The organism is Brevundimonas bacteroides DSM 4726 (genome assembly GCF_000701445.1).
In the GTDB taxonomy this organism is placed as follows: Bacteria; Pseudomonadota; Alphaproteobacteria; order Caulobacterales; family Caulobacteraceae; genus Brevundimonas; species Brevundimonas bacteroides.
The window spans coordinates 1-95,476 of the sequence record NZ_JNIX01000003.1; the positions used below are offsets into that span (position 1 = coordinate 1).

Sequence of the window (95,476 nt, forward strand, 5' to 3'; positions counted from 1 at the left end):
CCGCCGATGTCGTACAGGACATTGGCCATCAGGGTGACCGACTCGATGTCGCCTTCCGGCGAGAAGCAGCCGCCCGTCGCCGGCGTCACATTGCACAGACCCGACGGAACATTGTTGTTGGCCCGACGAACCGTGCCCACGTCACCCGAGCGGTAACCGCCCTCGAGCTCCACACGCCAGTTCGGGTTGAAGCGATAGCCAAGACGCGCAAACGCCGCCCAGCCATTGTTCACTTCATAGTTCCAGTTCACGCCCGTCGTCGAAGACTCGGCGTTGATGTCGTCCATCTGGTGATAGCCGGCGTCAATCGCGCCATACCACCCATCCGGCTCAGCCGAAGCAGCACCAGCCGACAGGGCCAGAGCCGCCGCCGCGCTGGAAGCCAGGAACAAGGTCTTGAAACGCATGGGTGTGAGCCCTCCGCAGCCACAATTGATCTCATGGGGCGGTCCGACCGCCTTGGAGGGGTCATAACAGCGTTGCAGCACGAGGTCGATAGGGTCCCAGCAGGGCGCGAGCGTCGCGGCCGGAGCGTGGCGTTGAAGCTACAGGGGAAATCAGACAGCTGTGCCGTATCGGCCCTTTCTTCGCACGAAACAATGAGGCGCCCACGGGTTTGTCGCTGGTGCGAACGCGGCTATGGCTCACCCATGAGCCAGACCGATGCGGGTTGCGAGATCATCGCGGAAGCGGGCGTCAATCATGACGGCGACCTCGACGAAGCCCTGCGCTTGGTCGCCGCTACTGCGAGCGCGGGGGCCGATACCGTCAAGTTCCAGACGTTCGACGCCGACGAACTCGCCACGGCCACAGCCCCGACTGCCGCGTATCAGGTCGAGGCCGGCGAAGGGGCCGAGCAGGCCGCCATGCTGCGGCGGCTGGCGCTTCCCCTGTCGGCGTGGAAGCGCATCGCCCGCGAAGCCGAGGCGTGCGGTATCGCCTTCCTGTCCACGCCGTTCGATGCCGCCTCGGCGCGGTTCCTGATCGACGAAACCGGGATGAAGCGGATCAAGGTCGGCTCCGGCGAATTGACCAACCTGCCCCTGCTGCTCGATCTGGCCCGGCTCGGACGGCCGATGCTTCTGTCGACCGGCATGGCGACGATACAAGAGGTGTACGACGCCCTTGGAACCCTTGCGTTCGCGTCGCTGGCCGGGTCCAGCGAGCGACCGTCGCTCGATGGCGTTCGGCGTGCCTATGCGGCCCCGGAAGCGAAGGCCGTTCTGTGCCGGACCGTCCTGATGCAATGCGTCACCGCCTATCCGGCACCCTACGACCAGGCCAATCTGCGTGTGCTGGATACCTATGCGGCGCTGGGGGTCGTTCCCGGCTATTCGGATCACACCCTCGGCACCGATACAGCGCTGGCCGCCATCGCGCGGGGCGCGCGGGTGATCGAGAAGCACCTGACCATGGACCGGACCCGCCCCGGGCCGGATCACAAGGCGTCCCTGGAACCGGACCAGATGGCGGCGCTGGTGACCGGAGCCCGGCGCTTCGCGCAGATGCTGGGTTCGGATATCAAGGCACCGGTCGAAGCCGAGGTCGGCAATATGGCGGTGGCCCGACGCGGTCTGGTGGCCATTCGGAACATCCGGACCGGGGATACTCTCTCCACTGAAAACATAGGGCCGCGGCGTTCGGGCGGCGGCGCACCTCCGTCGGCCTTGTGGGAGCTCCTCGGCCGGACGGCCCAACGCGATTACAATGTCGGCGACTGGATCGAGCCGTGAGGCGGATCGGCGTCTTCACCGGCACGCGCGCCGAGTACGGCCTGCTCCGCCCCGTCCTGACCGTGCTGGAGGCCTCGTCGTCGCTGGAACCCCGGCTGATCGTCGGCGGGACGCATCTGTCGGCGCGACACGGGGCGACCCTGTCCGAGATCGAGGCGGACGGACGCGGTGCCGACGCCAGGATCCACCTTTCGATCGCGGGTGATGACGGCGTCTCGGTCGCGGCGGACATGGCCGCGACGCTGGCGGGCGCGGCGACGGCCTATGCCGAACTGGGACTGGACGCCGTGCTGATGCTGGGGGACCGAACCGAGGTGCTGGCGGCGGCGGCGGCAGCCGTTCCGCTTGGTCTGCCGATTCTTCATCTGGAGGGCGGGCACCGCACCGCCGGAGCCGTTGACGACGCGATCCGGCACGCCGTGACCAAGCTGGCCGCCCTGCACTTCACAGCGGCTGAACCCTATCGTCAGCGCATCCTGCAGATGGGCGAGGCCCCGGAGCGGGTCTTCACCGTGGGATCGACGGCGGTCGATACTCTGAAGGCGCTCGGCGAGGCTCGTGCGGGGGATATCGAGGCACTGGCGGGACTGGATGTCTCGGGGGGCTTCCTTCTGGCGACCTTTCACCCCGAGACGCTCGGCGAACGGTCGCCAGCCGATCAGATCGCAATGTTTCTTGACGGCCTGTCGGAGGCTTTGGATCGGCCCGTGCTGATCACGCGCCCCAATGCGGACGCCGGATCGGCCGCAGTGAGGGCGGCGCTGGACGCCTTCGCCGCCGAACGTCCACGGCAGATTCGGCTCGTCGAGTCGCTGGGGGCCGTGAACTATTTGAAGGCGCTGATCGCCTGCGACGCCGTGGTCGGCAACTCCTCCAGCGGGGTGATCGAGGCACCCGCCGCCGGAACGCCGTCGGTCAATGTCGGGGCCCGTCAGGAAGGACGGCTGAAGCCTCCGAGCGTGATCGACTGCGCGCTGGAACCTCTGGCCATCGCCCACGCCATCCGTCGGGCGACGGCCCCCGGAGCCAAGGCGGCCGCGCGGTCGCAAGCCCCCCCGTTCGGTGATGGACGCGCTGGCCGCAGGATCGTCGAGATCCTCGAGCAGACCGACTTCGGAGGCCTCGCCCGCAAGCCCTTCGTCGACCGGCCCTAGCGGCGCACGCTGTCCAGCGGGGCGGCGGCGGCGCCCCGGACGTGCGGCCACAGGGCCTCGCAGATCAGGAAGTCGAAGGCCGTGTCGACGTCCCAGCCCCTCTCCGGCGGGATGACCCAACCCAGAGTGCCGTCGCCCTGAAAGCTGCGGCGCTCGAGCAGCACTTCCGGTCGGCCCACGTAGACCGCGCCGTTGATGACCACGGGCTCGTCCGGTTCCGACGCGTTGGGGCGGAAGGTACGGTCGGGCTTCACCCGGCCATAGAAGGTCTGCGGCTTCAGGACCGGCGAAACGCCGATGACCGACGGCGCGCCGGTCTCGTGACAGAGGCGCACCGCCCCGTCGATGTCGGGACCCAGTCGCAGAGGCGAGGTGGGTTGGAGCAGGACGACATAGTCCCAGCGTTCGCCGAGCGTCGTCAGCGCATGCTCGATGGCGTCGATCACCGAGGCGTCGGGACCTGACAGGTGATCCGGCCGGCGAAACGGCGGGGCAAACCCCATGTCGGTCGCGATCCGGGCCACCGTCTCGTCGTCGGTCGAAACGACGACCTGATCCAGCACAGTCGCCTCACGACAGGCTTCCAGCGTCCAGGCGATCATCGGCCGCCCCGCCAGCATGCGCGTGTTCTTGCCCGGCAGACCCTGCGAACCGGCGCGCGCGGGCACGATCCCGAGGACACGGCCGATGCTGGCCCCCTGCCCGATCATGGTCCGCTCCGTGACGCCTAGTGCGGCCTCCTTTAGACTCTGATTCGCGCAAGGCCTCGCGCGTTCGGCGCGGCCGCGTCTGGCAGGGCGGAACCGACCGGCGATGACCGACACCTCGATCGCAGGCCCGATCCGCTCAAGCCTTGAGGGCCGCAGCGTTCTCGTGACCGGCGCGGGCGGCTTCATCGGCAGTCGACTGTGCGAACAGCTGGTCGAGGCGGGGGCATCGGTCCGCGCCTTGGTGCGCTACACCTCCGATGGCGAGGCGGGCTGGCTGGATCGCTCGCCGATCCGCAGGGACATCGATGTTCGGCGCGGCGATCTGGCAGATCGGGACAGCGTGTTCGACGCTGTGCGCGGGACCGATCTGGTGTTCCACCTCGGCGCCCTGATCGCCATTCCGTATTCCTACCTCGCGCCCGAGAGCTATGTCCGGACCAACATCCTGGGCACGCTCAATGTGCTGCAGGCGGTGCGCGAGCTGGAGATCAGCCGGCTGGTGCACACCTCGACCAGCGAGGTCTATGGCTCGGCCCAGGCCGTGCCCATGACCGAGGCGCATCCGCTGGTGGGGCAATCCCCCTACTCCGCCTCCAAGATCGCCGCGGACAAGCTGGCGGAGAGCTATCACCGGTCGTTCGCCACGCCCGTGGTGACATTGCGCCCCTTCAATACTTACGGGCCCCGCCAGAGCGCCCGGGCGGTGATCCCGACGGTGACGACCCAGCTCCTGGCTGGACGGACGATCCGGCTGGGCGACACTCGGCCGACGCGGGACTTCGTCTATGTCGATGACACGGTCGACGCCTTCCTGAGGGCGGGGACCGTGGCCGGGATCGAGGGACTGACGGTCCACACGGGCACCGGCATCGAGACGCGCGTCGGCGACCTGCCCGCCCTGATCGCCAGGGCCGCCGGATTGGACTTCACGGTGGAAGAGGACGCAAGCCGCCTGCGCCCACCCGCCAGCGAGGTCGAGCGGCTGTGCGCCGATGCCAGTCTGGCGCGCGAGCGGCTGGGCTGGGCGCCGCGCGTCCCGATCGAAGAGGGACTGGGCCGCGTTGTGGAGTTCGTGCGGGCGAACCCCGGCCTCTATCGCCCCGAGGAGTATGCGGTGTGACCGGCGGAGGCGACATCACCGGCAATCTGATCGCGCCGGACGCGCCACTGCTGGCGGCCATCGAGCGGATGGACTCGGTCCGGAAGAAGCTGCTGGTCGTGGTCGATCCGGACCGACGGCTGCTGGGCACGGTCTCGGACGGCGACATTCGCCGGGGACTGATGCGCCGACTGACGATGGACGACCGCATCGACGCGGTCATGAACGCCAAGCCGGTGGCCCTGCGGCTGGACGGGTCCGAACAGGAGGCGCTGGTTCGGCTGGCCGAGCGGGGCGTGAGCCTGGCACCGGTGCTGGATCGCAACGAACGGGTCGTGGGTCTTTATCCCGACGCGGTATCGGCGGGGGCGCGGCGGGACAATCTGGTGGTCATCATGGCCGGGGGACGCGGCGTGCGGCTGGCCCCCCTGACCCAGACCTGTCCCAAGCCCATGCTGAAGGTCGCGGGCCGGCCACTGCTGGAGACCATCATCGAGCGGTTGCAGACGCAGGGCTTTCACCGGTTCCGGCTGGCGGTGAATTATCTGGCCAAGGTCATCGAGGACCACTTCGGCGACGGGTCCGGCATGGGCGTCGAGATCCGGTACTTGCGGGAGGACCATCCGAGGGGCACGGCGGGGGCGCTGTCGCTGGTGACCGATCCGATCGACCAGCCCATGCTGGTGATGAACGGCGACGTCCTGACCCGCATGGCTTTCGGCGATCTGGTCGACTTCCATGTCGAGAACCGGGCGCTGGCGACGCTATGCGTGCGCGAGCATGCGTTCCAGGCCCCCCACGGTGTGGCCGAGGTCGACGGCGTGCGCATGACGGCGCTGCGCGAGAAGCCGACTTTCCGCTGGCTGGCCAACGCCGGCGTCTATTGCCTTGACGGCCAGGTGCTGGACCGGGTTCCAGCCGAGGGGCCGTTCGACATGCCGGAGCTGCTGGCGTCGCTGGCGGCCGAGGGTCAAATGGTCGGGGCCTATCCGATCCATGAATACTGGCTGGACATCGGCCGCCCTCCGGATTTCGAGAGCGCTCAAAGCGATTTCGGCGCCGTATTCGAACCGGCTTGAACGACCGCCACCGTCTGGCCGCTTGCGATCAGCGCGGGCGCGCGTATGTTCGCGCGCGGGTGCGTCGTCTCTTTTCAGGTCAGCCGAACCGCGAGCCACGGATCGGCCCGCCGTCGGGCCTGCATCGCGGCCGGGCACCAATGCACTGTTTCCTTCGACCCGAGTGAGCATCCCTTCGTGAGCCGCCATTTCCGGATCATCGGCGCCCTTCTGATGCGCGAGATGACCACGCGGTATGGCCGTGAGGGGCTGGGGTTCCTGTGGGTCGTGGGCGAGCCTCTGCTGTTCTGCTTCGGCGTCATCATCATGTGGACGCTGATCAAGCCGGCCTATGAGCATGGCATTCGCCTGGGTCCGCTGGTCATGACGGGCTACATGTCGCTTCTGATGTATCGCCACATGATCAGCATTAGCCTGGGAGCCATTCAGGGAAACATCGGCCTGATGCACCATCGCCAGATCGGCATCATGCACATCTTTCTGGCGCGCAACCTTATGGAGTTTGCCGGCGGCACCGCCGCGTTCGCGGTGGTCTATATCGTGCTCTTCGCCATGGGGCAGGTCGAACTTCCAGCCAACTGGCTGCTGCTCTACGCCGGTTGGATCATGGTCGGCTTTACGGGCCTGGGAGCTGCGTTGATCTTCGCCGGTCTGGCAATCCGCTTCGAGCTCATGGAGCGACTGGTACCTGTGCTGACCTACGCCATGATCCCGCTGTCCGGGGCCTTCTTCATGCTCGCCTGGATCCCGCAGCAGTATCGATACCTTCTGCTGCTGGTCCCGTTCCCCAACGCCATCGAGATGGTGCGCGACGGGGTTTTCGGCGAGTTCGTCCCGACCTATTACCACGCCGACTATGCGCTTCTGTCTGGCGCGGTCATGCTGTTCACCGGCATGATCCTGCTGTCCGGGGCCAAGAACCGGGTTGCCATCGAATGACCGAGACCAAACTCAACTACATCGGGCCGATCCCCAAGCTGCTCACGTTCGAGCGGGATCGTCCGGCCTGGTGGCGGCGCATTCCGGTCGCGGCCCTGATCGTGGTCGTCCTGCCGACGTTACTGGCGACCATCTATTTCCTGCTGATCGCCTCGCCCCGCTATGTGTCCGAGACGCAGTTCATTGTGCGCCAGGCGGGTCAGTCCACGCCATCGACGATCGGCGTCGCCCTGCAGGGCATCGGCATCGCCCCGACCCAGACCGACGCCTTCGCGGTGCATGAGTACATCAACTCGCGCGATGCCTTGCGCGAGTTGTCGCGCCGCTATGACCTGCCGGCCATCCTGGGTCCGCGAGGGGCCGACGCCTTCTCGCGCTGGCCGCGGCCGTGGGAGGACCGGTCCAACGAGGGGCTGTACGAAGGCTTCCAGCGCTTCGTGACGGTCGGCTACGATTCCACGACCGGCATCTCGACCCTGCGCGTAGAGGCTTTCCGCGCCCGCGACGCCCAGGCCCTGACCGAGGCCCTGCTGACGGGCGGCGAGCAGCTGGTCAACCGCATGAACGAGCGGTCGTCGGCCGACGCGGTCGCCCAGGCCCAGCAGGCCCGCGAGGAGGCCCGCGCGCGTCTGACGGGCGCCCAACAGCAGCTGACGGCCTTCCGCAACCGCGAGCAGATCCTCGATCCGCAGCTGGTCGCGCGAGAGAGTTCCCAGCTGATCGGCGGTCTCCAGGCCCAAGTCGCAGGCCTGCGCGCCGAACGCGCCCAGGTCGCGGCCGAGGCCCCCAACAGCCCGCAGCTGCCGACCTTCGACGCCCGCATCCGCGCCTATGAGGCCCAGATCGCCGCCGAGCGCGCCAACATGGCCGGCAACTCCGAATCCCTGGCGCCGATGATCAGTGTCTATGAGGACCTGGCGTTGGCCCGCGAGCTGGCCGACCGCGAGCTGACCCAGGCGACCGCCGCCGTCATCGCCGCCGAGCAGGAGGCGCGCCGCCAGAAGCTGTACCTGGACCGTGTCGTAGCCCCCAGCCTGCCCGACGAGCCGGCCGAGCCCAAGCGGTGGCTGGCCATCCTGACCGTGCTGGCCTCGTCGCTGCTGGTCTATGGCATCGGCTGGTTGATCTGGGCGGGCGTGCGCGAGCACCGCCAGGACTGATGGCCGCCGTGATGGAGGACATTGCCGCCTTGCCGGGTCTGCGCGTGCAGAACCTGGGCAAGACCTATTTCGGCGAGACCAAGCCCCTGTTCACGGGCCTGAACTTCGAGCTGGCCCGGGGCGGGCGCCTCGCCATCCTGGGCCGCAACGGCCAGGGCAAGTCGACCCTGATCAAGATGCTCGGCGGCGTCCTGCCTGAGACGGAGGGCCGCATCCAGTGGCTGATGAGCTCATCGTGGCCCATCGGCTTCGGCGGCGGCTTTCAGGGCAGCCTGTCGGGGCTGGACAACATCAAGTTCATTTCGCGCATCTATGACCGGCCCTATGCCGAGACGCTGGAGCGGGTCGACGACTTCGCCGAGCTGGGCTCGTCCCTGAAGCTGCCGGTGAAGCACTATTCGTCGGGCATGCGCGCGCGTCTGGCGTTCGGCCTGTCGCTGGCCATTGAGTTCGACTGCTATCTGATCGACGAACTGGTGGCGGTCGGCGACGCCCGTTTCCAGCAGAAGTGCCAGGCGGAGCTGTTCGAACGCCGCGCCCACCGCAGCTTCATGATGGCCAGCCACGACACCCACCTGATCGCGCGCCACTGCGACCGCGCCCTGATCATCGAAAGCGGCAAGGCCAAGATCTTCGAGGAAATCGACGAAGCGGTCGAGGTCTACACCTGGCTGAGGGCGGCGTAGTGGTCGCCCGCTTTGGCAATGGTCGGGCACGCTGGATCGTTCTGACGCCGTCGGCCGATGACGAGGGTTGGCGGCGTGAGATCGCTCGAGCCGGAGCCGCCGCAGGATTGAAGACCCAAGTCGAGCGGGCCTTCAGTGAGGATGCGGGAGCGGGCTACGACGATCCTCGTCGCCTGTTCATCACCGAGGATGCAGCGATCGCGCTGGCCGCCAGGCCATCGTCTGTGGTCGCCATAATGCCCGAGCCCGAGACGGCACCAGATGCCGTGGCCGAGGCCCATAATACCTACGCCCCGCATAGCGTCTGGCACGCCTCGATCCTGCTCGCTCGCGCGGCCCAGCTCGCGGAAGAGCATGCTGTCATCACCGCAAAGGATCTGGCGCGGCGACCGACGATGCTGCGGCTGTTCGGCGACATGGAAATCATCCCTCCAGCCTCGATCGCCGAGGCATCACGCCAGCCGGCCGTCGCCGCAGCCTTCGCGATCTACCGAAACGGCGATCTGGCCGACGCTTCAGCAATACCGTGGTCTGAAAAGCTCTTTGTCTACGACGAACGCGCGTCTCGTGACTGGCCCGAGTGGGGGGTAATGGATACGACGGGAAGACCCCGGATGCTGGTCTGGGGCCCTTATGTCGCCCTGCCACCGGGCGTCTGGCGCGCCGTGATGCGCTTTGGCGTCGATGAAGCCGGAGCAAGGCGCCAGTACCGCATTGACTGGGGAACCCGTACCGCCTGCGTTAGCGAGTATGTCACGCCCGGCCAGTCCGGAACCTATGAGATCACCCTCGATTGGTTGTTCGAGGAGGCGGACGCCGCCGAGATGCGCTTGATCCTGACCGAGGGCTCGTTCATGGGAACGGTCATGTTCCAGGGCATGTCGGTCCAGCGCGTGCCGCGGACCCTCATCTCAAGCGACCAGGCCGCCTGACGGCGCGCGGCCCCGCCGCGTGAAGGAGTGACCCTTAGAATGACCGGCCAGGCGACAATGTCCGATCGCTACTTCTATCTCGGCCCGGACGCCGCTCTCGTCCGACTGCAGGACGGGCATTTCCTGTTCGTGGATCCCCAAGACGAAACTGTCAGCGCACACCTGATCGGCCGGGGTTACTGGGAAGTCTGGATCCAGAAGACCCTGGCGTCCCTGCTCAAGCCCGGCCAGCGCGCGATCGAGGTCGGCGCGAATACGGGCGTCCACACCCTGACGATGGCGCGGGCAGTGGGCGAGGCAGGGCGTGTTACGACCGTGGAGGCAAATCCCCGACTGGCGAACCTTCTGGCACGTTCGATCGACTACAACGGCTACTCCGGTCGTATTGGCCTGTATCGGGGCGCAGCGAACGACACGGACGGGGAGCTGGACTTCCAGACCTCACGGCGCAATGGCGGAGGCGGACATACCTTCGTCTATGATCGGATATTCGGCGATGAAACGGTCACCGTTCGGGTGCCTGCCGCGAGGCTCGACACCATGGTCGCAGAGCCGGTCGACTTCATCCGCCTCGATGCGGAGGGGTCCGAGCCCCAGATTCTGGCCGGAGCCGTCAATCATCTGAGCAATCCCGCCATCACCATCTGCATGGAGTGGGACGTGTTTCAGATGAGCATGCGAACGAAGGTCGAACCGTTCGTTCGCGGATTGATCAAACAGGGCTTCAAGTTCTGGCGTATCGAGCACGACCTTGGCCTCACGGCCTTGCCCGGCACGGACATGGCGACGATGCCGCACTGCGAAGTCCTAATCAGCCGCGTGAAGCCGGGAGCCTGACGGGGCCCGATCAGTTCGGGACCAAAAGGGCCCCGGTCACGGCCAAATCAGAGAGGGTCTGCGCGGGCCGGACGGCCACCCGCACCTCGGTCGCCCCATCCACGACCCGCACGCGCCCTTCGAACGTGCGGTATCGATCGATCACCCGCACCGGCAGGCGCTCGGTCGCCAGTACGCGCCCCCGCCCGTCCTTCTGCGTCACCACGATTTCGGCGGACGCTTCCTCGCCGCGCGGCAGGCCCGGAGCGAACAGGCTGGCGCCGAAGCGATAGTCGCCGGGTGGCGGGGCGTCGATGGTCTGGCCCCAGTCGCGGGCGGGCAGGGTCTCGGCGCGGATGGTGCGCATGCAGGCACCGTTGGCGTTCCACGGCGGCCCGGTGACGTCCCCGAAGGTCAAGTCGGCCCCCTCCCCCTCGCTGTCCCAGGCGCGGGTCTCGCAGGCATAGTCGCCCTCGGGCACATAGGGGCCGCCGAGGTGGCTGTTGAACAGCAGGTTGCCGGACAGATAGAGCGGATCGACCGGGAAGGTGCGGATCGTCGGATCGACGGCGGAGGCGCCGTCCGGGTCCCAGGTCCCGCCCTCGGGCCGCACCAGCGTCGTCCAGGTGCGGCAGTCGACCATCGACATGGCCCGACCGTGGAACACCGCGTCATAGGTCGAGGCGGGGCAGCGGGCCTTGAGGAACTCTGGTGTCAGGCCCTCGCCCGCGCGCCAGGCCTCCCAGCGGGTCGCGCCATATTCCCGCGTGAACCAGTTGGTCTCCATCGAGCCGTAGCCCGAGGCGAAGTGGCGCACGAGCAGGGAATCGAGCCGCCGGGTCTTCGTGTCGTCGGCCGGATCGACGACATAGGCGTGGGCGGGGTGAAAGCTCCATTCGATGCGCGCCGCGCTGGTGCGGATGCGCTGCTCGCAGTTGGGGGCGAATGTCGTGGGCGAAGCGGCCTCCCCGCCCCGGAACGCGCGGTCGCTATTCGGAAACAGCCGCCAGCCGCCCAGATCGCAGTCCGGCCGCCACCAGGGCTGCCAGTAGGCGCCGGGGTCGGACGTACCGAGGAAGGCGACCCAGTCCTCGCTCGCGCCCATGATGTTGTAGCCGCCGCGCGCGGGATCCAGATGGACCTGACGCGGAAAGGCCGGGTCGAGGTCCCAGGCGTCGGTGAAGAAGTAGGTCTGGACGCCCAGGGTCCGGGCCCCGAAGTTGGACGGATCGGGATCCTCGATGGGGAAGCTGTCGCTGACCTGATATCCGCCGACATCGACCTTGTGATACGGCAAGGGCTCGCCAGGGCGGAGCTTTCGCCGGCTGTCGGGGCAGGACACCGGGTCGGCGAAGATCGGCTGGTCGCTGCCGTCCACGCAGACCATCTGGATCAGGAAGTCCGTGGGGTCCGGCGCCTGGCCCCGCGCCGGATCGGCCGCGCAGCCCGTCAGGCCGAGCGCGAGAAGGCCGATCAGGACCGCCCGCGCCGCCATCGTCATTTCCGCTCCAGCACCGTGGTGCGCAGGTATCGCCCGTAGTCGCTCTTGCCCAGCGCGGTGACGATCGACTCCATCTGGTTGCGGTCGATGAAGCCTCGGTCGAAGGCGATTTCCTCGGGGCAGGCGATCTTGAAGCCCTGGCGCTTTTCGAGCGTGCGCACGAACTCGGCGGCCTCCAGCAGGCTGTCGGGCGTACCGGTGTCCAGCCAGGCGAAGCCCCGGCCCATGATCTCGACCGACAGCTGGCCGCGGTTCAGGTATTCGCGGTTGACGTCTGTGATCTCCAGCTCACCGCGCGCCGAGGGCTTCAGGTTGGCGGCGATGTCCACCACCTGCTCGTCGTAGAAATACAGACCCGTGACCGCCCAGGGGGACTTCGGGACCGGCGGCTTCTCCTCGATCGACAGGGCGCGCATGTCACGATCGAACTCGACCACGCCGTACCGCTCCGGATCGTTGACGTGATAGGCGAAGACGGTCGCGCCGTTCGGCCGCGCCATGGCGCTGGTGAACAGGTCGGTGATGCCGTGGCCGTAGAAGATGTTGTCGCCCAGGATCAGCGACGATGGCCTACCCGCCACGAAATCCGCGCCGATGATGTAGGCCTGGGCCAGGCCGTCGGGGCTGGGCTGGACCGCGTACTGGATGTCCATGCCCCACTTCGATCCGTCGCCCAGCAGGGCCTGGAAGCTGGGCACGTCGCGCGGGGTGGAGATGATCAGAACCTCGCGGATGCCGGCCAGCATCAGGGTCGACAGCGGATAGTAGATCATCGGCTTGTCGTAGATCGGCATCAGCTGCTTGGAGGTGACCAGCGTCATCGGGTGCAGCCGCGTGCCGGACCCGCCGGCGAGGATGATGCCCTTCATCGGGTAGGCTCCGGTATCAGTTCGGCGACGATCTCGGTGACCGCGTCCTTCCAGGGACGAGGTGCGATGCCGTAGTCGCGGGTGATCTTGAAGGTGTCGAGACGCGAGTTCGAGGGGCGCCGCGCAGGCGTGGGATAGTCGGCCGTGGTGATGCCCTCGACCGTCGCCGAAGGCCCGCCGCGCGCGGCCGACAGGGCCATGATCTCGCGCGCCAGGCCGGCCCAGGTGGTCGAGCCCGCGTTGACGAAATGATAGACGCCGGTCGGGGCGTCGGGGTCGTCGATCATACGCAGCGCAAGGGTCTGAAGCGCTTCGGCGATGTCGCGGGCCGAGGTGGGGCAGCCCTCCTGATCCTCGACGACGCGCAACGCCGGACGGTCGGCGGCGAGACGCAGCATAGTCTTGAGGAAGTTGGCGCGGTGGGGGCTGAGCACCCAGGCGGTGCGCATCACCACCGAGCGCGGATTGCCGGTCGTGACCGCGACCTCGCCCGCCAGCTTGGACGCCCCATAGACCCCCAGCGGCCCGACCGGATCGGTCTCGGCGTAGTCGCGATCGCCCGCGCCGTCGAAGACATAGTCGGTCGAGACCTGGATCAGGGGGATGCCTGCCGCGCGGGTGACTTCGGCTAGGATCGCCGGACCCATGGCATTCGCGGCGAAGGCGGCGGCGACCTCGGTCTCGGCCTTATCCACGGCGGTATAGGCACCGGAGTTGATCACGGCCTTGAACGGCGTCGCGGCGAAGGCGGCGCGGACGGCGGCGGGGTCGCCCAGGTCGAGCTGGTCACGCGTCGGCAGGTGCAGTCGTACATGACTCGGCCATGCGGCGCGGGCCAGCTCCAGCCCGACTTGCCCAGCCCCGCCGGTGATCAGGATGTCGACGGCGTCGTCAGCCATTGGCCACGCCCAGCCGCTCGGTCTTGTAGCGTTTGTCGAGGATGGCCTGCCACCAGTCGCTGTTGTTCAGATACCAGTCGACGGTCTCCTCGATGCCCTGTTCGAAGGTCTTGGAGGGCTCCCAGCCCAGCTCGTCGCGGATCTTGGTCGCGTCGATGGCATAGCGGGCGTCGTGGCCAGGGCGGTCGGTTACGAAGGTGATCTGGTCGGCATACGGCTTGCCGTCGGCGCGGGGGCGCTTCCGGTCCAGGCTGGCGCAGATGGCGCGGACGACGTCGATGTTGCGGCGCTCGGCATTGCCGCCGACGTTGTAGGTCTGGCCCGGACGGCCGCGCTCGAACACCGCCTGCAGCGCGCGGGCGTGGTCGTCGACGAACAGCCAGTCGCGCACGTTCGATCCGTCGCCATAGACCGGTAGGGGTTCACCGTTCAGGGCGCGGATGATGATCAGGGGGATCAGCTTTTCGGGGAAGTGATAGGGCCCGTAGTTGTTCGAGCAGTTGGTCATCAGGACCGGCAGGCCATAGGTGTGGCCCCAGGCGCTGACCAGGTGATCCGACGCCGCCTTGGACGCCGAATAGGGGCTGCGCGGATCATAGGGCGTGGTTTCGGTGAACAGGCCGGTCTCGCCCAGCGAGCCGAACACCTCGTCGGTCGAGATGTGGTGGAAGCGGAAGCTGGCCTTGTCCTCGCCCTCCAGCCCGCGCCAGTAGCCCAGCGCCTGCTGCAGCATGACGAAGGTGCCCACCACATTGGTCTGGACGAACTCGCCCGGCCCGTCGATGGAGCGGTCGACGTGGCTCTCGGCGGCCAGGTGGGCGATGACCTGGGGGCGGAAGTCCGCAATGGCGGCGCGCACGGCCTCAGCGTCGCAGATGTCGCCTTGGACGAAGCCGTAGCGGTTGGATTTCGACGCCGGCTCCAGCGAACTGAGCAGGCCGGCATAGGTCAGCTTGTCGAACACCAGAACCTCGTGCTCGGTGTGCTCGATCAGGCGACGAACCAGGGCCGAGCCGATGAAGCCGGCCCCGCCGGTGACCAGAATGCGCATGAAGCCGTCTCTCAGTGTCGGATGCGCGACCTAGCCCAGATCGCCCGTCGCCGCCATCGGCACCCCGTCATAGGCGAAGGGGCTGTCGAAGTCCGCCAGACGCGGCAGGGCCTTGTCCTTGTCGGACAGCACGGGTCCGGACGGCGGCAAGGGCCAGTCGATGCCGATGTCGGGACAGTCCCAGGCGACGCCACCGTCGCAATCGGCGGCATAGATGTCGGACACTTTGTAGGCGACCTCGGTGTCCGGCTGGAGGGTGACGAAGGCGTGGCCAAAGCCGACCGGCACGAACAGCTGCCGGCCGTTGTCGGCGCTGAGCTTGGCGAAGGCGACCTGACCATAGGTCGGCGAGCCTTTTCGGAGGTCGACGGCGTAGTCGACGATCGCGCCGCGGACGCAGCGCACCAGCTTGGCCTGGGCATGGGGCGCGCGCTGGAAGTGGATGCCTCGAACGGTTCCGGCATGGGCAGAATAGGACTGGTTGTCCTGAACCATATCGAGGTCGATGCCCATGGCCGCGAACTTCGGACGCGACCAGGTTTCGGAGAACCAGCCCCGGTCATCTCCGAACCGGCGGGTCTCGATCAGCTGGACGGTCATGGTCATGACGGGCTCCGGATGTTGCGCCTCCGCGCCTAGCCGCCGCCGCGCGCCTTTGGCAAGGGTCGCTCGCCTCGCTCGCGACGCCCATTGGCGGGCGCGGAAAGGCTTGGTAAGCCCGCGTCGGCCTTCGGGCCAACGCCCGCCGCGAGCCCCGAGGCCGACTTGAATTTCTCCGCGATCCGCTCGTTGTTCGCCAGCCCGGAGCCCGTCGTCGAGGCCGAGCAAGTGATCGACACCTCACTGCGGGAATCCGAGGGCCGCACGCGCGGAGACACGGCGCGTGACGCGGGTTCGCCGGGCGACGCCATCGAGGGCTACGAGGCCCATCTGGCTCAGCATCCCACCGACTTCGCGATATGGGTCCAGTTGGGCCACATGCTGAAGGATAGCGGCCGTCCCCTAGAAGCCGACGAGGCCTATGGCCGCGCGCTCGAGCTCCGTCCAGGCGACGCCGACCTACTTCTGCACCACGCAAGCCTGAAGCGTGCCCTCGGGCATCGACGCGCGGCCATGGTCCTGTTCCGGCGGCTGGCAACCAGTTCGCTCTGCGCCGACGTGATCGCTCAGATGACGGCCCCGGACATGGCCAAGCATCTGAACGAGGCGGACGAAAGACGGATCGCTGCCCACATCTCGCGAGCGGTGTCGGCCTCGCTCTGCGATCTGGCCTTGATGCGCGTGTCGGGTCTGGTGCCCCATTCCGACGGCTCGATCCGGTTGGTCAACGACGATCCGCGTCTCAAGCTCGTGCCAACCACGACGTCTCCAGGCTCGACCCTTGGCGCGCTGCGCATCGAATTGGAGCAGCTGAACCCTGAGCGGCCAGTATCCGGGCAAATCTTTCTCAACTATGGCGATGGCTTCGACGCCAACGACTGCATCGTCGTGGAGCCGCGGCCCGGCGCAAGGCGGATCGATCTGACCCTGCCGATCGCAGGTCCCGCCAACCTCAAGGGGTTGCGCTGGGATCCGGACGACAAGCCCAACACCATCCGCATCCATCGGCTGACCTTCCTGCCGACCTACGACCCCGATGCCGCGATCCGGGCTGTCGTCGAGGCTTTCCCGCCCGAGATCGACCTCTCGCGCGAGGTCACGGCCGCTCGCGAAGCGCTGGCCAGGTCGGAGATGGACGCCACGACGGCGGCCTGGACAACCCTGTTCCTGACGTCCCACCTGCGCGGCCACAACCGCCACTACGAGGCGTGGAGACGCCGTTGGATCGAACCTCGCCCCCGGGACTACGACCGCATCCGCGAGATGACCGGGGCGATGGCGATCAAGCCGACCTTCTCTCTCGTCATCCCGGTCTATGACACACCTATTCCCCTGCTGACCGAGTGTCTGAATTCGATCCTGGCCCAGACTTGGCCTCACTTCGAAGTCTGCCTCGCCGACGATTGCTCGCCAAACCCGAAGGTGCTCGAAACGCTGGACGCCTATGCCCGGCGCGACAGTCGCATCAAGGTGATCCGCCGCACGTCCAATGGCCATATCTCTGCGGCCAGCAACTCGGCGCTCGCGTCCGCCACGGGGGATTTCGTCGTCCTGATGGACCACGACGACGTCATTCCGGACTACGCTCTGTTCTGCGTCGCCCATGCGATCAATCAGAACCCCAAGGCCCAGATCCTGTTCTCGGACGAGGACAAGATCACCATCGCGGGCGAGCGCTTCCAGCCCTACTTCAAGGGCGACTTCGACCCCTGGCTGCTGTTCGGCCACAACATGGTCAGCCACCTGGGTGTCTATCGCCGCGACCTGCTGGAGAAGATCGGCGGGTTCCGGCTCGGCCTGGAAGGCAGCCAGGACTACGACTTGGTGCTGCGGGCGTGGGAAGAGGCGGGTGACGAGGCCGTCGTGCACATTCCGCACGTCCTCTACCACTGGCGCGCTATCCCGGGATCGACCGCGGTGTCTGCCGACCAGAAGAGCTACGCCATCGTCGCGGCGAGGACGGCGATCTCCAGCCATTTCGCCCGAACAGACGGCCCCTTCGTCTCCGCGCCGGGCTTCGCGGCGGGGAATACAGCCCTGAAGCGGACGCGCAACTTCGACACGGCGGTCTCCATCATCATTCCGACCCGGGATGGGCTAGAGGACCTGAGGGCCTGCATCGACTCCATCCGCGCCTTTGACCACCGGGCGACCGAGATCCTGATCGTCGATAACGGCTCGGACCAGGTCGAGACGCTGGACTATCTTGCGGCGCTGGAGCGGGACGGCGTGGCGCGCGTGATCCGCGATCCCCGTCCCTTCAACTTCTCGGCCCTGAACAATGCGGCGGCTCGAGGCGCGACGGGCGAGGTCCTGTGCTTCCTCAACAACGACACCGAGGTGGTCACAAAAGACTGGCTGGACCGGGCGCGCGCCCTGCTGTCGATGCCCAAGGTCGGGGTCGTGGGGGCGCGCCTGCTCTATCCGGACGGGGCGCTGCAGCACTTCGGCGTCTACACCGGCACCGCCGAGCATGGCGTGGCGTCCCACGGACATCATGGGCTGGCGCCGAATGGAGCGGGCTATTTCTCCAAGGCCCGTCTGACCCAGCAGTTCAGCGCTGTGACAGCCGCATGCCTGTTCATTCGTCGCGCGGTGTTCGACCAGGTCGGAGGCTTCGATCCGGAGTTGGTCGTGGCCTACAACGATGTGGACCTGTGTCTGAAGGTTCGGCAGGCCGGCTGGCAGGTTGTGGCCGACGCCGATTTGGTGCTGGTCCACAAGGAATCGCGCACGCGCGGCGCCGACACGGACGGCGAGAAGGCGGCCCGGCTGGACCGCGAGGCCACTCTGATGCGCGAGCGTTGGGGCGAGACCCTGGCCCGCGATCCCTTCTATTCGCCGAACCATTCCCTGGACGGCCAATTCGGCTTCGCCCACCCCCCGCGCGTGCCGATGCCGTGGCGCGAAGGCGAGGTCGAAGCAGGCGCGATTGCGTCGGTCGCCGTTGAACCGTCCCCGCCGCCAAAAGTCGTCGGCTGGCAGCCGAGCCCGCTTCCGATCATCAAGCCGTTGCAGCGGTTCGACGACCTGCCGCCGGAGGTGTCGCCCGACGTGCTGCGTCGTCGCTACGCAGACCTGACCGACAAGAGCGATGACTGGCTGATCGACCACTACGAACGCCAGGGTCGCGAAGAGGGCCGGGTCGCAGCGGACGTGGCCGAGCGGGAGAACTTCCTGCCCCTCATCGAGCCGGATGCGCGGGTTTTGGAGATCGGTCCCTACTTCACGCCTGCGTTCAAGGGCCCCAATGTCCGCTACCTTGACGTCTTTGACGGTCCCACCCTGCGAACGCTCGCCCAGGCGGAGGGCGCCGACCCGAACGGTTGCCCGGAAGTGATTCACTACACGAACGGCCTGACCGAGGCCGCCGGGGCCGATTTCGACGTGGTCTTCTCAAGCCACGCCATCGAGCACCAGCCAGATCTGATCAGCCATCTCCAGCAAGTTGCGGATGCTCTCCGGCCCGGCGGCATGTACTGGATCATCTGCCCGGACAAGCGCTTCTGCTTCGATCACAAGCGGCCCGCATCGACGATCGCCGACGTTCTCGATGCGCGCGGACGCACCCGGAATACGCGGCGCAACGTGATCGACCAGGTGGTGCTGAGCGACCACAATGATCCCGTCCGCCACTGGCGCGGCGACCACGACGACGTGTCCGCCCTGGAGCGTGAGCGACTGACCTGGGCGATTCAGCACATCGAGGAAAAGGGCGACGCCTATATCGACGTCCATGCTTGGCATCTGACGCCGCCCGTGTTCCGGCGTATCCTGGCGACGCTGGCGGACCTTGAGTTGAGTCCCTTCAAGCGTTTCCGCGTCTATGACACGCCGCTGAACCGGAACGAGTTTATGGCCGTCTTGGCTCGTGAGGATTGAGCCTATGATCTGGCCGGACCTCTGGGCCGCCGATGAGCTGCGAGCCCGTTATGCCGATTTGAGCCAGCTCGACGATGACGCGCTGGCCCGGCATTATGAGGCGTTCGGCCGAAATGAGGGCCGCATCGCCTCGCCCGCCGCCGTGCGCGAGGGCTTTATCTCATTGGTTCCGCCGGACGCCTCGATCCTCGAGATCGGCCCTTTCTGCCAGCCGGTCATGACGGGGCCGAACGTGCGCTATCTGGATGTGCTCGACGCGGCCGGTCTGCGTGCCCGTGGCGAGGCGATCGGCATCGACACCAGGCGAACGCCAGAGACCATCCACTTCACCAAGGGTCTGGGCGAGGCCGCCGGACAGGGCTTCGACATCCTTTTCAGCAGCCACAATCTGGAACATCAGCCAGACTTGATCGGTCATCTGAAGGAGGCGGCAGCCGCCCTCGCGCCCGGCGGCGTCTACATGCTGATCGTGCCGGATCGCCGCTACTGCTTCGATCACTTCCTGCCGGACCTGACGCTGCCCCGCGTTCTGGACGCGCATCTGGAAGGCCGCACCGTTCATACGGCGCAGTCCGTCATCGAACACCGCGCATTCACCTGCCATAACGACACGATGCGTCACTGGCAGGGTGACCACGGCCCGGAACCCGACGGGCTGGACCACCGGATCGACTACGCCCTGAACGAGCTGAAGGCCGCGAACGGCGGCTACATCGATGTGCATGCATGGCAGTTCACGCCGCAGTCGTTTCGACAGGTGATGACGGCCCTGAACACACTGGGCTGGTCGCCCTTCCGTCCGCTTCGGGTGTATGACACCCCCTATGGCCGTAACGAGTTCACCGCCGTGCTGACGCTGGACGGCGCCGCATGACCGAGCAAAGGCCCGGCTGGCTGCAGCGTCGATCCGCGCCGGCGGCCGCGCCCGACGCCAACTCGCGCGCCATGCGTCTGATCGCGCAGGCGGACCAGGCCCGCGACGCCGGGGACTGGGCGTCAGCGGCACAGCTCTATGCCGAGGGGCTCAAGATCGAGCCGGCCCAGCCCGCAATCCGGGTTCAGCTGGGACATGCGCTGAAGGAATCGGGTCAGCTGGCCGATGCCGAAGCCGCCTACCGCCGGGCCGCCGACGAGATGCCGGAGGACGCCGACGCGCGCCTTCAGCTCGGCCACGCCCAGAAGCTGCTGGGCCAGACCGAGGCCGCGATCCGCAGCTTCGGCCGCGCGCTGGAAATCGACCCGGACCTGGTCTCGGCGCGCGAAGAGCTGATCCTGTTGGGCGCGAGGTGCGAACTGCCAGGCGTGAAGGATGGGCGCGTTGCTGCAGCGCATCGCCTGGCCCGTCTGTCCGACGATGTGCGGCGCGCCCTAGCGGATGCCCGGGATGTCGCCGAACAGGCAATCTTTCCGCCTGAGGCTTATGACTCCTTCCGCCGCCGGTACCCCATCACGCCGCCGCCTAGGTCCTGTTCGCTTGCGGTGACGGTGCGTATCGACGCGGCGGGGTCCACCCCCTCTCAGCTGCGCGCGACCCTAACCAGCCTGCTGGACCAGCGTCACTGCGCGTGGACCGCCGTGGTGGTCGGCGCGGGCGACACAGTGGCAAACCACCCCGTGGCCAGCCTGGGGCTCGATGAGGGCCGGATTCGTTTCTGCGAGGACACCGGAACGAATGGCGCGACCCTCCATCTGACCGCCGGAACGATCCTCGATCCGGAGGCTCTGGGTTGGCTCGGCTTTGCGCTGCAGCGAACAGGGGCCGTCGCCATCTACGCCGACCACGACCGCTACGACCCCGACTGGCGGCTCGGCCTGATCCGCCACTCGCCGGCGCTTCAACCGATAGCGGACACGCTCGATCTGGCCACCAATCCCGATCCTCCCACCGTCGTTCTGACCACTCGCGGCGGTTCGAATGGGCGCGAGGCGTTGGCTCAGGCCCTGGCCGACGGCCCCGTCGCCCACCTGCCCCGTCTGCTGTCCAGCCTGCCGGCGGTCGCCGAGGCTGAACCGACCGATGCGCCGGCGTCCCCCGCCCTGCCCGGCCGGATCCTCGTCGTCATCCCGACGCGTGACGAGGTCGAGATGCTGGGGCGAGCGGTGAAGACCCTCCGCGCCGATGCCGCACAACCCGATCAGGTTGATGTCCTGATCCTCGACAACCGCAGCGAGGCGGCGGGCTCAGCTCAGGCGCTGGCCGAGCTCGCCACCCTGCCCGGCGTTCGGGTCCAGACGCACGACGAGCCCTTCAACTGGTCGCGCTGCAACAACCGGGGCGTGGCGGGATCGGACGCAGCGATCCTGGTCTTCGCCAACAACGACGTCGAGATGCTGACGCGGGGCTGGGACGCCCGGTTGCGGGGCTGGCTGGGCCGGGACGGCGTGGGCGCGGTCGGTGCGCGGCTGCTCTATCCCGATGGCGGGCTACAGCACGGCGGCATCCTTTTTGGCGGCTGGCAGAACCGGCCCTCCCACGATGGGCTGTGGCAGCCGGGGCGTGAAGGCGGTCCCCTGAACCGCTGGCGGCGGTCGCGGCCGGTCGCGGCGGTGACCGGAGCCTTCTTGGCCTGTCGCCGCGAGATATTCGAAGCCGTCGGCGGCTTCGACGAACGGTTCGCGATCGCCTACAACGACATCGACTTCTGTCTGAAGGTGCGCCAGCGCGGCGAGCGGGTCGTCTTCGCCGCCGACATCGAGGCGATCCATCACGAATCGAAGACGCGCGGTCATAACGACAATCCCGAGAAGGTCGCCTGGGACGACGCCGAACTGGCCGACATGCACCGGCGGTGGGGCGAATGGCTGTTCCACGATCCGGGCTACAATCCGCAGTGGGCGGCGGAGGTGAACCGTCCCTACGACGGGCTGCGCGATCTGGGTCTCAGCCGCATCCTGGCGCATCTGGACGCCAGCGCCCGACCGCAACCCTGGACGATCCCGGCGGAGCCGAACGCAGAGGTTTGACCTTGCATCGGCGTCATGCCACCTGACCGCGCGGCCTGCGCCACGCGACGGCGACGGCAGGGGAGTTGGCTTCATGGCGGGATCGAAGGCGACGGCTGCGGCGATCCGGGCGCATCTGCCCATGGACGAGCGCCTCGAGCAGCCGCGTCACCTCAACGCCCTGTTCCGACACATGGGCCAATGGCGCAGCACCGTGCTGGGCAGCGTCTTTGTCCGTCATCACGGCCTGACCATCTATGGCGGTCTGTTCAAGGGCATAGAGTACCTGGACCACTCCACCGAGGGCTGTCTGCTGCCCCGGCTGCTGGGCTGCTATGAGCAGGAGCTGCATGACGACCTGCGGGCCTTCGCGGAGGAGGGGCTGGACGCCGTCGTCGATATCGGCTGCGCGGAAGGCTACTACGCCGTGGGTCTGGCCCGGCTGATGCCCGACGTCACCGTTCACGCCTACGACACCGACGCCAAGGCTCGCGAGAGCTGCAGGGGTCTGGCGGCGAAGAATGGCGTCGCCGACCGCGTCCACATCGGCGAGACCTTCACCGGCGACATGTTCGAGACCTTCGCTGATCGCCGCACGCTGGTGATGATCGACACCGAAGGGTTCGAGGAGGAGATCATGCGCCCCGATCAATGGCCGGCGCTGGCCCGGCTGGCGATCGTCATGGAGACCCATCCGGAAAAGCATCCCGACATCGTCGCGACCATGCTGGCGCGCTTCACCGCCACCCATGACATCCAGCTGCGGTCGACCGGGCCGCGCGTTTCGGACCTGCCCGGCTGGCTGCTGGAGCTGCCGCATCTGGATCAGCTGATTGCGACTTGGGAGTTCCGGGCGACACAGACGCCGTGGTTCGTCATGCGGCCCAAGGGCTGGAGCGCGGCGGCTTGAACGGTCCGAACTTCGCCCTCTACTACGCTGGCGACGCCTATTCGACGGCGGCCAAGATCATGGGCCGTCAGAGCGCCGGCAAGGCACTGATGAAGGGTGTGGCGCGCCGCTGGCCCGACGGGGAGATCCACGGCTTCGGCGCCAACCGCGCCTCGGGTACGGCGATGGCCCAGCAGCTGAAGCGCGACGGGCACACGGGCACGGTCCGGTGGCGGCCGATACCAGGCGACGCAGTGCTGGAGCAGCTGGGCGCCGTCTACTATCCAGCCCCGATGACGCTGGACCTGGCGCATGCGCGCAACACCCGGGGTCCGACGGCCTACAGCCTCTTCGGGGTGACCCACACCCTGTCCTCCGAGGCCGGCATGGACAGCCTGTCGCGGCTGATCCTCGCGCCGTTCCAGCCCTGGGACGGACTGATCTGCACCTCCAGCGTCGCCCTGTCGGTCGCTCAACGGCTGCAGGCCGAGATGCGCGAATGGCAGATCGAGCACATCGGCGCGACCCGCTTCAACACGCCGTCGATGAAGGTCATCCCGCTGGGAGTCGATGCCCCGTCCTGCGCCCGCACGCCGGAGCAGATCGCGACGGCCCGCGCCGCGCTTGGCGTCGGGGCCGACGAGGTCGTCTTCCTGTTCGCCGGACGACTGATCTTCCACGGCAAGGCCAATCCGGCGATCTACTATCGCGCCGTCGAGGCGGCGCAGGCGCGGGTCGGCCACCCGATCGTCTGCATCGAGGCGGGCGTCTGGCCCAACGAAAAGGTGGCCGAGGGTTACCGTAAGGCCCGCGCCGAGCTGGCCCCGTCGGTCCGCTTCATCGAGGTCGATGGCGCCGACAGCGTCGCCTATGACCACGCCTGGAAGGCCGCGGATGTCTTCACCAGCCTGTCGGACAATATCCAGGAGACCTTCGGTCTGACCCCGGTCGAGGCGATGGCGGCGGGACTGCCCAATCTCGTCAGCGACTGGAACGGCTACAAGGACACGGTACGCGACGGCGTCGACGGCTTCCGCCTGCCGACCTTCACACCCGGCCCCGGCTCTGGCGCGGGGGTTGACCTGGCGCTGCGCCACGTGACCGGCGGCGACACCTATGACTTCTTCATCGGCCGGGCGAGCATGGCGACCGTCGTGGCGTTCGAGCCTCTGGTCCAGCGCATTATCGAACTGGCGTCGGATCCTGATCTGCGCCGCCGTATGGGCGAGGCCGGGCGTGCGCGGGCCGTCGCGGACTTGGACTGGCCTGTGATCCTGGATCGCTACTGTGATTTCGCGGCCGAGTTGGGAGAGCTCCGAAGGACGGCGGCGAGTCTGCGCAAGCGGCCCCCCATCGCCTTCCCGATCCGACCCGACCCCTTCGATCTGTTCCAGGACTATCCGACCAACCACGTCGGCGAGGAATGGAAGATTCAAGCTCAGCCGCTCGACGAACGAGGCCTCGACAGGTTCCTGGACCTGCATATGGTTCGTTATGTCGTCGACGATCAGGTGCTGCCCGAGGCCACGATCCGGGCCGTCCACGCCGAGGCGGCCAAGGGCGGCCAGACCGTGGCGTCGCTGCTGAACGCCGTTGGCCGAACGCCGGGCAGCTGGAAGGCGTTGATGTGGCTGATGAAGCTCGACATCGTGCGGGCCGCGCCTTGACGCTGCACTTGTCGCCGGAGGTTCAGAAGAAGGTCCGCGAGGCCTTCGACGCCGACTTCTATCTGGCGGCCAACAAGGACGTGCGCGAGGCCGGGATCGACCCCTTTCTGCACTTCCTGACCTATGGCGCTGAGGAGGGCCGCGATCCTCGCCCCGACTTCTCGATGAAGCGGTATCTGGCGCTCCATCTGGACGTAGGCGAGGCGGGGATGGACCCCTTCGTCCACTGGGTCACCGACGGGCGCGCCGAGGGACGGGCCACCGACCACGGCCTGGGCTATCAGTACGAAGTGCTGTGGGCCGAAAAGCCGCTGGAGGAGCGGATGCGGTCGATGCGCCTGGCCCTGCCTGACCGAGCCCCCGATCCGCCTGAACGGCTGAATGACGCCTTGGGGGCGGTGGGCCAACGACACGGTTTTCACGTCACCGTCAGCCATGACGACTTCGGCTCCGGCGTCGGCGGGGTTCAACTGTGCATCCGGCTCGAAGCCGAAGCCCAGCGACGCAAGGACCTGACGCACATCCATCTGTTCCCGAGCGCCACCGCGGTGGTGGTCGATATCGAGCGCGAGCGGCCGACGCTGGGCGTGGTCGTCGACGGCGTCTTCGCCGGACATCACGCGCATGACACCGTCGCGGCGATCCTGGCCCCGGTCATGGCCGGACAGGCGAACGTCTTCGCCATACACAGCCTGATCGGCCATGCGGCAGAGCCCCTGTCGGGCCTGTTGGCCAGGCTCGGCATGACGTCGGGCTTTTTCTGGCTGCACGACTACGCCAGCCTGTGCGCAGGCTATGCGTTGATGCGCGACGACGTAGCCTTCTGCGGCGCGCCGTCTCCGGACAGCACCGCCTGCGAAGTCTGCAGCTACGGCCGTCGTCGGCGCGTTCAGTTGCCGACACATGTCGAGCTTTTTCAGCGCTTCGCCCTGACCGCCGTCGCTCCCTCGCAAGTGGCGCTGAGCCTTTGGCGCTCGCGTTTCCCGGTTCGGGCAGCGGCCGAAGTGGTGCATCCCCACGCCCGGCTGGAGCCCCGCGCCGACCAGCCCGCGCCCAAGGTCTCTGCGCGCAAACGCCCGCTCCGGATCGGCTTCCTCGGCATGCCGGCGCTGCACAAGGGCTGGCCGATCTTCGCCGATCTGGTCGCCCGGTTCGGCCGAGATTCTCGTTACGAGTTCCATCACCTGTCGGCGGTGCGGGAGCCGCGCGTGGTCGCGCGCTTCACCAAGGTCGTCCCCACGCCGGCGGCGCCCCAACCCATGATCCCGGCCATCGAGAAACTCGATCTCGATGTCGCCCTGATCTGGTCTCTTTGGCCTGAGACCTTCTGCATCGCCGCCCACGAGGCCGCGGCGGCGGGCGCGGCCGTACTGACCGGACCGGCCTCCGGCAACGTCGCCGCCTTTGTCGCGGGCGATGCCTCGCGCGGAACCGTGCTCGGCAGCGAAGCCGCCCTGTTCGACCTTTTCGCGTCAGGCGCGGTCGGCGGGTTGTCCCGCGTCAACCGCAAGCCGATCCTGTCCGACCTGATCTTCAGCGGGATGGTCGCGGACCTGACGGCGGAGGCGGCCGCGTGAGGGTGCTCGTCTTCTCCAGCTTCACCTTCGCCTATCTGGACCGGGCGCGCGTCCTGTTCGGCACGCTGAAGAAGCACCATCCGGATTGGGAGCGCGTCGCGGTCATCACCGACCGACCGCCGCCGGGCATCGCCTTCGACCCTTCGGCCGAGCCGTTCGACCGAATCGTCTGGTTCGAGGATCTGAACATCCCTCGCGGCGAGGGCTGGCTGTTTGGTCACGACATCGTCGAGGCCTGCACGGCCGTCAAAGGCCCTTTCCTGCATCAGGCTTGCGAGGCCGACGCGGCCGATATCGTCATCTACCTCGATCCGGACACGGCGCTGTTGAACGACCTGTCGCCGCTGGTCGAGGCGCTGCAGTCCCACGATGGCCTCCTGACGCCGCACCTGCTGGAGCCCGAGGACGAGCTTCAGGCCCTGTTGGACAACGAACTGGCGACCCTGCGGACCGGCATCTTCAACCTGGGCTTCGTCGCCATCCGCACGACTGGCCAGGGCGCGCGCTTCGCCCGGTGGTGGAACGACCGGCTGCTGGCCTTCTGTCACGACGACATCCCCCAGGGCCTGTTCGTCGATCAGCGCTGGTGCGACCACGTCCCGGCCTTCTTCGACCGGTTCCACGTCCTGCGCGACCCCGGCTACAACGTCGCCAGCTGGAACCTGTCCAAGCGCAAGGTCGCCATCGGCCAGGACGGCCAGATCACGGTCAACGGCAGCCCCCTGCGGTTCTGGCACTTCACCAAGCTGGGCCCGACCGGCGACACCATGACCCGCCGCTACGCCGGGACGAACTTCGAGGTCCACGAGATCTGGAACTGGTACAAACGCCTCATCGCCGAGGCCCACGATCCGCGCATCCCGCCCCGCTGGTGGGCCTTCGGCACGTTCGACGATGGGATGCCGATCAGGAAGGACTGGCGCGTCCTCTATCGCGGCCGGGCCGACCTGCAGGCGGCCTTCCCCGACCCTTTCCGGACGGGTCCGAACACCTACCACGCCTGGCTGCAGGGCGAGGGTCTGTTGACCCCCCCGACGTCCGTCGCCTAACCCTCTGAGGTGAGGAAGGAGCCGATGATGGCCGTCAGAACCAAGACCGCCAGCGCGCGTCCGTCGGCGACGACGACGCGGACCGCCCTGGTCGTCGCGGGCATGCATCGCAGCGGCACCTCGGCCATGGCGCGGCTGCTGTCGCTGGCGGGCGGGGCGCTTCCCGGCAACATCATCCAGCCCGGCCCTGACAACCCCACAGGCTTCTGGGAACCCGCCGACATGGTGGGGCTGAACGACCGCATCCTGGCGTCGGTCGGGTCGCGCTGGGACGACGTCTTCGGGCATCGCGTCAGTCCGGCGGTCTGGGAGCGCCGCGCCGACTTCATCGACGAGGCCCGCGCCTTCGTCGCTGACGGTTACGCCGATGCCTCCGCCGCCGTGCTGAAGGACCCGCGCGCATCTCTGATCATCCGCTTTTGGGACGAGGCCCTGAAGGCCGAGGGCCGCAGACCCGTCTATGTCATCATGGTGCGCCACCCGCTGGAGGTCGCGGCCTCCATCATGGCGCGCGGCGATGCATCGGAGGCCGCCGCCGTCATGGCCTGGGCCGCTTATATGTTGTCGGTCGAGAGGGACACGCGCGGCCTGTCTCGGCTGTTCGTCGACTACGACGACCTGCTGACCGACTGGCGCGCTGTGCTGGCAAGGGTGCAGGCGGCGTCCGCCGACGCCCTGCCGCCGCTGAAGCCCAAGGCGCAATCCGAGATCGACGGCTTCCTGTCGCCAGACCAGCGGCACCACCGCGCGGGCGAGGCCGATCTGGCGGCACGCGGCGACTTGTGGTCCGGAGCGCTCACCACCCTGTCTTGGATGCGGGCCGCGGCCAAGGGCGTCGAACCGGACGCGACCCAACTGGATGACGCGGTGGTGGAGCTGGAGCGGCTGGCCCGGCTGGTCTCGCCCGCGCTACGTGATCTGCGCGCCGAGGCGGACTCGGTTCCGGCCATGCGGCAGGAGATCGCCGACCTGCGAAAGGAAAACGCGGCTCTGCGCGACCTGGCCAACCAGTTTCACGCCGAGGCCGATCACAGCGGCCGCCATTGGGAAGCGTCGCGCCACATGGTGGCCCATTTGACCAGCGAACTGACCGGCGCACGCGAGGAGGCGGAGCTGTTCCGCACGGAAGTCGAGGGCGTGTTGAGCCTGCGCCACGAAATCGGCCTGGCCGAGACCCGCGCCATTCGTCAGCAAGTGCAGAACCGCGAACTGGTCGAGGCGCTGGAGACCGAGCGCAAGCTAGTCGCGCGGCTGCGCACCGAAGCCGACGAGGCCCGCGCCCGTCTGAACGCGCTGGAGGCCGAGATCGCCGACGCCCGCCGGCTGCGCGACGAGGCGGTGAGCGCCGCCGTTGAGGTCGAGGCGGAGCGTCGCCGGGAGGCCGAGGACCGGCTGGCGGGGCTAGAGACCCGGCTGGCCGAGCAGGCCGCAATCCTGGAGGATCGGGAGCAGGCTCTCGAGGAGTCGCGGGAGCGCGAGACCGACCTCGGTCGACGGCTGGCGGCGGTTGAGGCGCAGATGGCGCGCATGACCGACAGCGCCAGCTGGAAGGCCACCCGGCCGCTGCGCGTCGCGGCCAAGCGGATCAAGGCTCTGACGAAGGGCCGACCGTGACCTACTACAGCAACGCCAATCCCGATCTTCTGGCCAAAATTCCGGTCACGGCCAAGCGCGTGCTGGAAATCGGCTGCGGCACCGGCGGCTTCGCCCGCGCCTATCGCGACATCAATCCGGCGGCGGAATACTGGGGCGTCGAGCTGTTCGCCGAGGCGGCGGAAGAAGCCAAGACGGTGCTGAACGAAGTCGTGCTCGGCAGCATCGAGGATGCGACGGTGCTGGCCGAACTCGACGCCCGCCGAGGCGATCGCAGGTTCGACGTCCTGATCTTCGGCGACGTGCTGGAGCATCTGCTCGACCCCTGGTCGGTGCTGAAGACCCTGCGGGAGCGGATGGAGCCGGGGGCCGTCTGCGCCGTCTGCATCCCCAATGTCGGCCACTGGAGCCTGGTGAGGGAACAGCTTTTGGGCCGCTGGAACTACGCCGATGCCGGCCTGCTGGACCGGACGCACCTGCGCTTCTTCAGCCGCGACACCGCCGTCGACATGCTGGCCCAGGCCGGGTGGAGCCCGCTGGACGCCGACCCGCGCGTCCTGTGGCCCGAGAAGACCGAGGCGGCCATCAAGGCCCTGACGCCGGCGGCGCTGGCGTTCGGCGGCGACGCGGCAAAGGCCAAGCGGGATCTCTCGGCCTTTCAGTGGGTTCTGCGCGGCGTGAATGGGCCGCTGCCGCCCCGCATCGCCATTGCGGCCTTGGGGTTGAAGAAGGTTGGCGGCGTCACCGACGCCCGTGTCGATCACCCGTTGGCCGCGCTGGCCAGCCTTCCGTCGGTGCGCGCCACCTGGGGGGCCGGCACCGTCGTCTTGCCGGGCGGCGCCGATCCCGGCGTCTTCATCCTTCACCGCTCCTTCCTCGCCGACGCGCCGATGATCGCCCACGTCGAGGGTCTGGCGAAGAAGGGCTGGACCATCGTCTCCGACATCGACGACGATCCGCACCACTGGCCCGGCTATGTGAACTCCGACTTCCGCGCGTTTCGCGGGGTTCACGCCGTGACCGTCTCGACCGAACCGCTCGCCGAGATGATCCGGCAGTGGAACCCCAACGTCGCCGTCTTCCCCAATCAGGCCTTCCGCCTGCCCGAGACCCCACCCCCCACGCCCAAGGGTGGGGCCCGTATGCGCGTCTTCTTCGGGGCCCTGAACCGCGAGGACGACTGGGCCGCCGTGCGCGACCAGATCATGGAGTTGGCGCAGGCCTACGCTGATCGCATCGAATGGGTCGTGGTCCACGATCAGACCTTCTTCGACGCTCTGCCCGCCGGGGCGTCCAAGACCTTCCACCCCACCCTGCCGCACGCCCGCTTCATGGCGGTGCTGGCGCAATGCGACATCGCGCTCCTGCCGCTCTCCGACACGCCTTTCAATCGGCTGAAATCGGATCTGAAGCTGGTCGAATGCGCCTCGGCCGGGGTCGTGCCGATCTGTTCACGGATCATCTATGACGTCGATCCGGCCCACGGCGACTTCGCCGTCTTCGCCGACACGCCGCAGCAATGGAAGGACGCCCTGCTGGCCCTGCTCGCCTCGCCCGACGAGGTGAAGCGTCGCCGTGATCTGGGCCGCGCCCACGCCTCGACCCGCCGCATGCACGCCTTCGCCACACCGGCGCGCGAGGCCTTCTATCGCGACCTGGTCGCGCGCCGCGACGATCTGGAGCGCGCGCGGCAGGCGCGGATCGCGGCCATGACCGCCCCCTCTCCCGTCACCGCCTGAGCGAGCGTCCCTGCATGGCCAAACTCAATCTCGGCTGCGGCTTCGACAAGCGTGAGGGCTGGATCAACGCCGACGGCTTCAAGGAATGCGAGCCCGACGTCCTGATGGACATCGAGACCTTCCCCTGGCCGTTCGAGGACGATCAGTTCGACCACGTCCTGATGAAGCATGTGCTGGAACACGTCGGCGCGACCTTGGCCGACTTCCGCGCCGTCATGCGCGAGCTCTATCGCGTGCTGAAGCCGGGCGGCGTCCTGGAGATTCATGTGCCCCACTTCCGGCACGACACCTACTGGTCAGATCCGACCCATGTGCGGGCGTTCACGCCTCTGACCTTCGAGATGATGTCCAAGGCCAAGAACGACGACTGGATCGCTCGGCGCGCCAACTACACTATGCTGGCCTATGCGCTGGGCGTCGATTTTGAGGTCGTCAGCATGGTCCAGGTCTACGACAATGCCTGGGTCGAGAAGGAGCGCCAGGGCGAGATCGACCGCGCGGGCCTGCGCAAGGCCGCCAACGAAATCTGGAACGTGGTCAAGGAACTGCACATCCAGGTGCGCGCTGTGAAGCCGTGGAGTGGTCCGGCGGCCTAAGGGGCCGCCTAATCCGGCCGCCAGTCCAGGATGCCGGCCTTGGCCATCCACATCAGGCTGAGCATCAGCCGCTTGCGCCGCTCGACCGGAAACGCCTGAAGCAGGGCGCGTACCGTGGCGTCGCCGCGTTCGCCCAAGATCGTCAGGACACGGAGCTCCTCGTCTGGCGTTGCCCGCCGCTTGGAGGCGAACTGATCGAGCTCGACCCCGGCCGCCCGTTCCAGGTCCGCCTGACCGGCGTCCGGCGCGATCGACAGCCGGTCGTCGAAACCCAGCACGCGGCTGGCGAAACCCGCGAAGTCCCGAAACGGATCGCCTTTCAGAGGGTGCGGCTTGCGCGGCCGTTCGGGGGCGGCCATGCGAATGGCCGAGAGCTCTTCGGCCAGGGCGACGTAGTGAGGGGCTACCACGCGCCAATCGAACGTCTCGGCGATGCGTCGGCGCCCCGCCTCGCCCTGGCGGCGACGCAACTCCGGCGATCGGATCAAGGCGGCCAGGGCCTCGGCGCCGCGTCCGACATGCACCGCCGTGTGCTGGGCGATGGTCCCGACGTAGCTTTGGTAGGAGGTGATGCCGAGGCCATGACTGGTCGTCGGCTCCTGCAGCAGGTCATGGGCCGGCGCTCCGAGAGTGGGGACCAGCGTCCCCTCCACTCCATCCCGCACCGTGTAGCGATAGCCGTCCCAGTCCGACACGATGACCGGTAGTCCGGCCGCCATCGCCTCCAGCGGCGTGATGCCGAAGGTTTCCTGGATGTTGTCGACCAGCGAGATGAACACGTCCGACGCCGCCCACATCTCCTTCACCAGCCCCGGATCGTTGCCGTCCAGCAGGTGCAGCGCCACATCGGGCGCATAGGCGGCGGCGGCTTCCCGATAGCGTGTCTCGTCCTCATCCTTGCCGGGAAACCAGCCGACCATGGCGAAGTGGACCCGCGCGCCCGTCGCCTTCGCCGCCGCCTGCACCGCCCGGAACATCGGCTGGGGAAAGGCCTTCTCGAAGAAGGACAACCGGCCGACCCACAGGACGACGATGTCACCCTCGGCCACGCCCATTGCCGCCCGACGCGCCTTGCGCACATCCGGCCGGTCCGCGGCCTGGGTGAAGAGGTCGCCATAGACACCGAGCGGCAACAGCGGCAACTGGGGCCGCGGCGGCGCGCGCCCGCCGAAGCGGTCGGCCAGATAGGCCTCCCACTCGTCGAACATCTGGACCATGGCCGACTGGATGGACGGACTGGTGCAGATCACCGCGTCCCAGGGATGCACCGGCCCGATCGAGGCCATGGCGATCTCCTGGCGCATGGCCGGAGGCGCGATGGTGTGGATCAACCCCATCAGGCTGTAGGCCGTCTCACCCACCACATAGCGGCGCACCCAGGCCAGCTCATCGATCTTGGGCCCGCCGCGCAGGACCGCGCCGGCGTCCCGCGCGCGCGCCTGATTGATCACCAGCGTGGCCTGAATGTCAGTCACCCCGCCCTGCGGCCCCAGCAGCCCGTCGCGGATCTGCTCGCCCGTGACCTCGACGTGGGTCAGGACGTCCAGTCGGTCCAGACCGCCGTGGCGCGCGACCGCCTGGAACAGCTCGACGTTGGCGACCTGCATGCCGAAGACGTTCGATCCCCGTCCGGCCCGGCCGGCGGGGTGGTAGACGGCCATGCGCCTCATCGGCCGAACAGCCGCCAGCCCCGCGGACGCGGGGCCTCTTCCACGACCGGAGCGTCAGGGTCGAGGTCCCGGCTCCAGCGAATGTCGCGCCGCATCACCCGGGCCGGGGCCCCGCCGACGATGCAGTGGGGCGGGACTTCGCCCGACACGATCGAACCCGCCGCTGTGACCGACCCCGTGCCGATCCGCGCGCCCTTCATCACCATGGTGCGCAGACCCAGCCAGACATGGTCGCCGATCTCGACTGCGCGCCCGGCGTTGATGCGCGCGCCGGTCGTTCGATCGTGGATCGGATGGATGTCGCTGACCGACACATAGACCTGCGACGAGATCATGCAGTCCTCGCCGATCCTCAGGGTCAGCGGCTCGTGCAGTTGCAGGCTTCCCTGCACCATCGTCGTCGTCGCCCCGACGATCAGGGTCGCGCGATCCGTGATCAGGTTGGAAAATCCGTGCAGCCAGCAATCCCGGCCGATCGAGATGCGGTTGCCGTTGCCGCGCACCACGATCGTCATGCCCAGCCGTGCGCCCTCGGCGATCTCGACGACGTTGTCATCGCCCTCGATCTGGATCGAGGCGTCCGACCGGCGGCCGATGTCGGGCACCGTCGCCCCGAACCCGGCGGGCGCATAGCGCTCGACCAGCACGCCGGAGGCCAGCTGGACCCGGTTGCCGGTCCCCACCACCTCGATGCGCCCCGTCAGCGTCGCGTCGGGAGCCAGATCGACGACATTGCCCTCGCCTCGCGTAGAGACGCCCGCCTCGAACGGCACGACATCGGGATCGAATGCGGGGGATCTGCGGCTCGCCATCGCCGCCGACACTATCGACCGCGGCTCCATCCGCCAACGCTTCCACGGCCGCACGGTTGACCCGCCCGTTTCATCCGTCACAAGACAGGGTGCGCCGAGCCGGGCGCGATCATCGGAAGACCGCCTTGGCCGCCAAGCGCATCCTGTTCATCCATCAGAACTTTCCGGGCCAGTTTCCCCACATCGCCGACGCCTGCGTGAAGGCCGGATACAAGGTCGCCGCGGTCGCCGGACCGACCGGAAAGAACCGGCCGGGGATCGACGTCCGCCGCTGGAAGCTGTCGCGCGGCTCGACGCCCGGCATCTTCGAGCCGGCCACGCGGGCCGAGGCAGACCTCCTTCGCGCCGACGCCGCCGCGCATCTCGCGGCCCAGTTCAAGGCCGATGGCTTCGTCCCGGACCTGATCATCGGCCACCCCGGCTGGGGTGAGACGATCCACATGCACGAGGTCTTCCCCGGCGTGCCGATCATCCTGTTTGGAGAGTTCTTCTACAAGTCCCGCGGCGCCGACGTGGGCTTCGACCTGGAGTTCGAGAACCGCTCCTTCCCGGATTTCCTGCGCTCCAGCGCCAAGAACATCGGCATGGCGGGAGCCTGTTCAACAGCTGACGTGATTGTCTGCCCAACGCCGTTCCAGGCCTCGACGCACCCAAGAGCCTTCCAGCCCATGATCCGCGTGTTCCACGAGGGCGTGGACATGTCGAAGTCCTCGAAAAAGCCGGGCGCGCGGCTGAAGATGCCCAACGGGACGATGCTGGACGGGTCGACGCCGGTCATCACCTTCATCAATCGCAATTTCGAGCGGCTGAGGGGCTTTCACATCTTCATGCGCGCCCTGCCCGAGCTGCTGGCGGCGCGGCCGGACGCCCACGTCATCGTCATCGGGGGCGAGGGCACGGGCTATGGTGGCCAGTTGCCGGATGGCCAGACCTGGAAGGGCAAGATGCTGGCCGAGGTCGGCGATCGGCTGGATCTGAACCGGGTGCATTTCACTGGCAAGGTCGACCACGCCATGATGGTGCAGGCCCTGTCGATGTCCTGGGCCCATGTCTATTACACCTATCCCTTCGTCCTCTCCTGGTCGCTGGTCGAGGCGATGGCCTGCGAGTGCCTGATCCTGGGGTCGGACACCGGGCCGGTGCGGGATGCGATCACCTCGGGCGAGGAGGGCTTGCTGCTCGACTTCTTCGACGTTCCCGCCCTGTCGCGGGCCATGATCGACGCTTGCGAGAACCCCGACCGCTATCAGGCGATGCGCAAAGCGGCGCGGGAGAAGGCGCTGAGGCTGTTCGACCGCGAGACCGTCGGGGTGCCAAAATGGATGGCGCTGGTCGAGGAGATGATCGGGCCGGCCTGAGGCAAGCTATGCCGCACTTGTGATCGCCAGGGGACGAAAACGGCGATTCGGACGGGGATTGGCCTTTCACAGCGGCTTGGCTTGTGGCATCTATCGGCTTCGGCTTGTTCTCCAGCGGGCTGTGTCACTTCGGCCGGGTTCTTCGCCAAAGCGGGGGGCCCGGCCGATTGCATTTCCGGCCCGCGCGTTCAGCCGATGTGGGCCCCGCGCGGCAAGAGCGTCAGCAGGTCGTACTTCACCATCCACAACAGGCCGCGTTCCAGGAAGGGACGTCGTCCGGCAGGCGTATCAGCGACCAGGTCGCGGATGGCGCGCTGGGAACCGCCCGACAGCCGCTCGACGATCGCCAGAGCCTCGGCTTCCGTAGGGCCGACGAAGCCGCCGAAGGTGGCCAGCTTGGTGGCGAAGAGGGCCTTCACGTCTTCGGCCGTCCGGCCCGGCGTCAGCATGAGCATGGTGGAGGGGCTGGACCATTCGGTGGCGTAGCCCCCGAACAGGTGGAAGGGGTCGAGCCGGCGCGGATTGGGGGACACGTTGCGGGGATAGGAGGGCGCAGGCCCAGCCGCCGCGCGGCGGGCGGCCATGTCGTCCCACAGAGCCTCGTACTGGGGGATGACGGCGGACCAGTCGAACAGGGAGCGAGCGCGGGCCTGGGCCGCCCTGCCCATGCGGCGGCGCAGGTCGTCGTTTTCGATGAGGTCCAGCAGCCCCTGGGCGGCTTCGTCGACGGAGACAGCGATCACCTGGCTGGCGGCGCCGACATACAGGTCATAGCCGATCCAGTCGTTGGTATGGCGATAAGCCAGATCCCGCCCGGCCCCGGAGGCCGGGGCGTAGGTAGCGGCGCGGAAGCCGTCGACGCCGTGGCGCAGGGTGTCGCGATAGCCGTCCCAGTCCGACACCACGCCGGGCAGACCGGCGGCCATCGCCTCCAGAGGCGTCAGGCCGAAGGTTTCCTGGATGTTGTCCGACAGCGAGATGAACAGGTCGGCGACCGACCAGATGGAGAAGCGGGTGCCGGCCTCGCGGCCATCGACCTCGCGATAGCCGACCGAGGGACACAGGGCCCGGCATTCGTCGTGATAGGTGCGGCCGTTCTCCTCACTGGTGGCCCAGCCGGCCTGGACCCAGAAGACCTGCTTCGACGTCCGGCGCGCCGCCGTTTCCAGGGCCAGGGCCATGGGAAGCGGGTTCATCTTCACCGCCGCGTTGAAGCGGCCCATGTAGAGGACGACGATTGCGTCGTCGGGGATGTCCAGCCGCTCGCGCCAGGCCTTCCTCTGCTCGGGCGTGGTGGAGAAATCCTCGGTGTTGATGGCGAGCGGGATGGTGACCAGGCTGGGCGTCGGCACGCGGGTGGCTCCCAGCCGCTCTTCCAGGTCGACGCGGACGGCTTCGAGCTCGACCTCGACGCTGGCCCGGACCGCCGTGGAGGTGCAGATCAGGGTGTCCCAGGGATCGACCGGCGCCGTCATCAGGTCGGCGATGGAATCCATGATGTCCATCGACGCCGTCGTATGGGTGATGCCGCTGACGCCGTAACCGCGGCGCAAGCCCGCCATGTTCCGCCGCCAGCCCTCGCGCGCGACGTTGGGCTGGGGCAGGTGGACGTTGCCGGCGCGGGCCAGGCCGGGGCGATCGTGGCGCGGGATCCAAGTGACGGGCCGGTTGATGTCCGCGAGCTCGGCCAGCATTTCAGCGAGCGCTTCAGGCTTGCGGTTGGCCACGTTCCAGAAGGCCCACTGGCTGGCGCGAGAGTGGCGCAGATAGCCGCGCAGAAAGCTCTCGCCGGCGGACTGACGCCCCATCAGGGCCCGGCCCTTGGTGTCGAAGGCCTCTGGATTCAGATAGATGGCGACGTCGGACATGGACGATGTCGGGCCTCCCCTGCCCGGCTTGCCGGGCCTGTCTAGAGCGTGGCCGCGACGGGCGGAAGAGCCACGATGGCGCGTGCAAGTCGTCCAAGGAGTGCAAGGCGCGTGAGTCGTCCAAGGCGTACATGGAGTCCAGCGACGCTGGACGGGCCCGCGGGCCGGCCCGCCCGCAGACCGGCGATGTATAGCGTAGGCCTGCGTCAGTTCCGGACGTAGGCGTCAGACACCCTGATCCGGGACGCGAAGCGCGCGGCGCATGGCGATGTAGTCCATGGCGGGCGGGTTCTTCTGGTGGCCGCCGTCGCCGCGGGCGAGCGCGATCGGCGGGGAGCGGCGGCGCTTCTCGATGGCGACCAGGCTGTCGAAGATGGTGATGGAGGGAATGGTCACGGCCGCCATGACCTGATCGGCCTTGTCGATGGGGGCGTGATACCAGGCGTGCATCTGGTCGATCAGGTCCTTGACCTTGCCCATCCAGGTGCCGGGGTGGCCGGGGGCGCCGCCGCCGTGGCTGGGGAAATAGCTGGTGTGGGTGTCCTCGACGATGAACAGGCCGCCGTTCGAGACGATCGGGAACAGGGCGTCGAAGGTGACCAGCTGCTGGCGCATGGTGTGGCCGCCGTCGTCCAGCACGACGTCGATGGAGGGCACCGCCGCCTTGAACTGGTCCCAGAAGGCCGGGTCGCCCTGGTCGCCGATCCAGATCTCGAAGCCGTGCTTGGTCATGGCGCGGCAGTTCGGGTCGACGTCGACGCCGATGATGCGGGCCTGGGGGCCGAGGTAGTCGCGCCACATCATCAGGCTGCCGCCGTTCTGGACGCCGATCTCGAGGAAGGTCAGGTCGCGGCCGCGCCAGGGCGTCAGCAGGCGGTCATAGGCGTCGAAATAGTCGATCCACTTCTGCACCGCCCGGTCGGGGCCAGCGATGAAGGCGTCGAGCAGGGCGTTGCCGGGGCGGATCATGGGCGGGTTCCTCGGGGCTTACTGTCCGAGTCGTGCCCGCGCCGACGCTTGGGATCAAGGGTGTGGGGTGTCGGGCCGAGCGGCCCGGCCCAGCCCGGCGCGCAAAAGAAAGGGGCCGCTCCTTTCGGAGCGGCCCCAGACTTTGGTCTGACCTCGAAGGTCGCGGACTTCTTAGATGAAGTTCGAGAAGTCGAGGTTGGCGAGCGTGCCACCGGTGACGAAGAAGGCACCGTTGGCGGTGACCGCCGCAGCGTCCAGGGCCGTGAAGACCCAGGCGCCCGAGCCGTCCGACAGGGCCACCACGACCACCGTCACGTCGTTGCCGGCGAGGCTGAACGTGCCGTTGGCGGCGGTGAGAGCCGCAGCGAAGTCGGCCTGCGTCGTCTCGGCGTAGTTGGTCGCCGTGATCGGAGCGCCGTTGAGGTCGAACACGTCCCCGGCCGTGAAGTCGAGGTAACGGTCGGCCGTGGCTTCGGTCATGCCCGTATCGCCGGTTGCGATGACGAACAGGTCGTTGCCAGCGCCACCCGAGATGGTGTCGGCGCCCACGCCGCCGATGACGGTGTCCGCACCGTCGCCGCCGGAGAGGTTGTCGTCACCCGCGCCGCCGACGATGCTGTCGGCGCCCGCGCCACCCGAGATGGCGTCAGCGTCGTCACCACCGTCGATGACGTCGTTGCCGTCGCCGCCCGAGATGGAGTCGGCGCCCACGCCGCCGATCACGGTGTCGTTGCCAGCGCCCGAGGACACAGCGTCAGCGCCGAGGCCGCCGTCGATCGAGTCGTTGCCCGAGCCGGTGGTGATGCTGTCCGCGCCGTCACCCGAGACGACGGTGTTGTTGCCTTCACCGCCCTGGATGTTGTCGCCGACCGCGCCGCCGGTGATCGAGTCGTTGCCGTCACCGCCCGACAGGACGTTCAGGCCGTCGCCGCCGATGATGGTGTCGTTGCCGGCATCACCCGCGATGGTGTCAGCGCCTGAACCGGCGGTGATCGAGTCGTCACCATTGCCGCCCGAGACGTTGTTGGCGCCGTCGCCCGCACCGATCGTGTCGTTGCCGTCGCCGCCGGAGATGGTGTCAGCGCCAGCCAGAGCGGTGATGCTGTCGTTGCCGGCACCGCCAGCCAGGTTGTTGGCGCCCGCACCGGCCGAGATGGTGTCTTCGCCGTCACCGGCCGAGACCACATCGTTGCCCGCGCCCGACGTGATGTCGTCGTTGCCCGTGCCGCCGGTGATGTTGTTGTTGCCGTCACCAGCCGAGATGGTGTCGTTGTCGGCGCCGCCGTCGATGACGTCGTTGCCGGTGCCGGCCGTGATGTTGTCCTGGCCGTTGCCACCGTTGACGGTGTTGTTGCCGTCGTCGGCACCGATGGTGTCGTTGCCGTCATCGCCACCGATCAGGTCGTTGCCGAGGCCGCCGGTGATGTTGTCGTTACCGGCTTCACCGTTGATCTGGTCGTTGCCAGCGTCGCCCTGGATCTGGTCGTTGCCGTCGCCACCCAGGATCACGTCGTTGCCGTCGGCGCCCAGGATGGTGTCGTTGGAGGCACCGCCCGTCAGGGTGTCGTTGCCGAGTTCACCGAACAGGGTGTCTTCGCCCAGATCGCCGAACAGCTGGTCGTCGCCGTCGCCGCCCTGCAGCTCGTCGTTGCCCTGGCCACCGATCACGGTGTCGTTGCCGAGGCCGCCGATCACGAGGTCATTGCCCAGGTTGCCCTGAACGAAGTCGTTGCCGTCGCCGCCGTTGAGCTGATCGTTGCCCTGACCGCCGAACAGGAAGTCGTCGCCGGCGTCGCCGAGGACAGTGTCTTCGCCCTGGCCGCCTTGCAGCAGGCTGTCACCGCCAGCGCCGCCTTCGACGACGTCGTTGCCGTTGCCGCCCAGGATCTGGTCGGAGTCGTCACCGCCAAGCAGGCTGTCGTTGCCGTTGCCGCCGTCGATCGAGTCGGCGCCGTTGTTGCCCAGCACGGTGTCGTTGCCTTCACCGCCCGCGACCACGTCGTTGCCCAGGCCCGCGTCGACACTGTCGTCGCCGTTGTCGGCGCCGATGTTGTCGTTGCCGTTGTTGCCCTGGATCGAGTCAGCGCCGTTGCCGCCGTTCAGAACGTCGTCGCCGTTGCCGCCGGTCACGGTGTCGGCGTCTTCGCCGCCCTGGATGGTGTCGTTGCCGTTGTCGCCGAACAGCGAGTCGGCACCGAGGTCGCCGAACACCAGGTCCGCGCCTTCGCCACCGAACACGGTGTCAGCGCCCTGGCCACCGACCAGGGTGTCGTTGCCGTTGGCGCCCGAGATGGTGTCGGCGCCCAAGTTGCCCTGGACGAAGTCGTCACCGTTCTGGCCGTTCAGGTTATCGTCGCCCTGACCGCCGAAGATGAAGTCGTTGCCGTTGCCGCCCAGCTGGACGTCGTTGCCCAGGTTGCCCTGCAGCAGGTCGGAACCTTCGCCGCCGACCAGCGAGTCGGCACCGTTACCGCCGAAGATCTGGTCGTCGCCGTTGTTGCCGGTGATCGTGTCGTCGCCGTCGTTGCCGAACAGCAGGTCGGCGAAGGCGTCGCCGTCCAGGCTTTCCGAGGCGGCAGCGCCGTAGATCAGGATGGTGCCGTCGGCGAACTGGAAGGAGTTCACGCCCGAGACGGCCGCGCGCGAGAAGTTCAGCGACGTCGTGCCGGTGCCGGGGTTGGCGATGGTGATGGTCTCGGGATCAGCGCCGAGGGCCGGGTTCACGGTGATGACCGTGCCGGTGGCGGTGCCGTTCGAGAAGAAGATGACGTCGGTGCCAGCACCGTCGCCGGTGTAGGCGGTGGCTTGCGCCTGCGTCGCCGTCCGGAAGTCAAGATTGGCCATTAAGGTTCTCCAAAAAGTGTCACAGACCGTGGTCCGCCGTCGTCCGCCCCCACCATGGAGAACGTCTAAGCGCAAGCCCGCCCTTCGGCGCTTGTAACCAAGGCGGTAGAGATTGCAAGCCGGTTCGGCGGCGGGGGAAGATCAGTGCCGCGACCGGGCGACCCCCGGTCTTTCCAGATGTCGCACACAATCCACGACCGAATATCCACGCCGCCGGTTTGCCAATGGCCTGTCAAGCTGGCTGACGGTCAGATTTCGAGGCGGGATCGCCTGCGGTCGGACCAGATCAGGGTCAATCGGTCAGAACGCGATGCCTGTCAGGAGTCTGAAGTCTTGCTGATCGTCGGCGTAGAGTGTTCTCAAATACACAAGATCGTCTGACCGCATTTCAGCGAACTCGCCGTCTGTTCTGCCGACGTGACTTTCCAGCGGTCGCACATCGGCCATCGGATCGACGCCCAAAAATTCACAGACGTTGCGGAGAAACAACGACGGGTCCGCGCGCAGCAGGCGAGTGTCGCCGAAGAATACCTGCCCACGGGGGAAAAACCCAAGCAGGCGCGTGACTTGTGCGCCGTAGAAGCCACGCTCCACATAGGAATGCACCCGGTGATGGCCGGGCGCGGCCGGATCGTCGACACGGGACCGGCCCGCGCGGATGGATTCGGAGAAGGACAGGGGCTCCACCCCCCTGGCCCGCTCCATGCGCCAGTGGGACCAGGCGCGCTCCACCGGATCCCGGAAGACGAGGATCAGCTTCATGGCCGGGTTGTAGGCGGCGATGCGGGGCAGGCTGGGCGGCCAGTAGAGATAGATAGGCGTGGCCTCGCCCCGGAGCCGTCCGTCCGCCGGAGCGAAGCGGGCGTGGTAGGCGGCGTCGTCCGGGGCCGACCAGTCGACGCCGAATCCCTCGCCGTCCCGGCCCGGCGAGCCGGGGCCCTCGTCGTCGAAGAAGTGGACCTCCTTCTCCGGGGCCATCGACAGGTCGGGGTGGGCGACCAGGTAGTCGAACAGGGCCGTGGTGCCGCCCTTCTGGACGCCGGCTATGAGGAAGCCGACCTGCTCGCCCACCTAGTTCTCTCGCAGGCTGTTGCCGATCATGGAGCCCATCGGCCCGATCAGATAGGCCATGATGGTGCGGCGACCCGTGCGGATCGAGGCCTGGACCGGCATGCCGGGGCTGAGCGCCACGCCTTCCGGCAGCTTCTCCAGCTCCGACGGCTCGATGCGGATCTCGGCGGTGAAGTAGAACTGGCCCTGGTCGTTGGTCAGGGCGTCGGCCGAGACGGTGACGACCTCGCCGTCCAGCTTGGGCATGTCCTGGCGGGCATAGGCGGTCAGGTCGACCGAGGCGATCAGGCCAGCGCGGACCTCGTCGATGTCGGAGGGGCGGATCTGGACCGCGACGATCAAGGGCACGCCCGAGGGGACCACGTCCATCAGGGGCTCGCCCGGCTGGGCCACGCCGCCGACGGTGAACTGCGTCAGGTTCAGCACATAGCCGTCGACCGGGGCGGTGACGCGGGTCTGGGCCAGGCTGTCGCGGGCGGCGTCCAGGCGCGGGCGCACGTCGGACAGGCGCGTTTCGGCGTCTCTCAGGCCGGTGGCGGCCTCGGCGCGGCGTTGCTCCATGATCTGGGCGAGCTGGAGCCGGGTCTCGCCGGCCTGCTGCTGGTTGCGGGTGATGTCGGCGAGCAGGCTCCCGCGACGGCCGCCGAGTTCGGCGAGGGTGCGCTGACGCGCCAGGATCAGGGTGCGGGGCGCGAAGCCGCGCTCGTACAGGGTCTGGTAGCCGGCCAGCTCCTCGCCGATCAGCCGCATCTGCTCGTCGATCGACTGGACCTGCAGGTTCAGGCCGGAGCGGGCGGATTCGAGCTGGAGCAGGCGCTGGTCCAGAATGGCCTTCTGGCCGTCGACGGCTTGCAGCCGGGTGGTGAACAGCAGGCTCTCGTTATTGACGGTGTTGGCGACGCGGGGGTCGCTCATGCGCTCGCGCAGTTCGGCGGGGATGATCAGGCCGCGCTGCCCGGTCGCCTCGGCGGTGAAGCGGGCGTGCTGCATCAGGGCGACGTCGTACTGGTTGGTCAGGACCTCCAGCTGGGCCTTGGCCACGGTGTCGTCGAGCTGGATCAGGACCTGGCCGGCGCGGACGGACTGGCCCTCGCGGACGTTGATGGCGCGGACGACGCCGCCCTCGCGGCTCTTGAGCGTCTGGCGGTTGGATTCGACGCGCACCTGGCCCGGGGCGATGACGGCGCTCCAGATCGGGGCGAAGCTGGCCCACAGGCCCAGGCCGACGACGCAGACGGCGATGATGGCCAGGCCCGCCATCATGGGGCGGCGGATTCGGGCCTTGGTCTCGCGCGAGGCGGCGGGCGCGGTGGCGGTCGTGCCGAAGGCGGGAACCGGGGCGGGCGCGTCCTCGAGGAAGAAACGCCGGACCTCGGCCCAGCTGAAGCGGGAGAGCAGCGTCTTCATCGGGCGCCTCCGGAGGACTGGGCGGGCGTGGCGGTGGCGGCGATGGCCTTGGCGGCGGTGTCGGCGGGGACCGGCGACTGGTTGGCCGGAGTCGGCGACGTCTGCGGCTGGGGCTGGGCCGCGTTGTTCGCGGCCAGGCGGGCCATGACTTCGGCCTTGGGCCCGAAGGCGTCCATCTTGCCGTCGCGGATCACCGCCAGCATGTCGGCGTCCGCCAGGATCGAAGGCTTGTGGGAGATGACCACGGCGGTCGTGCCGGCGGCCTTCATCTTCTTGAGCGCCAGCAGAAGGGCCTGTTCGCCCTGGGCGTCGAGGTTGGCGTTGGGCTCGTCCAGCACGATGAAGGCGGGATCGCGCAGCATGGCCCGGGCCAGGCCGACGCGCTGGCGCTGGCCGACCGACAGGACGACGCCGCCCTGGCCGCCCAGCTCGGTGTCGTAGCCGTTGGGCAGGCGCACGATCATCTCGTGCACGCCCGCGTTCTGGGCCGCGGCGATGACCTCGGCGTCGGTGACGTCGGGCATGAAACGGGCGATGTTGTCCCGCACCGTGCCGGCGAACAGCTCAGTGTCCTGAGGCAGATAGCCGATGTGGGCCCCGAAGTCGGTGCGAGACCAGCCGAACACATCCGATCCATCCAGCCGGACCGAGCCCGCCAGCGGCGGCCAGACACCGACCAGCAGACGGGCCAACGTCGACTTGCCGGCGCCCGAAGGGCCAACGATGCCGAGGAAGGTTCCGGCCGGGACCGCGAAGGTCAGGCCGGTCAGGATCAGGCGGGGGCTGCCCGGGGCGCCGAAGCTGACGCCCTCGACGCTGAGCTGGCCCTTGGGACGGGGAAGGGCAGTGCCGGGCTGGGTGGGCTTGTATTGCGAGAACAGGGCCTGGAGCCGCTCATAGGCCTGGGCGGCGGCGACCAGCTGGGGCCAGGTGCCGACGGCGCGCTCGATGGGGGCGAGCGCCCGCGACGACAGGATCATGTTGGCGAACAGCATGCCCGCGCCGATGCGGCCCTCGAGGATCAGATAGGCGCCCAGCGCGATGACCCCGACCTGAATGGCCATGCGCACGAATTTGATGGCGTTGGACCAGACCTCGGACGCCTTGCCCGCGTCGACGCCGTGATCCAGCGCCTCCTGCCGGTGCTTCATCCACTGGCTGCCGATGTGGGGCAGAAGGCCCATGGCGCGCACGACCTCTGCGTTGCGTAGCCCGGCCTCGGTGAATCCATAGCTCTTGATGGCGGCGTCGTTGGTGCGGCGCAGCGCCGGGCGGCTGGCCCGGTCCTGCATGATGGCCAGGAAGGCCAGCACGATCGCGCCGATCAGGGTCAGCACCCCGACCCAGACGTCGATCACGAACAGGACGGTCAGATAAAGCGGCAGCCAGGGCAGGTCGAACAGGGTGGTGATGCCGTTCCCCGTGGCGACCGAGCGGAACTGGTCCAGATCGCGCAGGGCCTGGGAGCCGACCTGGCCCTCGCGCCGGGTGACGCCGTCGAACAGTGCGGCGAAGACGTGGCTGGAAACCTGCTGGTCGAAGGAGACGCCAAAGTTCATCAGCACCCGCGCCCGATAGAAGTCGATCAGGCTGGAGATCAGGAAGACGAACAGGGTGCCTGCCGTCAGCACAATCAGCGTCGCCATGCTGGCGCTGGACAGGACCCGCCCATAGACCTGGTTGGTGAAGATCGGCAGCGCCAGATAGAGCGCATTGGTCACGAGGCTGAACAGGGCCGCGACCATGATGGCCGTGCGCCCGTTCCTGATCGCCGCGGTCAGCAGCGTGTCCTTCTTGGCGGCGGCGTGGGCGGCGGTCATTCCGGCATGCATCCAGAGGTCCAGACGCAGGCCCGGACGGAACGGGCGGAGGAATGCGGACGAAACCGCTTGCTGTCAACGAGAAATGTATCGTATCTGATGACAAAGGTCGCGGATACGACGATGCTCGACACGCCTGACGCCCCTGCTGAAGCGCCCGATCCCGCCCCGTCACGGGTGGCGAAGCCGGTTGCGCTCGGCGCGGCCGACGTCAAGGCGATCCTGAAGGCGGAGCTGAAGCGGCGCGGCCTGACCTACGCCGACCTGGTCGAGCGGCTGGCGCAGCAGGGCGTGACCGAGACCGAGGCCAATCTGCGCAACAAGATCAGTCGCGGCGCCTTCACCGCGACCTTCTTCATGCAATGCCTGATCGCCGCCGGATGCGAGGCGGTGCAGATCACCCCGCCCCGGCGCGACTGACGCCCGTCAGACCAGGGACTCGATCGGCCCGATCCAGGCGCGGCCGTCCGGACCGATCTGGCCGTCGGCCGGATCGTAGAACATTCGCTCCAGATAGCGCAGCGCTTCGTGCAGGTCGGAGGCCTCCAACTCGCCCGCCGCGCGGTTGAGGCCCTGCAACGAGAGGCTGGCGGCCAGGATGGCCTCGGGCGCATCCTCGTCACCGGCGCCGGCGAGAGGGGAGACCTGGATCAGGTCATCCTTGGAGGCCGACGCCATCTGCGAGGCCGCCTGAGCACCGTCGGCGTTGTCGAACGCGATGGCGCGCTGGGCGACCGACAGGCTGGCCTCACCGACCACGTCGAAGATCATGTCTGGACCGTCCGGCGCGGAGGCTGGGGCCGGATCGCCGCCGTCGAGGCTGACGCCCGAGGCCGCGTCGCCCTGACCTTCGCCCGAAGGGATCGTCAGCGCCGCGTCCAGGTCGGCCTCCGCGACGGGCTTGACGCTGATCGTCTCCGCCGGACTGGCCGGGGCGCCCGGCGAGCGCCCTTCGGCGAAGCCATACTGGATGTAGTGCCGGGTCGCGGCCTCCAGATCGTTGCCGAAGGCGGCGCGCAGGTCGGCGTGGGCGTTCAGGTAGTTGGTCGCGCTGAAGGTGATGCCGCGTCCCTCGGCCTGGCCGTTCAGCACGTAGTGGCGCGAACCGGCGTTGCCGTTGGTCCCCAGCGATCCGATCAGGTCGGTGTGCGACGCGATGTAGGCAAGGCCGTTGAAACTGTCGGCCACCCGGCCCTCGGCCTGCCCTGACTGGACGTAGTGCAGATAGGCGCCCAGCGGGTTGTTCCGATAGGCGGCCAGCAGGTCCGCATAGCCGACCATATAGCCATAGGCGTCGAAGCTCTTGCCCGCCGAGACGCTCATGTCTTCCGGCGCCGCGCCGGCGAACCAGCCCCATTCGACCCCGGTCAGGACGTCGATGTCCGCGGCCCCGTCATAGACACGCCAGCCGCCACCCGCGACCGCCTCGACGTAGTACTGGTTCACGGTCTTGGTGTAGGCGGCGATGTCGATTCCGTCGCCGCCTGTCAGGGTATCGGCCCCAGCCCCGCCCTGCAGCGTGTCGGCCCCCGCGCCGCCGAACAGCTGGTCGTTGGCGAGGTCGCCCAGGATCAGGTCGTTGGCGTCATCGCCGTAAAGGCTGTCGTTGCCCTGGCCGCCCAGCAGGGTGTCCGAGCCCGCGCCGCCGGTCACGATATCATTGCCGATGTTACCCTGGACGAAGTCGTCGCCCAGCGACCCCGACACGGTGTCCGCGCCCTGGCCCCCGAAGACGAAGTCGTTGCCGTCGCCGCCATCGACCGTGTCCTCGCCCTGGCCGCCCTGAAGCAGACCGTCATCGCCGGCCCCGCCTTGGAGCGTGTCGTTGCCGACGCCGCCGAACAGGGTGTCTGAACCCGCGCCGCCCGTCAGGGTGTCGTTGCCGTCTTCCCCCTCCAGCGTCGAACCGATGAGCGTGACCGGCACGACCGCGTGGTTCGGTACGGAGACATGCAGCGTGTAGGAGGCGTTGGCCGCCGGAGCCTTGGTGACCAGGCTGGAGCCCGAGCCTGACGACCATTCCGAGACCTGGACGTAGTAGGTGCCCGCCGTCTGAACGGTGAAGGTCAGGAAGCTGTCGGTCCGCTCGCCGCCGTTGTCGCCGTTGTTGTCGTCGTTCGAGGCCAGTTCCGTCCCGGCCGCGTTCAGCAGCTTGACCACGCTGTCGAAGGTGGCCCCATCGATATCGATGGTGATGGTCGCGCCGGCCCCGACGGTGAAGGCGTAGTATTCGACGTCGCCGTGGGTGCGGGCCACGACGGTGGCGTGCGGGACGGTCGTGGAGCTGCCGACGTCGTTTCGCGCCAGCAGATCGAACCCGCCGTCGATGTTGACAGCCGTGCCGATCGTCGCGTTCGCCGTGGACTGGGCCTTGACGATGTCGGGGGCGCCTCCGCCCTGGCCGGGAGCGCCGGTGGCCGACAGGCGATCATCGCCGCCGCCGCCGCGGATGCTGTCCGCGCCGCCGCCGCTTTCGATGACGTTCGAGCCGCCGTCGCCGACGATGGTGTCGGAATAGACCGATCCGGCCACGTTCTCGAAGCCGGACAGGCTGTCCGAACCGTCGCCGCCGGACGCGGTTCCGGCCGCCAGGCTGGCCGAGACGCCGGACCCGTTCGCGCCCTGGAACACCAGCCAATCCACGCCGTCGCCGCCAGCGAGCGTGTCGTTGCCGCCTCCGCCGATGACGGTGTCGGCGCCCGCCCCGCCGTCGACCCGGTCCGCGCCGGTGCCGCCGTTCAGGCTGTCGGCGCCGCCCAGGCCGTTGATGGTGTCGGCGCCGCCCAGACCGTTCAGGATGTCGTCGGAGCCCGATCCGTCGATGGCGTTGTCGGTGACGTCGCCGCTGACGTTCAGGCCGCCCGTCGGGGCCTGTGTCGCGACGGACTGATCGGCGAACTGGAGGGTCTCCACATTCGTGAGGACGTCGGTTCCGTCCGGTCCGCTCACGGTCGTGCGCACGCCGTCGAAGCTGATGGTGTAGGCGCTGCGGTTACCGGAATAGACCGCCACGTCATTGCCGAGGCCGCCGTCGATGGTGTCGGCCCCCGCGCCGCCGGTCAGGCGATTGTTGGCTCCGTTGCCGATCAGGCGATCCGCGCCGGACCCACCGATGGCGTTCTCGATCACCGCGCCGATGGCGATGGCAACATTGCCGGTCAGGCCGCCGACGTTTGAGAAGGCCCCTTGGCGCAGGTCGATCAGCGCGGCGTCGGCATAGCCAGAGAAGTCGAGCGTATCGATACCGCCGGCGTCCCACACCGCGAAAATCACGTCCTGAGCCGCGCTGGTCGCCGAGTACCAGCTGCGATCAGCGTTGGAGTTGAAGCCGTAGACTGTGTCGCCGGTCCGGGTCGTCGTGTTGACGCCATACAGACGCTGAATCGCAGCGATGTCGTCCAGCAACGGGGCGGCAGAATACTGCCGCGCGCCCGAGGCCGAGTTGAAGTTCCCCCCGGTGTTGGTCTCGCTGAAGTAGGACATCACCGTGTATTGGCGGGTGTCCTCGTAATAGACGGCGTCGTTGGCGTAACTGATCGTCACACCTTCGCCCGCGTTGTAGGCCGCAGGGTGCGACAGGCCGATGGCGTGGCCGATCTCGTGCGTCAGGACCTGGAAGCCGTAGCCCAGCAGCACGGGCGATGAGTTGTACGACAGGCTGCTGTTGATCCAGACGTCACCGGCGTTGGAGGTCGCGCCGCTGGAGCCCGGCAGATAGGCGAAGGCCGCCGACCCGCCCTGTCCCGAGGTGTAGTTCGAGAACAGCATGGTGGCGTTGTTGGAATAGCCGTCGCCGTCGTTCACCCGGGTGAAGGTGATGTTGGCCACGTCCGACCAGCCCTGCAGCGCCTGGAGCGTGATCCCGATCTGGACCTCGGTGAAGCGCTCGAAGCCCTGGGTGTCGGTCGGCAGGGTCGTGGGTGCCGCCGAGCGGAAGGCAAAGGTGACGTTGGCGGACTGACCGAGGCCAGTGCCCCAAGTGATGTTGGAGCGGCCGATCTGGGCGGCCGCCTGGTCGGTAGTGAAGCTGGTCTTGCCATTGGGGCCCGCCCCGCCGCGATCATCCGCGTTCAGGGCGTCAAAGGGCGAGACGACACCGCTTTCGTAAACCGCATGAAATCCACCGCAGCAGCTGCACAGCGGATAGCCGCCGACATCGCCAAACCCCGGCGTCGCGCCGGCACCCTCACGAAACGGCATCAATAGCCCCGATTTTCACGCCCTACCGGACGCCTTCCTACCGCATTTCTGAAACGGTTTCGCGCTTCAGGCGACTGACGACTTCAATTTGTCGCGAGGTTTGCGCGCCTGCCGACATTCAGGCCAGATCGAGCCCTGACAGGCCCTCAAAACCCGGCTCACCACCCAGGGCCGCAAGCTGATCGAAAGCCCCGATGATGTGGTAAAAGCTGGAGGCGGGCGCGCCTTCGTCGACGAAGGTCCCGTCCGGCAGGCGCTTGTCGCGCCACAGACCGTCCGGCGTCAGGTAATGCCATAGGGCCCGCAGCGCCGTTTCCGCGTCCGCGATCAGGGCCGTGCGCTCGCCGTCGCGCGACTGGTCGGCCAGCAGAAGAGCCGCTTTCAGCCACTCCGTCTGGGGCCAAAGTCGGGCACGGCCGCTGCGCAGGCTTCCGTCGTCGTTGAGCGCGTCCTGGGCGACGCCCAGGCGTTCCGAGACACCTTCGCGCCCCCGGGCATACAGGGTTCGCGCTCGCTCGATCAGCTCTGGGCGGCCCCGTGACAGGCCGTGTCGGGCCAGGAGCCAGGCCCACTCGAACTGATGGCCGGGCTCCACCAGACGCCCGTCCTCGCCGCCGGCCGGGTTCCAGTCGGCGTCGTAGAACTCGCGCAACCGACCCGACGCCGGATCGACGAAGCGGCGCTCGGCCAGATCGACGATGCGGTCTGAAAGGGCGGCCCATTCGCCGTCGCCCAGACCCTCCCATGCCGTGGAGGCCTCGAGCAGGTGCATCTGGGCGTTGGCCTGATAGGGATGCGACCCCGTCTCGGCGAAGCCCCCCTGGGGCAGGGCCGTCGCCAGCAGATGATCGCGCAGACGCATCGCGCGCGCCTCCAGATCGTCCCGATCCGCCCCCGCAGCCCTGGCCGAAGCCAGGCCCAGCAGCACGAAGGCGTGGTCATACAGATGGGCGGTCTCGTCCAGCGGCGTGCCGTCGCGGGCGACGAGCGCCCGGCTGGTGCCGTCATCGCGCAGGAACCGCGTGGTCAGGGCGTCCAGACCCGACCAGACGGCGCGCCGCCACGGCCCGGCCCAGCCCAGCCGCGCGGCGGTGGCGTAGACATGGACCTGGCGGGACTGCACCCGCGACCGGCCCGGCAGAGCCAGCGGTCGTCCGTCCAGCCCCAGGGCCTCGGCGAAGCCCGGGCCGTCCTCCAGACCGACGGTGGCCCACAGCGGCAGGGCCCGCAGCCTCAGCCAGTCGGCGAAGCGGCGCGCGCCCTGGGCCAGGGGCTCGACCGGTTCGGCGGCGAAATCCAGATGCCGGGGCGAGGCGGCGCGCACGCGCTCCACCACCCGCTTGACGTCCTGGGACCGGGCGAGGTCAGCGACCAGCACGGCATCGGGCTCCACCACGACCGCCAGGTTGCGCACGCCCAGCGCGGCGACCAGCACCCCGTCCGGCGCGCGGACCAGACAGCCGTCGGCATCTTCGAAGATGTGCTGGCCCACATCGCCTTCGCCCGACGCGGCGATGGCGTCCCAGGCCCCCATGTCGGACCAGACGAAGTCGACCGCGAGCACATCGGCCAGGGCCGTCTTCTCCATGACGGCGTAGTCGATCGAGATCTTGGGCGCGCCAGCGAAAGCGGTGCCCAGCGTCTGCACCGGCCCTGCGTCGGCGTCCGGCAGGGCGGCCTGGGCGGCGGCGAGCACGCCGGGCGCGCGGGCGGCCAGTTCGGCCATGAGGGTCCGCGCCGCGACCATGAAGTTGCCGCTGTTCCACAGGTAACCGGCGGCTATGTAGTCGGCGGCGGTCGAGGCGTCGGGCTTCTCGACGAAGGCGGCGACCGCTGACAGCTTCTCGCCCGTCGGACGGATATAGCCATAGGCCGAGGACGGGGCGTCGGGCCGCACGCCCAGGGTCACGATCCGGCCGCGTCCGGCGGCGATGGCGGCCTCGCGCACGGCGGCGCGAAAGGCCTCGTGGTCGGGCACATGGTGGTCCGAGGCGACGAAGGCGGCCACGCCTTCAGGGTCGGCGCGCGCGATCCAGGCGGCGGCGGCGGCCATAGCGGGGGCCGAATCGCGACCCTCCGGCTCCAGCAGCACCTGGGCCTCGACGCCGATCTCCTCCAGTTGATCGAGGATCCACTGGCGGTGGGCGATCCCGCCTACGACCAAAGCCCTCCCGCCGCCCTCGGCCAGCGGAGCCATGCGCTGGACCGCGTCCTGGAACAGGCTACGCGCATCCGACATCGGGATGAACTGCTTGGGACGCGACGGGCGCGACGCCGGCCACAGCCGGGTGCCGCCGCCGCCGCACAGGATCACGGGATAGAGCGCCATCGCCGCCTCTTATCCGGTTCGGCGGAAGGCTCAAACCATCCTCCCGCGACGCTTGCTTTCGTGACATCGCCGCCTTCCCTCGCTAGGGAGCCGCGCATGGACGAGACCGAACGGCAATCCGAGGAACGCGGCTGGGCGACGGCGAAGACCCTGGCCGAGGCCCTGCCCTATATCCAGGTCTATGATCGCGAGACCGTGGTCATCAAATACGGCGGCCATGCCATGGGCGAGGTCGCCGTCGCCAAGCAGTTCGCCGCCGACGTGGTGCTGCTGAAACTCATGGGCGTGAACCCGGTCGTGGTCCACGGCGGCGGGCCCCAGATCAGCGCCATGCTGACCAAGGCGGGGGTGAAGTCGAACTTCGTCGACGGCCTGCGCGTCACCGACGCCGACACCATGGCGGTCGCCGAGATGGTCCTGTCCGGCGCCGTCAACAAGGAGATCGCCCACTGGATCAGCGTCGCCGGCAAGGAGGCCGACGTGCGCGGCGTCGGCCTGTCGGGCAAGGACGCGGGCCTGCTGACCGTCGAGAAGACGACGCGGACGAAACGCGACCCCGACAGCCTGATCGAGCACGAGGTCGATCTCGGCTTCGTCGGCGAACCGACGAAGGTCGACCCCAAGCTGATCGCTGGCCTGATCGCGTCCGAGACCGACGACTGGGTGCCGGTCATCGCCCCGATCGGCGTCGCGGACGACGGCCAGACCTACAACGTCAACGCCGATACGGTTGCCGGGGCCGTCGCGGGCGCGCTGAACGCCAAGCGCATGCTGCTGCTGACCGACGTCAAGGGCGTGCTGGACAAGGACGGCCAGATCATCCGCCAGATGACGGTCGCCGAAGCTCAGGCCCTGATCGACGACGGCACGGCGTCCGGCGGAATGATCCCCAAGCTGCAGACGGCGATGGCGGCGGTTCGCGCGGGCGTCGAGGCCGTCGTCATCCTGGACGGGCGCCGCCCCCACGCCATGCTGGTCGAGCTGTTCTCCGAATACGGCGCCGGCACGCTGGTGAAGGCGTGAGCCTGGACCTGTCGCACATCGACGCCTGGATCTTCGATCTGGACGACACCCTTTATCCGCCCGAGCAGGGGGTGATGGGGTTGGTCCAGGCGCGGATCAACGCCTTCATGATCGACGCCGTCGGCCTGCCCGAGGCCGAGGCGCGGGTGATGCAACGCCAGTTCCTGGACGAGCACGGCACGACCCTGGCGGGCTTGATGGCCAACTACGCCGTCGATCCGGACAAATTCCTGCGCGAGGTCCACGACGTGCCGCTGGACAGCCTGGAGCCGAGCCCCCGCATGGCCGAGGCGCTCGCCCGCCTGCCCGGTCGCCGCTTCGTCCTGACCAACGGCGCGCGCTGCCACGCCATGCGCGTGCTGGAGCGGATCGGCATCACCGACCTGTTCGACGGCGTCTTCGCCATCGAGGACATGGACCTGACGCCCAAGCCCGCGCCGTCGACCTTCCGCCGGTTCCTGGATCGCTTCGGCATCGACCCGCACCGGGCGATCTTTTTCGAGGATACGCCGAAGAACCTCGAACCGGCCAAGGCGCTGGGCATGACCACCGTCCTGATCGCCACGGCCGAGCATCTGCAGAGCACGGGCCGCACCGGCGGCGACTGGATCGACGCGACCGCGCCTGATCTGCTTAGCTTCCTCGAACCCCTCGCCTTACGAGACGCCGCATGACCGACCACGCCGCTCTGGAAGCCGCCATCGAGGCCGCCTGGGACATCCGCACCGAGCTGACGCCCGCCACCCGGGGCGAGACCCGCGAGGCGGTCGAGACCGCGCTCGACCTGCTGGATTCGGGCCAGGCCCGCGTCGCCAGTCGCGGTGAAGACGGGACCTGGACCACGCACCAGTGGCTGAAGAAGGCGGTGCTGCTGTCCTTCCGGCTGAACGACAACGAGATCATACGCGGCGGCGACCGGGGCCTGTCCTCGCCGGCGCCGGGCGTCGGTCCCTGGTACGACAAGGTGCCCAACAAGTTCGGCGACTGGACCGCCAACGACTTCAAGGAAGCGGGTTTCCGCGCCGTGCCGGGCTCGATCGTCCGCAAGGGCGCCTTCATCGGCAAGAACGTCGTCCTGATGCCCAGCTTCGTGAACATCGGCGGCTACGTCGACGAGGGTTCCATGGTCGACGGCTGGGCCACGGTCGGCTCCTGCGCCCAGATCGGCAAGAACGTGCACCTGTCCGGCGGCGTCGGCATCGGCGGGGTGCTGGAGCCGCTCCAGGCCAATCCGACCATCATCGAGGATGACTGCTTCATCGGCGCGCGCTCCGAAGTCGTGGAGGGCGTGATCGTCCGCCAGGGCGCGGTTCTGGCCATGGGCGTCTACATCTCGGCCACGACCAAGATCGTCGACCGCGCGACCGGCGAGATCACGCGCGGCGAGGTTCCACCCTATGCGGTTGTGGCGCCGGGCGCCCTACCCGACCCGAACGGCGGGCCGTCGCTGTATTGCGCCGTCATCGTCAAGCGGGTGGACGCCCAGACCCGCTCCAAGACCGCGATCAACGAGCTGCTGCGCGACTGATCCCGATGGCCGATCGCCACTCAGACGACCCGCATCAGGGGTTCATCGGCCTCGTCGCCAGCCTGGCGGAGGCGTCCGGCCCCGACGGCCTGACCATCGGCCAGATCCGCGACCGGCTGGACGAGCGGGCGTTCGGCCTGATGATCCTGATCCTGGCCATCCCCTGCCTGGTGCCGGCGCTCTACGGCGTGCCCCAGATCGTGGGCGTGCCGATCCTGCTGCTCGCTGGCCAGATGCTGGCGGGCCGGGAGGAGCCCTGGCTGCCGGAAGGCGTGCTGAAGCGCACCGTGTCCAAATCCATGCTGGACCGGATGGCGGACTTCGCCGTCAAGCGCATGGGCTGGCTGGAGCGACTGTCGCGGCCCCGCTTGAAGATCTTCACCACCGGCATCGCCGAGCGGCTGGCGGCGCTGTTCATGATCCTGGCGACCGTCACCATCGTGCTCCCCATGACCAATACGGTCCCTTCGGTTGCGCTGGCGCTCCTGTCTGTCGGCCTGATCCAGAGGGACGGGCTGTTCGTGGCGGCGGGCGCGACTGTGGCCGTCGGCTGGGCGACCGCCATCGCCGTCGTGGCGGGGGGATTCTTCCTCGGCGCGGGCTGGGCCGTCGGCCTGATGGCGCGCTTCACGGGATAGGGCTAGGGTCGCCGACATGAGCCTCTATCGCCTGCTGACCCGCTGGTGGACCGCATTCGCGCTCGCGATCTCGCTGGCCATGCTGGGGTTCGCCCATTTCAGCGAGCGGGTGCTGGGGCTGGCCCCCTGCAACCTCTGCCTCAAGCAGCGGGAGGTCTACTGGGGCGCCGTCGCCATCGCCCTGATCGCCACCCTGTGGGCGCTGGTCAGCGGGTCGCGGCGAGGGTCGCCCCGCATCGCGGCCTTCCTGCTGGCCGCGGTCTTCGCGACCGGCGCGATCACGGCCGGGTTCCATTTCGGCGGCGAGATGAAATGGTGGGCCCTGCCCGCCCTGTGCGCCGGAGGCGGGGGCGCGGCCGATCTGGAGGCCCTGACGTCGCTGGCGCTCGGTGTCGGCGAGCCGCAGCGGGTGGTCATGTGCGACGCGGTGACGTGGCGCTTCCTCGGCCTGTCGATGGCAGGATGGAACGCCCTGATCTCGGCCGCATTGGCCGGGTTCAGCCTGATCGCCGCCAAGAGACCCAAGGATGCCCGAGCCCCACGGAACTGACCGCCGCATTCCCCTGCCCCGCCCGGGCCGGGGAGCCGTGCGAGCACGGCTGGCGGAGATCCTGCGCGTGGACCACGCCGGGGAGTTCGGGGCGGTCAGGATCTATGAGGCGCAGCAGCGGGTCTTCGCCAACGCGCCCGGCAAGGCCGACATCGCCGCCGACATGGCCGAGATGAAAGCCGGAGAGCAGGTCCACAAGGACCGGTTCGACGCCCTGTTGACCCAGCACCGGGTGCGGCCCACCGCGCTGCTGCCCCTGTGGTCGATCGCGGCGACGGGACTGGGGACCGTCACGGCCCTGATGGGCGAGAAGGCGGCCCATGCCTGTACCGAGGCGGTGGAGGCGGTGATCGAGCAGCACTATGCCGACCAGATCGAGGAGCTGAAGGACCGCGATCCGGACCTCGCCGCCGAACTGACGAAGTTCCGCGAGGAGGAGCTGGCCCACCACGACCACGCCATCGAGCACGGCAGCCGCGAGGCCCCGGCCTATCGCCTGCTGAGCGCCGTCATCCAGGCCGGCTGCAAGGTGGCCATCAAGGTGTCCGAGCGGGTCTGAGACCCGCCTACTTCTCCGCCGCGCGGTAGGGCAGATAGCCGCGCTCGACCATGCGGCGCAGGCCTTCGTAGGCCTCCGACAGCTCCTCATAGACCTGGCGCAGGGCCGCGAGGCGTTCGGCGTCGTGGGGGGCGACCGCGTGGCCCTGTTCGGTCAGGCGCAGCGCCTCGGCGATCCAGCGCGCGCGGGCCGACGCCGCCGCCACCGCCAGCCGCTGGAACGCCGCCGGCTCGGTGTGGCTGGCGCCCAGGCCCATGACCTGGGGGATGACCTCGCGGTTGGAGACGAAGGCGGTGTAGTCGATCTGCTCCAGATGGCCGCGCAGGCGCCGCTGCTCCTGCGGATCGGCGTCCGAAGGCTCGAAGTGGTCCCTTCGGCTGCGCGTCATGGCCGTCATCATCGTGCCCATGGCGGTCTCCCGGACGAAATCCAGACTCCGATGCTGCGCCCCATGGGTTAATGGGGGCTTTCGCCCGATCCGGACGGCGGCGCCGGGTCCGAGGCGTCCACGGCATGCAGGGAGTGCAAGGAGTCCACGGAGTCCATGGAGTCCACGGAGTCCATGCCGTCGCGATCGTCCGGATGGGTCGGCGCATAGGGCCAGGGCTGCTCGTCGCGCTCGAAGGCGCGGGCCTGCTCCTCCTCGATGAAGCGCTCCAGCTCATCGGCCTCGTCAAGCATCAGGGCCTGGACCTTGTGCCAGCGGAGCACCTCGCCGGCGTCGCCCCGGATCACGGCGCGGGTCAGCCGGCCCCAGGCCACGCGCGCCAGGTCGCCCGGCTCGATCTGGTGAAGGTCCCCGCCGACGCGCTCCACCAGGATGCGGCCCTCGTCCCAGGGATCGCGGTCGGCGACGGGCGGGAGCCACGGCTGATCGGCGCGCCGCCACCCCTCGCGCGCGGCGCGTACCCTGAGCGCCGACAGGCTGACGCCATGACGCCGGGCGCAGTCCGGCCCCGACAGCCCGGCCAGATAGTCGGCCCGGACCTCCTTCCAAACCGCCTCCGGCGCGATGCGCACCCCCCGTGTCGGCGCCGTCAAACCCTGATCCATGATCCCCTCCGCGAAAGCCGCCATTGTAAGCGAGCCCCGGACCGCGTTCGCGATATCGCGCTTCGTCAGGAACGGGCGTTGATTGGATTGGGGAAATCGGCGCGTCGTTGGATGATTGAGCGGAACAGGGCCTTCTCCCCTTGCGAGAGAAGGTGGCCCGGAGGGCCGGATGAGGGGTGAAACACCGCTCTGTTCGCTGTGCCTCCGAACCAACCCCGGTATCCGCGTTTTCGTACCCCTCATCCGACCTCGCTGCGCTCGGCCACCCCTCCTCGGTCGCGATGCGACCTTCGTCGACCCGCAAGGGGAGAAGGATGCAGTTTCGCTACCCTGCGCCCATATCCCTCCCCACCCCCTCGGAGCCCCCGCCATGACCCGCACCCTGAAGATCGACTTCGTCTCGGACGTGGTCTGCCCCTGGTGCGTGGTGGGGCTGGGCGGGCTGGAGGGGGCGCTGGAGCGGCTGAGGGGCGAAGGCATTCAGGCCGAGGTGACGTTCCAGCCGTTCGAGCTGAACCCCGGCATGGCGCCCGAGGGCGAGAATGTCGGCGAGCATATCGCGAAGAAATATGGCTCCACGCCCGAGCAGTCGGCGGCGAACCGGGCGATGATCACCGAACGCGCCGCCGAGGCATGGGACGGCTTTCAGATGCGGATGGGGCCGGACAGCCGCATCTGGAACACGTTTGACGCCCACCGCCTGCTGCACTGGGCCGGGACGGTGGGGGCGGCCCCCCAGAGGGCGCTGAAGGAGGCGTTGTTCCGGGCGCATTTCACCGAGAACCGGTCGCTGGCGGATGCGGATGTGCTGGCCGATGCGGCGGCGGCCGCGGGTCTGGACGGGGACAAGGCCGTCGAGGTCCTGGCCGACGACCTGTTCGCCGCCGAGGTGCGGGCCGAGGAACAGCTGTGGCGCGCCCGGGGGATCAACGCGGTCCCGGCGGTGGTGGTGGAGGGGAAGTACCTGATCAGCGGCGGCCAGCCGGCGGCGGTTTTCGAAGAGGCGTTGCGGCGGATCGCGGGGGAGGGGTGAGGCACCGTTCAAAAGTTATGCAGCTTTGGAAAGCTGCGCACCGAACGGATCGAAGACATTCAGAAGGAGCGCTTCGATGTGACCCGCAACAGTGGCGTTGCCTAGTTTCAGTTGGGAGGGATGCCCGCAGTCGTTTCGCAAATCCAAGCAACGCTTCAGGGCCTTTTTCTGACTACTGTCGATAGCCGAAATTCTAAACAAGGAATCCAGAAATAGGCTCTCTTTCGAGATATCCCTTAGGTCCGAAAGCCCCATGGCAGGCTTTTTCAAAACGCCGTGGGCTATCGCGTCGGCATTGAAAATCGGCCAAATGTTTTTGAAACACGTAGTCCTGAAGTACCGAAACGGCGCCAGTCCAAGCCATGATTATTGCGGCTCGGCGACAACCAGATTTTGCACACTCCACGGCCTCTAGAACGAAGCTCCTAGTTTCGTGCGACGATAAACTGCGAGCATGAGCTTCAAGCGCCGCCATATCTCGATCAGTGCTGGTGTTCGTATTCTCGGGCTCCGATAATTCGAGGGCGAACTCTTCCTCGAGAGCTGCATATGCGGAGGCGCGTATGCGAAACGAACTGCCGGCCGAATTCTTGAGCAGACGGCGATCTGCGATCAATCGTTGTCTTAGTCGGGTAATATTGGGAGACGAGATGCCTTCCGAGTGGAAGAAGGTTCTGATCTCTGCCGTCGAAATCTCGATCTGATCCTGGAACTTCGCGTTCCACCAAATGAAGGCCACGGCTGCGTCCGCCTCAGTAAGACGCCGGGACACCACGAGTTTGGTCAGCTCTGTTATTTTCATTCTAGGCCCCCTTCTTCGGAGGCAGATTCTCGTCGACGAAGTCTCGTCCGACAAATTTCATAGAGAATAGCTTTCCCTCCTTTGCCACCCAATTGTCAGTTGCCATTCGTCCAAGGACAACATCAAGTGCTTTTGGAAGGGGCTTTATGCCGCCTAGGCGCATGAGCGTATAAATTTCATTGTAATCAAAGCCGGGTCGTCCAAGTAGTTCCTCGCCCTTCATCATCGCAACAGCTACTTGATGATTTTGCTCGACGGGAGCTTTATCCCTAACAAATTCGCGGAGGGCTCGTTCTTTGTCCTCGGACAAGTCCAGCTTCACCGGCTCAAAACTTCCGATACGGCCTGGCCGACCCGACGAACCTCCCGGCGTCCGGTTGCTCTTCTGCCGCTTCTCTCCGGCGACCGATTCGGTCTTTGGTGCAGAGGGCGCGGTGATCTGCTCTTCCCGATTGGCCGGCTGGGTTCTGGGCGGCGGGACCGCGTCCTGGTTTCCAAGTCGCGTCGCGACGGCTATTTCCTTTGCCTTATCAGCAACATGTGCAAAATTCCCAGCCGATGACTCGATCTCGATCGTGCCATCCAAGATATTCATCCTGAGAGAAACGCGGTCCGTATCGGCGCTCATTTGGGAATCTCCATCGCCCATGTAGCTCCATATATCCCAAAACAGCAGTCTGCGCAAAAGCAGAGGCTAAGGGAATCCACGCAAGTCTGTTGCCATTCATGGGCTGTCTTGCGGATTGTTCTCTCCACGTTCTGCGTATTGGCAAACGTGAATAGGTAATGAGCGGCCTTCAGGTGGCTGAAAAAGCGCCAAAAAGGATGGCTCCGACGCTCAATACGAGAGAGATCAACCCGAGCCAGAACGACAGGACGCCTAGCTTGGTGGCGGAGGAATATGTGGGATCGGTTGCGTTCCATCCCCAGCCAAGTTGGTCCAAGAATCCCGCTTCGTTAAGCTTGAATTCGTGCGTTTGGCCGTATGTCACGCCCAAGCGCTGACGCACTGCCTCATCCAGGAGGATTTTGCCCTCCGCCTTTCCCAAGCCCCGCAACACTGCGTAGGCGTGGGAACCACCGGTTCGGATTTTGTGGATACGTCCAGTGCGCAGGCCACTCCGATCCGCCTCCGCGATGCGGATCACATCTTTGTAGACATCCTCGCTGCGCGCGCTTCGGACGAGGAGTTGGACGGTTACGGTTGCCATAACGCGGATCTCCAATGGTCTCTAACCACTGGCGCGATAGTAGAGTCTTGTCGACCCCTAGACCTTCACCTCCACCACCCCGCCCCCGGCGCGGAACTTCTCGCTCATCTCGCGCATCCCCGCCTCGGCCTCCGCGTCCTCCAGCGAGCCACCCGCGTCGTTCTGGGCCTGGGCGTCGCGGCGGATGTCCTGGCTGATCTTCATCGAGCAGAACTTGGGGCCGCACATGCTGCAGAAGTGGGCGGTCTTGTGGGCCTCCTTGGGCAGGGTCTCGTCGTGGTATTGGCGGGCCGTCTCGGGGTCGAGGCCGAGGTTGAACTGGTCTTCCCAGCGGAACTCGAACCGGGCGCGCGACAGGGCGTCGTCGTGGGCCCTCGCCGCGGGATGCCCCTTGGCCAGGTCGGCGGCGTGGGCGGCGATCTTGTAGGTGATGACGCCGTCCTTGACGTCCTGACGGTCGGGCAGGCCCAGGTGCTCCTTGGGCGTGACGTAGCAGAGCATGGCCGTGCCGAACCAGCCGATCATGGCCGCGCCGATCGCGCTGGTGATGTGGTCATAGCCCGGCGCGATGTCGGTGGTCAGGGGCCCCAGCGTATAGAAGGGCGCCTCGTGGCAGTGCTTCAGCTGCTCGTCCATGTTCTGCTTGATCTTGTGCATCGGCACATGGCCGGGGCCCTCGATCATGACCTGGCAGCCGTGGTCCCAGGCGACCTTGGTCAGCTCGCCGAGCGTGCGCAGCTCGGCGAACTGGGCCGCGTCGTTGGCGTCGGCGATGGAGCCGGGGCGCAGACCGTCGCCGAGGCTGAAGGAGACGTCGTAGGCGCGCAGGATCTCGCAGATCTCGTCGAAGCGCTCGTACAGGAAGCTCTCCTTGTGATGGGCCAGGCACCACTTGGCCATGATGGAGCCGCCGCGCGAGACGATGCCGGTGACGCGGTTGGCCGTCAGCGGCACGAAGGGCAGGCGCACGCCCGCGTGGATGGTGAAATAGTCCACGCCCTGCTCGGCCTGTTCGATCAGGGTGTCGGCGAAGAGGTCGAACGTCAGGTCCTCGGCCACGCCCCCGACCTTCTCCAGCGCCTGATAGATGGGGACGGTGCCGATGGGGACGCTGGAGTTGCGGATGATCCAGTCGCGGATGTTGTGGATGTTGCGACCGGTCGACAGGTCCATGACGTTGTCGGCGCCCCAGCGGGTGGCCCAGACCAGCTTGTCGACCTCGTCGTCGACGGTCGACAGGACGGCGGAGTTGCCGATGTTGGCGTTGATCTTCACCAGGAAGTTGCGGCCGATGATCATCGGCTCGACCTCGGGGTGGTTGATGTTGTGCGGGATGATGGCGCGGCCGCGCGCGATCTCCTGACGCACGAACTCGGGCGTGACGAAGTCGGGGATGGCGGCGCCGAAATCCTCGCCGTCGCGGGCATTTTTGGTTGCGCTATCGCCTTCGGCTACTTGAGCGCGGGAGGGCGCGGACTGCTCGCGGCGCAGGTTCTCGCGGATGGCGACGTATTCCATCTCGGGCGTGATGATGCCGGCCCGCGCGTATTCCAGCTGGGTCACCGGGCGGCCGGGGACGCCCTTGAAGACCCGGTGGCGCGAGGTGTCGAAGCGGGGGGCGAGGTTCTTGCCGCTGGCGTGGCCGTTGTCCTCGGGCTTGACCTCGCGCGGGGCGGCGACGGGAGCGATGTCGCCGCGATCCAGCTGCCAGCTGGATTTGACGTGGGGCAGGCCGCGCGTGATGTCGATGGTGACGTCCGGGTCGGTGTAGGGGCCGGAGCTGTCGTAGATCGTGACCGGCGGCTCGTTGGCCGAGGGGTGGACGGCGACCTCGCGGAAGGGGACGCGGATGTCGGGGAAGAGCTCGCCGGAGACGTAGACCTTGCGGCTGCCGGCGCGGGGGCCAGTGGGGATGGCGCCGGTCTCCTTCATCACGGCCTCGCGGGCGTCCTTGAGCGACAGGGTGCTCTCCGGCTCGTGCGGCAAGGCTGTTTGGCTATCGCTCGCGACGCGGTCGCTCGCTGCTTGAGCCGAGGGCGTGACGTGGATGTTCATGGCGGCCTCTGTGCTTGTCAGAGGGTCGCGCCGACGTCGGGCGAGGGTCCTGTGGCGTGGACCAGCGTCTCATCCCTTCGCCGGCATGACCCGGATCAGGTTCGGCCGGTCAGGCGATCACGCCAATCTCAGCGGCTCGGGCGCCGCCCCCGGGAGAACGGGCGGAGCATAGGCCGAGGCGGGAGGCTTGGAAACCTTTCGCGGGCGCGGGGCGAAATCCGGGGCTAGGCTGAGGGCCAGTGCCTTAAGGAGACCCGCCATGCGATCCGAACCCTTCGACTTCGACTGCGCAGATGGGCGGCGGGTGCGCGGGCGGCTGGATCGGCCGGACGGGCAGGCAAGGGCCTATGCCCTGTTCGCCCACTGCTTCACCTGCGGAAAGGACAATCTGGCGGCGACACGGATCGCCCGGGCGCTGGCGGCCGAGGGGGTCGGCACGCTGAGGATCGACTTCGCCGGGATCGGCGAGGCGGGCATGGCCCCCATGCCGGCGGGCTTCACCGTGGACGTCGGCGACCTGGTCGAGGCGGCGGGGCATATGGCGCGGAACGGCTGTGCGCCGGGCCTGCTGATCGGCCACAGCCTGGGCGGGGCGGCGGCGATCGCGGCGGCGGGCGACATCGACAGCGTCAAGGCCGTGGCGGTGATCGGCGCGCCGTTCGACGTGGATCATGTGCTGAAGCTCTTGGGGCCGGGCGCCGAGGGGCTGATGCACGGGGAGACCCATGAGGCGGTCGTCGGCGGGCGGGCGGTGTCGGTGGGGGCAGGCTTCGCCGAGGACCTGAAGGCGCAGGACCAGAAGACGCGGCTGGCGAACCTGAAGCGGGCGCTGCTGATCCTGCATTCGCCGGTCGATCAGGTGGTGGGGGTGGAGGAGGCCAGCGCCATCTTCATGGCGGCGAAACACCCCAAGAGCTTCTGCTCGCTGGACAAGGCCGACCATCTGCTGAGCCGACCGGAAGACGCCGCCTATGCCGCGACGGTGATCGCGGCCTGGGCCAGCCGCTATGTCGGGGACATGACGACGCCGGAGACGGCGCCCACCTCGGACGGGGTGGTGAGGGTCAGCGAGACCGGCGCCGGCAAGTTCCAGGCTCGGGTCGAGGCGGGTGGGGCCATGCTGCTGGCCGACGAGCCGGTGTCGGTGGGCGGACTGGCCAGCGGGCCGACACCCTATGAGCTGGTGGCGGCGGGGCTCGGGGCCTGCACCGTCATGACGCTGAGGCTCTATGCCGACAAGAAGGGCCTGCCGCTGGAGCGCGCCTCGGTCGAGGTGCGCCATGAGAAGCAGCCGGGGCAGACGCCACCGGATGTGTTCGAGCGGACCCTGAAGCTGGAGGGAACCTTCGATGAGGACCAACGCGCGCGCATGTTCGAGATCGCCGACAAGTGCCCGGTGCATCGCACCCTGGAGGGCGGGGCGCGGGTGGTGACGCGGGCCGACGCGCCCGCCATGCCCGCCCCCGGCGAGGAAGAGCACTTTCAGGAGATGGAGGACGTCTGCCGCTAGTAGAGGCCTCAGCCGCCGATGACATTTGAAGCGGTGACTCATTTCTGTACTGAGTACGGTACCGGACATTGTCGTTTGGAATCATGATCTTGATGCAACCACTTTTCTGATTGGGCATTGCTCCGTCGAGATTGAGCGGCGAGGATGTTCTGCATGGGCCTGGAGCGGCTGGTCTATGAAAGTACGGCGACAGGGTCGACGAACTCCTTGGGCAACCTCGCGGTGATCCTGGCGGAGTCCCACCGCAACAATGCCCGCGACGGTCTTTCGGGGGCGCTTGCCGCGCATGCCGATCGCTACATCCAGGCAATCGAAGGTCCTCGCGCAGCGCTCGACGCCTTGCTTCGACGGCTTGAGGACGATCCAAGGCATCGCGATCTGCGGCTGCTGGACCGTTTCACGACCGATCACCGCATGTTCGAGGGCTGGACCATGGCCAACGCTCGTGTGACGCCAGCGCTGGAGCGGTTGCTCGACACCATGATGGCGCGGGACGTTCCGTCGCCGTCCTGGATCCTGATGGCCCTGCGCGAGGCGGTGGCCACCGCACCCGACATCGAGTGCCGGCGGCGTCAGGCCGGGTAGGCCAGGCGTCCGTCGTTGGTCGGGCGCGCGCCGGCCCGACGACCCCAGGGGAATCCTCGCCCAAACCTGCCAGCGGAAAATGGAGCATGCCCCTCGCCTGGGCTGGCCTCCGGCGATGAAGCCCTCCAAAAAGACGTTGAGCCGGTTCGGTCGCTGGATCATCACGCAGGGCTGGTGTCGGATGCGGCTGACAAAGCGGCTCGGGGGACACGGGGACGCCGATGACGCAGCACTGGGACTTCCTGATCGATCGCGCGGATCTGGCCCGCGTCGAGGTGCGCCCTCTCCCGGAGCCAGACTCGACGGTCCTGGCAGACGGGGAGGTGCTGCTGGACGTCGAGCGGTTCGCCCTGACGGCCAACAACATCACATACGGGGTCTATGGCGACCGTCTCGGCTATTGGCGGTTCTTCCCGGAGGACGACACCTGGGGCCGGATTCCGGTCTGGGGGTTCGCCACGGTGCGGCGCTCGACCGTCGAGACGATCCCGGTTGGCACGCGTCTGTTCGGCTATCTGCCGATGGCCAGCCACTGGGTCACGCGGCTGGAGCGGCGACCCTGGGGCGTGGTGGACGTGTCGCCCCACAGGGCCGAGTTGCCGGCCGCCTACAACGCTCTGGTGGAGGCCGCGTCCGGTCCTCTGGATGACCAGATCGCCCTGCTGCGGCCGCTGTTCCTGACCGCCTTCCTGCTGGATGACTATTTCGCCGAGAACGCGGACTTCGGCGCCCAGACCTTCATCCTGTCCAGCGCCTCCAGCAAGACCGCGCTCGGCCTCGGCTGGCTGCTGGCCCGGCGCGGCGTGCGGGTGATCGGCCTGACCTCGGCCCGCAACGCCGCCTTCGTCGAAGGCGTCGGCTGCTATTCGGAAGCCCGGACCTATGAGGCTCTGGCCGATCGGCCGATCGAGGGACAGGTGGTCTTCGTCGACTTCGCCGGGGCCCCCGAGGTGGTGGCGGCGGTCCATCACACGCTCGGCGACCGTCTGGTCCACAGCGCCGTCGTGGGCAGCACCCACCAGACCGACGGCCCCGTCGGCCCGGGCCGCCTGCCCGGCCCGCGCCCGACCTTCTTCTTCGCCCCGGACCGGCTGAAACTACGGTCAAGGGACTGGGGCGGCGAGATGCTGAACAGCCGGATCCAGACGGCGCTGGAGGCCTTCATTGCCGCCAACGGCTGGCTTGAGGTCTCGACCCATGCAGGGCCCGCCGCGCTCGAGGGCGTGTATCAGATGGTGCTCTCGGGCCAAGCCCGCCCGGAAGACGGGCACATGGTGACGCCGGGCTGAACCGGCCCTCCCCTGGCACGGGTCGGAGCGGCTCCCGCTGGAAAATGCGGCCTCAGTCCGGATAGACCTCCAGCATGCGGTCGATCGCCGCTTCGATGCGCGTCCACCCCGCCGCGTCCAACACGACGCCTGCGAACCGTTTTCGGGTGAGCGCGCCAAGGGCGAGATGCTGGATCGCCGCCAGAAAGACCGCATTGAGAGCCACCACATCCACGCCCTGAGGCAGGGGCAGGTCGGGCCGCCGAGACGCCGTCCACCGCTGAAGCACGGCCGCGCGCTGGGCCTCCATGCGTCGCAGGAGCGGCGTGTCCTCGGCCAGCTCCCAAACGAGAAGCCGCAGGATCAGCGGGTTGGCCCGCAACGCCGCCAGATAGCCTGTCAGCATCTCGCGGGCGAAGTCGCGGTAGGAAGAGGCTTTCGTGGCGGGCTGAGCCGCGAGTGTCTCGCCCAGCCAAAGATCCAGCCGACCGGCCAGCCGCTCGACCACGCCGTCGACGCCGTCGAAGTAGCGGTAGATCAGCTTGCGATCCACGCCGGCCTCGGTCGCCAGGGTGTTGACGTTCAGCCCACTCCAGCCGCCGCGCAGAAGCAGCCGTTCGGCGGCGGCGACGATGGCGGCCTCCGTGGCGGAGCGGTCCCGGGACCGCCCGGGCGACTCAGATGCGCTTGACATGTCTCAACTATGAGACATACAGATTTGTCTCACAAGTGGGACATACCAGGGGCCGGCCATGAATATCGATGCGACGCGAGGCGCTGGTCTGGCGATGACGGCCTTCGCCCTGGCGGTGAATGTCCCGTTCGTCCTGCTGATGGACCGGTTCGGCTATGACGACGTGCTGAGGGAGCCGCCGCTTCAGGTGCTGGCGGCGTTTCGCGCGGGCGGGCCCGAGCTGATCCTGATCTGGCTGGCGTTCGCGGTGTGCGCGTTCGCCTTCCTCTGGGTTTCGACCTGGACGGGCGAGGCGGTTCGGGCGGGCGGCGGACGCTGGCCCGCCTGGGCCGCGGCGGCCGGTGCGGCCTCAGGCGTCGCCCAAGCCGTCGGGCTCTCGCGCTGGGTGTTCGTGGTGCCGGGTCTGGCCGACAGGGCGCTGGACGGATCGGCGACCGAGAGCGCCGTCGCGGTGGGCACCTATCAGGCGCTGCATCAGTTCGCGGGCGTCGCGATCGGGGAATCGCTGGGCCAGACGCTCCTGGCGGCCTGGACACTGGCCGTCGGCCTGGCGCTGGCGCGCGGCCCCCTGGCGCGGGGCGTGTGGACTCGCCTGCTGGGGCTCGCCGCCCTGATGCTCGCGCCGCTCTGGATCGTGGGTCAGGTCGAACTGCTCGCCACCGTCGACCCCGCCTTCCCCGATCTGCAAATCACCCAGTGGGTCTTCACAGCGTGGCTGGGATGGCTTCTGGCGCTGGGCATGACCTGGCTCGTGCAAGGGAACACGACGTGATCGATGCGATCCGACGACACCCATCTCGGTCCCGTCCGCATGACGGCCCCCGCCGCCCGCCCGGTTTGACGGATTTCCGGCCCTCATGCGTGATATCCCTGATCTCCCACCCAAGACGGATCGCCATGAGGCGGACTGTTCAAGCCCTCGGACTGATCGGCGCCCTCGCGATCGCCGGAACGACGCTCGCCGCCTGTTCCGGGGGCGGAGGCGGTGGAGGGGGTTCATCGCCGCCCCCCCAGCCCCCGGCGCCGCCACCCCCTCCGCCCCCACCGCCGCCACCCGCCGTGTCGGTGGAACGCGAGCTGTCGCCAACGACAGCGAACCCGGCCGTCGCGACCAACACCGCCGCCCATTTCGTCGTGACCCCCAATCCGGCGGTCGCGGCCCAGAACCGTCTTTTCGTCATGCTGCCCGGAAGCGGAGCCATCCCCCGCTTCTATCGGGAGGTCGTCCGTACCGGGGCCTCTCGCGGCTATCACGCCATCGGCCTGACCTATCCCAACGACACGGCGGTGTTCGATCTGTGCGCGCCCAGCCCCGACCCAGACTGCGCCGGCAAGGCCCGGCGCGAGATCCTGACCGGCGCGGACCTGAGCCCGGTGGTCAGCGTCAACCGCGACGACTCCATCATCGGGCGGCTGGAGGACCTGATCCGCCATCTGGACCGGACCTTTCCAACCGAGGGCTGGGGTCGGGTGCTGGCTTCGGGCCAGCTGGACTGGAGTCGCATCACCATGGCCGGTCATTCCCAGGGAGCAGGCCACGCGGCCTATCTCGGCAAGCTGTTCTCGCTCGACCGGACCGTCATGTTCTCAGGCCCGTCCGATGTGGGCCTGACGCCGACGACGCTGGCACCCTGGCTCAGCCTGCCCAACGTCACGCCCGCCGGCCGACAGTTCGGCTTTACCCACACCGGCGATGAGCTGGTGCCTCTGGCCCTCGTCAGCCAGAACTGGACCTTGCTGGGCCTGTCGGAGTTCGGGCCAAACACATCCGTCGATGGGGCGGCGGCGCCCTACGGCCTTTCAAGGCGGCTGGTGACGAGCGTCGCGCCCAACCCCAGCCCTCCCGGCACGGTTCCGCAGCCGCGGCATTCCTCGCCCGTGGTGGATGCCGTCACGCCGCTGGATGCCCAGGGCGCGCCGCTTTATCGGCCGGTCTGGACCTACCTCGCCTTCCCCTGAGGCGAGGTAGGCCTAGCGGAGCAGGCCCTCGATGGCGGCGCGGGCGGCCTCGCCCAGGTCCGGCCGCTTGAGCGCCAGGGCGACATTGGCGCGAAGCAGCCCGATCTTGTCGCCGCAGTCGTGGGTCACGCCGGAATACTGGACCGCCGTGAAGGTCTGGTCGGCCATCAGCCGCGCCATGCCGTCGGTCAGCTGTATCTCGCCACCCGCGCCCCGTTCCTGTCGTTCCAATATGCCGAAGATCTCCGGCTGCAGGATGTAGCGACCCGAGATGGACAGGTTCGAGGGCGCCGTGCCCTGCGCCGGCTTTTCGACCATGCCCTTCATGCGGATGCGGTCGCCCTCGCGGCCGTCGGGGTCGACGATGCCGTACTTGTGCGTCTCGCTCTCGGGCACGGCCTCCACCCCGATGACGTTGCCGCCCAGCTCCTCATAGGCCCCGACCAACTGCTTCAGCGCGCCGGGCTCGGCGTCGACGATGACGTCAGGCAGCAGGACTGCGAACGGCTCGTCGCCGACGATATCGCGTGCGCACCAAACGGCGTGGCCCAGGCCCAGCGGCTGCATCTGGCGGGTGAAGCTCATCTCCCCGGCGGTGGCCAGTTCGGCGTTCATCATCTCCAGGATCTCGGTCTTGCCCTTGGCCGCCAGCTGGGCCTCCAGCTCGATCTGGTGATCGAAATAGTCCTCGATCGCCTGCTTGGCCCGCCCGGTGACGAAGACGATGTGCTCGATCCCGGCCTCCCTCGCCTCCTCGACGATGTAGCTCAGGATCGGCCGGTCCACGACGTTCAGCAGCTCCTTGGGCGTGGTCTTGGTGCCGGGCAGCACGCGGGTGCCCAGGCCCGCGACAGGCAGCACCGCCTTGCGAAGTCGGCGGGGTCGAGTGGTCATGCAGAGGTCCTGAAACAGCGGCCCGAAAGAACAGCGGGGTCCCAGCCTAACGCATGATTTGGCCAAACGCGCCCCCGTTAACCACCGTCGCTCCCCCGTCACGCGAAGACGGCATGGTCATTGCGGCTTTGTGGGCGAGCCGTGCCGTTCTGGCACAGCCCGTGACAACAAGGGGAATGGGGCCATGGCCACCGACATCGACCTCCACCTGGGCCGCCGCCTGCGCCGTCGTCGTCGCCTTCTGGGCCTGACGCAACAACAGCTCGCGGTCCAGGTCGGCATCCGCTTCCAGCAGATCCAGAAATACGAATGCGGCGCCAACCGCATCTCCGCCGCCCGCCTGTGGCAGCTGGCCGAGGCCCTGGAGACGCCGATCAGCTACTTCTACGACGGCCTGACCGAGGCGCTCGAAAAGAAGGACAGCCCCGGCCCCCAGGGCGGCGAGATGTTCAGCCGCAAGGAGACGCTGGACCTGATCCAGGCCTACTACCAGCTGGGAGAGCGCCCGCGCCGTCGCCTGCTGGACCTGGCCAAATCGCTGCACGCGGACGGCGAACAGGCGGCCTGACGCGCAAAGGGCCGCCTCGTTTCCGAAGCGGCCCTTCTTGAACTCTAGCTGTCCAGGAAGCTGCGCAGCTTGCGGCTCCGGCTAGGATGCTTGAGCTTTCTCAGCGCCTTGGCCTCGATCTGGCGGATGCGTTCGCGGGTGACCGAGAACTGCTGGCCGACCTCTTCAAGCGTATGGTCGGTGTTCATGCCGATGCCGAAGCGCATGCGCAGCACGCGCTCCTCGCGCGGCGTCAGCGACGCCAGCACCCGCGTGGTGGTCTCGCGCAGGTTGGACTGGATGGCCGCGTCGATCGGCAGGATCGCGTTCTTGTCCTCGATGAAGTCGCCCAAGTGCGAATCTTCCTCGTCACCAATGGGCGTTTCGAGGCTGATCGGCTCCTTGGCGATCTTCAGGACCTTGCGCACCTTCTCCAGCGGCATGGCCAGCTTTTCGGCCAGCTCCTCCGGGGTCGGCTCGCGGCCAATCTCGTGCAGCATCTGGCGGCTGGTCCGCACGATCTTGTTGATCGTCTCGATCATGTGGACCGGGATGCGGATGGTGCGCGCCTGATCCGCAATCGAGCGGGTGATGGCCTGACGGATCCACCAGGTGGCATAGGTCGAGAACTTGTAGCCGCGGCGGTACTCGAACTTGTCGACCGCCTTCATCAGGCCGATGTTGCCCTCCTGGATCAGGTCCAGGAACTGCAGGCCGCGGTTCGTGTACTTCTTGGCGATCGAGATCACGAGGCGCAGATTGGCCTCGACCATCTCCTTCTTGGCCTGACGGGCCTCGCGCTCGCCCTTCTGCACCGTCTGGACGATGCGGCGATAGTCGTCGATCGGCAGGCCGGCCTCGGTCGCCACGGCCGCCACGTCGGCGCGGATCTGGGCGATCTGGGCCGCCTGGTCGTCACTGAACTTGGTCCAGCGCACGCCCATGTCCTTGACCCGCTCGGCCCAGGTGGGGTCGAGTTCGGAGCCGAAGTAGGCCTTCAGGAACTCCGGCCGCGAGATGCCATAGCTGTCGGCCATGCGCAGAAGCCGGCCTTCCAGACCGATCAGCCGCTTGTTGATGGCGTACAGCTGCTCGACCAGGGCCTCGATGCGGTTGTTGTTCAGCTTCAGCGTCTTCAGCCGGCCCGAGATGGCCTGGCTCAGGGCGTCATGAGTCTTGCGATCCTTGGCCGACAGGTCCTCGCCCCTCAGCCGGCTCTCGACCAGCTTCTCCTGGAGCTTCCTGAAGGCGTCGAAGTCGGCGGCGATGGCGTCCAGCGTCTCCATGACACCGTCGCGCAGCTCGGCTTCCAGCGCCGAGATCGACATGCCGCCGCCGTCGTCGAAGTCCTCGTCGTCCTCGTCGCCCTCTGGCTTGTCGCCGCCGCCTTCGCCCGCGTCCTCGGTGTCCTCGCGGGGAGGAACCGGCTGGCCGGGGATGGGGGGCTGGGGCTGGTTGTGCGGCAGGGACGCGGGGTTGATGACGCCGTAGGTGGCGTCCAGGTCGATGACCTCGCGCAGCAGGATGCGGTTGTTGGCCAGTTCGTCGCGCCACACCATGATGGCCTCGAACGTCAGCGCGCTCTCGCACAGACCCGAGATCATCGCGTCGCGGCCGGCCTCGATGCGCTTGGCGATGGCGATCTCGCCCTCGCGGCTCAGCAGCTCGACCGAGCCCATCTCGCGCAGATACATCCGCACCGGGTCGTCGGTGCGATCATAGGTCGGCTTGGCGTTCTCGTCGGAGACGGCGGTCTCGGCCTTCTCGGCGAGCTCGCCGCCGGAGGATTCCGCCGCGTCCTCCTCGGCCTCGACGACGTTGACGCCCATCTCCGACAGCATGGCGAGCGTGTCTTCGATCGCGTCGGGCGTGACCTCTTCGGACGGCAGGACCTTGTTCAGCTCCTCCATCGTCACATAGCCGCGGGCCTTGGCCTGCTTGATGAATTTCTTGACCCCGGCGTCGGTCAGGTCGAGCAGGGGGCCGTCGGATTGGACTTCGGGTTCCTGCGTCTCGGTCTGGGCGCTCATATAGGCCTATCGTCTCCGTCCGGGGTGCGGTTCCACCCTCGGCAAAATTGCAACAGTCGTGCCGAAATAGGACGGTTTCCGCGCCGCCCCCGTCAGGAAGCCGCCGCGTCGTCCCAGATCGCCCCGGTCTTGATGGCTCGTCGCAACGCATCTCGCTCGGACTTCAGACGACTGAAGGCCGAGGCGTCGAAAGCGGTATCCGCCCCCGACTTCGCTGACGCCAGCGCCGCGTCCAGACCCGCCAGACGGGTCAGGGCCGCGAAGCCTTGCGACCACCGGACCCTTGCTTCGGCGAGGGGCGCACTTGCGGCCAGGAAAGGCGCGCCGGACTTCGCCGCCGCCTTCTCGACCTCGCGCACGAGAGCATCGTGTCCGGAACCGGCGAGATGGCGACGCAGGCCCGCGCTGTCAAGCGTCTGGCCCGGCGTCAATGAACGGTCGCCCGCTCCTCCGCCCATAACGTTCCCCCTGTGAGGTAACGATCAACCTGATCGCGCTGCGCCTTCATTTCCGAGAAGGCCCTCGCATCGAAGTGATCGTCCCGCTTGAGCTCATCCAATGCACGCGTGAGAGCGAGCGCATCGAGCAGAACCTCGATCGCCTTGGTCAGCCAGCGCCTAACGTCGTCCAAAGACGCGCCAGCCGCCAAAAACGGAGCATGGGAAATCGCCGCTGTGCGATCGATCCGGCGCAACGTTTCCTCGTGACCCATTGCTGAGAGGCGGGCTCGGATCATCGCTTCACCTATGCCTTCGGCGTCGTAGGTCAGCATGACAAGATCACTCACGAGTCGGTCGAGGCCCACATCTCCAAGGCTCTGCGTGGCCAAGAGTTCTGCCCGCTCCTGAATGAGCGATGGATTGGCGATAAGCCCCTCCACGATTGCCGAAAGAATCGGTTTCGGAGCCTTGGAAAGGGTCAGGGCCGATGCCCGTCCTTCCGGAGTCACGTCCATTATCTGGGCCGCCCGCTTGGCCCGCCGATCCCGATACAAGGTGCGGTGGGCCTGTTTCCGTTCCTGTTCGCTCGGACGAACCGATTGGTAGAATGCCCCGACGAGGTAGTCCTTATAGGTCCGCGCAAGGTCAGGATCACCGATGGTCGCAGCCGCCTTCCTCAAGCGTAGCAGGAGGTTGGCTTCCTTCTCGGGAGTATCCAGCGGGCCGACCGCAGCGCGCTCGCGCTCGAAAAGCATCCGAGAAAACGGCTGCGTGTTCGTGAGCGCCTCACGAAGCGCAGGCGCTCCGCGCTCCCGCAGAAGGTCATCCGGATCTTTGCCGTCTGGCAGAGCGACAAAGGAAAAAGTCCGGTCAGGCTTAAGCAGCGGCAGCGCTCGCTCGATGGCCCGGAACGCGGCCCTCTGTCCGGCCCCGTCGCCGTCGAAGCAAAGCACCGGCTCGGTCGAGACGCGCCAGAGCAGCGCCATCTGCTCCTCGGTCAGAGCCGTGCCCATGGGCGCCACGGCCGGCAGCCCCGCCCTCTGGCAGGCGATGACGTCCATGTAGCCTTCGACCACGATGACGCTCTCGGTCGACTTGGACGCCGCGCCCAGGATGCGTCGGGCCTCGGGCAGGCCGTAGAGGGTCGCGCCCTTGTGAAACAGCGGGCTCTCGGGACCGTTCAGATACTTGGCCCGGTCGTCGGGGTTCATCGCCCGGCCGCCGAAACTGACCAGCCGCCCGCGCGCGTCCAGGATCGGGAACATCAGCCGGTCGCGGAACCGGTCGTAGGGGCTGCCCCCGCCCTCCGGCGCGATCAGCAGCCCGGCCTCGACCAGCTCGCCGGGCTTGGCTCCGCGCTGAACCAGCGCCGTCTTCAAGCCTTCGCGGTCATTGGGCGCATAGCCCAGGCCGAACCGCTCCCACTGATCCTCGGGCAGGCCGCGCCGTTCGAGGTAGTCGCGCGCCGCCTTGCCGACCGACCGGCGCAGATTGGCCGCGAACCATTTCTGGGCCAGGTCCATCCAGTCGGCGAGGCCCTGGCGCTTCTGCTCGCGCTCGGCGGCCTGGGGGTCTTCGGCCGGCATCTGCATCCCGGCCTCGGCGGCCAGGCGTTCCACGGCCTCGGGGAAACTCAGCCGCTCGGTCTCCTGCAGGAAGGAGATGACGTCGCCGTGCTTGCCGGAGGAGAAATCGTGGAAGAAGCCCTTGTCGTCGTTGACGAAGAAGGACGGCGACTTCTCCTTGGTGAAGGGGCTCAGGCCCACCCACTCCCGCCCCTGACGCTTGAGCTTCACCGTCCGCCCGATCACGTCGGACGGGCGGAGTCGGCTCTTTAGCTCGTCAAGGAAGCGGTCGTCGAAGCGCACTTTAGCTCAGTGACGAGTTCGAGGCGGTGAAGGGAGACGCAGATTTTGCTCTCGCACAGACAAGTTCGTTCATCCCGATTCGCCTCACAGGCTGTCCACCGGATCATTGACAGGCGCGCACGTCAGAATCGGACGTAACGACTTGCTTTGTGGGATCCGATCTTAAGACTTCATTCACCAATAAGGCGATCCGGCCGCCATAACCGTCTGCATCCAAACATTATTCTGACCGTATCCGGAACTATCCACAGGAGGCTGTGGTTAATCCCGCAGGTCCTCGGGCGCAGAAGCGCCGCCTTCCCCCATCGCACGAGACACCATGTTCATCGCCATCGCCCGCCCGGCGGTGGAGCCTCAAGGCCCCGACGCCGTCGCCGTCCCCGGTTCCCCCGCCATCGCCGACCTGACGCCCCGCGCGCTCCACGCGCGCCTGCTCGACAATGCCGCCAAGCGCCGCCTTCGCGGGCTGGAGCGCAAGCGGTGCGGTCGCACCGACGACGCCGACTACTGGCTGCACGCCGCGCCGGTCGCCGTGAAGAAGGCCAGCGCGCTCCGCGAAGAGCGCAGCCTCGCCTGCCTGCCCTGACGCTCAGCGCCAGATCGCGCCCGACCGTCCGCCCTCGCGGCCGATGTCGAATACGGCCCGCATGGCCTCCGGGCTGAAGTCCAGCGGAGAAGCCTCCGCGTCATCCGGCAGTGCGGCATAGCGGAAATAGAGCTCGTTCCTCGCCGCGAAGGCGCGGTTGCCCTCGAGCGTGGTGATCAGGGACGAGCGCAGGAGAATGTTGACGCTGCGCCCCAGCACCCCGCCCAGGCTGTCGCGCGTGACGGCGAAATCGGGGACCAGGCGGCCGTTGATGACCACATGAAAACGCGCGGTGCTGAGCGCTCCGTCCGGCTCGCGATAGGACCACAGGGTCTCGGGCACGGCCAGAAAAGGCGTCGTCACCCCGCCGTCGACGTGCATCTCCTCGAAGGTCACATCCCCGGCGTTCGACGGGATCAGCACCGGCGGGAAAGCCCCGGGAATACTGGCCGAGGCCACGAGCACGCTGCGGAACAGCTCCAGCGCTTCCGGCGTGCCGACAGAGGCGATGGCCCCGAGGTCCCAGCTGACACCGCGCTGGCTGTCGAGGTCTGTGGTGGCGACCAAGAGCACCCGCCCCTTGGCCGCCTCGGCCGCGATTGCCTCCAGCATGGCCGCGTCGACGTAGCGTTCGACCAGCTCCCTCAGCGGCTCGCCGCGATAGATGCCCGAGCCGAACAGAACGCCCAGCCCCTGGGACTGCAGCAGGTTCGAGGCCGCGCCACCGGTGTAGGCCTCCTCCAGCTCATCGTCCCAGTCGGGGCCGAGGAAGACGAAGGGCGCCGCCAGCGCCCCGGTCGAGACGCCGGTCACCACTTCGAAATCCGGGCGGCTGCCGCTCTCGGTCCAGCCGCGCATCAGCCCAGCGGTGAAAGCCCCGTTCGATCCGCCGCCCGACAGGGTGATGATGTCCATGACGCCGTCGGGCCCGCGCGGCACGCCTTCACGGAATGCCTGACGAAACAGGGCCAGCCGCCGCGCCTCGTCCAGATAGACCCGGATCGGATAGCGAGCGGGCGACGTCAGCCCCATCGGCCGCGCCGCCTGCCGGTCCTGCAGCTCGAAGCTCGACCGCGGCCCGCCCGCGCAGCCAGCCAACACCAGGAGGACGAGCAACAGGCCAAGGACGCGCTGGGTCATGCGCCGACCGTATCACACCCCCTTCGACAGGCCGATGACGGCCCCCTCAGGCGTCCATCAGGGCGCGGAAGCGGTCGAACAGATACAGGCTGTCGGTCGGCCCCGGCGAGGCCTCGGGGTGGTGCTGCACGCTGAAGACCGGTCGATCCTTCAGCTGGATGCCGCAGTTGGTGCCGTCGAACAGGCTGACGTGCGTCTCCTGCACGGCGTCGGGCAGGCTGTCGCGGTCGACGGTGAAGCCGTGGTTCATCGATACGATCTCGACCTTGCCGGTCGTCAGGTCCTTGACCGGATGGTTCGCGCCGTGATGGCCCTGATCCATCTTCACGGTCCGGGCACCGAGGGCGAGCGCCAGCATCTGGTGGCCGAGGCAGATGCCGAAGATCGGCGTGCCGCTGTCGACCAGCTTCTTGATTTCGGGCACCGCGTACTCGCCAGTCGCCGCCGGATCGCCCGGCCCGTTGGACAGGACCACCCCGTCGGGATCGCGCGCGAGGATGTCCTCGGCCGAGGTCGTCGCCGGGACCACGGTGATCTTCGCGCCTGTCGAGGCGAGCGCCCGCAGGATGTTCCTCTTCACCCCATAGTCGATGACCACGACCGACTTGCCCGCCGCGTCCACGCGCGGATAGCCCTCGGGCCAGTCCCACAGGCCCTGATCCCAGTCGAAGGCCTGAAGCGTCGAGGCGGGCTTGGCGAGATCGAGCCCCACCAGGCCTGTCCAGGCCCTCGCCTCCGCCACCAGGGCGTCCAGGTCGAAGCGACCTTCGGGGTCGTGGGCGATGACGGCATGCGGCGCGCCGTGGTCCCGGATGGCCTGCGTCAGGGCGCGGGTGTCGATGCCCGACAGGCCCACGACGCCGCGCCGCTTCATCCAGGCGTCGAGCGAGGCGTCGCTGCGCCAGTTGGCCGGGTCGGTCGGCAGGTCGCGGAAAACCGCCCCGCGCGCGGAGGTGTCGGAGCCCCCGCCCATCTGCTCGATGTCCTCGACGTTGGTCCCTGTGTTGCCGACGTGCGGGAAGGTGAAGGCCAGGATCTGGCTCATGTAGGACGGGTCGGTCAGGATCTCCTGATACCCCGTCATGGCCGTGTTGAAGACGACCTCGCCCAGCGTCGACCCAGTCGCGCCCACGCCGATGCCCTGAAAGACGGTACCGTCGGCCAGAGCCAGGACGCCGGTGCAGCCGGGAAGCAGAGAAGTCGTCATGGCCGTCCCCTTACACCGAATCCCGGCGAACAAACGGCGCGGTTGCTACAGAGGCGCGGGCCTCGGGTCAACGCGCCCGCGACGCACCCAAAGCCAGCCGACCGAGGCGACCGTGAACAGCACGATCGCCGGCACGATGTTGCCCGGCGCCGCGGCCGCGACCGCTCCGACCGAGAACACGCCGCCCACCACCGCCAGCGCTCGCCATCCGGCCGAGCGGCTGAAGCGGAACAGGCTGATGCAGCACAGGGCGTAGAGGCAGATGGTCAGGACCGTGCAGGCTCCGATCAGCAGGCCGAACTGGTCCGCCAACCGCGGCTGGGACGTCATGACCACCAGCCCTGCCATGATCGCCCCGTTGATGAGGGGATTGGTCAGGGGCAGTCGGCCCGGCGTCGCGGCCGAGCCGAACCAGCGCGGCAGATAGCCCTGCTCCGCGGCGCTGCGGGCCGTCTCTCCGCCCAGAATGGTCCAACCCGCGATGGTGCCGAGCGCCTTCAGCACCGCACACGCCGCGACGAGGCCGGCCACCGACGCCCCGAACACCCGCGCCGCCAGATCGGCGAAGGGGCTGGTGGAGGCCGCCAGTTCGCCTGCGGGGATCACGCCGAACACCGCCACGCTGGCGGCGACATAGACGACCAGCGCCAGCCCGACGCCGCCGACGCTGGCCCGGCCCACGTCGCGGCCGGGATCGCGCACCAGCCTGGACAGGGCGGCGGCGCTCTCCAGCCCGAGGAAGGACCAGAAGATCACCACCAGCGAGGCGGGCACCGTTTGGGTCAGCGGCTCGCCGGACGGGTTCCACGACGCGGCGAAGGTCTGAGAGCTGAAGGCGACCGCCCCAGCGACGATGGCCAGCAGCAGCGGCAGCAGCCCGATCACCAGCGTCGCCGCGCCCAGCCGGGCCGCCAGCTTCGCGCCGGTCGCATAGGCGGCCGTGCAGGCTCCGATCAGCACGAGGTTGCAAAGCGCCGCCGGAATCGGCTGGGCCAAGGCTGGAAAGAAAAAGGCCAGATAGCCGGTCCCCGCCAGCGCCACCGCGACATTGCCCGTCAGGCAGACGCCCCAGTAGGCGATGGCGGTCTGAAAGCCGATGAACGACCCCAGGCCCCGCCGCGTCAAATCCGACAGGCCGTCCGCGTCCGGCTGAAACCGCCCCAACCCCGCGAACACCGCCGCCAGGACCATGGCCCCAACCCCGCAGATCAGCCAGCCGATCAGGCTGGACGACCCGGTGGAGGCCAGCGCCACCGGCGCGAGATAGACGCCCGAGCCGATCATGTTGCCCGCGACTACGAGGGCGGCGAGCCCCCAGCCCAGCTTGCGGGTCGAGGGGATGGGAATCGTCTCGGTCTGGCTCATGGCCGGACGCTATTCCGGAATCCGCGCTCCGTCCCAGGCGAAAACGCCCCCGCTGTCCGCCGGCGTCAGGCCGTCCAGCACCGCCAGCAGCCGCTCGGCCGAATAAGCCGGCGCGAACAGCTTGCCCTCGGCGACGCCCTTCTGAAACGGCCTGGACAGGCCGGTGTCCACCGTCCCTGGATGCAGCCCGGCCACCACGGCTTGCGGATGCGACCGACCGAGCTCCAACGCCAGGTTCCGGAGCAGCATGTTCAACGCCGCCTTGGATGCCCGATAGCTGTGCCAACCGCCCAGTCGATTGTCGCCAATCGAGCCCACCCGCGCCGACAAGGCGGCGAACGTGGCCCGCCGGTCGCGGGGCATCAGCGGCGCGAAGTGCTTCATGACCAGAGCCGGGCCGATCGTGTTGATCCGATAGTCGCGCAGCAGGTGTTCGGCCGTCATGGCCTTGTAGGTCCGCTCGGGCTCCTGCCCGCTGTGCAGGACGCCTGTGGCGATCAGGATCAGCGTCGGAGCCGCCCCCGCCCGAACCCGCTCGGCGGCGGCGACGATGGAGGCCTCGTCCTCGAAGTCCAAATGGTCAGCGCCGGACGCCGACCGACCAAATCGATAGACCGTTTCATGGGCCCGCGACATCTCCAGAGCCTCGGCCAGGGCCGCGCCCACCCCACCGGTCGCGCCGATGACGATGGCAGAGGATTCGGGGTTCGGCGTGGTCATCTGTTCGCTATCGCCGCCAGGACAGCGTCGGACAACGCGACCCGTTGACCCCATCCGGTGCCCGCGCCAGACGGGCCGCTCTCGAACGGAGGCCCGACATGCCCATCACCACCGTCGGCCTCGACGCCGACGACACCCTCTGGCACAACGAGACGATCTTCCGGTTGACCCAAGCGCGGTTCCTCGACCTGCTGGGCGAGCACGACAACGCCCTGATCGAAGCGCGTCTGGCCGAGGTCGAGCGCCGCAACCTCCGTCTCTACGGCTACGGCATCAAGGGCTTCACCCTGTCGATGATCGAGACGGCGATGGAGCTGTGCGAGGGCGAGCCGCCGCCCGGCGTGGTGCGCGAGATCCTGGCCGCCGGCCGCGAGATGATCGCCCACCCGGTCGAGACCCTTCCCGGCGTCGACGAGGCGCTGGCGGCGCTGTCCGAACGCTACCGGCTGGTCCTCATCACCAAGGGCGACCTGCTGGACCAGGAGCGCAAGCTGGCCGCGTCCGGCCTCGGCGACCTGTTCGCCGCCGTCGAGATCGTGTCGGAGAAGGACCGGAGCACCTACGACCGCGTCTTCGCCCGCCACGGCACGGGAGCCGACGAGGCAGTCATGGCCGGCAACTCGGTGAAGTCCGACGTGCTCCCCGCCATCGAGGCCGGCGCCTTCGCCGTCCACATCCCCTACCATGTCACCTGGGCCCACGAGGTGGCCGAGCCGCCGGTGGATCACCCCCGGTTCGGCCTGTTGGAGACCATCGCCGACCTGCCCGCCTGGATCGCCGAGCGGGCATAGAAAAAGGGCGGCTCAGCAGAGCCGCCCTTTTTCCGTTCGTCGCCGTCCGATCAGAACCGGGCGCGGATCCCGCCGAAGAACTGGCGGCCGTACAGGTCATAGGCCGAGGAGGTCCCGTTGCCGGCCAGGCCATAGGGGATCTCGTTGTCCGTGAGGTTGTTCACCCCGGCGAACAGCTCGACGTTCGAGGCCGCCCACAGGCCGTCGTTCAGGCGATAGCGCACGACGACGTCATGATACCACTGACCCGGCACCTCGTTCGGGAAGACCGATTCCGAACCGATGACGCCCGGCGTCGGGGTCACGTCATAGCGGGCGACGCGGCCCTCGTAGCGGGTCTCGCCGGTGACGGCCCAGGTTCCGTTGTCCCAGGTCATGCGCGACTTGTAGGACCACTCCGGATCGCCCACCTCGCCAGCCTCGACGTCGATCTCGTCGGGGCGGTCGGCGAAGGCAAAGAAGTTGAGCTCCTCCAGGTAGTTCGCCGTGAACGACGAGGTCACCGTACCGGCCAGGAAACCCCAGCGGTCCGCATCCAGGACGCGGCGGCCCGTCACCTCGAAGTCCCAGCCCTTGGTCGTCAGCGCGGCGGCGTTGACGTAGGTCGTCTGGACGCTGTCGATGTTGCCGGCCGCGTTACGGGTGAACAGGGAGCAGAAGTTCCCGTCCAGTCCGCCCGAGGCGTCATAGCAGTTGTCGATGATGTCCTGGGCGCCGATCAAAGCGATCGCGTCGTCGATCTGGATGTCATAGTAGTCCGCCGTGAAGGTGACGCCCGGCAGGAACCGGGGCTGGACCACCACGCCGTAGGTGAAGCTTTCGGCCTCTTCGGCGTCCAGGTTGGCATTGCCCGACGACACGCCCTCGATCGACTGGTTGGTGTTGGACTGGAAGCCGGCGGGAACGCCGGCCGCGGCGCAGTTGGCGGTCCGGTCCGGATCGTCCTGGATGTTGTCGACGTCGCAGGGGTCGGTCACCGAGAAGAAACCCGCCGTCGCCGGCAGGAAGGCCTCGGTGATGTTCGGCGCACGCACCGCCCGCGAATAGGTGCCCCGGAAGGAGATGTCGCGGATCGGAGCATAGATCGCGCCCACCTTCCACGCCTCGGCCCCGCCCACCGTCGAATAGTCGGCGTAACGATAGGCGCCGTCTAGCGACAAGCGATAGGCGAACGGCAGGTCCGCCAGGATCGGGGCGTTGAACTCGATGAAGCCCTCGGTCACGTCGAACTGGCCAAAGGCGTCCGGCTGGGGCGCGTTCTCGGTGATGCCCGATTGGACCAGCGGGTCGTTGATGTTTTCCGAGGTCTCTTCGCGGTATTCGAAGCCGCCGGCGATGCCGATGGGCCCGCCCTGCAGGTTGAAGAACTTCGACGTGTCGAAGTTGAAGACGCCGGTGATGACCTCCTGGGTGATCTTGTGGTTCCGCACGGCGGTGTAGTTGACGTAGTCGATGGCCGCCTGGCTGTTCTGCTGGCCGAACGGGTTGAACGGAACGCAGGTCTCGGCCGTCTGGGTGGTCAAATCCGGCGTCTGGTCGCGGCACACGATCTGGCCGCCAACGCGCACCGCGTCGATGGCGGCGGCATAGTTGCCAGGGATGATGCCATTCTCGGAGATGAACTCGTTCTGGGTCTCTCCGTAGTTGTAGGACAGGTCCCAGTCGAAGTCGGCGAAGCCCGTCTCGGTCCTGCCGCGAACACCCGCCACAGCGCGATAGGTCTCACGCGTGATGTCGTTGACGCGCGGGCCGATGTCGGCGTTGAAGCGGCCGAAGGTGATGTCACGCCCACCGATGACGGCCTGGAGTTCGGGCGTCAGGAAGGCATTGTCGGGCGCGATCAGATATTCGCCAAAGGTGAAGGACGGCTGGACGTAATCCAGAATCTCCGAGCGCACATACTTGCCGTCGAAGTAGGCCGTGACGCTGTCCGTCAGGTCGTAGCGCAGGCGGATGTTGGTCCCGTAGCGATCCGTCTCGGGCTGAAGCACGACGTAGTCATCCAGCGCCGTGCAGGTCTCGCAGTCCAAGAACTGGCCGAAGGCGAAGGAGTTGTCGCCCAGGCGCGGCTGCTGCGGCACCGGCGAGCCGTTGTTGCGGATGGCCGTGATGATGTCGAAGGTGTTGGCGTCGAAGATCACGCCGTTCTCGTCCAGATAGTCGGTCAGCACGTTGGGAACGAGAATGCGGTCAGGGATGCCGTTGTCGGGATCCTGGGTCGGATCGGCCGGGTTCAGGATGGTGCCGAAGTCCTGCAGAGCCGGGATGTCGGAGCCGAGCACCTGATCGGCGTGGTCGTAGAACAGGCTGGCAGTGACGTTCAGCCGGCCGTCCAGGAAGTTCCGGCCGAACACCCCGTTGGCCGAATAGGTCGTGCCGTCGCCGGATTCGGCGCGGCCGCCCTGGACCGTGATCTCGGCACCCTCGAAATCATCCTTCAGGATGATGTTGACCACGCCCGACACGGCGTCGGAGCCATAGATGGCCGAGGCCCCCCCGGTGATGACCTCGACCCGTTCAACAAGGGCGGCAGGAATGGCGTTCAGGTCGACGGCCGCATTGCCCGCATCGCCGCCGACGTGGCGCTTGCCGTCCACCAGCGTCAGGGTGCGCGCCGAACCCAGCGAGCGCAGGTCCGGAAAGTTCAGTCCGCCCGAATCGCCGAAACTGTCGGAGTTGCCACGCACCGTGGAGTTCGAGCTCAGGGCCGGCAGCTCGGCGATGATAGAACCGAGGTCCTGGGTGCCGGAGGTGGCGATCGCTTCAGACGAGACCGTGGCGACCGGCGTTGGCTGTTCCAGGTTCGGCCGCGGAATACGCGAGCCGGTGACGACGATTTCCTCGACCGTCGTGGCGTCATCCTGAGGCTGGACCTCCTGAGCAGCCGCCTGGCTGCTTAAGGTAAAGCTTAGAACACCTGCCACACCGGCAAGCATCGTTGAACGCAACAAGGTGTGACGCATGGTGGTCATGAATGAGTCCCTGAGATTCTGAGAGGAAACGTTGTTATGTAACACGCGGCTAGACGGATGCTTTCGGAACAGCGTTACGTCGTGCTGTCGTTTTACTGACGTCCGAGGGTCACAATATTGCAGAATGTAGCGAAATCTGGGCGGCGCTGCGCCTTGAACGGGACTGGAACCGCATGGTTCCACCTCGCCGGCACATTGAGAAATGTGGCTTCGCGGTGACCCTTCGGTGTCAAAATCGCCAACTTCGCATCTCGCGCGTTGACCTCGCTGCACTGCGGCAAAAAACTACCTTCACCGTGACCGCCCTTTCGGGATGAAGGAAAGAAACATGCGCACCAGAATCAGCACCCGGACCCTCTGCCTGACCGGCGTCGGTCTTGCCGCCCTCTTCGCCAGCCCCGCGCTCGCCCAGGATCCGGGCGAGGTGACTGAGGTCGAGGAGATCGTGGTCACTGGCTCGCGCATCGCCATCCGGCCCGAGAACGCGCCCCAGCCGGTGCAGGTGCTGGGTGCCGAGACCCTGGCTGCCCAGGGCGTGACCGAGGTCGCCGATGCGCTGGACGTCATCCCGGCTCTGCAATCGTCCGAAAGCACGGCCCAGGCCAACGGCGGTTCGGTGCAACTGAACCTGCGCGGCATGGGCGCCAACCGCACCCTGGTGCTGGTCAACGGCCGCCGTCACGTTTCGGGCCAGCCCGGCACGGCCGCCGTCGACATCTCGACGATCCCGTCCGCACTGGTCGAACGGGTCGAGGTCCTGACGGGCGGCGCCTCGGCGGTCTATGGCTCCGACGCTGTCACGGGCGTCGTCAACTTCATCATGAAGCGGGACTTCACCGGCACCGAATGGGAGGTCCAGGGCGGCGTCTCGGGCCAGGGCGACACCGAGGAGATCTTCGCCTCCTTCGCGCAGGGCCGTGACTTCGACAACGGCCGGGGCAACATCTCGATCGGCGTCCAGGCCAGCCGTTCCGAAGCCCTCTACTACGGTGACCGCGACTGGGCGGCGAACAACAATGTCGCCGACGACAAGGCCAATCCGGCGCGCAGCTTCCAGGTCGGAGACCCGGTCCCGACCGGCCAGACCCAAGCCACGGTTCTAGGCCGCACCATCCTGCTGGCCAGCGGCGCGCCTCGCTACGCCAACACTGACCCGGCCCTTATCGCGCGCGCCCAAGCCGCCCCAGCGCGAGCCTATCTGAACAATCCGGTCTTTTCGATCGCCTCCATCGGCGGCCTGATCGGCTATGACCCCTATGGCTTCGGCTTCGCTGGCGGCCCGTCGGACTTCGGAGCTCTCAACCGCCCCGACCTGGATGGCAACGGCACCTTTGACTGTCTGCAGAGCCAGGGTGGTCGCGGCGGCGGCGGCGGTTTCCCCGTCGGCTGCTGGGTCGTCGATCCCATCACCAACGCCATTCGCCCGTTCCGCGACGGCCTGATCGGCAACTTCACCGAACAGTTCGGCGGCGACGGCAGCCCGCAGACCTTCTCCAACCAGTCGCTGCTGCCCAAGGACGAGGCGGTCAACCTCAACCTGCTACTGAACTACGAGTTCTCGGACTCCTTCCGGACCTATGCGGACCTGAAGTACGCCTGGAACCGGGGCACGACCTACAACCCGTACAACACCTTCGACGACTCGATCCCGATCGCGCTGGACAACCCCTATATCCCGACCGCGATCCGCAACATCGTTAACGCTCAGATCGCCCAAGGGAACGGCAATGCCTCGTCTCTGGTGACCATCGGCCGGGACAACATCGACCTGTTCGACCCCGAGGCCTCCAGCGAGCGCGAGACCATCCGCGCGGTGCTCGGATTTGGCGGCGAGATCTTCGGCGGCTGGTCCTATGACGTCTCGCTGAACTACGGCGAGACCAGCCAGGAAACGCGCGGCTTCGTGCGTCTGGAGGACCGCTTCTTCGCCGCCGTCGACGCGGTCCGGGCTCCGAACGGAGACATCGTCTGCCGCTCGACGCTGAACGCGGCGGCCTTCCCGCGCTACTCCTACCTGACCGACACGGCCAACTTCGGGCCGGGCGCGACGATCCAGCAGTTCGGCGGCTTCACCACCTTCACGCCGGGCGCCAACTCGCCCTGCCGCCCGATCAACCTGTTCGGCGTGGGCCAGTCCAGCCAGGCGGGTCTGGACTTCCTGCGCTATGAGGCGGTCGATACCTCCGAGATCGACCAGCTGGTCATCGCCGCCAGCCTGGTCGGCGACTTCGAGCGCTGGTTCAGCCTGCCGGGCGGTCCGGTCGGCTTCGCGGTCGGCGCCGAGTACCGCGAAGAGAACTCGCTGTTCACCCCCGACATCGCCCGTCAGAACGGCGACGTCTTCCAGTACCAGACCACCAACATCACCGAAGGCGGCTTCGACGTCGCCGAGGCCTTCCTGGAGCTGCAGTTCCCGATCCTGTCTGGCGCGCCATTCGCTGAAGTGCTCAGCCTGAACATCGCCGGGCGCATCGGCGACTATTCGACCGTCGGCGAGACCTCGACCTACAAGGCCGACGCCATCTGGGCGCCGGTCCAGGACATCCGCTTCCGCGGCGGCTATGCCGTCGCCATCCGGGCGCCCAACATCGGCGAGCTGTTCGCGCCTCTGAACGCCGCGACCTTCCGGCCGGTCGACCCCTGCGATTCGGTCAACGTGAACGCCGGCCCCAACCCGGCCAACCGCCTGGCCAACTGCCGCGCGGACCTGGGCATCACCGCCGCGGTTTACAACTTCACCGACCCGCTGACGGCGCGCTTCACCGGCCAGACCGGCGGCAACCCCAACCTGCAGGAAGAGGAAGCCGAGACCATCACCTATGGCGTCGTGCTGCAGCCCCGGTTCCTGCCGGACCTGAGCATCACGGCCGACTACTGGTCGATCGAGATCGAGAACGCCATCTCGGCGGTCGGTGCTCAGGACATCGTCAACTCCTGCTATGACGCGCCGACGCTGAACAACCAGTTCTGCGCCCTGTTCACACGGAACAGGAACGCTTCCTCGCCGACCTTCCGCGGCTTCAACTACCTGCTGCAGACCCAGCTGAACTTCGCCCGGCTGGAGACGTCGGGCATCGACTTCGCGGTCAACTACGGCTTCGACTTCGCCGACTTCGGCCGCGACGCCTGGGGCACCCTGGACCTGTCGGTGACCGGGACCTATCTGGAGGACCGCAACGACTTCCCGTTCGTCTCGAACCCCACCCAGGCCAACCCGGTGAAGCTGGAGCAGAACTTCCCCGAATGGGCGGGATCGTTCGCGGCACGCTGGCAGGTGTCGGACTTCACCGTCTCGTGGTTCTCCAACTACCAGTCCGAGCAGACCCTGGTGTCCACGCCGATCGAGGACATCGCCCGCTTCGCACCGGCCTTCGCCGACGAGTTCTGGAGCCACAACGCCTCGATTCGCTGGGACTTCAAGGAAGGCTATTCGGCCACCTTCGGGGTCAACAACATCACCGACGAGGAGCCCTATCTGGGCAACGTGGCCACGCCGGTCTCGCCGGTGGGACGTGCCTTCTTCCTGCGGATCTCGGGCCGCTACTGAGACGACACGACGCCTCTGGAGACGGGAAGGGCGGTCCGGCGACGGGCCGCCCTTTCGTTTTGGCGCGGAGCGTTCTTGCGCCCGACCCCCTGCCTCTCTAAACGGGCCGCTTAGCCGACAACCCGCACCGCCCGCCGCCGCAGCCGAAACGCCGCGACGCGCGGCGTTCCTGCGCGCCGAAAGAGACCGCCTTGCACGAAGACGTCATCAGCCATGAGGAGCGCGACGCCATGATCCGCGCGGCCCTGGCCGAGCATGGCGACAGCGGCGTCACCCCGCGCCACACCCAGTTCTTCTTCCACGGCGAGGGCGACCACGACGACCTGAACGAGGTCGCGCGTCGCGCGGGCTTCGTCACGTCCGGGCAGGACGAGACGACGGTGCTCGAGACCACGATGGCAGTGGACGAAGTCTCCTTCGCCCCCGTCAGCGCCATGATGCAATCCTGGGCCGCGGCCTTCCAGCTGGACTACGACGGCTGGGAATGCGCGGTCATCACCCATTGAACGGAGGCTGAGATGCCCAAGCGCACGGATATCCAGTCTATCCTAATTATCGGTGCCGGGCCGATCGTGATCGGTCAGGCTTGCGAGTTCGACTACTCCGGAGTCCAGGCGTGCAAGGCGCTGAAGGCCGAGGGATATAGGGTCATCCTGGTCAACTCCAACCCGGCCACGATCATGACCGATCCCGGGCTGGCGGATGCGACCTATATCGAGCCGATCACGCCGGAGTTCGTCGAGAAGATCATCGACAAGGAACGGCCCGACGCCCTGCTGCCGACCATGGGCGGGCAGACGGCGCTGAACACGGCGCTGGCGCTGGATGCGGCGGGCGTGCTGGCGAAGTACGGCGTGGAGATGATCGGGGCGCGGGCCGAGGTCATCGACAAGGCCGAGGACCGGCAGAAGTTCAGGGACGCCATGGACAAGCTGGGGCTGGAGAGCCCCCGGTCGAAGGCCGCCCACACGCTGGACGAGGCGCTGGAGGGGCTGGAGTTCGTCGGCCTGCCCGCCATCATCCGCCCCAGCTTCACCCTGGCCGGCACCGGCGGCGGCATCGCCTACAACCGCGAGGAGTTCGAGGAGATCGTGCTGCGCGGTCTCGACCTGTCGCCGACCACCGAGGTGCTGATCGAGGAGAGCGTCCTGGGCTGGAAGGAGTATGAGATGGAGGTCGTCCGCGACAAGGCGGACAACTGCATCATCGTCTGCTCCATCGAGAACGTGGACCCGATGGGCGTCCATACGGGCGATTCCATCACCGTGGCCCCTGCCCTGACCCTGACCGACAAAGAGTACCAGCGCATGCGCACGGGCTCGATCAATGTGCTGCGCGAAATCGGCGTCGAGACGGGCGGATCGAACGTCCAGTGGGCGATCAATCCGAAGGACGGCCGCATGGTCGTTATCGAGATGAACCCGCGCGTGTCGCGCTCCTCCGCCCTGGCGTCCAAGGCGACGGGCTTTCCGATCGCCAAGGTCGCGGCGCGTCTGGCCGTCGGCTACACGCTGGATGAGCTGCAGAACGACATCACCCAGGTCACGCCGGCCAGCTTCGAGCCGTCGATCGACTATGTGGTGACCAAGATCCCGCGCTTCGCTTTCGAGAAGTATCCGGGGTCGGAGCCCCTGCTGTCGACCTCGATGAAGTCGGTCGGCGAGGTCATGGCCATCGGGCGAACGTTCCAGGAATCGATGCAGAAGGCCCTGCGGGGTCTGGAGACCGGCCTGTCCGGCTTCGACGAGATCGAGATCGAGGGCGTCATCGGCGCCGAGGACGACGCCGCCATCCGCGCCGCTGTGGTGCGGGCTCTGGGCCAGCCGACGCCCGACCGCATCCGCGTCATCGCCCAGGCCTTCCGCCACGGCCTGACGGTCGAGGAGGTCGAGGCCGCCTGCGCCTACGAGCCGTGGTTCCTGCGCCAGATCGCCGACATCGTGCGCGAGGAAGGCCACATCCGGGTCAAGGGTCTGCCCGCCGACGCCGCCGACTTCCGCCGCCTGAAGGCCAAGGGCTTCTCGGACGCCCGTCTGGCCCAGCTGACGGGATCGACCGAGCGCGAGGTCCGCGCGGCCCGCCGCGGCCTGAACGTCCGCCCGGTGTTCAAGCGCATCGACACCTGCGCGGCCGAGTTCGCCAGCGCCACCGCCTATATGTATTCGACCTACGAGACCGGCGCGTTGGGTCAGGTCCCGGTCTGCGAATCCCAGCCAAGCGACAGAAAAAAGGCGATAATTCTGGGCGGCGGGCCGAACCGGATCGGGCAAGGCATAGAGTTCGATTACTGCTGCTGCCACGCGGCCTTCGCCTTCGCCGACATCGGCGTCGAAAGCATCATGGTGAACTGCAACCCCGAGACGGTCTCGACCGACTACGACACCTCGGACCGCCTCTATTTCGAACCCCTGACGGCCGAGGACGTCCTCGAACTCATCGCCGTCGAGCAGTCGAAGGGCGAGCTGATCGGCTGCGTCGTCCAGTTCGGCGGCCAGACGCCGCTGAAGCTGGCCCATGCGCTGCATGAGGACAACGTGCCGATCCTGGGCACCAGCCTGGACTCCATCGACCTGGCCGAGGACCGCGAGCGGTTCCAGGTCATGCTGAACGACATCGGCCTGCTGCAGCCGCCGAACGGCTTGGCCAGATCACCGGCCGAGGCCGCCAAAGAAGCGGACAGGGTCGGCTATCCCGTCGTGCTGCGCCCGTCCTATGTGCTGGGCGGCCGGGGCATGATGATCGTCCACGATCGCGAGCAGCTGGACCGCTATGTCCATGAGGCCATGCGGGTCTCGGGCGACGATCCGGTGCTGATCGACCACTATCTGAACCGCGCGACCGAGGTCGATGTCGACGCCCTGTGCGACGACGAGACGGTCTTCGTGGCCGGCGTGCTGGAGCACATCGAGGAAGCCGGGGTCCACTCCGGCGACAGCGCCTGCTCCATGCCGCCCTGGTCCCTGTCGGACGCCACCGTCGCCGAACTGAAGCGCCAGACGGAGGCCATGGCGCGGGCGCTGAAGGTGCGCGGCCTGATGAACGTGCAGTTCGCGATCGAGGAGCCGCACAGCGCCAATCCGCGCATCTTCGTGCTGGAGGTCAATCCGCGCGCCAGCCGCACCGCGCCCTTCGTGGCCAAGACGATCGGCGTGCCGGTGGCCTCCATCGCCGCCAAGGTGATGGCGGGCGTGCCCCTGTCGTCCTTCGGCTTGACGGATGCGCCCTATGACCACATCGCGGTCAAGGAAGCGGTCTTCCCCTTCGCCCGCTTCGCGGGCGTCGACACCGTGCTGGGGCCCGAGATGCGCTCGACCGGCGAGGTCATGGGACTGGACTTCAAGCGCCCCGGAGAGGCCGACATGGCCCCCGCCTTCGCCCGCGCCTTCGCCAAGTCCCAGATCGGCGGGGGGACGAAGCTCCCGACCGGCGGCTGTGCCTTCATCTCGGTCAAGGACGACGACAAGCCCTTCGCGGTCGAGGTCGCGGCGCTCTTGCTCAAGCAGGGCTTCGAGGTCATCGCCACCGGCGGCACCCACGCCCATCTGACGGCCGAGGGCCTGCCCGTGGGCTTCGTCAAGAAGGTGCTGGAGGGTCGGCCCAACATCGTCGACGCCATGAAGAACGGCGACGTCCAGCTGGTCATCAACACCACCGAGGGCAAGCAGTCGCTGCAGGACAGCTTCAGCCTGCGCCGGACGGCCCTGATGCAGAAGATCCCCTACTACACGACCATCGCCGGGGCGCTGGCGGCGGCGCAGGGGATCGGGGCGATCCAGGCCGACACGCTCGAGGTGCGGCCGATCCAGGGGTATGCGTGACAAAGAGCCTTCTCCCCTCGCGGGAGAAGGGTTTCTGGATGCGATATCTCCCGGTGATTTCGACTAGGCAAAGACCGCAAAAATCGGCGAGGCCGGCCAGCCTGGTCATGCCAATTCACCGCTGAAACCGCAGATACCGCAGCCAATGCTGCAGGCTTGCGTCCGATTCTGACGCACCGGTCGGTCATGATGCGCGCATGGAGCATCATCGTCTGCGCAAGTATCGGGGGCCGGAGACCTGGGCGCGGGTCCGGCAGGCCTATGTGGCGGGAGAGTCCGCGCCGTCGGTGGCGCGACGCTTCGACGTGGGTCTGGCCAATCTGAGGCGGCGCGCGATGAAGGAGGGCTGGACGCGCAAGACCATTGCCCGGCAGCTGGACCTCAAGCCCATCCGGGGCGGGACGGATGAGCCCGAACCCGCGCTGGCGGCGCTAAACGCGGTGCTGGAGGGCGAAGACGTGCCGACCGTGGACGCCCATGAGGCCCTGGCCCAGACCGTGCGCCGGGCGGCCTGGCTGCTGACCCAGGGGCGAACGGGCGAGGCGAGCGCCCTGCTGAAGGCGGCCAGCGCGCTGGAAAAGCTGAGGTTCCGGGCGCGGTGAAGGCGGCGGGGCCGATCAGTTGGGCTTGATCGCCGGACCCTGCGACGGACGGCCCATGGTCCAGTTGGACTGGAGCCGGACCTTGGGATTGGGCGCGCACCAGATCTCGCCCGTCTCGTCGATGGCGGTGACCCAGATCAGGGCGTGCTCCTGGCCATAGTCGATGACGCCGATGGCGTAGCCCTTGCCCTTGCCTTCGACGGTGACGGGGAGGGTCGGCGTGAGCTGGGTGAACATGGCTGGGTGAAAAGCGCGGATCGGGCGTCGGGTTCCCGACAGCGGGTGGTGGTCCGCTTTCGACCCATAGCGGAAGTCCGCTGATGCTATGGCTCTAATTTACTCCGACGCCTCTCTGATGCATCCAGCCAGACTGGACAGAACGCCATTCGACACGTCTTGCCGCGGATGGTCGAAGTCGCGGATATGGATGGTCCGGCGGAATCCTGTGCTGCGCGGCCCGATACACTCCATCCTTTGCCAAGAGCCCCGCTCTCTTGTGTCGGCCAGTGCGACCACCACGGTCGGCACCCCGCCCCAATCCCCAGACACGGCGTCGCGGATGCACGACCGACGCGCTTCCGTGGGTTCCGGATCGTCGCCCAAACAGCGCTCCATACCCTCGAAGACAGGGACGGAGAGCAGGCCCGCTCCGACCCGATTGTCTACCGCCAACGCCGAAACGATCCGACGTGAAACCTCGGCGTCCCCATATCCGAGAATGACGACTCTGACTTCGAGTGCGGACGAGGACGGCGCAGACTGGGCCCCGGCAAGGCCAAGACTGAGAGCAAACAGGGCAGGGTTCACCGGGGACCTCCGACTTGAGACGGGTTCAATCCCGCTGCGGCCACGCTACGGCCGAGATCAGGGGGATCCGGTTCACGTCGCTCGGCCGGAACGCACCGAGGTAGCGCGGCGCGGCGCCTTTTTCCATGAGCTGGACATAGACTGGCGACGAATCCGGCACGTGCGGGGGTGGCGGCGGCGGCGGGATCGGCGGCACGCCCGGCGCAGGAGACACCGGGACCGGCGGAACGTCGCCCGGCCAGTACGGCCCGGCCGGCGCGCGACAAGGATCTGCAAGGGCGGCCTGAACCAACCCAGCCTGACGCGAGTTCAGCCGACCGCCCTCCGGTGGCCAGCGATCGACGTCGGCCAGCGGCCCGCCATACCAGCGCGCCATGTGCGCCTCGTACTCGGGCGTGCCCTCCGGCGGGCGTACCGGCGGCGAGGCGGTACCCGAATGGCGGTCCTGCTTCCAGAACCACCAAGAGCCGTCGACTTCGCGCCAGACGACGGTCCAGATCGTGTTGGAATGGCCTCCGCCTGGCGGAGCCACAATCCTGAATATCACCGGGGCGTCCGCCGGCGGCGCGCGCCAGGCCCCCTCAGGAATCACGATTTCGTCGAACATCGAAGTCAAGCGATCACTGGTCGCGATCGCGTCTGGGTGAGCGGCCGCAGCCTCTACCCGCGCCACCTGTTCAGGCGTCGCCGTAGGGCACTCCGTCGATGCACTGGTCAGCACGCTCGTTAAGGCCATCGCGGATAATGTCTGGATCATTTCGGCCTCCGTGCCCCGCACAATCGGCGACCGGTCGGCGGTCCGTCAACTTCGCCGCTCGCGCCGTCAGGTCCGGTCAGCCACGCGTGAGATTGCGCACCCGGCGCGATCCTGACGATTCCCGTTCGTCTGTGGATGAACCTTGACGGCTCACCCACAAACTTCACTGTGGAACATGGATCGAAGAAGCGGGACGGATCATGCTGCTGGAATTGATCGCGACGGCCGCGGTGGCGAACTCGCCCCAGGATTTCAACGGCTGGCCCGCCACGGTCAGTCTGGATTGCGAGGGACAGGCCGCGACTCGGACGGTCCGCCGCGATGGTCGCTGGTCTTTCGAGACCACGCCGCCCAGTCCGGGTCGATTCTCGATCGTCATCGATGTCGCAAACGCCCGGATCGATGACCCGAACCGTCCCGGGGGGGTCGTTCCCGTGTGGGTCGGCTACGGCGTGCTGCGCATCGATTTCCCGCCGAACCTCCTGTCGGATTTCCAAGCGCCGAGCCACACCTACTACTTGGCCTCGCCCGAGGCCCAGACTGGCCAGTACCTGAGGACCTTCGCGGACGCGGATGGCGCCTTCACCGAGGTCGGCGAGTGTCGTCGGCGTTGAACGATATGCTACGCGCAGCCCTGAGGCGACATTGGCCTATAGGGCGCGCCCTCTGCGCCGGCTTGATTGGTCTAGTCTGGGCGGGCGCCGGGGCATCAACCGCTGCCCAGGACGCTCCCGAGCCTTTGCTCTCGGAGCGGATCGCAGCCGGAACGTCTTTCGTCGTCGTCACAAAGGATCGGTCGGTCCCCCTTCGGGCAGGCGGCTGGAGCTACCCCGACGGCGCGGACCGCTGGACGGTCTTCGAGGGTCGCTACAATCCCGACAGTGGCATCTGGGACACTGACGTCGTCGGCTTCCAGGTGCGCGACATCGAGTATCACTCCTGCCCACCTGACCTGGATCAGTCCCGCTTTCGGTGTGGCGGCGTGCACAGCTCCGGTCACCGGCTATCGCGTCGCGTGACGCCCCGCGATCATGTGTTGGTCGTTCTCGAAAACGAACTCACCTTCGATGAGGCCGGGAACGTTTACCGAGAGGGCCAGCACATCGGCATCGTCGCCACGCCGCCGAGCCCCTACTGAAGGAGAGGCACGTGAACGCCAAACTCCTCTTGGCCGCCGCTGTTTTGACGCTCACGGCCAGCGTAGCGTTGGCGGCGCCCTCAGCCCAATTTCAACCGGACCGGACGCGCATACGTCTGACGCAATTCTTCCCCGCGAACGATACGCTTTCCTCAAGTCAGCAGGAGGCGATCGCTGCGGCTGGGCGAGCGCTAGTCACCGCGCGACCGGCTTGTGCCGGCCGAACACGCCAGGCGCAGCTATGCGACCTACGGCGGCGTCTACATCGCTGCAGCTTTAATCCGGCTCTGGGTTGCCAAAGGCGTGCGTCCTGACCGCTGGGACCTGCTGGGTGCGGCTGTCTGTCTGACCGGCTCGGGTAGCATTTTGTTGCCGTTAAGCCGCCCCCGAGCACTTCCGCGAATAGACCGAACGGCCGAGAAGCCCTCGCAGCTCCGTTGCCTATGGTCACGCTTGTAGTTACTAGGTCACCAACGACCCGGAGTGCCTTATGCCGAACCTGAACTTCCGAACTGCAACCCAAGCTCAAGCGTCGGCCTATACCGGAGACGGCCTGGGTCTGGAGGTCATCTACTTCTCCTCAGGCACCGCGACCGGGACGGTGTTCACCGTGAACCCAGCGGTGGGCGCCACACCCGAGACGATAACCGTCTCCAACCCAGGCTCGGGAACCACTTCGCTGAACTTCTCGCGAGCGGCGGTGTCCGGGGCCAACGCCTTCCGGTTCGCCGACGACACCGTGCTTGTCTATGGCCTGAACAGCGACGAGACGATCGAGGGGGATTACTTTGGAGGTGACCTTCTCTTCGGCAACGACGGAAACGACTCGGTCCGAGGGTATGATGGCAATGATCGCCTGTTTGGTGGCAACGGGAACGACACCCTCCGTGGCGACAACGGTGACGACGAGGTGTTCGGCGGAGACGGAGCCGACTCCCTGTTTGGGGGCGACGGCTCTGACCTGCTGCAGGGGAACGGTGGCGATGACCGCATAGATGGCGGCGAGGGCAACAATTTTGTTTACGGCGGGCAGGGGAACGACTGGGTCTGGGCCGGTAACGGCAACGACTACATTCAGGGAAACCTTGGCAACGACACGGTCGTCGGGTGGAACGGTAGCGACACCCTTCTCGGCGGTCAGGGCGCCGATATCGTCAGCGGAGAAACGGGAGACGACCTCGTCTTTGGCGACTTGGGCGACGACGCCGTCTCGGGGTCAAGCGGCAACGACACGCTCCATGGCGGTGAAGGCGATGACTTTGTCGGCAACACTCTCGCCGAGATCGGAAATGATCTCCTGTTCGGCGACAATGGTGTCGATACCCTCATAGCCGGAGACGGGAACGACACCGTGTATGGGGGTAACGGTAATGATGTGATCGGCACCGCTTACATCTTCTTCAGCGGCCTTGAAGCGGGTGACGACTTCATCGATGGCGGCGCAGGGAATGACTCTATCGGGGCAGGAACCGGCGCTGACACCGTACTTGGCGGTGAGGGAGATGACAGCATATCCGGCGGTTCTGGGAACGATGGTCTCCTCCAAGGCGGCCAGGGCAACGACACCGTCAACGGCGACGCTGGCGACGACTTCTTGTTCGGCGGCCAAGGAAACGACCTCCTGAACGGTGGGGACGGCAACGACTTCGCCCAGGGCAACTTCGGCAATGACACGGTTAATGGAGGGGCCGGCAACGACACAGTGATCGGTGGCCAGGGCAATGATCTGCTGGCGGGTAACGCGGGCGATGACCAGTTGTTTGGCGATCTGGGCCAGGACAGCGTGTATGGCGATGACGGCAACGATACTCTGACGGGCGGCGGCGACACCGACCTTCTGGACGGCGGCATCGGCAACGACGTGCTGCTGGGCGGCGACGGTGGCGATCTGCTGCTGGGCGACGCAGGCAACGACCAGATCAACGGCGAAGCCGGCAATGACACCATCGGCGGCGGCGATGGCAACGACACCATCGGCGGTGACGCCGGTAATGACGACATCGACGCCAACGACGGCAACAACGTCGTCAATGGCGGCGACGGTCAGGACACGCTCATTGCGGGCACCGGCAACGATGTGATCGACGGCGGTGACGGCAACGACACGATCGACGGCGCGAGCGGCAACAACACCCTGACGGGTGGAGCCGGCAACGACACCATCACGTCCAGCTCGGGCAACGACGTGGTCTCGGGTGGTGACGGCGAAGACACCATCAACGCCGGCGCGGGGGCCAACAACCTCGCGGGCGGGGCCGGAAACGACAG

79 protein-coding genes and 1 riboswitch are annotated in these 95,476 nt (G+C 67.6%); of the genes, 44 read left to right on the forward strand and 35 right to left on the reverse strand.

Annotation, left to right across the window (positions count from 1 at the left end):
* Positions 1-407 (reverse strand): outer membrane beta-barrel protein (locus Q333_RS0101110; protein WP_029414904.1); only part of this gene is annotated, 407 nt, incomplete at its 3' end.
* 243 nt (positions 408-650) lie between these two features.
* Here Q333_RS0101110 and Q333_RS0101115 point away from each other — a divergent pair.
* Entirely contained in the window at positions 651-1,733 is a 1,083-nt protein-coding gene (locus Q333_RS0101115; protein WP_029414905.1) for an N-acetylneuraminate synthase family protein, read from the forward strand.
* The gene (gene neuC / locus Q333_RS0101120) at positions 1,730-2,887 is read left to right on the forward strand and encodes a UDP-N-acetylglucosamine 2-epimerase (RefSeq protein WP_051651027.1); all 1,158 of its coding nucleotides are present in this window, start codon (positions 1,730-1,732) and stop codon (positions 2,885-2,887) included. The genes Q333_RS0101115 and neuC overlap by 4 nt, the downstream gene beginning before the upstream one ends.
* On the opposite strand, the gene Q333_RS0101125 is transcribed toward neuC, so the two are convergent.
* On the reverse strand, positions 2,884-3,597 hold the full coding sequence (locus Q333_RS0101125) for an acylneuraminate cytidylyltransferase family protein (RefSeq protein ID WP_051651028.1): 714 nt from the start codon (positions 3,595-3,597) through the stop codon (positions 2,884-2,886). The genes neuC and Q333_RS0101125 overlap by 4 nt on opposite strands.
* Positions 3,598-3,700: 103 nt before the next feature.
* Here Q333_RS0101125 and Q333_RS0101130 point away from each other — a divergent pair, with 103 nt between their 5' ends.
* The 7 genes from Q333_RS0101130 (at position 3,701) to Q333_RS0101160 (ending at position 10,329) form a co-directional block, all read left to right on the forward strand.
* Positions 3,701-4,717 carry a GDP-mannose 4,6-dehydratase gene (locus Q333_RS0101130; RefSeq protein WP_051651029.1) on the forward strand — a complete coding sequence of 339 codons (1,017 nt, stop codon included), beginning with the start codon at positions 3,701-3,703 and terminating at the stop codon, positions 4,715-4,717.
* Positions 4,714-5,775: a nucleotidyltransferase family protein gene (locus Q333_RS0101135; protein WP_029414909.1), complete on the forward strand. Its 1,062-nt coding sequence runs from the start codon at positions 4,714-4,716 to the stop codon at positions 5,773-5,775. Before Q333_RS0101130 ends, Q333_RS0101135 begins: the two co-directional genes overlap by 4 nt.
* Positions 5,776-5,952: 177 nt before the next feature.
* Positions 5,953-6,714, forward strand: coding sequence for an ABC transporter permease (locus tag Q333_RS0101140; RefSeq protein WP_035293506.1), 762 nt, complete (start codon positions 5,953-5,955; stop codon positions 6,712-6,714).
* The gene (locus tag Q333_RS0101145) at positions 6,711-7,874 is read left to right on the forward strand and encodes a chain-length determining protein (protein ID WP_029414911.1); all 1,164 of its coding nucleotides are present in this window, start codon (positions 6,711-6,713) and stop codon (positions 7,872-7,874) included. Before Q333_RS0101140 ends, Q333_RS0101145 begins: the two co-directional genes overlap by 4 nt.
* A complete protein-coding gene (locus tag Q333_RS0101150) occupies positions 7,874-8,560 on the forward strand; it encodes an ABC transporter ATP-binding protein (protein ID WP_245591447.1) in 687 nt (228 codons plus the stop codon). The genes Q333_RS0101145 and Q333_RS0101150 overlap by 1 nt, the downstream gene beginning before the upstream one ends.
* Positions 8,560-9,492: a hypothetical protein gene (locus Q333_RS0101155; RefSeq protein ID WP_029414913.1), complete on the forward strand. Its 933-nt coding sequence runs from the start codon at positions 8,560-8,562 to the stop codon at positions 9,490-9,492. Before Q333_RS0101150 ends, Q333_RS0101155 begins: the two co-directional genes overlap by 1 nt.
* A 39-nt stretch (positions 9,493-9,531) precedes the next feature.
* Positions 9,532-10,329, forward strand: coding sequence for an FkbM family methyltransferase (locus Q333_RS0101160; protein ID WP_051651030.1), 798 nt, complete (start codon positions 9,532-9,534; stop codon positions 10,327-10,329).
* A gap of 10 nt (positions 10,330-10,339) precedes the next feature.
* Here Q333_RS0101160 and Q333_RS0101165 read toward each other — a convergent pair whose 3' ends face one another.
* From Q333_RS0101165 to rfbC, 5 genes are read right to left on the reverse strand one after another with little or no spacing between them, the layout of a single operon-like run.
* Positions 10,340-11,809, reverse strand: a complete 1,470-nt coding sequence (locus Q333_RS0101165; RefSeq protein ID WP_029414915.1) for a hypothetical protein — start codon at positions 11,807-11,809, stop codon at positions 10,340-10,342.
* Positions 11,806-12,678: a glucose-1-phosphate thymidylyltransferase RfbA gene (gene rfbA, locus Q333_RS0101170; RefSeq protein ID WP_029414916.1), complete on the reverse strand. Its 873-nt coding sequence runs from the start codon at positions 12,676-12,678 to the stop codon at positions 11,806-11,808. Before rfbA ends, Q333_RS0101165 begins: the two co-directional genes overlap by 4 nt.
* Positions 12,675-13,577 carry a dTDP-4-dehydrorhamnose reductase gene (gene rfbD / locus Q333_RS0101175; protein WP_029414917.1) on the reverse strand — a complete coding sequence of 301 codons (903 nt, stop codon included), beginning with the start codon at positions 13,575-13,577 and terminating at the stop codon, positions 12,675-12,677. The genes rfbA and rfbD overlap by 4 nt, the downstream gene beginning before the upstream one ends.
* A complete protein-coding gene (gene rfbB / locus Q333_RS0101180) occupies positions 13,570-14,628 on the reverse strand; it encodes a dTDP-glucose 4,6-dehydratase (RefSeq protein WP_029414918.1) in 1,059 nt (352 codons plus the stop codon). The genes rfbD and rfbB overlap by 8 nt, the downstream gene beginning before the upstream one ends.
* A gap of 30 nt (positions 14,629-14,658) precedes the next feature.
* Complete coding sequence (gene rfbC / locus Q333_RS0101185; protein ID WP_029414919.1) at positions 14,659-15,234, reverse strand: dTDP-4-dehydrorhamnose 3,5-epimerase; 576 nt, start codon at positions 15,232-15,234, stop codon at positions 14,659-14,661.
* Positions 15,235-15,393: 159 nt separating this feature from the next.
* Between rfbC and Q333_RS17185 the strand changes: the two genes are divergently transcribed.
* From Q333_RS17185 to Q333_RS0101235, 10 genes are all read left to right on the forward strand, one after another.
* Positions 15,394-19,110, forward strand: a complete 3,717-nt coding sequence (locus tag Q333_RS17185; RefSeq protein WP_211249674.1) for a glycosyltransferase — start codon at positions 15,394-15,396, stop codon at positions 19,108-19,110.
* A 4-nt stretch (positions 19,111-19,114) separates the two neighbouring features.
* Complete coding sequence (locus Q333_RS0101195; protein WP_051651031.1) at positions 19,115-19,984, forward strand: methyltransferase domain-containing protein; 870 nt, start codon at positions 19,115-19,117, stop codon at positions 19,982-19,984.
* A complete protein-coding gene (locus Q333_RS16780) occupies positions 19,981-22,074 on the forward strand; it encodes a tetratricopeptide repeat protein (protein ID WP_051651032.1) in 2,094 nt (697 codons plus the stop codon). Before Q333_RS0101195 ends, Q333_RS16780 begins: the two co-directional genes overlap by 4 nt.
* 73 nt (positions 22,075-22,147) lie before the next feature.
* A complete protein-coding gene (locus Q333_RS0101205) occupies positions 22,148-22,963 on the forward strand; it encodes a methyltransferase (RefSeq protein ID WP_029414923.1) in 816 nt (271 codons plus the stop codon).
* Positions 22,921-24,609, forward strand: coding sequence for a glycosyltransferase family 4 protein (locus Q333_RS16785; protein WP_051651033.1), 1,689 nt, complete (start codon positions 22,921-22,923; stop codon positions 24,607-24,609). Before Q333_RS0101205 ends, Q333_RS16785 begins: the two co-directional genes overlap by 43 nt.
* Positions 24,606-26,186 (forward strand): glycosyltransferase family protein, encoded by a 1,581-nt coding sequence (locus Q333_RS16790; protein ID WP_051651034.1) that lies wholly within the window; start codon positions 24,606-24,608, stop codon positions 26,184-26,186. Before Q333_RS16785 ends, Q333_RS16790 begins: the two co-directional genes overlap by 4 nt.
* Positions 26,183-27,235, forward strand: a complete 1,053-nt coding sequence (locus Q333_RS0101220; RefSeq protein ID WP_029414926.1) for a hypothetical protein — start codon at positions 26,183-26,185, stop codon at positions 27,233-27,235. Before Q333_RS16790 ends, Q333_RS0101220 begins: the two co-directional genes overlap by 4 nt.
* Positions 27,236-27,262: 27 nt before the next feature.
* Positions 27,263-28,849 carry a hypothetical protein gene (locus Q333_RS0101225; RefSeq protein WP_157072323.1) on the forward strand — a complete coding sequence of 529 codons (1,587 nt, stop codon included), beginning with the start codon at positions 27,263-27,265 and terminating at the stop codon, positions 28,847-28,849.
* Positions 28,846-30,567: a methyltransferase domain-containing protein gene (locus Q333_RS0101230; protein WP_029414928.1), complete on the forward strand. Its 1,722-nt coding sequence runs from the start codon at positions 28,846-28,848 to the stop codon at positions 30,565-30,567. The genes Q333_RS0101225 and Q333_RS0101230 overlap by 4 nt, the downstream gene beginning before the upstream one ends.
* A 14-nt stretch (positions 30,568-30,581) precedes the next feature.
* A complete protein-coding gene (locus tag Q333_RS0101235; protein WP_029414929.1) occupies positions 30,582-31,163 on the forward strand; it encodes a class I SAM-dependent methyltransferase in 582 nt (193 codons plus the stop codon).
* 8 nt (positions 31,164-31,171) lie between these two features.
* Here Q333_RS0101235 and Q333_RS0101240 read toward each other — a convergent pair whose 3' ends face one another.
* The gene (locus tag Q333_RS0101240) at positions 31,172-32,824 is read right to left on the reverse strand and encodes a glycosyltransferase family 4 protein (RefSeq protein WP_211249675.1); all 1,653 of its coding nucleotides are present in this window, start codon (positions 32,822-32,824) and stop codon (positions 31,172-31,174) included.
* Positions 32,825-32,829: 5 nt separating this feature from the next.
* Positions 32,830-33,675 carry an acyltransferase gene (locus tag Q333_RS16795; protein ID WP_051651035.1) on the reverse strand — a complete coding sequence of 282 codons (846 nt, stop codon included), beginning with the start codon at positions 33,673-33,675 and terminating at the stop codon, positions 32,830-32,832.
* A gap of 95 nt (positions 33,676-33,770) precedes the next feature.
* On the opposite strand from Q333_RS16795, the gene Q333_RS0101250 reads away from it, so the two are divergent.
* Positions 33,771-35,003, forward strand: coding sequence for a glycosyltransferase (locus tag Q333_RS0101250; protein ID WP_029414932.1), 1,233 nt, complete (start codon positions 33,771-33,773; stop codon positions 35,001-35,003).
* Positions 35,004-35,191: 188 nt separating this feature from the next.
* On the opposite strand, the gene Q333_RS0101255 is transcribed toward Q333_RS0101250, so the two are convergent.
* The 6 genes from Q333_RS0101255 to Q333_RS0101280 form a co-directional block, all read right to left on the reverse strand.
* On the reverse strand, positions 35,192-36,871 hold the full coding sequence (locus tag Q333_RS0101255; RefSeq protein WP_051651036.1) for a glycosyltransferase family 4 protein: 1,680 nt from the start codon (positions 36,869-36,871) through the stop codon (positions 35,192-35,194).
* 225 nt (positions 36,872-37,096) lie between these two features.
* A complete protein-coding gene (locus Q333_RS0101260; protein ID WP_051651037.1) occupies positions 37,097-37,840 on the reverse strand; it encodes a class I SAM-dependent methyltransferase in 744 nt (247 codons plus the stop codon).
* Positions 37,841-38,011: 171 nt separating this feature from the next.
* Entirely contained in the window at positions 38,012-40,684 is a 2,673-nt protein-coding gene (locus tag Q333_RS0101265; protein ID WP_051651038.1) for a beta strand repeat-containing protein, read from the reverse strand.
* 300 nt (positions 40,685-40,984) lie between these two features.
* Complete coding sequence (locus Q333_RS0101270; protein ID WP_051651039.1) at positions 40,985-41,755, reverse strand: sulfotransferase; 771 nt, start codon at positions 41,753-41,755, stop codon at positions 40,985-40,987.
* Positions 41,756-43,162 (reverse strand): HlyD family type I secretion periplasmic adaptor subunit, encoded by a 1,407-nt coding sequence (locus tag Q333_RS0101275; RefSeq protein WP_245591448.1) that lies wholly within the window; start codon positions 43,160-43,162, stop codon positions 41,756-41,758.
* The gene (locus Q333_RS0101280; protein ID WP_051651040.1) at positions 43,159-44,982 is read right to left on the reverse strand and encodes a type I secretion system permease/ATPase; all 1,824 of its coding nucleotides are present in this window, start codon (positions 44,980-44,982) and stop codon (positions 43,159-43,161) included. The genes Q333_RS0101275 and Q333_RS0101280 overlap by 4 nt, the downstream gene beginning before the upstream one ends.
* A 123-nt stretch (positions 44,983-45,105) precedes the next feature.
* Here Q333_RS0101280 and Q333_RS0101285 point away from each other — a divergent pair, with 123 nt between their 5' ends.
* Complete coding sequence (locus tag Q333_RS0101285; protein WP_211249676.1) at positions 45,106-45,402, forward strand: DUF6471 domain-containing protein; 297 nt, start codon at positions 45,106-45,108, stop codon at positions 45,400-45,402.
* A gap of 6 nt (positions 45,403-45,408) precedes the next feature.
* On the opposite strand, the gene Q333_RS17790 is transcribed toward Q333_RS0101285, so the two are convergent.
* Together Q333_RS17790 and Q333_RS0101300 are read right to left on the reverse strand one after the other, a co-directional pair.
* Positions 45,409-49,182, reverse strand: a complete 3,774-nt coding sequence (locus Q333_RS17790; protein ID WP_051651041.1) for a M10 family metallopeptidase C-terminal domain-containing protein — start codon at positions 49,180-49,182, stop codon at positions 45,409-45,411.
* A 118-nt stretch (positions 49,183-49,300) separates the two neighbouring features.
* Positions 49,301-51,511, reverse strand: a complete 2,211-nt coding sequence (locus tag Q333_RS0101300; protein ID WP_029414940.1) for an AGE family epimerase/isomerase — start codon at positions 51,509-51,511, stop codon at positions 49,301-49,303.
* Positions 51,512-51,607: 96 nt separating this feature from the next.
* On the opposite strand from Q333_RS0101300, the gene argB reads away from it, so the two are divergent.
* The 6 genes from argB to Q333_RS0101330 are packed head-to-tail and all read left to right on the forward strand — an operon-like array spanning position 51,608 to position 55,809.
* Positions 51,608-52,534 carry an acetylglutamate kinase gene (argB, locus tag Q333_RS0101305; RefSeq protein WP_029414941.1) on the forward strand — a complete coding sequence of 309 codons (927 nt, stop codon included), beginning with the start codon at positions 51,608-51,610 and terminating at the stop codon, positions 52,532-52,534.
* Positions 52,531-53,208, forward strand: a complete 678-nt coding sequence (locus tag Q333_RS0101310; protein ID WP_029414942.1) for a pyrimidine 5'-nucleotidase — start codon at positions 52,531-52,533, stop codon at positions 53,206-53,208. The genes argB and Q333_RS0101310 overlap by 4 nt, the downstream gene beginning before the upstream one ends.
* Positions 53,205-54,062 (forward strand): 2,3,4,5-tetrahydropyridine-2,6-dicarboxylate N-succinyltransferase, encoded by an 858-nt coding sequence (gene dapD, locus Q333_RS0101315; RefSeq protein WP_029414943.1) that lies wholly within the window; start codon positions 53,205-53,207, stop codon positions 54,060-54,062. Before Q333_RS0101310 ends, dapD begins: the two co-directional genes overlap by 4 nt.
* Before the next feature lie 5 nt (positions 54,063-54,067).
* Positions 54,068-54,700 carry an exopolysaccharide biosynthesis protein gene (locus Q333_RS0101320; RefSeq protein ID WP_029414944.1) on the forward strand — a complete coding sequence of 211 codons (633 nt, stop codon included), beginning with the start codon at positions 54,068-54,070 and terminating at the stop codon, positions 54,698-54,700.
* Between the two features lie 16 nt (positions 54,701-54,716).
* Entirely contained in the window at positions 54,717-55,250 is a 534-nt protein-coding gene (locus tag Q333_RS0101325; protein WP_029414945.1) for a disulfide bond formation protein B, read from the forward strand.
* Positions 55,228-55,809: a demethoxyubiquinone hydroxylase family protein gene (locus tag Q333_RS0101330; protein WP_029414946.1), complete on the forward strand. Its 582-nt coding sequence runs from the start codon at positions 55,228-55,230 to the stop codon at positions 55,807-55,809. The genes Q333_RS0101325 and Q333_RS0101330 overlap by 23 nt, the downstream gene beginning before the upstream one ends.
* Before the next feature lie 7 nt (positions 55,810-55,816).
* On the opposite strand, the gene Q333_RS0101335 is transcribed toward Q333_RS0101330, so the two are convergent.
* Together Q333_RS0101335 and Q333_RS0101340 are read right to left on the reverse strand one after the other, a co-directional pair.
* A complete protein-coding gene (locus Q333_RS0101335; RefSeq protein ID WP_029414947.1) occupies positions 55,817-56,218 on the reverse strand; it encodes a hypothetical protein in 402 nt (133 codons plus the stop codon).
* A 47-nt stretch (positions 56,219-56,265) separates the two neighbouring features.
* Positions 56,266-56,862, reverse strand: a complete 597-nt coding sequence (locus Q333_RS0101340; RefSeq protein WP_157072324.1) for a hypothetical protein — start codon at positions 56,860-56,862, stop codon at positions 56,266-56,268.
* A gap of 370 nt (positions 56,863-57,232) precedes the next feature.
* Between Q333_RS0101340 and Q333_RS0101345 the strand changes: the two genes are divergently transcribed.
* Positions 57,233-57,895, forward strand: coding sequence for a DsbA family oxidoreductase (locus Q333_RS0101345; protein ID WP_029414949.1), 663 nt, complete (start codon positions 57,233-57,235; stop codon positions 57,893-57,895).
* 193 nt (positions 57,896-58,088) lie between these two features.
* Here the strand turns inward: Q333_RS0101345 and Q333_RS17510 are convergent, their stop codons facing one another.
* The 4 genes from Q333_RS17510 to thiC form a co-directional block, all read right to left on the reverse strand.
* Entirely contained in the window at positions 58,089-58,697 is a 609-nt protein-coding gene (locus Q333_RS17510; RefSeq protein WP_157072325.1) for a hypothetical protein, read from the reverse strand.
* Position 58,698: 1 nt separating this feature from the next.
* The gene (locus Q333_RS17515; RefSeq protein ID WP_157072326.1) at positions 58,699-59,325 is read right to left on the reverse strand and encodes a hypothetical protein; all 627 of its coding nucleotides are present in this window, start codon (positions 59,323-59,325) and stop codon (positions 58,699-58,701) included.
* Between the two features lie 169 nt (positions 59,326-59,494).
* The gene (locus Q333_RS0101350; RefSeq protein ID WP_029414950.1) at positions 59,495-59,908 is read right to left on the reverse strand and encodes a hypothetical protein; all 414 of its coding nucleotides are present in this window, start codon (positions 59,906-59,908) and stop codon (positions 59,495-59,497) included.
* A gap of 57 nt (positions 59,909-59,965) precedes the next feature.
* Complete coding sequence (thiC, locus tag Q333_RS0101355; protein WP_029414951.1) at positions 59,966-61,840, reverse strand: phosphomethylpyrimidine synthase ThiC; 1,875 nt, start codon at positions 61,838-61,840, stop codon at positions 59,966-59,968.
* Between the two features lie 178 nt (positions 61,841-62,018).
* Positions 62,019-62,125: riboswitch (TPP riboswitch) on the reverse strand.
* A 97-nt stretch (positions 62,126-62,222) separates the two neighbouring features.
* Here thiC and Q333_RS0101360 point away from each other — a divergent pair.
* From Q333_RS0101360 to Q333_RS0101370, 3 genes are all read left to right on the forward strand, one after another.
* The gene (locus Q333_RS0101360) at positions 62,223-63,473 is read left to right on the forward strand and encodes a bifunctional alpha/beta hydrolase/OsmC family protein (protein WP_035293514.1); all 1,251 of its coding nucleotides are present in this window, start codon (positions 62,223-62,225) and stop codon (positions 63,471-63,473) included.
* Between the two features lie 144 nt (positions 63,474-63,617).
* Entirely contained in the window at positions 63,618-64,058 is a 441-nt protein-coding gene (locus Q333_RS0101365; protein WP_157072327.1) for a BLUF domain-containing protein, read from the forward strand.
* Between the two features lie 221 nt (positions 64,059-64,279).
* On the forward strand, positions 64,280-65,347 hold the full coding sequence (locus tag Q333_RS0101370; RefSeq protein WP_029414954.1) for a DUF2855 family protein: 1,068 nt from the start codon (positions 64,280-64,282) through the stop codon (positions 65,345-65,347).
* 52 nt (positions 65,348-65,399) lie between these two features.
* Here Q333_RS0101370 and Q333_RS0101375 read toward each other — a convergent pair whose 3' ends face one another.
* The gene (locus Q333_RS0101375; protein ID WP_029414955.1) at positions 65,400-66,020 is read right to left on the reverse strand and encodes a TetR/AcrR family transcriptional regulator; all 621 of its coding nucleotides are present in this window, start codon (positions 66,018-66,020) and stop codon (positions 65,400-65,402) included.
* 58 nt (positions 66,021-66,078) lie between these two features.
* Here Q333_RS0101375 and Q333_RS0101380 point away from each other — a divergent pair, with 58 nt between their 5' ends.
* The gene (locus Q333_RS0101380) at positions 66,079-66,792 is read left to right on the forward strand and encodes a DUF4386 family protein (protein WP_029414956.1); all 714 of its coding nucleotides are present in this window, start codon (positions 66,079-66,081) and stop codon (positions 66,790-66,792) included.
* A gap of 287 nt (positions 66,793-67,079) precedes the next feature.
* On the forward strand, positions 67,080-67,979 hold the full coding sequence (locus Q333_RS0101385) for a BPSS1187 family protein (RefSeq protein ID WP_029414957.1): 900 nt from the start codon (positions 67,080-67,082) through the stop codon (positions 67,977-67,979).
* Positions 67,980-67,991: 12 nt separating this feature from the next.
* On the opposite strand, the gene galU is transcribed toward Q333_RS0101385, so the two are convergent.
* Positions 67,992-68,873 (reverse strand): UTP--glucose-1-phosphate uridylyltransferase GalU, encoded by an 882-nt coding sequence (galU, locus tag Q333_RS0101390; protein WP_029414958.1) that lies wholly within the window; start codon positions 68,871-68,873, stop codon positions 67,992-67,994.
* Positions 68,874-69,057: 184 nt separating this feature from the next.
* On the opposite strand from galU, the gene Q333_RS0101395 reads away from it, so the two are divergent.
* The gene (locus tag Q333_RS0101395; RefSeq protein WP_029414959.1) at positions 69,058-69,441 is read left to right on the forward strand and encodes a helix-turn-helix domain-containing protein; all 384 of its coding nucleotides are present in this window, start codon (positions 69,058-69,060) and stop codon (positions 69,439-69,441) included.
* Between the two features lie 44 nt (positions 69,442-69,485).
* Here the strand turns inward: Q333_RS0101395 and rpoD are convergent, their stop codons facing one another.
* From rpoD to dnaG, 3 genes are all read right to left on the reverse strand, one after another.
* Positions 69,486-71,450 (reverse strand): RNA polymerase sigma factor RpoD, encoded by a 1,965-nt coding sequence (gene rpoD / locus Q333_RS0101400; protein ID WP_029414960.1) that lies wholly within the window; start codon positions 71,448-71,450, stop codon positions 69,486-69,488.
* A gap of 92 nt (positions 71,451-71,542) precedes the next feature.
* Positions 71,543-71,809, reverse strand: a complete 267-nt coding sequence (locus Q333_RS0101405; protein ID WP_245591449.1) for a hypothetical protein — start codon at positions 71,807-71,809, stop codon at positions 71,543-71,545.
* A gap of 68 nt (positions 71,810-71,877) precedes the next feature.
* Positions 71,878-73,758, reverse strand: coding sequence for a DNA primase (gene dnaG / locus Q333_RS0101410; RefSeq protein ID WP_029414962.1), 1,881 nt, complete (start codon positions 73,756-73,758; stop codon positions 71,878-71,880).
* A 319-nt stretch (positions 73,759-74,077) separates the two neighbouring features.
* Here dnaG and Q333_RS0101415 point away from each other — a divergent pair, with 319 nt between their 5' ends.
* Positions 74,078-74,344 carry a hypothetical protein gene (locus tag Q333_RS0101415; RefSeq protein ID WP_029414963.1) on the forward strand — a complete coding sequence of 89 codons (267 nt, stop codon included), beginning with the start codon at positions 74,078-74,080 and terminating at the stop codon, positions 74,342-74,344.
* A 3-nt stretch (positions 74,345-74,347) separates the two neighbouring features.
* On the opposite strand, the gene Q333_RS0101420 is transcribed toward Q333_RS0101415, so the two are convergent.
* The 4 genes from Q333_RS0101420 to Q333_RS0101435 are packed head-to-tail and all read right to left on the reverse strand — an operon-like array spanning position 74,348 to position 78,776.
* Entirely contained in the window at positions 74,348-75,484 is a 1,137-nt protein-coding gene (locus tag Q333_RS0101420; RefSeq protein ID WP_029414964.1) for a patatin-like phospholipase family protein, read from the reverse strand.
* A 46-nt stretch (positions 75,485-75,530) separates the two neighbouring features.
* On the reverse strand, positions 75,531-76,691 hold the full coding sequence (gene carA, locus Q333_RS0101425; protein ID WP_029414965.1) for a glutamine-hydrolyzing carbamoyl-phosphate synthase small subunit: 1,161 nt from the start codon (positions 76,689-76,691) through the stop codon (positions 75,531-75,533).
* Positions 76,692-76,736: 45 nt separating this feature from the next.
* Positions 76,737-78,056, reverse strand: a complete 1,320-nt coding sequence (locus Q333_RS0101430) for an amino acid permease (protein ID WP_035293516.1) — start codon at positions 78,054-78,056, stop codon at positions 76,737-76,739.
* Between the two features lie 9 nt (positions 78,057-78,065).
* Positions 78,066-78,776 (reverse strand): SDR family NAD(P)-dependent oxidoreductase, encoded by a 711-nt coding sequence (locus Q333_RS0101435; RefSeq protein WP_029414967.1) that lies wholly within the window; start codon positions 78,774-78,776, stop codon positions 78,066-78,068.
* A gap of 98 nt (positions 78,777-78,874) precedes the next feature.
* On the opposite strand from Q333_RS0101435, the gene Q333_RS0101440 reads away from it, so the two are divergent.
* Positions 78,875-79,567, forward strand: a complete 693-nt coding sequence (locus Q333_RS0101440; protein WP_029414968.1) for an HAD family hydrolase — start codon at positions 78,875-78,877, stop codon at positions 79,565-79,567.
* A gap of 50 nt (positions 79,568-79,617) precedes the next feature.
* Here Q333_RS0101440 and Q333_RS0101445 read toward each other — a convergent pair whose 3' ends face one another.
* Entirely contained in the window at positions 79,618-82,539 is a 2,922-nt protein-coding gene (locus Q333_RS0101445) for a TonB-dependent receptor plug domain-containing protein (RefSeq protein ID WP_084175612.1), read from the reverse strand.
* 328 nt (positions 82,540-82,867) lie between these two features.
* Between Q333_RS0101445 and Q333_RS17705 the strand changes: the two genes are divergently transcribed.
* The 4 genes from Q333_RS17705 (at position 82,868) to Q333_RS0101465 (ending at position 90,506) form a co-directional block, all read left to right on the forward strand.
* Positions 82,868-86,086 (forward strand): TonB-dependent receptor domain-containing protein, encoded by a 3,219-nt coding sequence (locus Q333_RS17705; protein ID WP_035293518.1) that lies wholly within the window; start codon positions 82,868-82,870, stop codon positions 86,084-86,086.
* Between the two features lie 191 nt (positions 86,087-86,277).
* Positions 86,278-86,592: a ribonuclease E inhibitor RraB gene (locus Q333_RS0101455; protein ID WP_035293520.1), complete on the forward strand. Its 315-nt coding sequence runs from the start codon at positions 86,278-86,280 to the stop codon at positions 86,590-86,592.
* A gap of 12 nt (positions 86,593-86,604) precedes the next feature.
* Complete coding sequence (gene carB / locus Q333_RS0101460; RefSeq protein WP_029414972.1) at positions 86,605-89,904, forward strand: carbamoyl-phosphate synthase large subunit; 3,300 nt, start codon at positions 86,605-86,607, stop codon at positions 89,902-89,904.
* A 197-nt stretch (positions 89,905-90,101) separates the two neighbouring features.
* Positions 90,102-90,506, forward strand: a complete 405-nt coding sequence (locus Q333_RS0101465; RefSeq protein ID WP_029414973.1) for a hypothetical protein — start codon at positions 90,102-90,104, stop codon at positions 90,504-90,506.
* Between the two features lie 15 nt (positions 90,507-90,521).
* On the opposite strand, the gene Q333_RS0101470 is transcribed toward Q333_RS0101465, so the two are convergent.
* Together Q333_RS0101470 and Q333_RS0101475 are read right to left on the reverse strand one after the other, a co-directional pair.
* The gene (locus tag Q333_RS0101470) at positions 90,522-90,743 is read right to left on the reverse strand and encodes a hypothetical protein (protein ID WP_029414974.1); all 222 of its coding nucleotides are present in this window, start codon (positions 90,741-90,743) and stop codon (positions 90,522-90,524) included.
* A 595-nt stretch (positions 90,744-91,338) separates the two neighbouring features.
* Positions 91,339-92,070, reverse strand: coding sequence for a hypothetical protein (locus tag Q333_RS0101475; RefSeq protein ID WP_211249677.1), 732 nt, complete (start codon positions 92,068-92,070; stop codon positions 91,339-91,341).
* A 200-nt stretch (positions 92,071-92,270) separates the two neighbouring features.
* Between Q333_RS0101475 and Q333_RS0101480 the strand changes: the two genes are divergently transcribed.
* The 4 genes from Q333_RS0101480 to Q333_RS0101490 all read left to right on the forward strand — a co-directional run.
* Positions 92,271-92,684, forward strand: a complete 414-nt coding sequence (locus Q333_RS0101480) for a hypothetical protein (protein WP_029414976.1) — start codon at positions 92,271-92,273, stop codon at positions 92,682-92,684.
* Positions 92,685-92,746: 62 nt separating this feature from the next.
* Positions 92,747-93,208, forward strand: coding sequence for a hypothetical protein (locus tag Q333_RS0101485; RefSeq protein WP_157072328.1), 462 nt, complete (start codon positions 92,747-92,749; stop codon positions 93,206-93,208).
* A gap of 213 nt (positions 93,209-93,421) precedes the next feature.
* Positions 93,422-93,667: a YnfA family protein gene (locus tag Q333_RS18015; RefSeq protein ID WP_084175618.1), complete on the forward strand. Its 246-nt coding sequence runs from the start codon at positions 93,422-93,424 to the stop codon at positions 93,665-93,667.
* Between the two features lie 31 nt (positions 93,668-93,698).
* Positions 93,699-95,476: calcium-binding protein (locus tag Q333_RS0101490; RefSeq protein WP_162175564.1), on the forward strand; the 1,778-nt coding region annotated here is incomplete at its 3' end.

Coding starts and splice junctions, on each gene's coding strand:
- Q333_RS0101360 (WP_035293514.1), top strand. CDS start 62,223: ATGCGATCCGAACCCTTCGACTTCGACTGCGCAGATGGGCGGCGGGTG.
- Q333_RS0101150 (WP_245591447.1), top strand. CDS start 7,874: ATGGCCGCCGTGATGGAGGACATTGCCGCCTTGCCGGGTCTGCGCGTG.
- Q333_RS0101380 (WP_029414956.1), top strand. CDS start 66,079: ATGAATATCGATGCGACGCGAGGCGCTGGTCTGGCGATGACGGCCTTC.
- Q333_RS16795 (WP_051651035.1), bottom strand. CDS start 33,675: ATGGAGCCGCGGTCGATAGTGTCGGCGGCGATGGCGAGCCGCAGATCC.
- Q333_RS0101365 (WP_157072327.1), top strand. CDS start 63,618: ATGTTCTGCATGGGCCTGGAGCGGCTGGTCTATGAAAGTACGGCGACA.
- Q333_RS0101345 (WP_029414949.1), top strand. CDS start 57,233: ATGACCCGCACCCTGAAGATCGACTTCGTCTCGGACGTGGTCTGCCCC.
- Q333_RS0101465 (WP_029414973.1), top strand. CDS start 90,102: ATGGAGCATCATCGTCTGCGCAAGTATCGGGGGCCGGAGACCTGGGCG.
- Q333_RS17510 (WP_157072325.1), bottom strand. CDS start 58,697: ATGAAAATAACAGAGCTGACCAAACTCGTGGTGTCCCGGCGTCTTACT.
- rfbB (WP_029414918.1), bottom strand. CDS start 14,628: ATGCGCATTCTGGTCACCGGCGGGGCCGGCTTCATCGGCTCGGCCCTG.
- Q333_RS17790 (WP_051651041.1), bottom strand. CDS start 49,182: ATGCCGTTTCGTGAGGGTGCCGGCGCGACGCCGGGGTTTGGCGATGTC.
- rfbC (WP_029414919.1), bottom strand. CDS start 15,234: ATGACCATGACCGTCCAGCTGATCGAGACCCGCCGGTTCGGAGATGAC.
- Q333_RS0101320 (WP_029414944.1), top strand. CDS start 54,068: ATGGCCGATCGCCACTCAGACGACCCGCATCAGGGGTTCATCGGCCTC.
- Q333_RS0101475 (WP_211249677.1), bottom strand. CDS start 92,070: ATGATCCAGACATTATCCGCGATGGCCTTAACGAGCGTGCTGACCAGT.
- Q333_RS17515 (WP_157072326.1), bottom strand. CDS start 59,325: ATGAGCGCCGATACGGACCGCGTTTCTCTCAGGATGAATATCTTGGAT.
- rfbA (WP_029414916.1), bottom strand. CDS start 12,678: ATGAAGGGCATCATCCTCGCCGGCGGGTCCGGCACGCGGCTGCACCCG.
- Q333_RS0101145 (WP_029414911.1), top strand. CDS start 6,711: ATGACCGAGACCAAACTCAACTACATCGGGCCGATCCCCAAGCTGCTC.
- Q333_RS0101260 (WP_051651037.1), bottom strand. CDS start 37,840: ATGATCCGCCCCGGCAACGCCCTGCTCGACGCCTTCATCGCTGGCCCC.
- Q333_RS0101370 (WP_029414954.1), top strand. CDS start 64,280: ATGACGCAGCACTGGGACTTCCTGATCGATCGCGCGGATCTGGCCCGC.
- Q333_RS0101350 (WP_029414950.1), bottom strand. CDS start 59,908: ATGGCAACCGTAACCGTCCAACTCCTCGTCCGAAGCGCGCGCAGCGAG.
- Q333_RS0101205 (WP_029414923.1), top strand. CDS start 22,148: ATGGCGGGATCGAAGGCGACGGCTGCGGCGATCCGGGCGCATCTGCCC.
- Q333_RS0101130 (WP_051651029.1), top strand. CDS start 3,701: ATGACCGACACCTCGATCGCAGGCCCGATCCGCTCAAGCCTTGAGGGC.
- Q333_RS0101395 (WP_029414959.1), top strand. CDS start 69,058: ATGGCCACCGACATCGACCTCCACCTGGGCCGCCGCCTGCGCCGTCGT.
- Q333_RS0101415 (WP_029414963.1), top strand. CDS start 74,078: ATGTTCATCGCCATCGCCCGCCCGGCGGTGGAGCCTCAAGGCCCCGAC.
- Q333_RS0101285 (WP_211249676.1), top strand. CDS start 45,106: ATGCTCGACACGCCTGACGCCCCTGCTGAAGCGCCCGATCCCGCCCCG.
- Q333_RS0101195 (WP_051651031.1), top strand. CDS start 19,115: ATGATCTGGCCGGACCTCTGGGCCGCCGATGAGCTGCGAGCCCGTTAT.
- Q333_RS0101255 (WP_051651036.1), bottom strand. CDS start 36,871: ATGTCCGACGTCGCCATCTATCTGAATCCAGAGGCCTTCGACACCAAG.
- Q333_RS0101375 (WP_029414955.1), bottom strand. CDS start 66,020: ATGTCAAGCGCATCTGAGTCGCCCGGGCGGTCCCGGGACCGCTCCGCC.
- Q333_RS0101165 (WP_029414915.1), bottom strand. CDS start 11,809: ATGACGATGGCGGCGCGGGCGGTCCTGATCGGCCTTCTCGCGCTCGGC.
- Q333_RS0101265 (WP_051651038.1), bottom strand. CDS start 40,684: ATGGCCAATCTTGACTTCCGGACGGCGACGCAGGCGCAAGCCACCGCC.
- Q333_RS0101240 (WP_211249675.1), bottom strand. CDS start 32,824: ATGGCCGTCTACCACCCCGCCGGCCGGGCCGGACGGGGATCGAACGTC.
- Q333_RS0101275 (WP_245591448.1), bottom strand. CDS start 43,162: ATGAAGACGCTGCTCTCCCGCTTCAGCTGGGCCGAGGTCCGGCGTTTC.
- Q333_RS0101335 (WP_029414947.1), bottom strand. CDS start 56,218: ATGGGCACGATGATGACGGCCATGACGCGCAGCCGAAGGGACCACTTC.
- Q333_RS0101280 (WP_051651040.1), bottom strand. CDS start 44,982: ATGACCGCCGCCCACGCCGCCGCCAAGAAGGACACGCTGCTGACCGCG.
- argB (WP_029414941.1), top strand. CDS start 51,608: ATGGACGAGACCGAACGGCAATCCGAGGAACGCGGCTGGGCGACGGCG.
- Q333_RS0101470 (WP_029414974.1), bottom strand. CDS start 90,743: ATGTTCACCCAGCTCACGCCGACCCTCCCCGTCACCGTCGAAGGCAAG.
- galU (WP_029414958.1), bottom strand. CDS start 68,873: ATGACCACTCGACCCCGCCGACTTCGCAAGGCGGTGCTGCCTGTCGCG.
- Q333_RS16780 (WP_051651032.1), top strand. CDS start 19,981: ATGACCGAGCAAAGGCCCGGCTGGCTGCAGCGTCGATCCGCGCCGGCG.
- Q333_RS0101225 (WP_157072323.1), top strand. CDS start 27,263: ATGGCCGTCAGAACCAAGACCGCCAGCGCGCGTCCGTCGGCGACGACG.
- carA (WP_029414965.1), bottom strand. CDS start 76,691: ATGACGACTTCTCTGCTTCCCGGCTGCACCGGCGTCCTGGCTCTGGCC.
- Q333_RS0101160 (WP_051651030.1), top strand. CDS start 9,532: ATGACCGGCCAGGCGACAATGTCCGATCGCTACTTCTATCTCGGCCCG.
- rfbD (WP_029414917.1), bottom strand. CDS start 13,577: ATGGCTGACGACGCCGTCGACATCCTGATCACCGGCGGGGCTGGGCAA.
- Q333_RS0101330 (WP_029414946.1), top strand. CDS start 55,228: ATGCCCGAGCCCCACGGAACTGACCGCCGCATTCCCCTGCCCCGCCCG.
- Q333_RS0101300 (WP_029414940.1), bottom strand. CDS start 51,511: ATGGCGCTCTATCCCGTGATCCTGTGCGGCGGCGGCGGCACCCGGCTG.
- Q333_RS0101235 (WP_029414929.1), top strand. CDS start 30,582: ATGGCCAAACTCAATCTCGGCTGCGGCTTCGACAAGCGTGAGGGCTGG.
- thiC (WP_029414951.1), bottom strand. CDS start 61,840: ATGAAGGAGACCGGCGCCATCCCCACTGGCCCCCGCGCCGGCAGCCGC.
- Q333_RS0101430 (WP_035293516.1), bottom strand. CDS start 78,056: ATGAGCCAGACCGAGACGATTCCCATCCCCTCGACCCGCAAGCTGGGC.
- Q333_RS0101340 (WP_157072324.1), bottom strand. CDS start 56,862: ATGGATCAGGGTTTGACGGCGCCGACACGGGGGGTGCGCATCGCGCCG.
- Q333_RS0101480 (WP_029414976.1), top strand. CDS start 92,271: ATGCTGCTGGAATTGATCGCGACGGCCGCGGTGGCGAACTCGCCCCAG.
- Q333_RS0101440 (WP_029414968.1), top strand. CDS start 78,875: ATGCCCATCACCACCGTCGGCCTCGACGCCGACGACACCCTCTGGCAC.
- Q333_RS17705 (WP_035293518.1), top strand. CDS start 82,868: ATGCGCACCAGAATCAGCACCCGGACCCTCTGCCTGACCGGCGTCGGT.
- Q333_RS0101435 (WP_029414967.1), bottom strand. CDS start 78,776: ATGACCACGCCGAACCCCGAATCCTCTGCCATCGTCATCGGCGCGACC.
- Q333_RS0101115 (WP_029414905.1), top strand. CDS start 651: ATGAGCCAGACCGATGCGGGTTGCGAGATCATCGCGGAAGCGGGCGTC.
- Q333_RS0101325 (WP_029414945.1), top strand. CDS start 54,717: ATGAGCCTCTATCGCCTGCTGACCCGCTGGTGGACCGCATTCGCGCTC.
- Q333_RS0101125 (WP_051651028.1), bottom strand. CDS start 3,597: ATGATCGGGCAGGGGGCCAGCATCGGCCGTGTCCTCGGGATCGTGCCC.
- carB (WP_029414972.1), top strand. CDS start 86,605: ATGCCCAAGCGCACGGATATCCAGTCTATCCTAATTATCGGTGCCGGG.
- Q333_RS0101420 (WP_029414964.1), bottom strand. CDS start 75,484: ATGACCCAGCGCGTCCTTGGCCTGTTGCTCGTCCTCCTGGTGTTGGCT.
- Q333_RS0101445 (WP_084175612.1), bottom strand. CDS start 82,539: ATGACCACCATGCGTCACACCTTGTTGCGTTCAACGATGCTTGCCGGT.
- rpoD (WP_029414960.1), bottom strand. CDS start 71,450: ATGAGCGCCCAGACCGAGACGCAGGAACCCGAAGTCCAATCCGACGGC.
- dapD (WP_029414943.1), top strand. CDS start 53,205: ATGACCGACCACGCCGCTCTGGAAGCCGCCATCGAGGCCGCCTGGGAC.